The sequence below is a fragment of the Mucilaginibacter sp. GW821-FHT07G05 genome (genome assembly GCF_059418565.1).
In genome coordinates, this window is sequence record NZ_JBWKQC010000003.1 from 57,672 (window position 1) to 173,014 (window position 115,343).

Consider the following 115,343-nt stretch of genomic DNA (forward strand, 5'->3'; position numbering starts at 1 on the left):
TGCGCCATAAGCTGCCCTGTTGTAGCAAACAAGGCAAGTAGTATAATTGATAATAGCTTTTTCATAAATAATGCCATCCGGGTATTGCGGGGGAGTTAAGGGTATACCCACATACCGGAATATAGAATGGGGCAAAATTGCCGGTAATTTTGTTAACTTATTGTGATGTTATAATTAACAAAATCTGCCTAAACAGCGTCAGGGAGCGGAATTATCAGCTTTTAGCAACTGCGGGAAACTGCAATATCAGGTTAGGATCGGGAATGATACCGAGCCAGTTTTTCTTCTCCGAAAACTTGGCTACGCCGGGATAATCCCCCTGTTTGCCCTGCATATCCAGCATCAGCTGAAAATGTAAATGGGGCGACCAATGTCCGTTCTCGGGTATGGCACCAAAAGTGGCTATCTGCGTGCCTTTATCAATCACCTGCCCAACGGCAAGGTGCAGCAATGAGGTGCGGCTTAAATGACCGTAAAGGCTATACAAAGTTAACCCGGCAATATCGTGTTGCAGTATAATGGTTGGGCCGTAATCGCCAAAATTATCGTTATCCTGAAAGCTATGTACAATACCCGGCAGCGGCGCGTAAACAGGTGTACCTGCCGCGGCCCATATATCAACACCCAGGTGTAAGCGACGGGGTTCATCGCCCTCGTCAAACAAACTGCGGCCTGCATAAATGGTACGGTGTTCCATATAACCGCCAACGGCGTAGCGGCAGCCGGTAGCTTTAAGCTTAGCAGTAAACCATTCGTCAAACTTTTGGGTATCGGCAATCAGGCCTGCGTTCAGTTCGGTATTATCAGCTGTAAGATCGAGTGGAAAAAGCTTATCATTCCCGGCATCAAAATCTACTACCCGGCCAACGGCGTGGGGGTAATTATCAAGATGTGTTGCCAGTATATGGGTTGCATCCATTAGGCTTATTCTTCGGTATCGGGTTGCCTTGGCTCTTTGCTTATTTTATCGAATATTTTATCCATACGCTCTACATACTCGCTGGTATCGTCAATAAAAAATTCCAGTTGAGGAATGATGCGCACCTGGTCTTTTATGCGTGCACCCAGTTTATAGCGAATTTCTGAAGCATGTGATTTTACAGTTTGTAAGGCCAGCTGGTTATTGTTGTTATTAAAAAAGCTTAAAAAAACACGTGCAATAGCCAAATCAGGCGTAACCCTTACTTTAGTAATAGTAACCATTGTGTTAGGCAAATAACTACTGCCCTCGCGCTGAAAAATAGCGGCAAGATCTTCTTGTATCACTCCTGCAAACTTTTGCTGACGTTTTGATTCCATGATAAGTAATGTTTAAAGGCCGGTAGCCCTGAAGCGTAAAGCTAATATTAAAAAGATAATTGATGACAAATTGTTTGAGCAAAAAGCTGCCCGATTGCCATACTGGTATAATAAAAATAAAAATTTAGTGGCAGGCGTCGGCCGGTATTTCTTTGGTTATTTTGATCACTTTTTTTACCACGAGGGTACTGTCATATTCCGATCCGAGACCATCCTTTCCCGATGGTTCTTTAGTGCCTTCTACCTCAATATAAACTGGTTCGTAAGGTTTTTCAAAGTTCATGCGCGAGTATTGCAGTTCAAGCTGTGATGAGCTGTCGGTAACCCAAAATTCGTGGCCGTTGTCGCAATCTTCAAACGTGCGCACCTCGGGGCCAAAGCTGTATAAGCCCTTGTATACCGAACGCTTGGCCTTACCGCCATTGTTGTTACACGAGCTGGATACAGCAAAAAATATTGCCAGGCCTATTACTATATATGTTACGCGAGTTACCTGCATCCTTCAAATTTACAAATCCTGTTTAATTTCATCCAATCGTTTTACACTTAAGCGTGCGCTTATACCCGATGCTATTACCGCTATTATGCCCACTGTTAAAAACACCAACCCTGTGTTTGATAGCTTAATATCAACCGGGTAAGCATCAATAACGGTTAACCTGCCGCCCATTTTTATGAGCCCGTATTGCTGCTGTACCACGCAAAATATCAATCCTACAATAATACCGCTAATACAACCCGCTACCGATATCAGCATCCCTTCGAAAAAGAAGATGCCCTGTATCAGGTTCTTATCGGCACCCAGGCTGGTCAGCACTGCTATATCCTTACGCTTATCAATCACCAGCATGGTAAGCGAGCCTATGATATTAAAAACGGCTATAATGAGCACAAAAGTTAATATCATAAACACCGACCAGCGCTCGTAGTTCAACGTTTTATACAGCTCGGTGTTTTGTTGGGCCCGGTTTTTTACCGTAAAATCTTTACCTATTTTGTTAACAATGTTTTGCTGCGCATCATCAAGGTTGGTGCCGGGCTTAAAATTAAGCTCAAGTGATGATACCATTTGAGGCTCATCCAGCAGTTCGCGGGTAAAGTTTAGTGAGGTCACCACAATATCATCAAAATCCTGCTGAATAGCAAATACTCCTGATGGTGTAATACTTTTCAGCACAAACTCGTTAAGCGGGTTTGCCGAATTGCCCGCGTTGCGCCTCGGCGAATAAATTTGCAGGGTAGCCACCTGGTCGTTAACATTTACACCCAGGCTGCCCTGTATGGTGCTGCCTATAACAGCAAATTCGGTATTGTTTTCAAACAGGGTGAACGCACCATTGATGATGGTACTGTCGAGCTGTTTATTCTTCAAAAAATCGTTACTAACGCCTTTAATTGTGCCTATATATTGCTTTTTACCATAACGGATCAGCACCTTTTCCTGCAATACCTCGGTGTATGAAAACACCGTGGCATTTTTATGCAGCGAGTTAAAGTAAGGCGTATTAGGGTCGAAGGTTTTGCCCAGCCGGGCCTCAATTTTAAGCTCGGGGGTAAAGTTGCTGTACAGCGAAAGGATCACCTTCTCAAACCCGTTGAATACCGACAGGATGATGATGAGCGCCGCGCTGCCCACAAAAACGCCAAGCATGGAAATGCCCGAGATGATGTTGATGGCATGCATCTTTTTGCGCGAAAAAAGGTAGCGCCTGGCTATATAGATGGAGGTATTCAAAATTGCGGGCTGATGGTATGTGTTATCATTAATCGTTAAAAAACGGATTATATTGCTTTTCGAACCCTATTGTTGTTTCGGGGCCGTGACCGGGATAAACCGTGCAATCATCAGGCAGAACAAATAATTTTTCGCGGATGTTTTTGATCAGCAAATTATAATTTCCACCGGGCAAATCGGCACGGCCAATACTGCCCCTGAACAGCACATCGCCGCCTATCAGTACAGCGGCCTCTTTATCGTAAAAGCATAAATGCGCAGGCGAATGACCGGGCGCGAAAATTAATTCAAGTTCGGTATTGCCAAATTTGATGGTGCCTGTTTCGGGCAGGTAAACATCGGGCAGCGGTGAGTTTTCGTACCTGATGCCGCTTTGGGCGGCATGTATTGGCACATAGTTAAGTACTACGGTTTCGCCTTCGTGAAATTGTGGTTTTAAACCATACTGCTCAAATACGAATTTATTACCCAATACGTGATCTACATGGCAATGGGTGTTTAGCAGCAGTACCGGTTTAAGGTTGTTATCTTTAATGAAGTTAACCACGGCATTTTGCTCGCTCCCGGTATACATCCCCGGATCAATGATGGCGCATTCGCCGGTTTCATCATATAAAATAACGGTATTCTCCTGGTACGGATTATTTACAAATGTTTTCACTTTTGCCATAGGCCGTAAAAATACGCATATTATATGATTTCGAATTTCGAATGTTCAATTTCGGATTTATATAAGGCAGCGGTTGTGTATAGGATGCTGAAATAAGCGATATAGCCTCACCCAACCCTCTCCAAAGGAGAGGGCTTAAAGAATTTTCCTTCATCGTCAGCAAACAGCTTCGGGTGAAAACGGGCAGAACTTTGGTGGCCAATGAGCGCAAAGGCGGGCATAGCGAACTTGTTGCATGTGGGGAGAAATAGCGCGGCGGGGCAAAAGTTCCAGCCCTAAGTTCTGAACGGTTTGCAGGGAAATGGCCTTGTGCGGCAAAGAAGCCTTTTGCTGGACAAGGGTTTTGTTACTTTTGCCCTCAAAAGTAATGGGCCTCTGCGGCCAAGAGCAGATTGATGTTAATTACAGCACAAGCACAACCTAAGTAGAGATTGCTTCGTTCCTCGCAATGACGCAGTTTATTATACAACCGGATTTTTTTGGAAATCAAAAACCTATCTCCACTTAAAACTCTTAATCAGTACATCTATATCCTTTTTCACAAAATCGAGCACCGGCTGTATCGAATCAAGCTTGGGTTCGCTGCTGAAGTAGAGCGCGCCGCGGAGGTAGTGCTTGGTACTGTCGGTTAAAAAGAATTGTACTGATGATGCCGCGTTGCCGTCAATGGTGTAATACAAGCCATACAATTTGCGATTAGGGTAACTGATTACGCCCTCGTCAATAGAGGTGGCCTTTACCGTATGTTTAAAAGCGAAGGTATGAGCATCTTCTATCAATTCGTCGAATACCTTTTTTGAAGTAACGGGCTGATAGCTCAAATGCAGAACCCCTTTAAACTGCGGAAAGTTCATATTTACCCAGCATGGTTTGGCTTTGGCCTTTTCATCGGGAGTAATGTTGGCATAAGTGGGGTAGTCGAACGTAAAAGGGCAACCATCGTTATATGTGTGGTAAGCCTTTTCGGGGAAATTGATACGGAAGTAGCCCCTCGGCTTAGGCGAATAATCACCATCGCTGCCGCAGGCTGCCAAAAACAGTACACATACCAATATAAAAGCGATTATCCTCATGGATGCTTGGCTTTTGAGTTCCATATTTCCCAGGCTTTTTCGGCCTGTAGTATCAACATCTCTTGTCCGTTTTTTGTTGCAGCCCCTTTTTCTTCTCCCTTTTTCAGGAACAAGGTTTGCTCGGGGTTATAGATAAGGTCGTACAGTAAATGCTCGTCGGTAATATATTCGTAAGGTATAGGCGGGCATTCATCTATGTTGGGCGATGTACCCACCGGTGTAGTATTGATGATGATCTTGTGCGATTGGATATGCTGCTCGGTAAGATCTTTAAAGAGGATATGGTGCAGATTTTCGCGACGGGTAACGGTACGGTGACCAATGCCGAGTTTATTGAGCACGTAAATAACCGCTTTAGCCGCACCTCCATCGCCCAATATAAGGGCATGGGTATGTTGCTTTTTGAGCAGCGGTTTTAATGACATCTCGAAGCCGTAAACATCGGTGTTAAACCCTTCGAGCCTGAAATCGTGCCCTTTGATGCCCACTTCGCCCGAAAAAGCGGCCAGTACCGGACTTTCTGATGCTACGCGGATGCAATTGATAGCGCCTACCTGTTTGGCATCTTCATTTACCCAGTCGATATATTTGATCACATCTACCTTATGCGGAATGGTTACGTTCAGTCCGCACAGGTCGGGATTGGCATGCAGCAGGGCCGAAAAGTCTTTAAGGTTTTCTATCGGGAAGAGGTCATACTGGGCATCGCTGATCTTCTCTTTCTCAAATTTTTCGGTGAAATACTTTTTTGAAAACGAGTGTGACAGCGGATAACCGATGAGGCCATATTTTTTCATCAGGACGAAATTATTTAACAGGCGAATATAACGATGTTATACAATTAAAAAAGCGTAATTGCGAGGTATGAAGCAAGCCTCTACTTACAGAGACGTTGTATATAGCGTATAAATTACCTCGTTTTTCCTATTAGGTGAAGCTATTTATACCCCCGTTTTACCAACACTTGCTTTTGCAAAAGCTTTAGCCATTTCAGTCCTGTTACCTGTATCTTCTACAGCCGATGGCGATGCCAGGCCAAACTCCAGTATTTTTTCGATGATCAGGTGCCTTGCCTTATCAGGTTCTTTCATGGTAGACGATATTTTGTAGGCCAGTAACGCGTTATGGATAAACACCTGCCGACTATAAAAGTAAGTAAGCTGATTTTTGGAGCTTTTATATATCCAAAGAAACAAAGCCGAAATAAGTTCTGTTACGATACCACTTGATATGGTTAAAATTTGCACGTTATCATCAGTAGGTATTTTAAATTGGGGCAGCACCAGTTTGGATAGTATACCTAATATAATAATTATAAAGCCTATCCACATAGCCAATATACTATGCTGGTAGCTGCGGCGTGTTTGCGATAAGCCAATACGGTAATATTGTTCAAGTTCTATACGGCTGTAGTTAACCAGTACTATAAACTTATCTTCGTCGCTCTCTAATATATCTTCATACCGGCCCTGCTTTTCCTGGTTCTCTATACTTTTGTTCAGAAACTCATTTTCGGCGACATCAAAGAACCGATTAAAAACCAGCGGAATTTTATCGCCTAATACAGAAAAAGGCATTATAGGTATTACCACCAAGAACAATATACCTATTGATGCCGCTATAATTTTCAATATGGAAACTAAAATATCGCCATACGGCTTCCATGATAAATTATGAAAACCAAATTCAGACAGGTTTGGAATAAATATCCACCAGCAAAAATAGCCTACAACCCCTACCAGTACTACAAAAAGCAGCGATAATACAAGCAATATCAGTATAACAAACTTATTATTCTTGTTATTTATTAACCTGGCAAAAAGGTTAAAAGATGGCGATGATTGAGTTTCATCCATATTGTTGATTATAAAAGGTTTATAAATATATAATATAATCCTAAACTAATGGAAAAATCGCCATATAGTCATTCTGTTATACACTTTTTGTATAACAGAATGACTATATATGTGAAAAGATCTTTATCTTTTAGCGTAAAGGCAATAAAAAAAGCGGCACTACTAATAGCGCCGCTCATGATATTTTCAAAATTATAATTTTAAACCGATTGTTGTTTCTTTTGCCTTACAGCGGTTATGGCCAACAATGCCATCATCACTATAAATAAAACGCTCGAAGCCAAGCTAATTACTATGCGCCAGGTTTGATGCGCCTCGATACCGCGCATTAAACTGTTGAAGTTAACTATCATCATACCGGTAAATAATACAATAGGCAATAACCAGCGTCGGGTTGTTAATTTTGGCATAATCGAATATAGAAAATGAGTTTTAAACTTCCTAATAGTTAATACTATAACTTAGCAGAATCCTGCAATTCGGTTTCTACCTGGTCGTCGAAGTACAGGCGGTATATCATCCACTCGTTTTTAGGTTTGTAAAACATAAAGGTGAACCTAACCGGCTGCTTTTCGTGTTTCACGAGGTAGCTATACAGTACCAAACTGCCTGATGCTTTCTTTTGAACGATAAGTTCTTTTCCGTGGTAATCGCCCAATAGGGCACGCTCGGCATCAATTTTCGAAACCAGGTCAACCAGTTTGGTAGAATCAACCAGTTTATTGGTTTTAAACAAACCCATTACAGCGGCATTGGTACTTTCTTTTCCGTAGGCTTTAAAAAACTTATCAATCAGCGTAGTTGCGCCGGTAACAGTACCTTGTGGTTTGGCCGCATCGGTAGTAGTTTGGGCATAAGCGCTGCCGCCAAGTAAAAAGCAAAACAAGGCAAGTACAAGGGCCGTTTTTTTCATATTAAAGTAATTGTGAGGCATAGTTTAATTGTTTGCCTATAAAATTAGCTATTTGATGTGTAATATAAAAAGGTGGATGATTTTAAGAGAAATTCTCTGGCCCGATGAATAAGAAACTCTCCGCTTCAATATTAAATTCTGACTGTTATTAAAATCAGAGACTATTCCTCTTCCCTTAGCGCTTCTTTTATCTTCGCCGCGGTTTCGGCCAGTTGCTCATTGGTGAATGATAGTTTTGGGCGGGCGAAATTGATATCGTCAACATTATTTACCGGGATGAGGTGGATGTGGGCATGCGGTACTTCTAAACCGATAACCACTACGCCAACTTTTTTACACGGAATTGCTTTTTTAACGCCTTTGGCCACTATTTTGGCAAATAGCTGCAAGCCTACATACACGTCATCTTCCAGGTCGAAAATATAATCAACCTCAGCCTTTGGGATTACCAGCACGTGCCCTTCGGCCAGGGGACTAATATCCAGAAATGCCAAAAAATCATTGCTTTCGGCAACTACAAGGGCAGGTATTTCACCCGCTATAATTTTTGAAAATATGGTAGACATAGGGAGGGAGTAGATAGTGGTGAGTAGATAGTAGTTTTTGAGTTAGTTATTTAGTGAATGAGCGACTTAGTGAATGAGCGAGTATTTTGGTATTAGTATAATATTCACTCATTCACTAAATCAATCCTTCACTCAATAAATTTACCTGCTTATTTCAAGTATTTCAAATTCTATTTTGCCGGCGGGTACGCTAATTTCGGTTTTGTCACCTACTTTTTTACCTAACAAGCCTTTGGCAATAGGTGATGATACCGATATTTTTCCGGCTTTAAGGTCGGCTTCGGTTTCTGATACCAGCTGGTAGCTCATGGTAGCGCCGTTTTTGATGTTCTTTATTTTAACAACAGATAGCGCCAGTACTTTTGATGTATCCAGTTTTGATTCGTCAAGCAGACGGGCATTTGATAATACTTCTTCAAGCTTGGCTATTTTAGATTCGTGGTGCCCCTGCGCTTCCTTAGCGGCATCGTATTCAGCATTTTCAGATAGGTCACCTTTATCGCGGGCTTCGGCAATCGCTTTCGCGATATTGGCACGCCCGGTTGTTTTTAAATATTGTACTTCTTCTTTTAGTTTGTCTAAACCGTCTTTGGTGTAGTATGCTACATCTGCCATAACGCACAGTTAATTTAAAAATTCAATTATTATTTTGATTCGCTTTGTCAAAAAAAACCGCCCTCCCTTTTTTAAGAAGGACGCATTGACTTAGTTTAAAAAACAAACAAGACTATACGGGCCGTATGCCTGTATAGTCTTGCTTTGGTATAAAACGAAGATAAGAGATTTAAATTTTATAATCCAAATTTTTTTGAACGTTAAATTTTAAAGAAGCGTTAATAACCGTTTCTTCCTTATCGCTTAAACGCTGTTATTTAAGGGGTTCCAGTTTTTGGGCAAGCACCTCGCTTATTTTGCGGTACGAGTCAAATGTCCATCCAGCCACATGCGGACTAAGGATCACTTTATCTGATTTTCGCAGGTCTTCAAACCATTCCTGTTCACCTAACGACGGGAACTTTTCTACCTCCAGTACATCCAAACCGGCACCTATAATTTTGCCGCTGTTTATGGCGTTCAGCACCGCGCGTACCCTTGCTGTTTTACCGCGTGATGTGTTGATAAAGAAGATCGGTTTTTTAAAATGGAACAGGTATTCATCATCAACCAGGTACTGGGTTTCAGAGGTAAGCGGCACGTGCAGGCTCAATACATCGCTGTGCTTTACAATCTCTTCCATACTCACCTCGCGGGCGTAACGGTCGGAGAAACCGGTTTTATATTTATCATAAGCGATAACATCAACCCCAAAGCCCGATAGCTTTTGGGCGAAGCTTTGCCCCATGTGGCCGTAGCCAATAATGCCCACGGTTTTGCCCTTCAGCTCATAACCACGGTTCTTTTCGCGCTGCCATAAACCGGCACGCACTTCGGCATCGCCCAGGTTAAGTTTGTTCATTAAAGAGAGCAGCAGGCCCACCGCGTGTTCGCCTACCGCGTCTGAATTTCCTTCGGGGGCATTAAGTATGGTGATGCCTTTTTGCTCAGCATACTCACCGTCTATATTATCTATACCGGCACCTGCGCGAGTAATAAAACGCAGGTTGGTAGCGGCATCCATCACGGTTTTATCTACCTCAAATTTCGAGCGGATAGCCAGTCCCTGGTAATTGGCAATTACAGGCAAAGTATCGGCCAGTGTAAAATCGGGATGATAATCACATATATAACCTTTGGCCTCGGCGCCTTGCATGTAGGCAGGGTGCAGGTCGTCAACAATTAATATTCTATTTTCCAAAATGTACAAGTATTATTAAAGCAAATGTATGAATCTGACGGCTTTGCAGCCACTAAATTGAATACATATTGGTAGCAGATTTGTAATAATACGGGCACTACCACACTCTAATATAAAACTGGCATGCGAATAGCGTTATAAATGCAGGGTTTTCCCTTTATAAACATTAAAATGAAACCAATAAAACAAATAGGTACCGATATAAAAGTATACGCCGATAAATTATCCCGCGAGGGCTTCAGGCAAATTTTTGATCGTATAGATCAGCTCAATGTTAAAAAGGGCGTGGATACGCTCGGGCTGGATAAATTTATTAACCAATGCGCTTACCTGGCAGCAGGTTCAGGTGTAATATCGGGCAGCGGCGGTATTGTTACCATGCTGGTAGGTTTACCGGTTGACGTGGTTAACCTCATTACCCAGCAGTTTAGGGTAACCATGGCCATTATGTACTATAACAAGGGCAGTTACAAAGTAAGTTTTGAAGAGTTTATGTCGCTGGTAGCAGCATCACTTAAGGTAGAAGCAGGCGTAGCCGTTACCAAAAATATAATGGAGGCCGTTGCCGAAAAACTGGTGATGAAACTTGGTGCACGCGCAGCCCAGCGCCTGGTACCCATAGTAGGGGCAGTGATAGGCGGCACGGCAAATTACATCTTCATTAAAAGAATGTCGGAATCGGTTAAGGAGCTGCACACCATAACCAGGCCAATAGCCATACCGGTAAAATAAACTATTTACGACCGGCCTCTATTTTATTGGTCAGGTCTACAAAATCTTTCACGGTAAGGCGTTCAGCACGAAGATCGAGCAGCGGTTCGTCGGTCATTTTTTCCTTATTAATGAGCGATGATACCGCGTTGCGCAAAGTTTTACGTCGTTGGTTAAAGCCGGCTTTTACTACCTGCCAAAATAATTTCTCGTCGCAATCAAGCTTTTGGGTTTCGTTACGGCTTAAACGAATCACGGCCGATAATACCTTCGGTGGCGGATTAAACACGCCTGCTTTTACGGTAAACAAATATTCTACCTTATAATAAGCCTGTAAAAAAACGCTTAGTATGCCATACTCTTTACTGCCTGCCTTGGCGTTGCAGCGTTCGGCTACTTCTTTCTGGAACATGCCCACCACTTCCAGCACCTGGTCGCGGTTATCCAATATCTTAAAAAGTATTTGTGAGGATATATTATAGGGGAAGTTGCCTATTACAGCCATAGGGCCATTAAAGGTAGCTGCAAAATCAAGCTCTAAAAAATCGGCATTCAGCAAACGGCTGCCCAGTTGCGGATACTTCTTCTGCAAAAACAGGTACGATTCGGTATCGATATCTATCAGTGAAGTTTCGTATTCGGTTTTTTGCAGCAGGAAATCGGATAGTACACCCATACCCGGGCCTACCTCCAGTACCTGTTGGTAACCTTTTTCGGGCCGCAGGCTCTCTACAATTTTTGCGGCTATATTTTTGTCAGTAAGAAAATGCTGACCCAGATGCTTTTTTGCCCTTACTAACGACATGCTATACAATTATTAAGCAAATTAAGGCATATTTGTGTTTTAATCAGGAACTTTAAACCTAAAAATCTTTTATTTGCAATTTGCTAAAGCTAAAAAGGCAAAATAATAAGTATAAAATAAGGCATTAAAGTGCATAATACCGGCGTAATATTATTGCAGACCGGCGTAAACCACATATATAAAATGAGCGGAAAAATAAGAGTTGGTATCAGTATAGGCGACGTAAACGGCATAGGATTAGAGATAATCATAAAAACGCTGTCTGAAAGCAAGGTTTATGAATATTGTACACCTGTTGTTTACGGGCATACTAAGGTAGCCTCATTTTACCGCCGCATAGGTAATGCTACGGAGTTTAATTTTAATGTAATTACCCATCCATCGCAAATGCAGCATGGCAAACCCAACATGATCAATTGCTGGGAAGAGGATGTAAAGCTGGAGCCCGGTGTAATAAATGCTACCGGCGGTAAATACGCGCTGCTATCACTGGCACGCGCTACCGACGACCTGCTGGCCGGCGAACTCGACGCTTTAGTAACCGCGCCCATCAATAAATATAACATTCAAACAGAAACGTTTAATTTTCCCGGCCATACCGAATATTTGCAGCAAAGGGATAACGCTGCCGAATCGCTGATGTTTTTGGTGAGCGATACCCTGCGGGTAGGGGTGGTAACGGGCCATATCCCGGTTACCAAAATAGCGCAAAGCATTACGGTCGAAAAAATACTGGCCAAGCTTAAGCTGATGGATGCCAGTCTTCGTAACGATTTCTGGATCCGTAAACCTAAGATCGCCGTACTGGGGCTTAACCCGCACGCGGGCGATAATGGCCTGATAGGCAGCGAAGAAAAAGAAATAATAATACCCGCCCTTGAAGAAGCCCGTGCTAACGGCATTATGGCGTTTGGCCCGTATGCCGCCGATGGTTTTTTTGCCAACGGCAGCTATATGCAGTTTGATGCCGTGCTGGCCATGTACCACGATCAGGGTTTGATCCCTTTCAAGCAGATCGCTTTTGAATCGGGCGTAAATTTTACCGCCGGGTTGAACTTTGTACGCACCTCGCCCGATCATGGTACCGCTTATGACATTGCCGGGAAGAACATAGCATCCGAAGTATCATTCCGCGAAGCATTGTTTTCGGCGCTGCACATCGTAAAACACCGCCGCGAAAATATTGAACTGAACGAAGATCCGCTGGCCTTTACCAAACTAAGCCGCGACAGGGATTAAGTCCCGGCTTTTAAATGCGGATTTTTTAAAGGTTATTTCATACACGGCTTTTAATAATAAGCATACCTTTGCAGTAATTACTGTAAGTAATTGGTGGTTAAGTATTGATAGCGGTGCGAACACCTATTTGCGGCGAAAGCCGAATAAAAGGCAGGTATTGCTAACCGGGCGATCTTTATCATCAACACGATCAGTTGGTTAGCGGGTGTTTTTCATAAATAAAAAAACACTTTACAGTTATAGTATTTTTCCATACATTTGCGGGCTAATTGTTGCTCATTGAAATCGCTTAGAAAATATTCGATTCCGTTTACAGGTTTGGCTTTGGGAAAGCACCGGTTTGAGTTTGATATCACAGACTCATTCTTTGATGAATTTGAATATTCATTGGTGAAAAAAGGCAACCTCAAGTGTGTGGTAGAACTGGAGAAGCAGGAAACTATGCTGATACTGGATTTCCATATTACGGGTACAGTTAATATGAATTGTGACAGATGCTTATCTGAATACCTGCAACCTGTAGATATTGAAGAGCAGCAGATAGCAAAATTCACTGAAGAAGAAATTGACGGGGACGACGACATCATTACCCTCGGTAAAAATGATCACGAGATCAGTATAGCCGCGCTGGTGTATGAATATATTAATGTATCGGTGCCATTTATAGCAGCGTGCAGTAATGAAGGTAACGGCCGCGATTGTGATAAAGTAATGCTGGAAAGCCTTGAAAAGCTATCAGCTAATGATGAACAGGATGAGACGACGGACCCACGTTGGGACGCGCTCAAGAAGATTAAATAAATTTATACCAGGAAGTTATGCCACATCCAAAAAGAAAAATTTCGAAATCAAGAAGAGATAAACGCAGAACGCATGATAAAGCAGTAGCGCCAACTCTAACTACTTGTGCCACTACAGGTGCAGTTCACCTGCCACACAGAGCTTATACTGTTGATGGTAATTTATACTATAACGGTAAATTACTTATAGACAACACAGCAGTAGCATAAGTTTAATTTTCTGAAATGAAGATTGGCTTAGATATTATGGGCGGTGATTACGCTCCCAAAGCTACGGTTTTAGGGGCTATCGAAGCTTATAAAACATTATCCGCTGACCAAAAGTTAGTACTTATTGGTGACAGGGAGATTGCTACATCCATTTTGCAGGAAAATAATGCGAACCCTGACAACTTCGAATTTGTACACACAACCGAAGTGATAGGCATGGGCGAGCACCCTACCAAGGCCATTGTTCAAAAGCCCGACTCAAGTATTAGTGTTGGGTTTAAGCTGCTTAAAGAAGGCTACATTCAGGCTTTCTCATCGGCAGGTAACACAGGTGCCATGCTGGTAGGCGGTATGTTCAGCGTTAAAACCATTCCGGGTGTTATACGCCCGGCCATGACTACCATTGTACCCAAACTGAAAGGCGGTTTGGGTATTTTGTTGGATGTAGGTGCCAATGCTGATTGCAAACCTGATAACCTGCTGCAATTTGGCGTGCTTGGCAGTTTGCTTGCCGAATCGGTATATGGTATCAGCAATCCTCGGGTAGCGTTAATGAATATTGGCGAAGAAGAGGAAAAAGGTAACCTGCTTACCCAGGCATCATACCATGTAATGAAGGATACCAACATGTTTAACTTTGTAGGTAATATTGAAGGCCGCGATTTATTTAGCGGCGAGTTTGATATTGCCGTTTGCGATGGTTTTACAGGTAACGTTATCCTTAAACTTGCCGAATCCTTTTACGTGATCACGCTGAAAAAAGGATTTAAAGACGAATTTTTTGACAGGTTCAATTACGAGCAATACGGCGGCAGCCCTATACTCGGTTTAAACCAGCCTGTTGTTGTGGGGCATGGCATATCAAGTCCTGAGGCCATAAAAAATATGGTTCTGTTATCAAAAAATATGGTTGAGAGCAACCTTATTGATAAAATTAAGCAAGCATTTCAGTAAAATATTGAAAAGATGAGTAAAATTCATGCTGCTATTACCGCTGTTGGAGGTTACGCGCCCGATTATATTTTGACCAACCAGGAACTCGAAACCATGGTTGATACAAATGACGAGTGGATAACTTCGCGCACCGGTATTAAAGAGCGGAGAATACTAAAAGGCGAAGGTTTAGCCACATCAGACCTCGCCGTGCCCGCAGTTCAGGATCTTCTGAAAAAGCGTGGTATAGGCCCCGAAGAAATAGAACTTATTATATTTTGTACTACTACCCCCGATTTGCAATTTCCGGCAACGGCAAATATTTTCGCGCATAAAATTGGCGCGGTAAACGCATGGGGCTGGGATATGCAGGCTGCATGTTCGGGTTTCCTTTTCGGCTTAACTACCGCCGCGCAATTTATTGAGAGCGGTAAACACACTAAAGTACTGGTAGTAGGTGCCGATAAAATGTCGGCCATGATTGATTATACTGACCGTGCCACCTGTATCATTTTTGGCGATGGCTGCGGTGCAGCTTTAATTGAGCCCGATTATGAAGGTAACGGCGTAATTGATTCTATATTAAAGAGCGATGGCTCGGGTATACCGTTCCTGCACCAAAAGGCAGGTGGTTCATTACGCCCGGCAAGCCACGAAACCATTGATGCCCGCGAGCATTTCGCTTACCAGAACGGCCCGGCTGTATTTAAGTTTGCTGTAACCAGCATGGCTGATGTAGCTGCCGAAATTATGGAGCGTAATGAGCTTGGCGCCGATGATATTGCATGGCTTGTACCACACCAGGCCAACAAACGTATTATTGATGCCACTGCCAGCCGTACAGGCGTAAGCCCAGAGAAGGTAGTGATCAATATTGAGCGTTACGGCAACACAACAAACGCAACCATCCCGCTATGCTTATGGGAGTGGGAAAATAAATTTAAAAAAGGCGACAACATTATTTTAGCTGCTTTTGGCGGCGGGTTTACCTGGGGTTCTGTTTATTTAAAATGGGCTTACTAAAATAATTTTCGCAACTTTTTTCATTTAATTTGTTATAACTTAGATAATCACTTTATCCCCAAACCAATTAATACCAGATATGGATATTAAACAAATTCAGGATCTTATTCGCTTTGTTTCAAAAGCCGGTGTAAACGAAGTGTCAATTGAGCAAGTCGACTTTAAGATCACGATAAAGACGAACCAGGCGCCAACTATTGTTAACGCTACCATACCGGCACAACCTGTTGCAGCACCTGCACCGGTTGCCGTTGCTAACATTGCCGAGCCTGTGGCTGCCGCTGTTACCGCGGTTGCCGAAAATGCTAACTACATTACTGTAAAATCACCAATGATCGGTACTTTCTACCGTTCGGCCGGACCCGAAAAACCTATGTTTGTTAACGTAGGCGACGAGATAAAACCGGGCACCGTGGTTTGCATTATTGAAGCCATGAAACTTTTCAACGAAATTGAGTCGGAAGTATCGGGCCGTATCGTTAAGATACTGGTTGATAATTCTTCTCCGGTTGAGTACGATCAGCCTTTGTTTTTGGTTGAGCCAATATAATATATACCGATGTGCAGATGTACAATTGAAAGATAATTGATGTGCAAATGTGCAGATACGCGAATACCTTATTCAACCATCTGCACATTTGCACTTTTTAGCTTTTGGTACATTTGCATATCGGCACATTTACACATCTGCATATTATAAATTATGTTCAAGAAAATATTAATAGCTAACCGTGGTGAAATTGCCCTGCGAATTATTCGCACCTGTAAGGAAATGGGCATCAAAACAGTAGCTGTATATTCAACTGCCGACCGCGAAAGCCTTCACGTGCGCTTTGCCGATGAAGCGGTATGTATCGGTCCGCCGGCAAGTAAAGATTCTTACTTAAATATCCCTAATATCATTTCGGCTGCCGAGGTTACCAACGCTGATGCTATCCATCCGGGTTATGGTTTCCTGTCTGAAAACGCCAAGTTTTCGGCTATTTGCGCCGAGTATGGTATTAAATTTATAGGTGCCACTGCCGATCAGATCAACGCCATGGGCGATAAGGCATCGGCAAAAGAAACCATGAAAAAGGCCGGCGTGCCAACCATTCCGGGTTCGGAAGGTCTGCTTAGCTCGGTAAAAGAAGGTATCGCCATTTCACGTAAAATAGGTTACCCTGTAATACTTAAAGCTACTGCCGGTGGTGGTGGCCGTGGTATGCGCGTGGTATGGAAAGACGAAGAGTTTGAAAACGCCTGGGATTCTGCCCGTGCCGAATCAGGCGCAGCCTTCGGTAACGATGGCATGTACCTGGAGAAGTATGTGGAAGATCCGCGTCACATCGAAATACAGATAGTGGGCGACCAATACGGTAAAGTATCGCACCTTTCAGAACGCGATTGCTCTATCCAACGCCGTCACCAAAAACTGGTAGAAGAAGCGCCATCGCCATTCATGACCGAAAAACTGCGTAAAAAAATGGGTGATGCCGCTGTAAAAGGCGCTAAAGCCGTTAAATATGAAGGTGCCGGTACCATTGAGTTTTTGGTTGATAAAAACCGCAACTTCTACTTTATGGAGATGAATACCCGTATACAGGTAGAGCACCCGGTTACCGAAGAGGTGATCAACTTCGACCTGATCAAAGAACAGATCAAAGTTGCTGCCGGTATCCCTATCTCAGGTAAAAACTACGAGCCAACAATGCATGCCATTGAGTGCCGTATCAATGCCGAAGATCCTTTCAACAACTTCAGGCCGTCACCTGGCCGCATTACCAATTTCCACTCTCCGGGTGGCCATGGTGTGCGTGTAGATACACATGTGTACTCGGGTTACAGCATACCGCCTAACTACGATTCAATGATAGCCAAGGTTATTTGCGTGGCGCAAACCCGCGAAGAAGCCCTGAGCACCATGGAGCGCGCGCTGAGCGAGTTTGTTATCGAGGGTATAAAAACAACTATTCCTTTCCACCTGAAATTGCTTAAAGACCCTAACTTCCGTGCGGGTAACTTTACTACCAAGTTCATGGAAACCTTTGAATATTCTGCAGATTAAAAAACTGATTTGATACAATAGAACGTAAATGCCCTTGCTACCCTAAAGCAAGGGTATTTTAAAATACATACATGAGCGACGATAACAAACTTATTAAGGCCATCAAAGATAAAGGCAAAACCATGGAAGCCGAAATGTCTTTCTTTGATCATCTGGAAGCCTTAAGATGGCATTTAATAAGAGCCTCCATCGCTATCGTTTTCTTTACCATCCTGGCGTTTTGCTTTTACGATTTTGTGTTTGATAAAGTAATTATGGGCCCAATGGATCCGCAGTTCTTTACCTACCGCATGCTTTGTAAACTGGGCGATTACCTGCACAGGCCGGGCTTTTGTATAGATAAAATTCCGGGTAAAATTATCAATACCGAAATGGCCGGGCAGTTCACGCTGCAAATCAATTCGGCGCTCATTATCGGTATTACGCTTGGTTTCCCTTATTTATTATGGGAAATATGGCGTTTTGTTAAACCTGCGCTGCACGAAAAAGAACGTAAATCGGCCAGTGGCTTTGTATTTTACGCGTCGATGCTGTTTGTATTGGGTATCCTGTTTGGTTACTATGTGGTTACGCCCGAGTCTATCTCATTTTTGGCAGGTTACCAGGTAAGTAAAATTATTGAAAATACGTTCACGATAGATTCATACCTGTCATCGGTAGCTACGCTTACGCTGGCTACGGGAATTGTTTTCGAGTTGCCTATTATTGTTTACGTACTATCAAGCCTTGGTGTTTTAACCGCCAAATTTATGAAGAGCGGCCGCCGTTACGCCGTGGTAGCTATACTGGTAGTAGCAGCGGTAATTACCCCTACGCCCGATATTTTAACCATGACAGTGGTTGCTATACCGCTGTTCCTGCTTTATGAAGTGGGTATTATGGTAGCCGGTGTAGTGGAGAAAAGAAAACTGAAGAAAGAAGAGCTGGCTGCACTGTAATATCAAAATAGTTACTTATAACTTTACACAATTATTAATACATTTAAAGCCATGAAACAAGGTTTAAAAATTGCTATTGGTGCAGATCATGCCGGGTTCGCGTTAAAAGAACAGGTAAAGGAATTGCTGGGCGATGCAGAGGTTAAGGACTTTGGTACTTACTCTACGGAATCAGCCGACTATCCTGATTTTTCACACCTTGTAGCATCAGCAGTTGAAAAAGGCGAAGCCGATTACGGTATCCTTTTATGCGGTACCGCTAACGGTGTTGCTATTACTGCCAACAAACACCAGGGCATCCGCGCGGCACTTTGCTGGAAACCCGAAGTAACCGTACCTGCACGCAGCCATAACGATGCCAACGTACTTTGCATCCCGGCACGTTTTGTAACCCTTGAAGAAACCAAAGAAATACTCGATATATTTTTCACTACAGAGTTTGAAGGCGGCAGGCATGCTACCCGTGTAGGTAAAATATCTTGCTAATAATAAAGCATAAAGACATATCCCGGGAGTAATTCCGGGATTTTTTAGTTGATAATAATTGTACATGAACATGAAGAAGGTAACATTATGGGTTGCGGCAGCGGTGGTGATCACCTCGGCGGCGTATGCCCAAAAAAATCCTGTCGCGGTGAAGTATGCAAAATACATTAGCGTAGAGGATGCGAAAAAACACTTAACCATACTGGCATCTGACGAGTTTGAAGGCCGCGAAACAGGAAAACCGGGTGCCGATAAAGCAGCGAAATATATAGCCGCCGAATTTAAAAAACTGGGTTTGCAGGCTCCGGTAAAAGGATCGTACTTTTTAGATGTGCCTTTAACCGAAAACTCTTTCAACATCAGCGCGTTTACCGCCAACGGTACTTCATTTGCAAGCGGTAAAGATTTTTATTCTTTCGGTCCGGCTGCTGCCAAAACAGTTACCGCTAACGATATCGTTTTTATAGGTTACGGTATTGGCGATGAAAAATACGACGACCTGAAAGGTATTGACATTGCAGGCAAAGTAATAGTTTACATTTTTGAAGGTGAACCCATGAAGGGCGGGCTATCGGTAATTACCGGTAAAGCCGAAAAATCAGAATGGGCTACCAGCCGCAGCAAACGCGTGCAATATATCCAAAGCAAAAAACCTGCGCTTATACTGGGTGCAAGTCCGGCGGTAGCTAACAATATTAAACGTTACGGCACAAGCATTTTGGCCCCGCGCTTAACCCTTAAAAAGGAAACTGTTGCGGCAACCGCTCCTGAACTGCCTGTGGTAATTAACATCACTACTGATGTATTTAACCAATTACTGAAAAGCACAGGTAAAACCTACGAGCAACTGAAAGCCGAAATAGATTCTACCGGTACGCCAAAATCGCAGGTGGTTAAGGCTGAGGTATCGGTATCTTACGGTACGGTAAATAAAGATGTAAAGGCTGTTGACGTACTGGGTTTTCTTCCGGGATCAGATCCTAAACTGAAAAAAGAAGTGCTGGTAATATCGGCCCACTATGATCATATTGGTTTAGAGCCCGAAGGCAAAGCAGGCGACCGCGTTAATAACGGTGCAGATGATGATGGATCAGGTACTACAGGTGTATTGGAAATAGCTCGTGCTTTCACCCAGGCTAAAAAAGCGGGTAAGGGCCCTAAAAGGAGTATCCTGTTTTTAGGTAACGTAGGCGAAGAGAAAGGTTTATTAGGTTCTGAATATTATTCGGAGCACCCGGTATTCCCATTGGCTAATACCATTACCGATTTGAATATCGATATGATCGGTCGTGTTGACCCGGCCCATAAGGATAACCCTAACTATTGCTACCTGATAGGTTCTGATAAATTGAGCACCATGCTGCACAAGATCAGCGAAAAAGCTAACTCAATTTATACCAACTTAACAATTGATTATAAGTATAATGACCCTAACGATCCGGAGAAGATCTATTACCGTTCTGATCATTATAACTTTGCTAAGCATAATATTCCCATCATTTTTTACTTTAACGGTGTGCACGAAGATTATCACCAACCCGGCGATGAGGTAAGCAAGATCGACTTCCCGATGCTGGTTAAACGCGCGCAACTGGTATTCTACACTGGCTGGGAACTGGCCAACCGTGCCGAACGCCCTGCGGTGGATGTAAAGAACGATATGCCTGCTGAATAATAAGCAAGCATTATTTAATATTATCAAGAGGGATGGGTTAGTAACTCATCCCTCTTGTTTTTTGTCAGGATTTGGCTTTAATAAGATGTTTGATAGAAACTAAATGCGCGAACAGTACTGTTGGTACTACAAAACAAGGCAGCCAATAATAAGGGAATTGCAGTATAGCGATGTTCGGCTGATCGAAACCAAACTGCTGCACCGACGATGGTGCCGATAGTAAGGCGATGACCACAATGTTGAACAGCAAAGCAATGCAGATAAAGTTCCAGGCCAATAAAATAGTTTTGTTCAGGAACGGTTTATAATAGCCAAACAGCAAAATAAAGGGTGCCGTTAAGCCCGATACGATATCAAAATTATGACCCTCAAAAGTCATGATACGAGGGATGTAGTTATGTTGATAAAGTAAAAACAGCACAACTTCTACCGCTATGCGGATGGTATGCAAGCCGGTAAGCAAGCGGGCATTGCTGTTATCTATAAATGCTTTGCCTGCCTTGGTTATAAATAATAATATGATCAGGAGTACAGGTGGCGCCACCAAAAAAATGAACCTTTGCGGTAAACTGGTTACGTTGTGATAAAAACCGGAGTTCACCACAAAGGCTTGTATAATTAACCAGGTGATCACAGCCGTTGCTACGATGGCGGGCTTAGGAGTTGCTTTAAGTAATATAACTAAGGTAAGTAAAGCGGTTATTATAAATAAGGCATTTACATAAATTGGTAAAGTTTCCATTTGCGTTGTTATTAATGTAATGCAAATGAATGGTTATGCGGCGGTAATAATCTTGCCATTTGGCAATAAATGAGTGTGTTAGCTTTTTTTACCAATTTCTTTACGGATGCGGCTAAGCGAAGTATCTGTTATGCCAAGATAGGATGCAATGGTTTTTAGCGGCGCGTTCTTGATAATTTCCGGATTGGTTTTTAATAGGTTCGCATACCGCTCTTCAGCAGTTTCGGTGATCATAGATAATGTGCGGGTTTTAAGGGCGGTAAACCCCTTCACCAAAACAGATCGCCCAAACTCCCGGAACTCGGGCATGGCATGAAACAACGTATTCAGTTCTTCGTAAGTAATAAACCAGCCTTTGCTATCTACTAAAGCCTGAATGTTCTCTTTAGATGTAACCCTGTTAAAATACGATGATACTTCAAATACCATTTGATTTGGTGAGTAAAATCCTGTGGTAACTTCGTTGCCCTCTACATCGTGGGCGAAAGCCCGTAGAAAACCACTGGCTAAAAAAAGGTAATGGCTGCAAATATGCCCGCTTTCTAAAAAGTACTCGTTTTTGGCAATAGCTTTCTCTTTAAAATGTGCGGCAATCTTTTGCGCCCCTGTTAACGATACCAGTTGACTATTATGTAAAAACTGAACTAATTGCGCGTTATCCATCAAATAAAAATAGTTAAAAAACGGTTGGCTTTCTTTGGAGCTGTAAAGAAACCATTTTTAGGTATTCATGTTCACAGCCATTGGGGTTTTAAAACTTTAAGCAGGTACAGTTTTTTGTAAAAAATATTAACTTAGCCTTTATGGGAAACACTGCCGACGATTTTTTGATTGCTGCTGAGGATAAGGCATTTGACATGAACCACCGCGCCATTATCAATAATAGTATTGATAAGTATGATAACGCGGTTAAGGTAGGGCTATCAAAAATAGCCAACCTTGAAAATGCCAAACGCAAAGCGCATGTCATTAAATGGAAGGTGATGGAAAACCTGGATAAGCTGTTGCCCGAGTTTGAATCTAACTTTCAGCGTCGCGGCGGTAAAGTGATTTGGGCTAACGATGCCGAAGAGGCCAACAAGGAGATCCTGAATATATTACAGCGGGTAGGTGCTAAAACGGTAGTAAAATCAAAATCGATGGCTACCGAAGAAATTCACCTCAACGAGTTTTTGCATAATAACCAGGTAGAGGCCATAGAAACCGATCTGGGCGAATATATATTACAATTGCTGGGGCAGGCACCCTATCATATTGTAACCCCGGCCATGCACCTCTCCAAAGAGGATATCGCTAAGCTGTTCAACGAAAAATTCGGTACGCCGATAGATGCCACGCCCGAGCAGATCACCCAAAAAGCACGTGAACTATTACGAGAAAAATATTTACAGGCCGAAGTGGGCATTACCGGCGCTAACTTCCTGATAGCCGATTCGGGCAGTATTGCCATCAGCGAAAATGAAGGTAACGCGAGGTTGAGCACCTCCTTCCCGAAGGTACACATCGCGGTAGTAGGTATTGAAAAACTGATCCCCTCCATTACCGACCTCGACCTGTTTTGGCCTATGCTGGCCACGCATGGCACCGGGCAAAATTTAACGGTATACAACACCATATTGAGCGGTCCGCGGCAAGCCAATGAAACTGATGGCCCTGATGAAATGTACGTGGTGTTGTTAGATAACGGGCGCACCAATCTGCTGGCTCAAAAAGATCAGCGGCAGGGATTATATTGTATCCGCTGCGGGGCATGTTTAAGTGCTTGTCCGGTTTATCAAAATATAGGAGGCCACAGCTATCAAACTACTTACAGCGGCCCAATAGGCTCTATCATTACCCCGCATACCGATGGTATGGATAAGTTTAAACACCTGAGTTACGCATCGAGCTTGTGTGGTAAATGCAGCGAGGTGTGCCCGGTTAAAATTGATATCCATAAAATGCTTTTGCTTAACCGCCGCGACGCGGTAAACAGTGGACTGGTAACCAAAAAAGAGCAATGGGGTTGGGCCTTATGGAAAAAGCTCATGCTAAGCCGTAAGCTCACGGATTTTTTTAGCGGGAAAACTAAAAACTATTTCATCAAAATGTTCTTTAATAAAACCTGGGGCCACCTGCGTAATCTGCCAAACGTAGCAGACAAATCATTTAGCAAGCAGTGGCAGCAAAAGGACAAATCAGAACTATAATAATAACATGCGCAAAATAATATTGAACCTGGCCATGAGCCTTGATGGTTACATTGAAGGCCCTAACGGCGAGTACGACTGGTGCTTTGCCGACCAGGATTACGGTATGGAGGAGTTCACCAACAATACCGACGCGATATTCATAGGCCGCAAAAGTTATGAACTGATAGCCGCCGAACCCGAAATGTTCGGCCCTAAAAAGCTGTATGTGTTTTCGGATACGCTGCAACAGCCAGGAGGTAATGTAGAAGTGATCAGAAGCGCTGATTTTGTAGAATCTATTGAGCGTATCCGCCACGAGGAGGGACTGAATATATGGCTTTTCGGCGGCGCGAGTTTGGTGTCGAAATTCATTGAACACGATCTGATCAACGAGATGATGTTGTCGGTTCACCCCGTAATTTTGGGCGCAGGTAAACCCCTGTTTCAGGATATTAAAGAACGCACCGAACTTACGCTGATCAAACACATCCCTTATGATACCGGTTTAGTGCAGTTGTACTACACCACCAAACCCAAGTTTGATTTGAGCATGCTGGATATTGATCCTAACTTTTAGGAAGGACACCATAAAAATGTCATATTCCTTGCGCTCGTTTGTAACGAGCGCTTAACATGGGATAGCGATTGCATCGCACGGAGGCGTCACAGACGCCAAGCCACTTTAAGCACTCGTTGCAAACGAGCTCAAGAGTATATGAGTGCAAGGGTATATAAACCAAAACGGGACCATCAAATGACGGCCCCGTTTTAGTTTGAAAAATTATTAATGTTAAAGTTTAGTGTTTATCGCCAAAGCCAAACTCTTTGTAGGTGTTCGGCAATTCGTTAGCGCTGCTGAAAGCGAAGGTGTATGATGTCCACCAGGTGTCGAAATCAGCATTTTTATCGGCAGATGCTTCGGTACGTACCGCTTTTAGCATGTAAATACCTTCGCGGCTTAGTTTAAAAAAGAATTGTCCGTTGGCATCGGTTACAAAACGTTCGGGGTAAAGGCTGCCCTTACTCGTCCTGATATACAGGTCAACATGGCCCGATTGCAGTAACTTTCCCTTAAAATAAAGCAGACCTGTAATATCATCGCCATAATTTAATTTGTACGGGTTATTCTTCAAAACGATCTCGTATTCATCGCCCAATACCTTATCAAATACATTGCCCGATTGCTTATCAACCATCACCAGTGTTTTTAGAAAACGGCTGTAGCGCTCGCGGATGTATTCGTCTTTAATACTTTTCGCTTTGGTGGCAGCCTCGGCCATATCCTCGGTTTCGAGGTGTTTTACATAATCTTCACTCTCGGTTTCATGTATCACCGGCGCGTGGGTAAGGTGCAACAGGGCAAGGCCGCTGTTCAACATTTCGTGCTCGGGGATGGATAGGATGCTATCCTTTGTTGATGCCGGAACATCCGCCTTTTTCGAGCCCTCGTACAATTCAAATTTGGGTGCCGATGGTTTCGGACTTACGTAGTAGTCATCTTTTTGAGGCAGTATGCCGCTGAATATCTTCACATTCAGCTTGTCGCCTTTGTGCAGAAAGAAGTTTTCGGCCAGTAGGTAATAGTCGTTGCCGGCCGTAAAGCTGACGAGGACAAAGAACAGTAATATTAAAGGATAAAAAATGCGTTTCATGGGCCGTGGAGATTAATTATCCAAACATACAAAGTTTTAAAAACTTCAGTAGCTTAGCTATATGATTTTTGACCGCAAAAACCTGGATAATGACACTTTATTGGCATTTTACAAAAAGTTGTTATGGCCTCGCCTGGTTGAAGAGAAAATGCTGATACTGCTGCGGCAGGGGCGTATCGGCAAGTGGTTTTCGAGGATAGGGCAGGAGGCTATTGCCGTAGGCAGTACGCTGGCCATGCACCCCGACGAATATATTTTACCCATGCACCGTAATCTCGGTGTGTTTACCACGCGCGATATCCCGCTTTCGCGCCTGATGGCGCAATGGCAGGGCAAGGCTTCGGGTTTTACTAAGGGGAGGGATAGATCTTTCCACTTTGGTACGCAGCAATACAAGATCATCGGGATGATATCGCACCTCGGGCCGCAATTGGCTTTGGCCGATGGTATTGCGCTGGCGGATGTTTTGGCAGGGCGCGATAACGCTACGCTTGTATTTACAGGTGAAGGAGCCACCAGCGAAGGTGATTTTCATGAAGCGTTGAATGTGGCCGCGGTATGGGATCTGCCGGTCATTTTTTTGATAGAGAATAATGGATACGGCCTTTCGACCCCGACCAATGAGCAATACCGCTGCACCCATTTGGTTGATAAAGCCATTGGTTACGGTATGGAAGGGCGGCGGATAGACGGCAACAACATCCTCGAAGTATACCATACCATTAGCGAACTGGCGGCCGATATAAGACAACGCCCGCGCCCGGTATTAATTGAGTGCGATACCTTCCGGATGCGCGGACACGAGGAAGCATCGGGCACTAAATATGTGCCGCAACATTTGTTCGACGAATGGAAACTGAAAGATCCGCTGGATAATTATGAGCAATACCTCATTAGTGAGGGTGTTTTGAATCAGGATATGGTTGCCGGGTTAAAGGGAAATTTTTGGCTCTCTATTGAACAACAATTGGAACAGGCTTTTAACGAGCCGGATATCATTCCATCGGTAGAAACGGAACTGGCCGATGTATATAAGCCACACGATGCCTTGCCAATACCTCATGGCAACACATTTACCCAAAAACGATACATTGATGCCATTAGCGATGGCTTGCGCGCTGCTATGCGCGAGCACGATAACCTGGTGATAATGGGGCAGGATATTGCCGAATATGGCGGTGCCTTTAAAATAACACAAGATTTTATTGAAGAATTTGGCAAAGCAAGGGTGCGTAATACCCCGATATGCGAATCGGCCATTGTAGGGGTGGCTATGGGTTTGGCGCTGAATGGTTACAAGGCGATAGTTGAAATGCAGTTTGCCGATTTTGTAAGCAGCGGTTTTAACCAGATAGTAAATAATTTGGCTAAAACATGGTACCGCTGGCAGCAGGGAGTAGATGTGGTGATACGCATGCCCGCGGGCGGCGGTACAGGGGCTGGTCCTTTCCACTCGCAAACCAATGAGGCATGGTTCACCAAAACACCCGGACTAAAAGTAGTTTACCCCGCCTTCCCGGCAGATGCCAAGGGTTTGCTGCTTGCCGCTGTAGAAGACCCTAATCCCGTAATGTACTTCGAGCATAAATACCTGTACCGCAATATCAGCGCGGAAGTGCCCGACGGCTATTATACCATTGAGATAGGCAAGGCCGCTACTATACAAAGCGGCAACGAGGTAAGCATTATTACCTACGGATGGGCGGTGCACTGGGCTATGGAATATGCAGCCGCGCACCCGGATATATCTATAGAGATCATCGATCTGCGCAGCCTGCAACCCTGGGATAAAGAAGCGGTAGAAACAAGCGTAAAGAAAACCGGTCGGGTTGTGATCTTACACGAAGACACCCTCACCAACGGTTTCGGCAGCGAAATAGCCGCGCACATTGCCGAACATTGTTTTGCCTGGCTGGATGCCCCCGTAATGCGTTGCGGAAGCCTGGATACCCCAATCCCCATGCATATTGGGCTCGAAAACCAATTTATGGCCAAAAGCAGGTTAGGGGAGGTGATGGATAAATTGATGAAGTATTAGTGAGGTAGCAATTCTTCAACTGTCATGTTAATGTATGAATCCTCACCAACTGTCATGCTGAGGAACGAAGCATCTATCACATATTAGGTCAATAAATAAGATTCTTCATTAAATTCAGAGTGACGAACATGCAGAATGATAGAGACGCTTTTCCTCCTGTCATGCTGAGGAACGAAGCATCTATCGACGACCATTATAGCGAATCAGAATGACAAGTTATCAAGCCTTTGCCTCTCCCGTAAACAAGGGGGCCAATCCATTATATCAACGTTGAGGGATTTCCATTCAGGATTATCTTCTACAATCAGTTCTATCTTACGGCTTCTTTTCCAACCCTTTATTTCTTTTTCCCGGGCTATTGCATCGTTTACATATTGGTGTCTTTCAAACCAAACTAAATAGAAGCATTTGTATTTTGCCGTGAAACTGCCATGCGCGCCAATATTGAAAAAGTGCTCGTATAGTCTTCTCTCTAAATCATTAGTAACTCCCGTATAAATAACCGTTTTGGTGTAGTTAGTGAGTATGTAGGTGAAGAAATTATACTGCTGCATTTAATTAGGTGTATAATAGATGCTTCGTTCCTCAGCATGACAGGGTGGGCAAGAAATAATCATACGAAGTTTTAAAACTTCGTATGATTAAACTATTAAACCCTTTACACCGCTTCTGCCAAATCCACTTCCGGTTCGGTGGCTATTAGCGGGTTGATTGTTTCGTCGTCTTTTTCAACGCGGAGGTTTTGTACGATGTGCTGCTGGCGGGTTGGGGTGTTTTTGCCCATAAAATATTCCAGCAGGCCTTTAATGTTGGCATCTTTTAATATCACCGGGTCAAGGCGGATATCTTTACCTATGAACAAACCAAACTCTTCGGGCGATATTTCACCCAAACCTTTAAAACGGGTTATTTCGGGTTTGTTGCCCAGTTTGGCAATGGCATTGCGGCGCTCTTCGTCACTGTAGCAATAAATAGTTTCCTTTTTATTACGCACCCTAAACAGCGGTGTTTGCAATATAGATACGTGCCCGGCCTTCACCAAATCGGGGAAGAATTGCAGGAAGAAGGTCATCAACAGCAAACGGATGTGCATACCATCCACATCGGCATCGGTAGCCACTACAATGTTGTTGTAGCGCAGCTGATCAATACCATCTTCAATATTCAACGCGTGCTGCAACAGGTTGAACTCTTCATTCTCGTACACTACTTTTTTGGTCAGCCCGAAACAGTTGAGTGGCTTACCCTTTAAGCTGAATACCGCTTGCGTCATCACATCGCGCGATTTGGTGATCGATCCGCTGGCCGAGTCGCCCTCGGTAATGAACAGGGTTGTTTCCTGCTTGCGTTCGTGGGTATCATCAAAATGCAGTTTGCAATCGCGCAGTTTACGGTTATGTAATGATGCCTTCTTTGCACGGTCGTTAGCCAGCTTTTTAATACCGGCTATATCTTTACGCTCCCGTTCTGATTGTAGTATGCGCGCTTTTAAAGCATCGGCAGTCGCGGGGTTTTTATGCAGGTAGTTATCCAGTTCGCGTTTAACAAAATCATTGATAAAGCCACGTACCGAAGGTCCGTCAGGTGCAACACTTTGCGAACCCAGCTTGGTTTTTGTTTGCGATTCAAATACCGGCTCCTGCACTTTTATAGCTATCGCGGCTACTATAGATGCACGGATATCGGCCGCGTCATATTCTTTATCATAATACTCGCGAACGGTTTTTACCACCGCTTCGCGGAAGGCCGCCTGGTGTGTACCACCCTGGGTAGTATGCTGTCCGTTCACAAAAGAGTAATACTCTTCGCCATATTGCTGGCCGTGGGTCATGGCTATTTCTATGTCTTCGCCTTTCAGGTGAATAATAGGATAACGCAGGTTAGCGGTGTCTGAATTGCGGTTCAGCAGATCGTAAAGGCCGCGTTCCGACAGGTATTTTTGTCCGTTAAAGTTAAGCGTAAGCCCGGCATTCAGAAACACATAGTTCCATATCATGTTCTCCACAAACTCCGGGATGAAACGATAATGCCTGAAAATGCTGTCATCAGGTGTAAAGTTGATGGCCGTACCGTTACGTTGGGTAGTTTCCTTTTCTGCTTCGTCACGAATCAGTTCGCCCTTTTGGAACTCGGCTATCTTGGTGCGTCCGTCACGGTACGATTGTACAGTAAAAGCGGCCGACAAAGCGTTTACCGCCTTGGTACCCACACCATTTAAACCTACAGATTTTTGGAAGGCCTTACTATCATATTTACCGCCGGTATTGATTTTCGATACGCAATCGATCACCTTACCCAACGGTATACCACGGCCATAATCACGAACAGTTACTTTCTGATCGCTCATATTCACCTCAATGGTGCGGCCGCTGCCCATCACAAACTCATCTATCGAGTTGTCAATGATCTCTTTCAGCAATACATAAATACCATCATCATAGGCCGATCCATCGCCCAGCTTACCGATATACATACCGGGGCGCAGGCGGATGTGCTCTTTCCAATCGAGCGACCGTATACTATCTTCACTATAATTTGCTGCTTCTGCCATATAATAAGCTGATATAAAAATTTACAGGGCAAAAAAGCCCGTGTTTAAGCAAAAATAAAATTTTGAGAGAAACCTGCGGCAGTTAATCTGCTAACTTATTAACAATTGTTGCCGATTGCCTGAACTTAAGGCTGTTACCCGCTTTGTCAACATTCTTAAAAAACTCGGGATTCTTTTCGTTGGTAAAGCATATCATCACAATATTACCGGTGTGGTATTTTTGAAGCGTGATCAGCAACGCGTATTGGTAACGTTTGGTATCGGGCAAATCAAGCAGGTTAAGCATGTATGATTTTCCTGCATCGGCCCGGTAGCGGTTCAATACCGTTGCGGGCAGGTTTTTGGTAAACGACGACTGATCACCGGTTAAGGCCGACGCCTGCGCTTTACCAATTTCGATATAAACCGAATCGGGATTGGCCAGTTTAAGCTTTTCATCGCCCATTACACGTTCATAACTTGCCCAATTCTCTTTTTGCGACCGCACCTGGAACCATACCTCGAAATCCTTCCCCGGAATTTCCATCGCGTAATCAAAAGAAAAATCTTCGTTGTTAACTGCCGGAATTTCTTTAAAGCCCTGTGGCATTATAAAATCGGCATTGGCGCGGTTGGTGATGCGTTTAAATTCGGCAAGTTGCTCGCTGATAACTATAGCGGGTTTTGGCTTGGGTGCAGCAAGTTTGTGTTTACCCTTTGTTTTAACCTGTGCAGTGCCATGTAACGCTATAAAAGCGCATAGCAATACAAGCGATAAGGTTTTCAGCAGTTTAAGTATAGGGTTCACTTTTAGCAGGTAACTTTATATCCGAAGGTAGTTCAAACAAACATTAATTCAAAATTATAATATCAATTCAAAAAATATTTAATAAGCTAATTATAACTTTAAAATTACTTTATAAAACATTTTGAGTCGGTTATGAAACCTGCAATCGAATGTTTGGTTAAATCGCCGCCGTGGCTTTTAATCCAGCAAATATTCTATCACTCTTTTCTGCGAATCGAACCCGCCCAAAGCATCCAGTTTTAAATATTTTACAGCCGTATATACCAGTTCACTTTCAGCGGCATCGGGCGATAAACCTCGCTGTGCAAGGCTGAAACTTCCGGCTTGCAGCAGCGCGTTTAAAGGGATAAGGCCGATAAGTTCGCTGCCGGTTACCGATGTGCCATGTTTGGCCGCCTGTGCTTTTACTTCCTCAAATACGGTATGTACAGGTGTTTGGTTGATGTTGGTGAGGTTCATGGATACCTGGGCCGCGCCATATTCTTCCATATACCAGCCTATTGCCTTTACAAATTTTAAAGCCCCTGGCACCCCTTTATACCCGCGCTGCCGTACGGCGTAAGCAATGGCGTTGGCCACAGGTACTGATGTAGTATCGAGGGTGATGTTATAGGCTACCAGGTAATTACGCGCACCAATAACGGTTGCGCCACGTTTGGCATCCAGTTCCAGCGGACCAAAATCAGGCTGCCAACCTGCTTGTTTTATCTTGCTGAAAAAGCCCTCATATTCGCCCGAACGGATAATGGCCAAGTCGCTTCGGCTTTTATTGGGCTGCGATTCTTCGTACAAATAAACAGGTATGCCCAATTCGGTGCCCACACGTTCGGCAAGTTGGGCTGCATAGCCCACAACCTCCGGCATGGTAACGCCGTTCACCGGCACCAGCGGACAAACATCTGTTGCGCCCATGCGCGGATGTTCGCCTTTTTGGGTGCGCATATCTATCAGCTCACCGGCTTTTTTAATGGCTAAAAACGCGGCTTCAATTACGCCTTCGGGTTCGCCTGCAAAAGTGATGACGGTACGGTTGGCGTCTTTACCGGGATCAACATTTAATAATTTCACACCGGTGGTGCCCGCTATTTCGTTCGCTATAGCGTTGATCACTTCGGTATCGATACCCTCGCTAAAATTGGGCACACATTCTATAATTCGCTTCATGCGATGGATTATTCTGTTCGTAAACTTTTTACAGGGTTGGCAATGGCTGCCTTTACTGTTTGAAAACTGATGGTAATAAATACCACCGCTAAAGTAGCAAAACCCGCGGCAGCAAACATCCACCAGGCTATATTTATGCGGTAGGCAAAGCCCTGCAACCAGGTTTGCATAAACAACCAGCTTAAAGGCGCGGCAATTATAAAGGCTATTGCTACCAGCCAAACGGCCTCCTTACCCAGCATATTTACTATGGTAGCTACCGATGCGCCCAATACCTTGCGGATACCGATTTCTTTACGCCGCTGCGCGATGCTATAGGCTGATAAACCCAGCAAACCCAGGCAGGATATCAGGATAGCCAATGTAGCAAAACAGCTGAACAGCTTACCAAAGCGCTCTTCCGATTGGTATTGGGCGTTGTAAGCTTCGTCGGCAAAAAAGTAACTCATGGGCATACCCGGTGTAAGTTTTTGCCATTGGTTTTGCAGGTTGGCAATGGTTTGTTTAATGTTTTGTGACGATACATTGAGCGTTAAAAAAGTATAAAAGCCGGGTGCCATGCGCAGGGTAAGCGGTTGCACCTGCTCCTGGTAGGAGTGGTAATGAAAATCTTTCACTACACCTATTATAGTGCCTTTTTTATGCAGCTGCTCAAAGTGTTTACCAACGGCCTCGGCGGGATTGTTGTAGCCCAAACTACGGGCGGCAGTTTCGTTAATAAGCATGGCCTCCCACTTATCTGTACTGAACTGTTTGGAGAAATTTCTGCCTGCTACGATCTTTATTTCGTACTGTTTCAAAAAGTCTTCGTCAACCATGTAGGCGTCGGGTTGCATGTCGGCCATTTCGCGGCGGGCATCTTCTATTTTGGTTGGAAACTTGCGGTTGGCACGCCCCGGTACGCACGATGCCAGGCTGGCTTTGCTTACGCCTTGTATTGCGGTAAGTTGCTGCTTCACGGCATCGGCATGGTCGTATATACGGTCGTCGTGGTGGAAGTCAATTACCAGTGTATGGTCTTTTTTAAAGCCCAGCTCGTGGTTCTGCATAAAATCGAGCTGTTGATATACCACAATGGTGCCTACTATCAATATCACCGAAATAGCGAACTGACCAACCACCAGCACTTTCCGAAATGTAACCGCGCTTACACCCGATGTTATTTTGCCTTTGATAGTGCTTAATGGCTCAAAGCCCGAAATAAACAATGCCGGATAAATGCCTGATAATAAACCTAAGATCAGCGTAACCCCAAACAGCAGCAGAATATAACTACCCTGTTCAAAAATTCCGGTAGCGATAGTTTTGCCGGCCAGACTGTTGAACAAAGGCATCAAAAACAGACTTAATAATACGGCTACAGCAAATGCCAGCGCGCATAACAAAACGGCATCCAGCAGGAACTGTATAATGAGCTGACCTCGCGATGCGCCCAATACCTTGCGTACGCCTACTTCCTTCGCCCGGTTAAGGGATAGCGCCGTGGTGAGATTGATAAAGTTGAAGGCGGCTATAAATAACACGAAAACGGCTATCACACCAAAAATGTATACGTTGGTAATGTTACCTGTTAAAATGCTGCCGCCCTTATTGCCGCGTGGTTTCCCCTTCAGGTACACATCAGTAAGCGGCTCGATATTTACGGTGTACTTAGCTTTGCTTTGGTCGAAATTTTTGTTGACGAAGCCCGGCAGCATGGCTGTTAGCTGCGCCGGGTTGTAATGCTCATCCAGCAATATATAGGTATTAAAACCAAACTTGCTCCAATCGCTCATCCAGCCATTGTAGTTTTCGCCGCCCATCAGGCTTTGCATAGATAGCAGTATGTCAGTCTTAAAATGCGAATTGTTCGGAATATCTTTCATTACCCCGGTAATGGCCGTGTTGTACTTGCCATCAAGCAGCAGGGTTTTACCCACCGGGTCTTCATCGCCGAAATAACGGTGCGCGGCACTTTCAGATAGCACGGCGTTGTAGGGCGCGTTAAACACAGTAGCCGCTGTGCCGCTGATCAGCGGGAGCGTAAACACATCAAATATGGAGCTATCGGCATAAGCAATGGTTTCCTCACTAAAATGATCGTCGTCCTTACGTACAATATAATAGTCCATAAAAACGCGGGCGTAGGCTTTTATCCCCGGCGAAGCCTGTTGCAGAAAAAGCCCCATAGCCGCGGGCGCGCTTTCGTAATTGGTACCCGTGCCGGTTTTAACATCGGTAACCACGCGGTAAATACGGTTGGCCTTGGTGTTAAATTTATCGTAACTCAATTCAAAACTGATATAAAGCAACGCGAAGAAGCATACACACAACCCGCAAGCCAAACCGGTAAGGTTGATGCCTGTAAAAACCATATTGCGCCACAAATACCTGAACGTAGTTTTAAAATAGTTTTTTAACATAGGAAGATGCGTTTAACTTTTTAATTGCTGTAAGATAGGAAAGTGGGTTTTGATATGCAAATGAGAGGGGAAGTAGGGGATGATAGAATCGACGGAAAAGGCTCTCCACAGCAGTCGCTACGGCTTCGGCCGAGTGACAGCTATCCCGCGGCGTCCCGCCGCTGTACAGTAAGACATTTCATCGGCCGGTAAGCTGAAAGCTTACCCCATGCGTAAGTCACGAGTTACGCTATGCTAAACTCGCGACAGCGGGTAGGTTAGCTTTGACAACTTTTTAAAAGTTGTCAAAGCTGGGGCACGCTTTTCGTCAGCAAACAGCTTCAGGCGAAAATGGGCAGAACTGCGAAGGCCAAGAGCGCAAAGGTGGGCATTTGAACTTGTTGCATGCGGGGTAGGAATAGCGGGGCGGGGCAAAAGTTCCAGCCCTAAGTTCTGCACGGTTTGCAGGGTATGGCCCTGTGCGGCAAAGAAGCCTTTTGCTGGACATGCGTTTTTGCTACTTTTGGGGCATAGCCAAAAGTAGTAGCCTCTGCGGCAATGAGCAGGCTGACATTGATAATAGCATAAGCTTAACCTACGTAGAAGATTGCTTCGTGCCTCGCAATGACGAGGGTTTATATATTAAGCGCAAAACGTGAGGTGATTGCTTCGTACCTTACAGTAATGACAAATTTATTAAGTTACTGCTTTTACATCCTTAAATTACTATTCCTTTTAGCAAATTCATTTATTAACTTTGCTGTTACTATGACGATATGTGCGGGATTGCCTTTTAACTTTTTGGACCAGGATCTTTTATTATTACCACAACGTGCCATTTACTGGCAGCAGCAAAAAACCTTAATTGCGGCCGATGTGCATTTGGGTAAGGTGGGGCATTTTCGTAAGGCGGGTATTGCCGTGCCGAGGGATATGGAGCAGGATGACCTGGCCGCGCTATCAGATATTATACACGAGCACCGCCCCGAACGGATCATCTTTTTGGGTGATCTTTTTCATAGCGATATGAATGCCGATTGGGACTGGTTTGCCCTGTGGCGGCAACAGCATGCCAAAATTGAGATCATCCTGATTCGCGGCAATCACGATATTATTCACGATAGCCATTACCATGCGCTTAACATCGCTTTGCATCATGAGTTGCTGGTTGGCCCTTTTCAAATGCTGCACCATCCGCTTACGGAGGTAACCGCGGCCAAGGCTAAAGGCTATGTGCTTTGCGGCCACATCCATCCCGGTATTGAAATGATAGGCCGCGGACGGCAGCGCATCACCCTGCCATGTTTCGCCTTTGGCGATAAGCAGGCCATTTTGCCCTCGTTTGGTAAGTTTACCGGCAGGGTGGCTATCCGTAACCTGCAAAAAGACAGGATCTTCGGTGTGTTGAAAGATAAAGTGATCGCGATAGCATAAACTAAAAAACCTCTTTATGCAGGGCATAAAGAGGTTTTGAAATATAAGGTTTGTATACCTTTATATATTACTTGCTTTTCTTTAACTGCGTAGCAATAGCATCGGCAATGCTTTCAAAAGGCAGGTTGCGGGCTATTATCTTCCAGTCACCGCTCATGAGGTAGTAAGACGGTACCTGGCTTATTCCCCATACCGCCGCGTTTTGCGAATCGTTACCTTTCAGGTCGCTGTATTGTGCCCAGGGCAGTTTGTCTTCCTTAACGGCATCGGTCCACCAGTCTTTCTTGGTATCAAGGTCAATGCTGATCACGCTTACATCTTTGGCAGAAAACTGCGGCAATACACCATCTATAATGTCTTTATGGTTTTTACGGCTCACCTCGTTACCGGCACGCCAAAAGGTTACCAGCACTACTTTAGTTTGGATGCTTTTCGGATCGAACTTTTTACCTTCCGGATCGGTGCCGTAAATTTCCGGACCGGGTTGGCCTTCCAGCACCTTTACCAGCTGACCAAGTTTTTCGCCTAACTGTTTACCCTCTTCGCTGTTCTTCACTTCAGGCTCCAGCTTGGTAAACAGGTCATAATAATATTTAGGGTTAGATTGATAATCAAGGTTGATCATGATATGCGGCGCGATGGTGTTTTTAGGATTGGCATCAATAAACTTACCTATAGCTTTAGCCTCGTTAGCCGTTTTCTCGTCCTGCGCTTTTTTAAGCTGGTTCACCAATTCTACATACTGATCCTGTGGCATCGTTTTAGCCATATCGCTGTTTAAAACAGTAGTGATCATGTTGATCTGTTTATTGCCTTCGGTAGAAATTTCATCCACCAGTTTATAATAGGCAGAAAGCTCCTGCTGTATTTTTGAAGGTGATGTAATAGTTGGGTAAGCAGCCAGGTTACTGCCATCTATCGCTATGGTGTATTTACCATTCTCCAGATAAATTTCGTGCAGGGTAGGTTTCTCTTTGCTGTTGCCACCATCAGATAATTTCATGGCGTAATAACCCGGATACTCCAGTATTTCGTTCACCGCGAATTTACCATTGGCAACATTATTACCATAAACGGGCTTGCCTGCAACATCTTCAATACCGAAAACGCCGTTGGGCAGGTTTTTAGCGGTGCCATCAATTTCTATGCGTGCCGATCGGTTACAGCCGGCAACTACAAGTGCCATTAAAACAATATATACGTATTTCATGCAAATAGATTTATGCTACGAATATATAAGAATATCTAATTATAACTGTAAAAGTTACAAATAAGGCGGCAACACTTAGATTGTTTCTAAATAAACTTTTTCAATCGATTATAGCTAAACCATTAACCGGGTTTTAGTATTTAATGGATACTTTTGCCGAAATAATTTTACAGTATAATGAGCGAATTTAAACAAACCTTTAACTCGTCGCTGGGCAAAAAGCTAATAATGGCTTTAACAGGCTTGTTTTTGTGTACTTTCCTGATCGTGCATTTGGCCGGTAACCTGCAATTGTTTGCTAATGATGCAGGCTACAGCTTTAACGTGTACGCAAATTTCTTAACCCACTTTCCGCCTATCGAGGTAATTGCTTACATTTTGTACATAAGCATATTGGTACACGCGTTGTATGCCATTGTGCTTACTGTTAAAAACCGTAAGGCCCGCCCGGTAAGGTATGCTTCGGCACCAAAATCACCTACTTCATGGTCGTCGCAAAACATGGGGCTGCTGGGTTCTATCCTGTTCCTGTTCATTGTGATACACATGAGCGATTTTTGGTATAAGTATAAATATACTGATACCGTAGGCTTTAAAGAGTACCGCACCAACGTGCTTACCGGCGAACGCACCGTTACCGATTTTAAACCCGAAAGCCCGGAGTTTGAGCACTCTTACACCACCGAAAACAATGTAGAAATTGTACGTGTAAAAGACATTCATACCAAGGTAGCCAGCAGTTTTAGCCAGCTATGGTATGTAATACTATACGTAGTGGCAATGGGTACGCTATCGTTCCACCTGTTACATGGTTTCCAGAGCGCGTTCCGCAGCTTAGGTTGGGTACACCGTAAGTATACCCCAATTGTTGAGTTTATCGGTACCTGGTTCTTCGCGGTTATTATACCGATTGGCTTTGCCGCCATGCCGATAGTTTATTTTTTCTGCAAGCACTAATTGCAGATAAGCGGATTTGAATTATATAGGAATTAGACTTTAGAGATAATTAGATATGAGTTTAGATGCTAAAATTCCTCAAGGCCCTTTGGCCGAAAAATGGAGCAAGCATAAATTTAACCTGAAACTGGTTAACCCCGCCAACAAACGGAAGTACGACATTATTGTTGTAGGTACCGGTTTGGCAGGCGCTTCGGCAGCGGCGACGTTAGCCGAGCTTGGTTACAATGTTAAGGCATTCTGCTTTCAGGATAGCCCCCGCCGTGCGCACTCCATTGCTGCACAGGGTGGTATAAACGCAGCAAAAAACTATCAAAACGATGGTGACAGTGTTTACCGTTTGTTTTATGATACTATTAAAGGTGGCGATTATCGTGCCCGCGAAGGCAACGTTTACCGTTTGGCCGAAGTATCAGTAAATATTATTGACCAGTGTGTGGCACAGGGTGTTCCTTTTGCCCGCGAATACGGTGGTTTGTTAGATAACCGTTCTTTTGGTGGCGCGCAGGTATCACGTACGTTTTACGCCCGCGGCCAAACCGGACAACAATTGCTGTTAGGCGCGTACTCGGCATTAAACCGCCAGATACATGCCGGTAAAGTGAAAATGTATACCCGCCACGAAATGCTTGACGTGGTTACTATTGATGGCCATGCCAAAGGTATTGTAACCCGTAACTTAAAAACAGGCGACATTGATACCCATGCAGGCCATGCGGTATTATTGTGTACTGGTGGTTACAGCAACGTGTTTTACCTTTCAACCAATGCTATTGGTTCAAACGTTACTGCTGCATGGCGCGCGCACAAGCGTGGTGCTTACTTTGCCAACCCTTGCTATACACAAATTCACCCTACCTGTATCCCGGTAACCGGCGATCACCAGTCGAAGCTTACGCTGATGTCTGAATCGTTACGTAACGATGGCCGTATATGGGCGCCTAAAACGGTAGAAGTTGCCGAGAAATTACGCAAAAAAGAGATCACTGCCGACCAGGTAAAAGAGGACGACCGTGATTACTTTCTCGAAAGAAAATATCCTGCCTTTGGTAACCTTGTACCGCGCGACGTGGCATCACGTAACGCCAAAGAAATGGTTGACGAAGGTAAAGGTGTGGGCGGTTCGGGCTTCGCGGTATTTTTGGATTTTGCCGACGCTATCAAGCGTTTAGGACAAGAAACAGTTGCTGCCAAATACGGTAACCTGTTTGATATGTACATTCAGATAACCGACGAAAACCCATATAAACAACCAATGCGTATTTACCCTGCGGTACACTATACCATGGGCGGCCTTTGGGTTGATTATAACCTGAGCACCAACGTACCGGGCTTATATGCCTTGGGCGAATGTAACTTCAGCGATCACGGTGCTAACCGTTTGGGAGCATCTGCTTTAATGCAGGGCCTTTCTGATGGTTACTTCGTTATCCCTTATACTTTGGGCGATTACCTGGCTACTACAGGCCCTAAGCCGGTTGATACCAAACACCCTGCTTTTGAGCAAACCAAACAGGATGTAATAGCTTACGTAAATAAATTGCTGGCACTTAAAGGTACCAAAACAGTTACCGAATACCACCGCGAGCTTGGCCACATTATGTGGGAGTACTGCGGTATGGCACGTACCGACGAAGGTTTGAGAAAAGCTAAAGGTTTAATACAGGAGCTGAAAGCCGATTTCTGGAAAAACGCCATAGTAACAGGCGAAAACGAAGAGATCAACGCGGCGCTTGAAAGAGCCGGTCGTGTGGCCGACTTTATTGAACTTGGCGAACTGATGGTTACCGACGCGTTAATGCGCCGTGAATCATGCGGTGGCCATTTCCGCCTCGAATCGCAAACAGAAGAAGGTGAAGCTTTACGTGACGATGAAAACTTCGCGTTTGTGGCAGCCTGGGCATTTACAGGTGAAAACCAACCCGAAGAACTGCACAAAGAAGAGCTGGTATTTGAAAACGTTAAGTTAGCACAGAGAAATTATAAATAGTAATTAGTAGCAAGTATCAAGTATCGAGACTTGGAAAAATCTTGATACTTGATACTAACTACTTGATACTCCAATCTCAATAAAATATGAGTAACGGAAATATGAACCTGACGCTGAAGGTTTGGCGCCAGAAAAACTCACAAACTTCAGGTAAGTTTGTAACTTATAAAGCAGAGCAAATTTCACCGGATATGTCGTTCCTTGAAATGCTCGATGTGGTGAACGAAAGCCTTACCCACAAAGGTGAGGAGCCTATATATTTTGATCATGATTGCCGCGAGGGTATTTGCGGTATGTGCTCATTGTACATCAATGGCCGTCCGCACGGACCAAAACGCGCCATTACTACCTGCCAGTTGCACATGCGCTCGTTTAAAGATGGCGAAACCATCACTATTGAACCATGGCGTGCGGCTGCTTTCCCGGTAGTAAAAGATTTAGCGGTTGACCGTTCAGCGTTCGATCGTATACAACAGGCAGGTGGTTACGTATCGGTAAATACCGGTGGTGTGCCCGATGCTAATGCCATCGCTATTCCTAAAGTTATTGCTGATGAAGCATTTAACTCGGCTACCTGTATTGGTTGCGGCGCTTGTGTGGCAGCATGTAAAAATGCTTCGGCCATGCTGTTCGTATCAGCTAAAATAACACAGTTCAGCTTGTTACCGCAAGGTCAGCCCGAGCGTTACAGCCGTGCACAATCAATGGTGGCACAAATGGATGAAGAAGGTTTTGGTAACTGTACCAACACTGGTGCCTGCGAAGCAGAGTGCCCTAAAGAAATTACATTGACCAATATCTCCCGCATGAACAACGATTTCTTGAGTGCTAAAATATTCAGGGAAGCACATGCTAATGAGCATGCGGAGTAATTGATACTTTAAAATTCACAACATTAAAAGGCCTGAGATTATTCTCAGGCCTTTTTTATTATAGTTTTTTTGGATTGTCGTCATTGAGGTAAGAAGCAATCCCCCGGCTTCCAAAGCCGCTCTGTATAGTTCGCGATTGCTTCGTGCCTCGCAATGACATGTTTTTAAAGTCTTGTTCACCGTCAGCAAACAGCTTCGGGCGAAAGCGGGCAGAACTGTGTTGGCCAAGAGCGCAAAGGCGGGCATAGTGAACTTGTTGCATGTGGGTCGGGAAATGAGCGTCGGGGCAAAAGTTCCAGCCCCAAGTTCTGCACGGTTTGCAGGGTAGGCCCTGTGCGGCAAAGAAGCCTTTTGCTGGACAAGGGTTTTGTTACTTTTGCCCTCAAAAGTAATGGGGCCCTGCGCCCAAGAGCAGACAAACGTTAATTATAGCACAAACACAACATAAGTAGCTATTGCTTCTTACCTTACAGCAATGACACGATTGTTTAGCCTGCATGCAATACAAAATTATTTAGTCAAAGCCTATCCTTCCCCCGATAATCAAAACCCCAATTCCTTTATTTGTTGTTAACTCAAACAAATTATACTTTACAATTATTTTATAATTATAAAATCTTACCTTAAAATCCATCAACAATGAAAAATATGCTTGTTTAACTGAATAAAATTATAAAAATCTTAATTTTATATTGTTTATTTATTAAATTACTTCATAAATTACAATGTTGAAAATAAGTTGTTATAAAATATTTGAATTTAAGGTAGTTATTTATGCAGGAATCAGCTTATTTTAATAAATACAGCCCAATAAATGGTGTTTGGGACGAAATGTACGGCGTGGATAATAACGTGCGCGAGCATTATCGTAAAGTAATAGAGTATATCTCCGGCGAATCGGCTGATGATTTGAATAAAAAGGAAGAATTAGCCAAACGATTGTTCATGAGCCAGGGTATTACCTTTACCGTTTATAACAGCGGCGAGGGTATCGAAAAAATCTTTCCCTTTGATATTATTCCGCGTATTATAACGGCAAGCGAATGGGCATTTGTAGAGCGGGGCATTAAGCAAAGGCTTACCGCGCTTAACCATTTCCTTAAAGATGTTTACAGCAACCAGTTCATCATTAAAGATGGCATAGTGCCTATCGAGATCATTTACTCGTGCCCGCACTTTTTGCGCGAGATGTATAACCTGAAGGTACCTTACGATATTTATGTACACATTTCGGGGATTGATCTGATCCGTGATCACGATGGTACATTCTATGTATTGGAAGATAACCTGCGTACCCCATCGGGCGTGAGTTACATGCTGGAAAACCGCGAGATCACCAAGCGTTTGTTTCCTGATCTGCTGCCGCAATGTAGCGTGCGCAGCGTAACCGAATATCCTAATATTTTATACAAGAATTTGGTGGCATTGTCGCCAAGGCAAATCCATAACCCAACTATCGTATTGCTTAGTCCGGGGATATATAACTCGGCTTATTTTGAGCATACCACGCTCGCCCGCTTAATGGGGGTTGAACTGGTAGAGGGGCGCGATTTGGTGGTGAACAACCACAAAGTATACATGAAAACCACCACCGGCTTGCAGCAGGTAGATGTAATTTACCGCCGTGTAGATGATGATTACCTTGACCCGTTGGTGTTTAACCCGGGCAGTATGCTGGGTGTGGCAGGTATAATGGGCGCTTACCGTAAAGGGAACGTGGCCATTGTAAACGCCATAGGCAATGGCGTGGCCGATGATAAAGCCGTGTATGCCTACGTGCCCGATATGATCAAATATTACCTGAATGAGGAGCCGATACTTAAAAATGTGCCTACTTTTCAGTTGGGAAACCCGGATGAGCGTGAACATGTTTTCAAGAATATCAACAGCATGGTAGTAAAAAGAACCAATGGTAGTGGCGGTTACGGTATGCTGATGGGTCACGCGGCCAGCGAAAAAGAAACCGAAGAGTACAAGCTTGAAATATTAAAGAACCCGCGCGACTTTATCGCCCAGCCAACCATTAACCTGTCGGCAGCGCCATGTTATATGCAGGGCGAATTGCAGCCCCGCCGTATCGATCTGCGGCCTTATGCCCTGTTCGGTCCGGACGGTATTGAGATAGTGCCCGGCGGCCTAACCCGTGTAGCCCTCAAAGAAGGCTCGCTGGTAGTAAACAGCTCGCAAGGCGGCGGCAGTAAGGATACTTGGGTATTAGCGTAACCCCCATCCCCCTGAAGGGGGAGCAAATAAACAATATGAAGAAAATTACAGGTCAAAATAAAATTAATTTATTCCCCCTTCAGGGGGTTAGGGGGTACTATGTTAAGTAGAGTAGCATCAAGTTTTTATTGGTTAAGCAGGTACATTGAGCGTAGCGATGGTATTTTACGTATGCTTAAAATTAATTACGCTTCATCGCAGGATACCATTCAGGAGTTTACCTGGGAGCCGGTGATCCGCATTTTCGCGGGGTTGGATGACGAGGAAGCCCAAAAGCTGGAGAATGACAGCCGTGCCGTATTAAAAGATATGGTTATCGGCAAAACCAATTCAAACTCTATCCTTAACATTATTACCCTGGCCCGTGAAAACGCGCGCAGCGTGCAGGAGCACATCACCAAAGATCTTTGGCAGTGCCTCAACGAATATTACCACGCCGTAAAAGATAACAAACTGGAACGTGCTCTTCAACGCGAAGATCCTATCGGCGTGCTGGATGTATTGATAAAACAGGTAATGCTTTATTACGGCACGGTAGAAATAACCATGGAGCGTGGCGAAGGCCGCAGCTTCATGAACATAGGTAAATACCTGGAGCGGGCCATCCAGTCGGTTGATATACTGGATATGAAGTTTGGCTCGATAAGTGACAACCCTGATCTGTTAACTGATACTACCTACTGGAAACACCTGCTGTTATCATTAGGCGGCTACGAGTTGTACTTAAAAACATATCGTGAAGGTTTTGAGGCCGAAAACGTACTGGAGCAGGTGGTTTTAAATAATGATTTCCCGCGTTCGGTAATTTATTCGGTAAACAACATACAGCGTTATTTCGACAGGCTGAAGAATGATAACAACCTGGAGAACTTCAGGGAAATGTCGTTCCAGATAGGCAGGTTGCAAAGCCGTATCAAATACAGTTCGGTAAGGAGTATCAGGCAGGAAGGTTTGCACTTGTTTTTAACCCAGATACGGAGCGAACTTTATGGCATAGGCAATGCCCTTAACGAGTATTACTTTGCCAATTCATAATTTAAGTACCGGTTCTAAATCAATATATTATGCCCGAATTTGAGATACAGCATGTCACCAAATATATATACGATGGCTTTGTGCGCGACAGCGCCAACCAAGTCATCCTGTTTCCTATAAATGATGAATACCAGGAGGTGCTAAAGCAGGAGGTAACCATTACGGGTAACCCCAATGTTGACCGCCATACCGATTATTTCGGCAATGAGATAGGCAGCTTTACCTATAGCGAATCGCACAATTCACTGGTGATAAACTCGATAATACATGTAAGCACGCGCCACCGTGTATTGCCGGTAAATGATATTTTTCCGTCGCACCAGTGGGATGATCTTCAGCGTTTGCAAAGCATGGTGCCTTATATCGATTTTTTAAGGCAGGAGTATTTTGAAGGCCTGGCCGAACTGCAAAAAGTGGTGGATAGCGAACGCAAACCCGACGATACCCCTTACCAAATAGTGCTGCGCTTTTGCCAATACGTGTTTGATAACTTTGAATACATAAAAGGCGTTACCACGGTAGATACCACGTTGGATGAAATATGGAAGATAAAAGGCGGCGTATGCCAGGATTTTGCCCATATACTTACTGAAATGCTGCGGATTGTTCGCATCCCGGCACGTTATGTAAGCGGGTATATTTGCACCAACAGCAACGGTATGCGCGGTGAAGGAGCTACCCATGCCTGGGTTGAAGCCTACATTCCCGATTTTGGCTGGTTAGGCATTGACCCAACCAATAACTGCATAGCCAACGAAACCCACGTACGTTTAGCCGTAGGCCGTAACTTTTCAGATTGTTCGCCGGTTAAGGGCGTTTACAAAGGCTCGTCGCAGCACAAGCTGGTGGTGTCGGTATCGGTAAACGAAGAAAACGCCTTTGGCAGCAATAGCGACAGGCAAATTATTGAAGTACCAATAGCCGACCAGGTAACCGAATTTTCGAAGAATAGTTACCAGCGTTATATGGAAATGATACAGCAACAACAGCAGCAGCAACAATAAAAAGGCTTAAGCCTTTTTAACGGAAGTCATCAGCTCATCAATTTCAGGTACCTTTTCATAGGCCTTTACAAGTTGCCCCTTATGATCGTAAATAGCGATATAAGGGGTTTCTTTTACCTGGTAATAACGTTGCACGTTCAGCGAGTAGCCTTCGGTACCTAAAGTGAAGTTAGGGTAAGCGGCCAGGCCGTAATCTTTATAGAATTTTTTAACGGTAGAAAGCTGCGTCCAGGTGATCATTACTACCTGAACGTTTGATAGCTGTTTCATCACCGGTTTAAGGCTTTTCACCAAATGCTGGCAATGGCCGCAATCAGGCGCGAAGTAGATGATCATTACCGGCTTATCTTTTTTAAGATTGTTTTGGGTAATAGTAACGCTATCGGTATTTACTATTTTAAACGGCGGAACATGGTCAATGTTGCCGGTTTGCGGTGTTTGTTGCTTAGTAGCGGCCGCGCTGCTGTCAGCGGTGGCGTTATCGTGGTTTTTTGCTTGTATGCAGGCCACCATTGCTACGGCAGCCACCAGGAAAAGTAATTTCTTGATCATCTTCATTTTTATATTATCAAACCTTAAGCTTCCAATAATTCCAGTTGCCAGGCTATATGTTCTTCAGTTACCGGGAATAACGCGTTTTCGCGGATGGTATGATATACCGCTTTAAATAAACTTTTATAATCGCCTTTTTTTGAGGCTACCCATTCTATTTGTTTTTCGCCGTTCTCGTCAAAAGTCACCAGTTTACCTTCGCTGCCCTCGGGTTCAATACCGTAGGCCGGGTCGGTAGGCATCATACCTGCATCAAGCTGGCTCTCCTGCACATCGGTACGGGTTTTTACAAAGCTGCCCAGTTTGCCATGTATCACAAATGCGGGTAAATGCTCGGCAATAAGTAAACCGGCGGTAATGTAAACGTTCACCTGGTTAGGGTAAGCCATGTGGAACTGGAAATAATCAACCACTTCTGAATTATCCCTGTGCGATGCCGTTACTTTATGAAAGCTCAGCGGACGACCAAACAGGGCGATCACATTATCAATTAAATGCGGACCTAAATCATAAGCCACGCCGTTGGCAGCAAACTCTTTGGTTTCTTTAAAAAGTTTTGGCCCGGGTTGTGGTTTATACCTGTCGAAACGGAAGTGTACTTCTATCAGGTCGCCGAGGCGGCCGCTTTCTATTATTTCTTTTACCGAAAGAAAACCGCTATCCCACCTGCGGTTTTGGTAAACCATCAGTTTACGGTCAACCTTGCGGGCAAGGTCATACATTTCGGTTACTTCGGCTACGGTAGCCGCGGCTGGTTTTTCAAGTAAAACATGCTTGCCTGCGCCTAACGCGCGCATGGCGTATTCGTAATGGGTATAGTTCGGGGTGTTGATCACTACAAGCTCAATCTCATCATCGGCCAGTAATTCGTCGATGGCATCATAGCTGATCACATCCGGGTAAAGTTCCTGTGCCTTTTTCTGGTTGCGTTCAACCACGGCTTTCAGTGTAAAATCGGGACTGGTTTCGAGGAAAGGGGCGTGGAAAACCCTGCCCGACATGCCAAAGGCCATTAAGCCTGCTACAATAGGTGCTGCCATAATACAATTATACAATTAATGGTGCGGTTGATGAATAACCTCACTAAAAAATTACCTTTAAAACATAACAGGAGAACCGTTTGGGGTTCTCCTGTTATACAAATAAGCGGTGGTTGAGCTTATTTTAACTTTTTCTGTACTGATTTTACGTGCGTTTCGTGTGCCTTTAAAGTAGGCAGTGTTTTGGTAGCAAAAGCTTTCAAGTCGGCATCTTTGCAGTTTTTTGAAGCATCGTCAAATAACGATACCGCGTTTTCGTGCGCTTTAACCATGCCATCAATATAAGCCTTGTCAAAATCGGCGCCCTTTTTTGCAGTCAGATCGGCCTGCATTTTTTGCTGTTCTTCGGTTGGAGCCGATGGCAGGGTGATGTTTTTTGTTTCGGCTATGGCGCTAAGCTCGGCAGCAGCCTTTTCATGATCGGTGATCATCATGGCGGCAAAGCTCTTTACATCGGTATTGGTTGATTTTTCCTGCGCTAATTTAGCTAAGGCAATTTCGGCCATGCCATCGCTGGCGGCTGTAGTAGTAAATTTAGCATCACCCTCATCTACCGCTATGCCTGTGGCACCTGTAGTGGTGGTGTCTTTTACTTCGTTAACACTGTCGGCAGTTTCTTTACTGTCTTTAGCGCTGTTGTTACATGCCTGGAAAGCAAGTGCTGCCAGGGCGATCATCATCATTGAACTTAGTTTTTTCATGGTAGTATTTTTATTTATTAATTAACAATATTTACCACGATAGGTTTTAATTACCTAATTATTAAATAAGGTTGATATATATGATTATAAAAACTTGCCTATTGCGTTAGCTTAAAGTTTTACTATTTTTGGGCATTAAAATATTAACGACATGAATTTTCCGGCCGAATTAAAATACACCAAAGATCACGAGTGGATCAAAGTTGATGGCATTGATGCCTACATTGGTATTACTGAGTTTGCTCAGCGAGAACTTGGTGATATTGTTTATATAGATATTACTACCGTTGGCCAGGAAGTTGCCAAAGAAGAAGTTTTTGGAACCATTGAAGCCGTTAAAACAGTATCAGACCTGTTTATACCAGTAACCGGTACTATTGTAGAGGTTAACCCTGCTTTAGACAGTGAGCCTGAACTGGTAAACACCGATCCTTATGGCGATGGCTGGTTAGTGAAAATTACCCCTGCGGATGTAGCGGATATTGAAGGCCTTTTATCGGCAGACGATTATTCAGCATTGGTGGGCGCTTAATGGCAAAAGCTTTTAAATATTACGGGCCCGCAATTTTGTGGGCCTTATTTATTTTAATAATGTGCAATATGCCGATGGGGCAGGCTACCGAATCAAAAAAGTTTTTCCCCGGCTTTGATAAACTGGTGCATTGCGGCCTGTTTTTCGTATTTGCCGTATTTTGCCTTAACGGTAAAATGAGGCAACAAAATGCAACCGTGCTATCGTATACAACCGGCATAGCCATAACGCTGGCAATAATAATTTTTGGCGGCGTTATTGAACTATTGCAGCTCTACGTATTTACCTGGCGCAGCGCCGATTGGAACGATCTTTTTGCCGATGGTGTAGGTACTTGCATGGGCGCATTCAGTATTTTAATAACACTTGGAACGGTGAAGTATGTTAAAAAATAAGTTTTTAATTGCGGTAGGTTTAATGGTGGCCATGGCGGCATCATCATGCGGTATCTTTAAAAAAGATTGCCAGTGCCCGCATTTCAGCTATCAAAATCCTGCTAAGGCAAAAAAGGCGGTTTAAACATCTTTCTTTTTCCTTTATTATGCTTTAGTGACAGTCCTTATTTGGATTGGGTTTAAATAAGCTTATATTTGCGTACACAATTAGCAAATGGATCTGTCGCAACTTGAAGTAGGAGAAACCGGAGTAGTTAAGGAATTTACCGATCTGGAAATGTCTGTTAAACTAATGGAAATGGGTTGCCTTCCCGGCGAACCCATTAAGGTTACCCGTATTGCCCCCATGGGCGACCCCATAGCTATAAATGTATCAGGATACCAGTTGAGCCTACGCAAATTTGAGGCTTCAACCATTATTTTACAATAGTTTTTAGCATTGAGAGCCGACATCAGAGTAGCATTAGTAGGGAACCCCAATACCGGTAAATCAAGTCTTTTTAATATATTAACCGGGTTAAACCAAAAAGTAGGTAATTTCCCCGGGGTTACTGTTGATAAAAAAGTTGGTTATGCTCAACTGCCTGATGGCCGCCGTGCCGAGATCATCGATTTACCCGGCACCTATAGTCTTTACCCTAAAAGCCACGACGAGTCTATCGTATTTTCGGTTTTAGCCGATAAACACAGTGCTGTAACACCCGATTTGGTGGTGGTTATTTTAGATGCTACCAACCTTAAACGTAACCTGTTGCTATACACCCAGGTTGCCGATTTAAAGATCCCCGTTATCGTCGCCCTCAACATGATGGATCTGGCTCGCAAATCGGGCATCGATATCAATGTCGATCTTTTCGCCAAAAAGCTGGGTGTGCCTGTTATACCTATTGCCGCCCGTAAAGGCGAGGGTATAGCGCCGTTAAAGGAAGCAATCTCTTACGCCAATAAATTCGCGCTGCAACAGGATACTATCGACATCAGATCAATAGCGCCCGAACTGATCGCCAAGATCAGCGAGGAAATTGAGGTAGATAACTCCTATTTCGCGCTGCAACTGGCGCATCAGCACGAAACTTTAAAATTTTTATCAACCGAGCAAAGCGATCGTATCGAGAGCATAGAGCAGGAATTTTCTTTCCACTCGCAAAAATCGCAGGCGGTTGAAACCATAGCCCGGTACAATTTCATTAACGACCTGTTATACGATGCCGTTAAGAAACCCGATACCGCGCACGAAGAAACCTTCAGCAATAAAATAGACCATGTTTTAACGCATAAGGTATTCGGCTTTGTGATATTCCTGGGCATACTGTTGTTTATGTTCCAGTCGATATTTGCCTGGTCATCATACCCAATGGATCTGATAGAAAGCCTGTTTGTATGGCTCGAAGGCATTCTTACCGATGCGTTGCCTGCCGGTCCGCTCACCAGTTTATTAATTGACGGGGTGGTTGCAGGTTTAAGCGGCGTAATGGTGTTCATTCCGCAAATTGCTATCCTATTCGTATTCATATCCATACTGGAAGATACCGGCTACATGGCCCGTGTTACTTTTATGATGGATAAGCTGATGCGCAAGGTAGGCCTCAGCGGGAAATCGGTAGTGCCGCTTATAGGCGGTTTTGCCTGTGCGGTTCCCTCTATTATGAGTACCCGTACCATCGAAAACTGGAAAGACCGTATGATCACCATTATGGTTACTCCATTGGTAACCTGTTCGGCTCGTTTACCGGTTTATACCCTGTTGATCGCTTTGGTAGTACCCAGCCGTAATGTTTGGTGGATATTTAACTTGCAAGGTTTGGTGCTTACCGCCATGTACCTGTTCAGTTTGCTATCGGCAATTATAGTGGCTTACGTATTTAAATTTATACTGAAGGCGAAAGAACGCGGCTACTTCATTATGGAGCTGCCCGTTTACCGTATGCCGCGCTGGAAGAACGTACTGTACTCCATGTACGAAAGATCAAAGGCCTTTGTACTGGAAGCAGGTAAGGTGATCATCGCGGTATCTATAGTGCTTTGGGTGCTGGCCTCTTACGGGCCGGGTGATCGGTTTGAAAAAATAGAAAAACAATACAGTCAACCTCAATATACCCAAAAGGTGCCCCCCGACGAATTGCAGCGCATAGTATCATCCGAAAAATTGGAGAACTCTTATGCAGGTGTATTGGGTCACGTTATTGAACCGGTGATACGTCCATTAGGCTTCGACTGGAAGATAGGCATTGCACTCATCACCTCTTTTGCCGCGCGCGAAGTATTTGTAGGTACCATGGCTACCATTTACAGTGTAGATGGCGATGCCGACAAGATAGAATCGGTACAGGAAAAAATGCATAGTGCTACTAATCCGCAAACCGGGCAGCCGGTGTTTACTACCGCGGTGGCGTTTTCACTGATGATGTTTTACGCCTTTGCCATGCAATGTTCGAGTACGGTAGCGGTGGTTTACCGCGAAACCAAAAACTGGAAATGGCCTGCCATACAATTCGCTTACATGACCATATTGGCCTATGTAACGAGTTTACTTACTTACATTATTTTAAAATAAGCCAAAAAGCTTATATTTGAATAGAGGTAAAAATTGGATAAAGTAAAAATTCTTGAAAGATACATGCCCGCCGAAGCCGCCCCGCTTATCGGCCGCTGGATCGACTACTTTAAGTGCGAGTTTAAAATATCACGTAACCGTAACAGCAAATTTGGTGACTATCGTCCGCCTTATGATGGCAAAGGGCACCGCATTTCGGTCAACTTTGATCTTAACCCTTACGCTTTCCTGGTAACAACGGTGCACGAGTTCGCACATCTGCACACCTGGAACGAGCATAAACAAAAGGCAAAACCCCACGGCACCGAGTGGAAACTGAACTTTAAAAAGATGATGCAGCCATTTTTTGACAAAGAGGTATTTCCGCCGGATATTAAACAGGCCATAACGAGCTATCTTAATAACCCAGCCGCATCCAGTTGCAGCGATCTTAACCTGTACCGCTCGCTCCGCAAGTACGATGTAAAGGATGAATCGATCCACGTAGTAGAAAAGGTACCCATGAAAGCCCTCTTCAAACTAAAGGACGGTCGCGTTTTTCGTAAGGAAGAAAAGCTGCGCAAGCGATATAAATGTGTAGAAATAAGTACCAAGCGGGTATATCTGTTTAGCCCGGTAGCTGAAGTGGAGTTGGTGGAGGATTGAGTGTGTTGTGTGGTTTTGTCATTGCGAAGAATGAAGCGCGCTCTTGGCCTCCATCGTCCTGCCCGTTTTCGCCCGAAGCTGTTTGCTGACGGCTGTGGCGGCGCTGTTACCTTCAGCTTTGACAACTTTTTAAAAGTTGTCAAAGCTTGACCGTTGAAAGTACATTCTCCGCTGTCGCGAGTTTAGCATAGCGTAACTCGTGACTTACGCATGGGGTAAGCTTTAAGCTTACCGGCTCTACAGTACAGCGGCGGGACGCCACGTAATAGCGCCACTCGGCCGTAGCCGTAGCGACTGTTGTTGTTTTGTTTTCTTTACCCTCGTTTTCGCTTGCGAAAGAGAGGGTCGCCCAGCGAAGCGTCGGCGGGGTGAGTCCGCGCCACCAAACAAAAGCACAACCCCAACATAACCAAAAAATGCGGCATCGTAAGGAACGGATAGCACAGAATCTGCCACAGCACAACCCAAACATAGTTCCTTGCGCAGCCGCGAGTTTTTTCTTTGGTTACTTTCTTTTTTTCGGCAAAAAAAGAGTAACATCCACTAACGTCCAGTTAAAGCACAACCATTCCTAACGAAGAACAAATCGCAAATTAGATGCTTCGTACATAAGGCATGACAGGTAGGTTAGGAAAATCAAAGGGCCATCTCCCTAAATGACAAATAAATTATTGATTTACTTATGATAAAACCTATATTGTATCCCCTTCTTTAAAAAGGGATAATAATAATGACTAACCACGAGATAAAAATAAATTTTGAAGAGTATACTTCTATAACCGAACTCTCTGTCGATGATCAGCATTTATGCCGGGAAGCGGTAAAAGCCCTCGCCAATTCGCACTCACCATATTCAAAATTCAGGGTAGGGGCGGCGTTGCAATTACAAAGCGGTAAAATACTGCATGCCAGTAATCAGGAGAATGTGGCCTATCCATCGGGTTTATGTGCTGAGCGTGTGGCATTGTTCAATTGGGGCGCTAATCACCCTGACGACGCTATAGTAACCATGGCCGTTACCGCTAAAACCGACGAATTTAAATTATTAAAACCGGTTACTTCGTGCGGGGCATGCTTGCAGGTAATGGCCGAATGCGAAAAAATGCAGGGCAAACCGTTAAGGGTAATATTATATTGTATAGACGGACCTGTATGGATTGTTGACGGAGTACAAAGTTTTTTACCATTTTTGTTTTTTGAAGACAGGCTAATTCACTAACCCATGAAAACTAAAATATTTCTTTTCTTAATTATATCTCTATTGAGTTCGCAATTGTATGCCCAAAAGGGCTTTCCGTTTGATAACGAGATCCACGCGTTTAAGCAGCTGGATAGTTTAAATATGCCCAAACCGGGCGGTATCCTATTTGTAGGTAGTTCGTCAATCCGCTTGTGGGACGACCTGGAGCAACGTTATGCCGGTAAACCTATCATTAAACGTGGTGTAGGCGGTTCGGAGTTGTGGCAATGGGTGCAGTATTTTCCGCAGTACCTCATCTACCCGTACAAACCTAAAAAGGTATTTATTTACGTGGGTGAAAATGATATCGCTTCGGGCAGATCGGCAGAAGATGTTGCCGGTAATTTTGAAAAGCTTTGGGAGATGATCCATAAGGAGCTGCCCGCTACTGAGATCTATTTCCTTTCGATAAAGCCAAGCCCGAGCAGGGCTAAGTTTTACGCGGTGGTAGCAGCGGCTAATAGCCTGATCAAAACCTCGGTAGCTAAGAAGCCTAAAACGAAATATATTGATGTGGCTTCAACCATAATCGATCCTAAAACGCAATTGCCCGATTCATCCTTATTTAAGCCGGACTACCTGCACCTGAAGAGTACAGGATATGACAGATGGCAAACGGTATTGAACAAGTATGTAAAATAAAAAAGCCCCGATAGGGGCTTTCTTCACATAAACAAAAAACTGATTGTACTTCTTATTTGAACACTGAGTGAACAGCGGTAATTTTCCAGCCGCTACCGGTGTTTGATACGGTAACCAAATTGCTGCGGGTAAAGCCATTGTATTGCATATCTACTTTTACTATGGCAACCTCGCCGTTGTTTTCAACTGTTGAAGAGCTTACTTTACACTCTTGCTCGGTATTTTCGGTTGTTTTTAAATAGTCAACCATTTGTTTTTTGCTGAAAGAAAGTACTTTGTTACCGCGCATCATGCTGAATTTCGCGCTGCTGTCAAATACATCGTTCAGGCCTTCAACTTTACCGTGTGCAAGGGCATCTATATAGGTAGCAACTGCATAATCTTTAGTTAATTTTGCTACGTCGTCGGCTTTAACTACATTGGTTACTATGATTAATGCTAAGCCTAAAATTATTGATTTTAAAGTTTTCATGATATTGGTATTTAAGGTGTTGTGTAAAATTTAATTATTTAATTTATATCTATAAGACAGTGCCGTATTACCAAACGTTACAAGAAAATTTTAAAATCGTCACTTTTAACAGTTATTTAACATTTGGCCTGCAACGCGTCATATATTCATAATTTTAAGGGCACTTTTGATAGCTATGATTGAATTTTCGACAATTATTTTGCGTTTTGGTGAAATGGGTGAAAAAACCGGATGGACATTTATTGAGATTCCGGCAGACATCGCGCAGGAATTAAAGCCCGGAAACCGGAAATCTTTCCGCGTGCGTGGTAAATTAGATAGTCATCCCATTGCCGGTGTTGCCCTGATGCCCATGGGCGACGGTAAATTTATTATAGCCCTTAATGCCGATATGCGCAAAGGCATTTGTAAAAGTGAGGGCGCCATGTTGAAACTGCAATTAGAAGAGGACACAGAATTTATAGTAACTATTCCGGATGATTTGGCCGAGTGCTTTGAATACGAACCCGAGGCCTTTGAGTTTTTTAACAGTCTGGCAAAATCACACCGCAACTACTTTATCAAATGGATAGATAGTGCCAAAACCCAACCCACCCGCGACAAGCGCATAGCACTCACCGTAAATGCCATGGTAAAGCGCTGGGATTATAGCCAGATGATAAGGGCTTCAAGTAAAGGGTTGTAGATGTGCGGATTTTTGGATGTGCAAATATGCAGATGTGTGGGACGTGCCTGTCACCTCGTTTCTAAATATGATTATCTTTTCCGTCAGCAAACAGCTTCGGGCGAAAGCGGGCAGAACTGCGGGGGCCATGAGCGCAAAGGCGGGCATAGGAACTTGTTGCATGCGGGCTGGGAAATGAGCGGCGAAGCATGGGGCAAAAGTTCCAGCCCTAAGAGTTCTGACAGCTTTGCAGGGCAATGGCCTCGTGCGGCAAAGAAGCCTTTTGCTGGACAAGGGTTTTGTTACTTTTGCCCTCAAAAGTAATGGGCAACTGCGGCCAAGAGCAGACTGATGTTAATCATAGCACAACCAAAATCTACGTAGAGATTGCTTCGTTCCTCGCAATGACGATAGTGATAAAAAACTGACTAAAATGCGACGTGATTGCTTCGCGCCTCACAATGAAGGATCAAACTTCACTATATACCAAAATATCTTAAAAACCAAAAAGGCTCCGGTAACCACTCCGGAGCCCAATACACAATTATTATTCAACCAATTTTTACTTAAAAACGGAGTAAACATTAGTTATCTTCCAGCCGTTGCCGGTATTGGCAATGGTTACGTAGTTAGTTCTGATAAAGCCGGGATAGTACTGGTTTACCTTGATAACCGATACATCGTTATCTTCTTCCATTACATCGGCAGTAGTTGAGCAGGTTTGCTCAATATTGCGCAGACTTTCAAGATGCTTTATCATTTCTGTTTTGCTGTAGCTTACCACTTTTTTGGCTTGCACCATGTTAAACTTGGTGTTGTTGTCAATGATCTGGTCAAGCCCATCCACTTTACCATGGGTTATGGCATCTATATAAGTGTTTACCGCGTAGCTCTTGGTTAGCTTTTCTACCGGTTGTTTGCCATCCTCGGCTTTTGTTATGTTCACGGCCAGCATTAATGCTATGGCAGGGATAATTAATTTTAACGTTTTCATTTTGTGATATTTAAGGGTTTGTATTCTTTTAATTTATTTATCTATAAGACACAGGTTCATTTTAATAGGTTACACTTTTTCATCAACTATTTGCAATTAGTGTCTTTCGCACATTTCTATATTCGATATCTACGAATTTCTTCGTACAAATATCTACGATAGATTTCGTATATCAAAATGTTTTTTAAAAAATTATGTTTATCAACAAGGGATATGTAACGATGATAAGTTTACCCTGTAATATTTATGCCTTATGCCTTATATTTACCAATCCTTAATTTTTACTGCTGCTAAATGAGTGACGATTTAACTCCAAAAGATATGCCGGTAAACGGCGAAGACAGACTGCATAATGTTACCTCACTTGATGGCTTGTACGAAAACTGGTTTCTGGATTATGCCTCGTACGTAATACTCGACCGTGCCGTACCCCACATAAACGACGGTTTAAAACCCGTACAGCGCCGCATACTGCACTCGCTTAAGGAGATGGACGACGGGCGCTTTAATAAGGCTGCCAACGTTATTGGTAATACCATGAAGTATCACCCGCATGGTGATGCTTCCATTGGCGATGCCATGGTGCAGATAGGGCAAAAGAACCTGCTGATAGATTGTCAGGGTAACTGGGGCGATCCGGTAACGGGCGACTCGGCCGCGGCACCACGTTACATTGAGGCGCGCCTGTCGAAGTTCGCACTCGATGTTGTTTTTAATGCTGACACTACCATTTGGCAGGCCAGTTATGATGGCCGTAATAAAGAACCTATCACGCTGCCTGTAAAATTCCCGTTGCTGCTTGCGCAGGGCGCCGAAGGTATCGCTGTAGGTTTGGCCACCAAAATATTACCGCATAATTTTATTGAGCTGCTTGATGCATCGATAGAAGTATTGCGCGGCAACCGCCCCAATTTAGTACCCGATTTTTCAACCGGCGGTATGGCCGATTGTTCAGCTTATAACGAAGGGCAGCGCGGTGGTAAGGTACGTGTGCGCGCCAAAATTATGGAGCGCGATAAAAAAACGCTGGCCATTACCGAAATTCCTTTTACCACAACCACCGGCGGCCTTATCGATAGCGTTATCGCGGCTAATGATAAGGGAAAGATCAAGATCAAAAAAATCGAAGATAATACCGCTAAAGATGTAGAGATCATCATTCACCTGGCACCCGGTATATCGCCCGATGTAACTATCGACGCGCTTTACGCCTTTACCGATTGTGAGGTATCCATATCGCCCAACACCTGTGTAATACAGGACGATAAGCCGCGCTTTATGAGCGTGAACGATATGCTTACCGAAAGCACGTACAAAACGCGCGATCTGTTAAAAATGGAGCTGGAGATCCGCCTGAAGGAATTGATGGAGAAGATCTTCTTCAGCTCGTTGCTCAAAATATTTATACAGGAAGGGATGTACAAGCACCCCGACTATGAAAAATCATCAACCTTTGAAGGTGTGGTTGAGGTATTGAACAGGTTGTTTGAGCCGTTCTTTCCGCAGTTTTACCGCACCATACTGGCCGAAGATTATAAGAAGCTGATCGATAAACCGATGAGCAGCATTACCCGGTTCGACTTTAAGAAAACCGATGAGCAGATCAAAAACCTGCAAGACGAAATAAAACAGGTTAAACATCACCTGAAACATATTATTGACTATACCATTGCCTGGTTTGAAAAACTAAAGGAAAAGTATGGTAAAGACCGCGGCCGTAAAACCGAACTGCGCACGTTCGACAGGGTGGAAGCCGCGCAGGTGGCATTGGCCAATGTTAAGCTGTATGTTAACCGCGAAGATGGTTTCATAGGCTCAGGACTTAAAAAAGATGAGTTTGTGTGCGATTGCTCGGATATCGACGAAATTATCGTGTTCCGTGGGGATGGCCGTTTCTCGGTTACCAAGGTACAGGATAAGGTTTTTGTGGGAAAAGATATTATCCACGTAGCCGTATTTAAAAAGAACGACGAACGCACCGTATATAATATGATATATAAGGATGGGCAAAGCGGTATAGCCTATATCAAGCGCTTTTCGGTTACAGGGGTAACGCGCGATAAGGAGTACGATCTTACAAAAGGCACAAAAGCTTCTAAAACACTGTACTTTACAGCCAATCCTAACGGCGAGGCCGAAATTGTGAACATTGCGCTTAAGCCGCATTCGAAGCTCAAAAAACTACAGTTCGACGAGAACTTTGCCGAAATAGGTATAAAAGGACGTAACTCTATAGGCAATATTATTACCAAATATCCAGTTAAGAAGATATTGCTGAAAACAAAAGGCGTATCAACCCTGGCCGGGCGTAAAATTTGGTACGATGATATTTTGAAACGCTTGAATGCCGATGGCAGGGGTAAATACCTGGGCGAATTTGATGGCGACGACCGCGTGCTCAACATTTTCAGCAACGGGGTATACGAGTTGAAAAATTTCGACCTCAATAATCACTTTGATGACAAAATGATCGTTATTGAAAAATACGATGCGGAGAAGGTTTATGCTGCGGTGCATTTTGATGGCAAATCAAAAAATTATATGGTGAAGCGTTTTGTGTTTGATAATACCGCTATAGGTAAACAAACCAGCATCATCAGCGAAGAAAGCGGATCTAAACTGGTATTAATATCGGGCGCGGCGCAACCGGTAGTAAAGGTAGAGCAGGTAAAAGGTAAAGGCGGAGTTGTAGAGCAGGTAGAACTTAACCTGACCGACTTGATTGATGTGAAAGGGATGAAGGCGATGGGTAACAGGTTATCGGCACATATAGTTCAAAAAATTGAACTGATAGCCGAGCACGACGATGAGGAAGATGTACCTGATCCGGCACCTGATACTGTAGAGGCTACCGAGATCATTGAAACACCGGCAGATAAAACAACAACCGATTTGCCGCCGGTAGCGGATGCTGAAATTGAAGAGGATGTTGCTGAAGAGCAGGAAGAAATAACACCTGTTGAACCGGAGGAAAAGAAAGAAGAGAAAGTAAAAGAGAAAAAGCAGGAAACACCACCGGAACCGCAAGCGGATAAGCCGGCAAAAAAAATTGATTTTGAAATAACTAATCCGGATGATATTGATATAGACGACAAGGGGCAGTTAGGATTATTTTAATGGTTAAATTTTGAAAAAAATACGTTTTATTATATGGGTGCTCATCTGTGCGATGAGTATTAACCTGAGTTATGCACAACGATCGAAAAGCAAATCAAGAAAAAGCAAATCGAGTAAATCGGTAAGTCATAAAACTACTAAAAAGAGCAAATCAAGCCGGAGTAGTAAATCAAAAAAATCGCGCAGGGGCAGGTCGCGTTCTTATGCACGGGTGCGTGAAGAAAGCGTACGCCATACCTTCGCCTTAGGCGATTCTACCTTTTTGCTTGACGATGAGCCCATGCAAATGATCTCGGGCGAAATGCATTACACCCGTATACCCCACCAGGAATGGCGCGAGCGTATGCGCATGGCCAAAGCCATGGGCCTAAACACCATAGGCACTTACGTTTTTTGGAACGCGCACGAACCCGTACAGGGCCAGTATGATTTTACCGGCGAAAACAACATTGCCGAATTTGTGCGTACCGCTAAGGAAGAGGGCCTGTTTGTAGTACTGCGCCCAAGTCCGTACGTATGTGCCGAGTGGGAATTTGGCGGTTACCCGTGGTGGCTGCTGAAAGATAAAAACATGAAGGTGCGCAGCCAGGATCCTAATTTTATCGCTGCCTACCGCAACTACATTCTGCAATTGGGCAAGCAGCTGTCGCCATTATTGGTTACCCATGGCGGTAATATATTAATGGTACAAATTGAAAACGAATACGGCTCGTACAGCGATGATAAGGAATACCTCGATCTTAACCGTAAAATTTTTATAGAAGCCGGTTTTGATGGCCTGCTTTTTACCTGCGATGGTGCCGAGCAAATGCCTAAAGGCTACCTGCCGGGCTTTTTACCTGCAGTAAACGGATTGGATAACCCTAAGGAAGTTAAAGAACTCATTAATAAATACCACAACGGTAAAGGCCCGTATTATGTGGCCGAATGGTACCCGGGCTGGTTTGATGTTTGGGGAACCGGGCACCATAAAAGTAACGCTGATGCCGATGCCAAAAAGCTGGACGAAATACTATCGGCAGGCATCTCTATCAATATGTATATGTTTCATGGCGGTACCACGCGCGATTTTATGAATGGCGCCAACATGAACACTAAAGACCCATACGCGCCGCAAACATCAAGCTATGATTATGACGCGCCGTTGGATGAAGCCGGTAATCCCACTCCTAAATATTACAAGTTCAGGGAGGTAATAGCCAAGTATTTGCCGCCGGGAACACACCTGCCCCCTGTGCCCGAAAAGCATAAGATGACCATGGCGCTTGAATTGATTAAACTGACTACCGTGGCCCGTTTGTTTGATAACCTGCCGCAACCGGTAACAAATGACAGGCCAATGGGCTTTGAAGACCTTAACCAGGGCTATGGCTTTGTATTATACCGCACCACGGTGCACGCCGTAAACAAGGCCTTGTTGCAATTAACCCAATTGCGCGATTATGCCACCGTATATGTTAACGGCAGCCAGGTAGGTATTATGGATCGTCGTTTAAAGCAGGATACCTTGACACTGAACAACGTACCTGAAAATGCCACGCTGGATATACTGGTTGAAAATAACGGGCGCATAAATTACGGTCCTTTTTTGACCGATAACCGACACGGTATCACCGAAAAGGTTACCTTAAATAATACTGAACTGATAGGCTGGAAAATGTACCGCTTGCCGTTTGATAACCTTACGCGCCTGCGTTACGTGCCAAACAGCAATGCCGAACAAGTGCAGCCTGCTTTTTATAAAGGCCGTTTCTCGTTACGTATTACGGGCGATACCTATTTTGATATGACGGGTTTCGGCAAGGGCTTTGTGTTTTTGAACGGGCATAATTTGGGTAAATACTGGGGCATCGGTCCGCAGCAAACCATTTATGTACCGGCTGCATGGCTTAAACGCGGGCTAAACGAAGTAGCCGTGTTTGATGAACTGAACACCAACCATACAGGGTTGTCAACATTAGATCATCCGGTACTGGATAACGTGCCAAAAAACTAAACGGAAATATAACCCAAAAAAGAAAGCGCCCTCTTAACAAAAAGGGCGCTTTCTTTATATGCAGCGAGGTTGATTATAAGATCAGGATCAATACTAAGATGATAATGATGATAGCACCTACCGAAAGGTAAATACCGCCGCCACCCATAGCCTGGGCTTCGCTTTTAAGGCTTTTAAGTTCGTTTTTAACATCTTTACGTTCTTGTTTGGTCATTTGAGATTTGTCCATCTCTTTAATTTCCGCAACGCGTAATTTTATTTCTTCTATACGGGCTTCTTTTTGCTCCTCGGTCATGTTGGCAATAGCCTCTTTATTTACACCACCGTTTACTTTATCATCAAGCGTAGCTGCGTTCGAGTTAAAACCAGCCACTGTAAGCAGCATTGTAATCGCGATTAAATAAATTTTCTTTTTCATAGCTTTAAATTGTTGTGTGTTTTAACAGATAAGTTTTAAATGCTCAAAAATGTTTTATGAAAAAGCAATTTTTTAACATAAACTTCATCAAATGCTGATAAAAAAGGCAGCTTCAAAAGTATGGCCGAGTTTTAAGTGCTGTATAGCGTCTTTTTTGCTGATGTCGTGCGGCTCGCCTTCAGTATCGGTATAGCCCAGCCAGGGCTCAATGCACACAAAGTTTGCCTTTGGCTTGGCCCATATCCCCAAATGGTTAAAGTGTGGAAACTCAACCGATATGGATTTATCGTGATTGTCGTTTTTTATGCTGACCAACTTCGAGCTTATGTTTTTAAATATCAGGGCATCATCATTAAAAATATCGCCGGTAAGGTAAATACGGTTGCCTTTCATCGGTACGCTTTCGGTGCGGCCGTCAAAATAACCGTTCTTTGATATCAGGTGCCTGGTAAGCGGCTCTTCGGTTTCAAACTCTACATAGTAATCCTCGTATTTTTCGCCCTCAAAAAACGGAACCCTGAATGCCGGGTGCCCGCCTACCGAAAAATGGATGGTTTTATCATCGTGATTAATTACCTTATACGTAACACGCAAGGCGTTATCAATTAAGGTATAAATAACCTGGAAATCGAATTTATAAGGATAAGCTTGTAAAGTATGCTCGCTGTTGGGCAGCGAAAACACCGCGTGCACATCGCTCGATTCGAGCAATATATATTCCGAATGCCTGCCGAAACCATGTTTAGGCATAGGATAAGTCTTACCGTCAACCAGCAATTCGTCGTTCAACACACCGCCCACAATAGGGAACAGGTTTGGCGCATGCCATGCCCACACCGCCGGATCGGCCTGCCATAGTTGCTCGGTACCGGTAATTTTGTTGTAAATTGAGGTGAGTTCGGCTCCCTTGGTACGCATGGTAACCTTTAGTGATTCATTTTCAATAGTGATCATTTGGTTATTAATTGTTTATAATAAAGGTAGATTTTCCTGTAAATCAAACGCTATGGTAATTGAAATTATTAATTGCCGGTAGTTTTTAGTTTGGCTTTTATTACCGAATCTTTTTGCGCTGGCTTCAATCCATAGTTAAATTGGTACAAAGCACCCTCCCAATCCCCATACGACGGATTAGGTAGTACGATATACCTGCTGCCAAAATCTTTAAGCAGTTTGGCCGTTACCTCATCGCGGTTTTGCTCGGTTATGGGGTTCTCTTTATGGTTATCATACAGCACATCAAAATCGGGCAGGTTATCGCCGCATAATAAAACTATCTGGTGTGTTTTCAGCACCTCATTGCGCCTGGCTTCTTTGCTTGATGCGCCCTGTTTCAACTGCAAATGTGCGTTATCGGCATTGGGCAGATTATACAGCCGCAGGTTTTTGAGAGTGTTTTCGCGTTCGTCCTCGTCGCGGTTGGTAATGTAAAATACGGTTACGCCCTTTGATGCCGCGTATTTAAAAAATGCCGGTGCGCCGGGTACGGTATCGGCTATGGCTTTGGCTGTCCACTCTTTCCATGTTTTGGCATCGTAATCTAAATTAGCTATAGCACGTGCCGCATCGTACGGACTATTATCCAGCACGGTTTCGTCAATGTCAGTCACTACGGCTAATGGTTTGCCCGCATACGAATTTTTTAGCGCTTCATCCAACCGCAAACGGGCTATGTTATAAGCCTGAAAACATAAGGCCTTATATTCTGCCGAGCGTTGCTGCCATAAAGATGACCACACTTTGCCGTTATTAGCTGTCGATACCGTGCTCACCTTTTTAGCGGGAGCGCAGGCGGCAAGCAACCCTATAATTAATGCGAAGAGCTTGATGCGGATATGTTTCATGGTATGTTTGAGGTTACAGCTTGGTGCTTGTTTAAATTAGTGTATAAAATTATTCAACTTAAACCGAATAACAAATTCACAGCAAAGGTTTGCACAATAAGCTAACCAATTATGTAGCTATTGGTTTAGCAAATATGAAGCTTTAATACCAGTGCCTGCAATGGATAGCCGCGTTAATTATTTAATGACATAATGATGTTGGTTTTTTCTCCGGGATGACAAACAAATACGCATAATTTGTGTACAATATACATTCATTAATTATTCATGCCCATCAACCGTAATTACAGCTTTATTGCAAAGGTATACCTGTTTGTGGTATTGACATTATGCTGTACCCCGGGTTTTGGGCAGGCTTTACGGTCGGTAAAAGATTTTGATAACGGTTGGATGTTTCATTTGGGCGATGTGCCCGGTGCAGAAAAGCTTACTTTTAAACCGGTTGGCTGGCGCACGCTCAACCTGCCACACGATTGGAGCATAGAAGGGCCGTTCAGTAAAGATAACCCCGCCACTCCCGAAGGTGGCGCTTTACCCGGCGGCATTGGCTGGTACCGCAAGATTTTTACTGTGCCGCTAAGTTCAAAAGGCAAACTCACTTATATTGATTTTGATGGCGTATACCAAAAAAGCGAAGTATGGATCAACGGCCATCGTTTGGGGTTCAGGCCTAACGGCTATATCTCGTTCAGGTATGAGCTTACTGATTATCTGAACTACGGCACCAAACCTAATGTGGTTACGGTTAAGGTAGATAATTCAACACAACCCAATTCGCGCTGGTATTCGGGTTCAGGTATTTACCGTAATGTGTGGCTGGTAACCACCGGGCAGGTAGCGGTTGACCAATGGGGGACTTACGTTACTACTACCGATGTAAGCGAAGAAAGTGCCGTGATCAGTATTAAAACTACCATTAATAACAATATCCTTAATCCCGATAAAAAGTTCACGCTGTCAACCGCTATTTACGGGCCCGATGGCAAACCGATCGCCGGTAACATCTCGCCCGAATATTATTTGAAGGATGGTATGGTGAACACCAGCCAGGGCATCAGGATATTGAAACCTAAGCTCTGGAGTGTTGATAGTCCGTATTTATACAAGGTGCTCACTAAGGTAATAATGGATAATAAGCCGGTAGATGAGTACTGGACTACCATAGGCATCCGCTATTTTGATTTTGATAAGAACAAGGGTTTCAGCCTTAACGGCAAGGCCATGAAGATACTGGGCGTATGCAACCATCACGATTTGGGTAGTCTCGGCGCGGCCATCAATACCCGTGCTATGGAACGGCAACTACAGATGCTGAAAGAAATGGGCTGCAATGCGATACGCACCTCGCACAATCCGCCTGCCCCCGAACTGCTCGATCTTTGCGATAAAATGGGTTTCATTGTAATGGATGAGGCTTTCGACTGCTGGGAAAAGCCCAAGGCCAAGTTTGATTACCATCTTTATTTTAAGGAATGGGCTAAACGCGACCTTACCGATCAGCTACTGCGCGACCGTAACCACCCCAGCGTATTTATATGGAGCATAGGCAACGAAATTCCCGAACAGGGCGACAGCACCGGTACCCGCATAGCTAAAGAACTTGCCGCGGTTGTAAAGGAGTACGATAACCGGCCGATCACTACGGCGAATGATAAGCCATGGAACGGCAACTTCATTGTAAAATCGGGCGAGCTGGATTTGGTGGGGTATAACTATCACCACAATGATTACGAGAGTTTCCATAAAACCTTCCCTGGTATGAAGTTTATCGGCACGGAAACTACATCGGCTTTGCAAACACGGGGGCATTATGATATGCCCTCGGATAGTATTCGCCGCTGGCCGAATAATAAGGAGATGAAGAACGGGGTGGGCATTATGAATGCCGATTACACGGTATCGGCTTATGATAATGTATCGGCGCCATGGGGCTCAACGCATGAAGAAACCTGGAAACTCATCAAAAAGCACAATTACCTTTCGGGCATGTTTGTGTGGACGGGTTTTGATTACCTGGGCGAACCTACCCCTTATACCTGGCCTGCCCGCAGTTCGTATTTTGGCATTATCGATCTGGCCGGTTTCCCGAAGGATGTTTATTACATGTACCAAAGCGAGTGGACTAACAAGCCCGTACTGCACATTTTTCCGCATTGGAACTGGGAAGCCGGTAAAACGGTTGATGTTTGGGCCTACTATAACAATGCTGATGAAGTAGAGCTTTTTCTGAACGGCAAATCGCAAGGCGTAAAACGCCGCCGGGGTGAAGATATGCACGTAATGTGGCGGTTAAAGTTTGAGCCGGGGACACTTAAAGCGGTGTCGCGCAAGAATGGCGAAGTGGTACTTACCAAAGAAATCCATACGGCAGGTGCGCCTGCTAAAATAGAACTGGTGGCAGATAGGAGCAACCTTACCGCCACCGGAAAAGACCTTGCTTTTATAACCGCCCGCATACTCGATGCCGACGGCAACGTGGTGCCCAATGCCGATAATCGCGTCACCTTTAAACTTACCGGCAATGCTTTTATAGCCGCTGTTGATAATGGCGACCCTATAAGCCACGATCCTTTCAAGGTCGATAACGTTAAAGCCTTCCATGGCCTCGCGCTGGGCATCATACAAGCCCGGGATACCCCCGGCACCATCGCGGTAACAGCCGTTTCTCCCGGTTTATCTACAGCGGTAATTTATTTGAAGGTTAAGTAATTCCATTATATCGTCATTGCGAGGTACGAAGCAATCTCTAAGCTATACAGAGCGGCTCTGTAATTCGGGGATGCTTTAATTCCCTCCTTGGAACATAGCCGTCAATTTAAGTATTGATCAATGAAATATTTACTTGAGAGAGTAATATTATAGCGGTATATCGACTCACCCCGACTTTGCTTCGCTCGTCACCCCTCTCTCCGCAAGCGGAAAGAGGGGTTCTTGTTTTTCTTAGCCCTCTTTGCGCTTGCGCAGAGAGGGCAGGTCCAGCGAAGCGTAGACCGGGTGAGTTAACTATGCGGTTTGCTTAAAATCTTAAGTTGACGGCTATGCTCCCAATGGAGGGAATCGCACATGCCCCCGCTTTTTCTTTGCAAAACCCATGCCCTAAGCCTGTAGTCTGTGTTATCACACACCACAATTTCACCTTGCCAAACCTTGAAAACTATGTATGAACAATCTTGTTCAGCCTAAAACTTATTGTGATAAATATGATTGTACTTTTATACGTTAAAAGTCAAAAATTATTTATTTATTTGCTTTAGAAAGTATTGTATTACAAATAAATTGCTGTTTTAGGCTATTTATGCTTTGCAAAAAGTAGAGTTACATTTAAGCAATAGTATGTAATAACATATATACTTTAATACATCAATACAACTAAAGCACCATTACATTGAAAAAGGCTAATTATCAAAAGTTTCCTTACGTTCAGGTTGAAACAGAAAATACATCATGCGTTAGCGGCTGGGCAGCAGTTACAGCTAAGCTTAACGATGAAATTCAATCGGGCAAAAAGCGCATAGTTATTGAAACTTACCAGGGGGTAATAGATGCCGAACTGGTTAGCCACATTAAAGGGACCGTAAAGCACGACCACTGGATTGATGCCGCCGATGCTTTTAAAAGCGAAGAAGAGATCACCGCGCTAACCTATGCCGATGTAACTGACGACCGTATCTTTGGTTACATAACCCGCCTTAATATTGAGGATTACCTTGATACCGAAAAAGCTGAAGCGCTAAATGCAGAAGCAAAGTCGGCAGACGGAGTGGTGATTGTTTATGGTACCGGCGCGAGTTTGGTACTGCCCGAATTTGACCTGTTGATTTACGCGGACATGGCCCGCTGGGAGATTCAGCTGCGCATGCGCGAAAAACTGGTGAACAACATCGGCCTGAAAAATAACGACGAAGAGTTTTCTATTCAATACAAGCGGGGCTTTTTTGTAGACTGGCGCGCCTGCGACAGGTTAAAGAAAAAGCTATTCAGCAAGATCGATTATGTACTGGATACCAATAAGCAAGGTCAGCCTAATTTAGTAACCGGCGAAGCCGTTTTACGCGGCCTGGAGATCAGCGCGAAACGTCCTTTCCGTGTGGTACCGTTTTTTGACCCGGGGCCATGGGGCGGACAATGGATGAAAGAGGTGTGCGATCTTGACCGATCGGCAACCAATTATGCCTGGTGTTTTGATTGCGTACCCGAAGAAAATAGTTTGCTGCTCCGCTTTGGCGATACCGATGTGGAGATCCCATCCATCAACCTGGTATTTTATAAAACCGATGACCTGCTTGGTCCGAAAGTACATTCACGTTTTGGGGACGAGTTCCCTATCCGGTTCGACTTTTTGGATACCATTAAAGGCGGTAATTTGAGCTTGCAGGTGCACCCGCTTACCCAGTACATCCAGGAAAAATTTGGCATGCACTACACGCAGGATGAAAGCTATTATTTTTTAGATGTAGACGGCGAGGCCGATGTATACCTTGGTTTGCAGGAGGGCATAAATCCCGATGAAATGCTGGAGGATCTTCGTGCCGCCGATCGTGGCGAGAAGCTCTTCGATGATGAAAAATATGTAAAGAAATGGCCTGTTAAAAAGCACGATCACGTGTCTATCCCGGCCGGTACCGTGCATTGCTCGGGCACGGGTGGCATGGTGCTCGAAATTAGCGCTACGCCATATATCTTCACCTTTAAACTGTGGGATTGGGGCAGGTTAGGGCTCGATGGTAAACCTCGGCCTATCAATATTGAGCATGGTAAAAATGTGATCCAGTGGGATCGTACCGCTTCATGGGTGGAGAAGAATGCCCTTAATTTGGTTGAACCTTTAGGCGAAGGCGATGGCTGGCGCGAGGAACGTACCGGCCTTAACGAACTGGAATTTATTGAAACCCGCCGCCATTGGTTTACCGGCAAGGTGAGCCACAATACCAACGGAATAGTGAACGTGCTAAACCTGGTGGAAGGCCGTGAAGTAATAGTAGAAAGTCCGGCGAATGCTTTCGAACCCTACGTAATTCATTACGCCGAAACCTTTATAGTACCCGCCGCGGTAGGCGAATACACCATTCGCCCGCATGGCGAATCGGAAGGGCAGGAGTGTGCTACGCTGAAGGCCTACGTACGAGTATAAACCAATTGATACCCTAAATATTATGAGTAAAGAAGCGCAACTACAGCCATCCACCACGGGTTTTGTAGTTAAAATTACGGTGGTGGCCGCCCTGGGCGGTTTATTATTCGGGTACGATACCGCTGTAATTGCGGGCGTTATCGGCCTTATAAAAACAAAGTTTGGGCTTACACCTGCAATGGAAGGCTGGGCTGCCAGCAGCGCAATATGGGGTTGCGTAATTGGCAGCGGCGTTGCAGGTTATATGAGTGACAGACTTGGCCGCAAAACCACACTGATATTTACAGCGATACTATTTGCCGTATCATCCATAGGTGCGGCATTGCCAACTAATTTAACACAATTTGTGCTGTTCCGTATTGTTGGCGGTATTGGCATAGGCGCGGCATCTATGCTGTCGCCATTGTATATTTCGGAGATAGCTCCACCTAAAATACGCGGTAAACTGGTGAGTGTTTACCAGTTAGCCATTGTTATCGGTATTAACCTGATCTACTTTGTTAACCTCAAAATAGCTTCGTTAGGCACCCACGAGTGGAAGGTGGAAACAGGCTGGCGCTGGATGATCGCTTCGGGATTATTGCCATCGGCCTTATTCCTGATACTGTTGTTCCTGGTGCCCGAAAGCCCGAGATGGCTGATCAAAAAGAACCGTTCGGCAGAAGCCTTAAATACATTAGAACGCTTGAACGGTAAAGAGGAAGCCTTAGCCGTAGTGCAGGAAGTAGAACTTACCCTTAACCAAGAGAAAGGTACCATTGCCGAATTATTTAAACCCGGCCTGCGCAAAGCGATGATAGTTGGTGCTGTACTGGCGCTCTTCTCGCAGATTACCGGGATAAACGCCATTATTTACTACGCGCCCAAGATATTTGAAAATGCCGGTTCAAGTACCGATACCGCGTTGCTTCAAACGGTGATCATCGGTGTTATCAACACGCTGTTTACCTTTATCGCTATCGGCTTTATTGATAAACTTGGCCGTAAAACGCTGCTGCTATGGGGAGTTGCCGGTATGATTATCGGGCTGGCGGGGACCGGTTATAGTCTGTATAACCAGTTGGATGGTATCTGGTTGATGGTATTCATCTTCCTCTATATCGCGTCGTTCGCGGCATCGCTCGGGCCAATTCCGTGGGTAATCATTTCGGAGATCTTCCCCACAAAAACGCGCGGTATCGCCATGTCGTTCTCCACCACCGTATTATGGATCGGCGTTTTACTCATCACGCAATTCACCCCCATGCTGTTAGAGCCGGGCTTACTGTCCGACAAAAAAGAAGAAGCCGGAGCGTTTACCTTCGGACTGTTCCTGATAGCTGCGCTGATATTATGGGTGTTCACGCTGATAAGAATACCGGAAACCAAGAAGAAGACTTTAGAGGAGATTGAATTGAGTTGGAAGAAGTAAGGGGGGAGACGTTTCTTTTCTCGTAGTGAGGTTTAAAATCAATGTTCCTCCGAAGGTGAGATACAATATTAAATAACGGGGCTTGTCACCCTGAGCTTGTCGAAGGGTGCGTGGGTGATGGCCTCTGCGCACGATCCTTCGACAAGCTCAGGATGACCCTTTATAGGCGTGTTTTCTAAACACGTCATCGCTTTGTTCTTCGTTAGGAATGGTTGTGCTGTAATTGGGCGTTAGTGGATGTACTTTTTTCTTTTCTCTCAAAAGAAAAAAGTACCAAAAAAGAAAAGTCGCGGCTGCGCAAGGAACTATGTTTGGCTTGTGCTGTGGCAGGGCTTGTGCTATCCGTTCCTTACGATGCCGCATTTTTGTGGGTATGAAAGGTTGTACTTTTACAAATTTACTTGTCATCTCGAAACGTAGTGAGAGATCTTCTTCGCCGTGGAAGTCTGCTACTTGCTTGGTGAAGAAGATCTCTCCTCGTTTCTCGTCAAGATGACATTGAAAATAAAAGAGGTGCGGATAATTTTATTATCCGCACCTCTTTTATTTAACTCCTGAATATCTATTTACTGATATTGTATATAGATAGGAGCAGGCTTGTATTTTAACAGCTCGGCAGGGGTTAACATGCGGTGCGGCTCTTTCTTAAGGTCGTTTTTGTAGAATAATTTAAAGCCGGTGAACTGTACCGGTTCCGAGAAAATGAAGTGACGGTAAGTGCCCAGTTTCAGGTCGGGTTCGCCCCAGCCATCCATATCCATTACTACCTGTACTTCAGGGCGCAATTTTATGTTTTGGTAGTTGGTCACCATTTTACGGGTAAAGCGGTGTATGATCAAAATTTTTGGAGGCAGGTTGTATTTCTTAACCAAATCGGCCAGGTAGCCTGATACGTAGTTAATGTCAGCTGCATCATAAGTACCTATCCGTTTACCCGGTTTCGAACCATCCTTCATAGAAAATTCCGGATCCATACCGAAGTGAACCTGCGGCATCATCAGGTATTTTTCAAGCAGAGGTAACTCATCTTTAATGGTACTTAAAGAAACCTGCACATCTAAAAACACAATACCATCTATCTTTTTGGCAAGGTATAGTACCGTGTCAATTTGTTTAAAAGGCATGCGGTAACGGTATTTACCATCTTTGCCGCCATCGCCCTGTGCTACTACTGCAATATAATGGAGGGCAGGTTGTACAGGTGTTTTAGGATCAGCTTTTTCCCAATTTTTGGCTTCTACCTTTAGTTTGGCCAGCATTTCTTTAGGCGGTAATTCGCCCAGTATTCCCATTTTTTTAGAGAAGAGGTTACCGTAAAACGATACCACACGTTTAAACGGCAATATGGCGCCGGCTAAAGGATATGGCGTTTTTTTAACAGGCCATTTACCGGTAGTGTCGCCATTAGCCAGCTTCACCATCAGCGAATCGTATAAGGCGGTATCAATAGGCGTAAGTACAGCTTTTACAGTGGTATCGGCACCATCCGCGGTAGCGGCCGCGCCGCCGGCAGTATTTGCTTTAGTGGTTTTGCCGCCGGTTTGTGAACAACTCGAAAATAAACTTAGCGATGAAAACGTGAATAATCCTGCAAGCAGGACGTGTTTTAATTTCATAAATATTGGTTGATGTGCATGCCGGCTAACTAATTTACCGGGACTTGTTTGTTGTAAATATAATTTTTTGCGGGGGCTAATCAGCTTTTATTTTTATAAAATTTACCGAATACGCCCAACGGTAATTTAGGGCCTGCGGTGGCTTGCAGGTATAGCTCGCCGGTTTCTAAATTCTGCACTTTGGGGTAAGCGCTGCGGATCAGGTTCTCGATAATTACCGACGAAAACCCAAGCGAATAGGTGTTCAATATCAGAAAATGTTCTTCCGGGTCAAGTAATTGAATCACATCGTGCATCATCTCGTTGATGTGGTCTTCCAGTTTCCATTTTTCCCCGTTAGGGCCATGGCCGTAGGCAGGTGGGTCGAGGATGATGCCGTTATATTTTTTACCACGTTTAACTTCACGTTTCACAAATTTCAGGGCATCTTCCACCATCCAGCGGATGTTGGTAAGGCCCGATAATTCCTGGTTTTCGTTTGCCCAGGTAACAACCTGTTTAATCGAATCCACGTGCGTGGTATCGGCACCGGCAGCCCTTGCTACTAACGACGCGCCGCCTGTATAAGCAAACAGGTTAAGCACCTTTGGCTCGGGCGTTGTAAAGCTTTTTACGTTTTGGGTGATATAATCCCAGTTAACCGCCTGCTCCGGGAAAATACCCAGGTGCTTAAATGAGGTTAACCCTAAACGGAATTTGATAGCTACTTCGTTGTTCTTATATTCGATATGCCAGCGTTCAGGCGTTTTCGGGCTCTTTTTTACCCAGTCGCCAGCGGTGGCCGAACGGCCTTTGAATTTTATATGGTGTAAGCGTTGCCATTCGCTTTCGGGCAATTGCTTGTTCCAAACAGCCTGTGGTTCAGGGCGTATCAATATCACCTCGCCAAAACGCTCCAGCTTCTCAAAGTCGCCGCAATCAATCAGCTCATAATCTTTCCAGTGCGTTGGTGTAAGTAGTTGGATCATTTTTTAGTTAGTATCGAGTAGTTAGTATCAGGTATCAAGATTTCTTAATAACCGGCAATTCTGCAAAAGTAGCTAAAATTAATTATTATGTATTTAAAGATGGAACGTGTACAGCAACATACATGTAACTGATATTTTGTCTTGCTACTTGCTACTAACTACTCGATACTAATCTAAAAACTACAATTTTTCCTTGGCTGCCTGCATAAATTTGCTGGCGAAAACAAAGTCGTTGAGTTCTTGAAGGTCGGTATGGGCTATTTCTTTGTTTGAGCCTTCCCACCATTTCTGGCCCTGGTGAAGGAAAATGATATGGTCGCCGATGCCCATTACCGAGTTCATATCGTGGGTTACTATCACGGTAGTGATCTGGTATTCCTGGGTAAGTTCATTGATCAGTTCATCTATCAGGATAGATGTTTTTGGATCGAGGCCGGAGTTTGGCTCATCCACAAATAAATATTTTGGTTGCATGGATATGGCGCGGGCAATACCCACACGCTTTTTCATACCGCCCGAAAGTTCTGCCGGGAATAGTTTGTTTTTACCGGCCAGGTTTACCCTTTCGAGGCAAAAGTTGGCACGGTCGAGCTTTTCGGCTTTTGATTGCTTGGTGAACAGGTTAAGCGGGAACATGATATTCTCTTCAACCGTCATGCTATCAAACAATGCCGAGTTTTGAAACAGCATACCAATTTGTGTACGGATAGGCACACGCTGCTCAAAATCCATTTCGGTAAAGTTCTCGTCCTCAAAAAATACCTGCCCCCTGGTTGGTTCGTGCAAGCCTACAATGCACTTAAGCAATGTGGTTTTACCTGAACCCGAGCCACCTATAATAAGATTGTTTTTGCCTGTTTTAAAAGTAGCGCTGATGCCTTTAAGTACATCGTTATCGCCAAAAGTTTTGTAAATGTCTTTAATTTCGATCATAGCATTAAACGGGTAATAACAAGATCAGCAAATAAGATCATTACGCAACTGTATACCACACCCTGTGTAGCCGACTGGCCTACTTCTAAAGCACCACCACTGGTATAAAAACCCTGGTAAGCACAAACGGAAGCAATGATGAAACCAAACGCTACAGCCTTAACAAGGGCAACTTTTATAGTTAAACCATCAAAGCCATCGGTAACGCCCATCAAATAATCAGCAGGACTAATGTCACCCGATGCTAAGCAGGCAATGTAACCGCCCGTTATACCCAGTAAAATTGAGATGGTAACCAGTATGGGTACCATAGTCATTCCCGCTATAATTTTAGGTGATATGAGATAACCGGGCGCGTTAACACCCATTATTTCGAGCGCGTCTATCTGTTCGGTTACTCGCATGGTGCCAATTTGCGACGCGATGCTTGAACCCACACGACCCGCCAAAACCAAGGCTGATATGGTAGGACTAAATTCGAGTATGGTGGAGTCGCGGGCAATTTTACCGGCAATACTTAGCGGCACTAACGGACTATTCAACTGAAAAGCAACCTGAATGGTAGTAGCCGCGCCGATAAATACGGATATGATAGAGATGATACCCAGCGAGCCTATGCCCACCGAAACCATTTCGCGCATTACCTCGGCCCAGTATACACTGAATTTCTCGGGTTTTTTAAAGCTTAAACGTAGTAAGAGTATATATTTTCCTAAACTATAAAACATTGGTAAGCGTAAAATTCGGTTAAAAATACATTTTTTAAATTACATGCCGCTTTCAAGTACACATTAACTTACGCTGTATATGTTGTAAAAAGATGCCAGTATTCACGTTAATAATAAACAAAGGCACAAATTGTTTTAGCGTTGCAGGTTATTTACTTAATAGGATGGGAATAACCTGCCGTCGCGAGTTTAGCACAGCGTAACTCGTGACACAGCATGGCGTAAGCTTTCAGCTTACATTAAAAACAGATAAATTGTATTATTTTACATTCATGAGCCTTGCACATAAAATTAGAAACCCGGAACAGCCACATTTCGTAACATTTTCTGTAATCAGATGGATAGATGTATTTACACGCCGCGAATACAAGGATGTTATTGTTGATAGCCTTAAATATTGTATTGCACATAAAGGGCTTGAGCTTTATGCATGGGTAATTATGAGTAATCACGTACATCTGATTATTCGCAGTAGTGATAAACCAATGCAAGACATTCTTCGTGATATTAAAAGGCATACTTCTAAAATGATCATCAATGCAATTGCCGAAAATGTGCAAGAAAGCAGGCGCGCTTGGATGCTTTGGTTTTTTGAACGGGAAGGGAAGCTAAATCCCAATAATGAAAATAATCAGTTTTGGCAACACGGTAATCATCCAATCGAATTATTTAGTAACGAGGTAATGGAACAGAAGCTTGATTATATTCATAACAATCCTGTTGTAGCTGGTTGGGTTGATGAACCCGAGCATTATTTATACAGCAGTGCAAGAGATTATGCCGGTAATAAAGGATTAATTGATGTGATACTGATGAATTAGTTTGTAAGCTGAAAGCTTACACCATGCTTAGTCACGAGTTACGCTGCGCTAAACTCGCGACAGCTATTGTCCCTTCCTCACAGCATTTTCTACCATTATTCATAACTCTGCTGTAAATTTGCTTACTTTAAAGCTTAACTATTACTATTACACATCCATATTATTTACATGAAGAACGCCATTATTACCGGTGCCACCAAAGGAATGGGCCGCGCTATTACCATTGCCCTTGCCAAAGAAGGAATTAACGTTGCCGTATGCTCGCGCAATGCCGAAGAACTGGCTGCTTTTGAAGCCGAATTAAAAGCAATTAACCCTCAAATTGAAGTTGCCGCCATGGTTGCCGATGCCAGCGACAAGCAGCAACTGAAAAAATTTGCCGAATTCACCGAGAAAAAGCTGGGTTTCATCGGAATTATTGTGAATAACGTGGGTATGTACAAGCATGCTTCTATACTTAACGACAGTGATGATTCCTTCGAAAAACAGGTGAATACAAACCTCGTTCCGGCCTATGAACTGTACCGTTTCTTCGGTAAAAGTATGGTTTCTGTCGGTGAAGGGCATATATTCAATATATGCTCGGTTGCAGGTATAAACCCTATAGCAGAGGCAGGGGTGTATAGCGTAACAAAATATGCTTTGTTAGGTCTTAATAAGGTAATGAGGCTCGAAATGCAGCAGCACGGTGTTAAGGTAACAGCCATCATTCCCGGATCAACATTAACAGATTCATGGAAGGGAATGGAGGTAGATAAAAACCAAATGGTACTGCCCGAAGATGTAGCATCAGCCATCATTACAATATATAAAATGAGTAAGGGCGCAAATGTTGATGAGATAGTGATCAAACCGGCAGGCGGCCAATTGTAAAACTATTAAACTGTAAATAATATGGAAAAGAAACTTTATCGCGACGAACAACACAAGGTAATAGGTGGTGTTTGCGCCGGACTGGCAGATTACTTTGGTGTAGATGTAACCATCATCAGGGTGGCCTTTGCTTTCGCATTGGTATTAAAGGGAGTAGGCTTTTTGCCTTACATCATCCTTTGGATCGTATTGCCTAAAAAGAACCCGTTTTTGTATGGCCCGGGCCCAACGGTAGATTATACCGTACCCCCGCAAGAACCATTCAACCCTTTCACTAACACCAACACGCCGCCGCCATTTGGCTCAGGTCCGTTTGGTAAAGGCGCTCCGTTTGCTGTGCCGCCGTTGCCAAAACGTAATTCAAACTTTGCGGTAATAGCAGGCGCTGTATTAATTGTGATGGGTGGAGCATTCCTGTTCAACGAGTTCGATCTGATACCCGATATTGACTTTGACATATTTTGGCCGATAGTATTGGTACTGGCAGGTATAGGCTTCATTTTTTCGGGAGCACGCAAACAGCCTTGGGATAGGAAAGACTGGAGCCAGACTCCTCCGCCTGCCGAGCCTAAAGAGCCGCAAGACTTTGATGTAAACAACCACAATAACACTAACGATAACCCTCCAACTGTATAATCATGAGAAGCGATAAAATAATTCCGGGTTTAGTACTCGTATTAATAGGCGGTGCTTTCCTTTTGCACAACTTAGGCTATATTGATTTTCACTGGGGCAACTTGTTCCGCTTATGGCCTGTGTTTTTAGTAATTGCAGGTGTTAACCTGGTACTGTCAAACACCCGTGCTCCATGGGCTATAGGTGTAAAGGTTCTGGTAGTATTGCTGGGTTTCGGCCTTATCATATTTGCTAACCCGGGCAGGGGCTACCATTTCTGGGGGCCATTTAAATACCATTACGACTACAGTGATAGCAACCACGATAATGACGATGACGACGACGATGACAACGATACCGTTACAGCAGGTAAGGGCATTGTGAAAGTTGAAGGCAAAAGCGCTTTTAACGAACCTTTTGTTGCCGATACCCGCTACGCCCGCTTAAACGTTAACGGTGGTGGTACGGTATATAAATTATCAGATACCACGGCGCAATTGTTCCATGCCGATACTAAAGAGGTAATGGGGCGCTATGAGTTCAGTAGCACTAAAGAAGATTCGGTAGCGGTGCTCGATTTCAGGATGCGCAGCAAAAAAGGCCACATCAACTGGAGCAGCGATAACAGCAATGTTGCCACCTTCAGGTTAAACCCTAACCCTGTTTGGGATATCAACGTAAAAACAGGCGCTACCGAGTTAGATTTCGACCTTACCAAATTCAAGGTTCGTTCGGTTACGTTAAACGGTGGCGCGGCTTCGCTTACTGTAAAATTAGGTCAGCCTTTAGAACTTACCAGTGTGGAAGTTTCAACAGGCGTATCTGAAGTGAACATCAGCGTACCGCAAAACGCGGCTTGCAGTATAACAAGTTCATCAGGCCTGTCGTCAACACATTTTGATGGCTTCAAAAAAATAAAAGACAACTACTACGAAACCCCCGGATATGCAGCCGCTAAAAACAAGATCCACATTAAAATGAGCGGTGGTATATCGGAGTTCAACGTAAAAAGATATTAAATACGATTAGTTTTTTAGTTTGCAGTTTATGTTAGGCAGTTTGTATTATATGCAGGCTGCCTTTTTTGTTTACAGTCCACACTTCGAACATCCCCTACCTGCCGCCGCTCCGGCTCCAGCCGAGTGGCAACTATTTCACGGCCTCCGGCCGTCGTGTTTTAATATTACATGATTGACAGCGGCGGGACGCCGCGGGATAGTTGCCACTTGGCTGGAGCCAAGCGGCTGCGCTTTCTTTTTAATTTTTAGCAGAAACAAATAAAAATGGGCGGTTAGCAGGATTGCTAACCGCCCATGGCGTTAAACTCAAAAGCTGACTAAACAGCGTCAGATAATGAAGTGAAGGTAAACTCGTTGATCTTCATTGGCGGAATCATCGCGCTTGCGCCCGATTCACCGCTTACGGTACGTTCCGGTTTGCCCAGTGTTTCTAAATTGTTGAGCATGATCACCGGACTTTCATTAAACCTGAAATTCTTTATCGGGAACTTGATCTGTCCGTTCTCAATGTAAAAAGTACCATCGCGGGTAAGGCCGGTATACAGTAAAGTTTGCGGATCAACGGAGCGGATGTACCATAAACGGGTAACCAATATGCCCTTGGCCGTGCCTTTTATCAAATCTTCTAAACTGGCGGTGCCACCATCCATAATAAAACCGTTAGGGTAGGGCACAGGTTTTACACCTTTCTTTTGCGCCCAATAACGCGAGTAGTACATGTTTTTTACTACGCCCTTTTCAATCCAGTTGGTTTTTACAAGGGGCAGGCCTTCGCCATTATAATTGGCCGTTGGTAGCTCGATGTTCGATGGGTCGGAATAGATATTGATGCGTTCGTCTACCAGTTTTTCACCCATTTTGGTTTTGCCGCCGGGAGCGCTCAAAAAACTGCGGCCTTCATCGGCACTGCGGGCGTCTAACGATCCCCAAAGGTTTTCGAGCAATACAATACCTGCGGCGGGCTCCAGTATTACAGTATACTTGCCGGGTTCAATGGCTTTGGCCGCTACCGATTTGGTAGCTTTTTGCGCCGCTATCTGCGATGCCGACAGCGCGTTCATCTTGGCTACGTCGTTAAAATCCTTTGCCATATAACCCGAACCTGTGCTATCTGCCGTGCGCAGCGTTACCGAAAAGTTAACGTTGGTATAGGTGTTATAGGTAAACAAACCCTTTGAGTTTAACCTGGCCGAATAGCCCGCGCTGTTTTGTACAAAGCCGGCAGCGGTAAGCTTATTATCTTTTGATACCTGTAAGCTTTGCGCCACCATATCGGTGCGTTGTTTCGGCGTGATAGCGGCGGTGGCTTCTACATAAGTTTTAGCTTCGGGGCCATAAGTTTGCGGACCTAAGAAGGGCATATACTCCGGGTTTTCGGGTGCCAGGCGTGCCAGATCTTCTGATTGGCGAACAGCTTTGGCTATGCTGGCATCATCAAACTCGTTAAGGGTAACTATACCCAGTTTTTTGCCGAAGGCTGATGAGATAACGATATTGGTTTGGCTGATGAACCCGCTGGTTGATACCGAATTACGGGCATAACGGATATTGCCGCCATCGCTGCCGCTGATGCTGGCCTCGGCTTCGTCAGCTTTGGAGTATGATAATATTTTTTTGAGTAAAGCCTGGGCTTCGTCTTTTGTTAAAATAGGCATATCAGATCTTTCTTGCTGTGTTAATAACATTTACACCATTAAACCTTGTAGTTGCCGCGCCGTGCGATACCGAGTTGATTTGCGGCGGCTGACCTTTTCCGTCAAAGAATGTTCCGCCTAAACGGTAGTCACTTTTGTCGCATATCGCGCTGCATGAGTTCCAAAACTCCTGCGTGTTTGACTGGTAAGCAACATCCTTCAGCATAGAGCCTATTTTGCCGTTAACTATCTCGTAAAATAACTGTCCGCTAAACTGAAAGTTATAACGTTGCTGATCTATCGAGTAGGAACCATCGCCCACAATGTAAATGCCTTTCTCTACATTTTTGATCATATCGGTTGGTGTAAGCGGATCATTGCCCGGCTTAAGCGAAATGTTCGGCATGCGCTGAAACTGTACATCGCTCCAGCTATCGGCATAACAGCAACCTTGTGATTCTTTAAGGCCGATGATATGTGCCTGATCGCGGATGGTTTGGTAGTTTACAAGCACGCCATCTTTAATAATATCCCACTCTTTGGTGGCAACGCCTTCGTCATCGTACCCAACAGCGCCTAATGAACCGGGCTGTAATTTATCGGCCACAATGTTTACCAGTTTGCTGCCGTAGTTGAATTTTTTGCTTTCCCATTTGTCCAGCGTAAGGAAACTGGTACCGGCAAAGTTAGCCTCGTAACCCAGCACACGGTCGAGCTCGGTAGGGTGGCCTGATGATTCGTGAATAGTGAGGTATAGGTTGGTAGGGTCGAGCACCAGATCGTACTTACCGGCTTCTACCGATTTCGCGACGAGCTTTTCGGCAGCCTGCTTAGCCGCAAGCCCGGCATCTTCAATCATATCATACCTGTCGCGGTAAAGGGTAGTTACAGATTGTATCTTATCCTCGGCACGGGGGATAAGGTATTCGTAACCCATTCCTCTCGGTGAACCTAACGCGTCGCGGGTTTCAAACTTGCCGCTTTTGGCATCCACCTTAGTTACAGTAAAGCTTGGCCATATCCGGTGAATATCCTGATCGATGTATGAACCATCGGTTGAGGCAAAGTACTTTTGTTCATTCACTAAAAACAGGAACGAGTTAACGTAGCTCGCGCCGCCTTTCATGGCTGCCGCGTTAACGGCCAGCAACAGGTCGGCTTTTTCTTTTATGGGCACCTCAAAGGCGTTCTTTTCTATCGGTGTTTTCCAGCTTACCTCACCGTAGCCTTTTTGCGGGGCAAGCTGCACAGGCTCGGTTTGTATGCGCGAGTTCTCTTTAGCTATGGCTACGGCCAGTTCGGCAGCTTTGGCAATGCTGTCCTTATCCAGCTTATCGGTAGCCGAAAAGCCCCAGCAGCCGTTAGCTATAACTCGGATCCCCATTCCATACGATTCGGTGTTTACTACATTCTCCACCTTATCCTCACGTGTAATAACGTACTGATTATTGTAACGGCCAAGGCGAACATCGGTATAAGTGGCGCCTTTCGCACGCGCGGCATTCAAGGCTACATCTGCTAATTGTTTTTTTATGGCCACATCCACCTGCTGTAAATGGGCATCGGGTGGTACGGGGTGGCCCATGGCAGGCAGGCGACTAAGTAAGGCGCTGCTCACGCCCATACCCGTCAGATAGAGGAAGTCTTTTCTTTTCAAGGTTGGTCAGGGTTTAATTGTCCTAATATAAAAATTATATTAAGTTAAAGCTAACCTTCAGCGTTTTAACCCCTCTTTTTAATAACATAAGTTTTGGCCAGCTGATCGTGCCAACCCTGGCGTTTACTATCCCATGCAACATTCAAAAATCCTAAACCGCAAATTAAGCTGGATAATATTTTGCCGAAATTACGCCCCAATGCCTGTAAGAAAGTTACACGCCCACCCTGATAATTTACCACTACCAATTTGCATATCAATTTACCAATACTGCCTTGCAGGCTGGTTGATTCAAATAGTGCATGATAAATAAACATACCAAGACCGCCGGCTACATTGAGCAGACTTTCATTACCGGTAATATCGGTATAAGATCCGCCTGTAAATTCAGCTATAACAGCTATTACACCCAGTACGAGAATCAAAAATATGATCAATACAAAATAATCAATAAAATAAGCCAGCAACCGCCAGCCAAAATTGGCATAGTTTCCTTTTGCCGGCTGATAAATGCCCTGTGAAACGAAGTATTCATTAAACTCGGGCAGGTCAATAGCCTGTTGCCATTCAGTAGCCAGGGGTGATAGCACAAAGGCATCGGGTTGCAGGTTGTTATCCATTAACTCGTCGTGTGTGAATGGCCCGGTTTGCTGCCCGTCAACCAAAATGAAATAGCTGTTGATCATTAATGCGATAAAGTTTAGTGGAAATATAAGAAAAAAGATCGTCAGGAATTAAGCGCGTACATTACAATATTTACAGCGAACTTGGTATTGTCTTCGGCCAGGAAACGTTTGTTGCGGTAATCGTAATCCCACTCGCAACCATAATCTTTATTGCTGTATAGCACACCTATGCGGCCGTTTATTTCTATTGCCTTCAGGTAATCGTGCACCAGGTCGTCGCCCCAGCCATTCAGTTCAAAAGTAGTATTGGGCGGTCCTTTCTCAAACTTGAAAAAGGAACTGTATAACTTATGGGTGTTCGGGATTTTTTTTAAAGCCGCTGGGCCGAATAATTTAGCCATCTGCGCCTCGAACGATTTGGCAAACAACCCGTCGATGTCGTGATTGCAGTCATCGGCAAAAACAAAGCCCCCGTTTTGGATATACTTTTTAAAGTTGGCGCTCTCCTGCGCGTCAAACTGAACCAGCTTATGGCCGCTGATGTAACAGAACGGCGCCGAAAATATTTCGTTACTGCTCAAGGCTATCACTTTTTCCTGCTCGTCAATAGGCAGGGTAGTGTATTCGAGTAATGAATTAAGCAGGTTTGATGGCATCCGCTGGTCGGTATCCCAGTCGCCGGAGTGGTAGGTGAGCCTTGTAAAAGTAAATTTCGATCCGTTAATCATGCAGCACTAAAAGTAGTGGAAAAAAATATGCGAAAATCACTTTTGGCGGCAGTTGTTGTAAAGTTTTAGATACTTTGTTAACTTATGGCAAAAATTAACGCAAAGGGTAATATATTACCTGTGTTTAACGGCAAAGCGGTTAAACAATAAAAACTGACTTAAAATTTGGAACTCACGGAAAACAATGTAAAGGCATTGCTGGCCAAACTGCCTTTGTTAAAAAACGAGATTCAGAAGGTAATTGTGGGGCAAGACCACATACTCGACGAATTACTGGTTGCCTTTTTAGCCGGCGGGCATTGCCTGCTGGAAGGAGTACCCGGGCTTGCCAAAACGCTCATCGTTAAAACCATGTCGCAGGCGCTGCACCTGTCGTTCAGGCGAATACAGTTCACCCCCGATTTAATGCCTACCGACATTGTGGGCACCGAAATACTGGAAGAAGACCACGCCACCGGCAAACGTTTTTTCAAATTCAACAAAGGCCCGTTGTTTGCCAATATTATTTTGGCCGATGAAATAAACCGTACGCCACCCAAAACGCAATCGGCCTTGTTAGAGGCCATGCAGGAATTTGAGGTAACTTATGGCGGCCAAACCTATCCGCTCGACAGGCCGTTTTTTATACTCGCCACCCAAAACCCCATTGAGCAGGCAGGCACCTACCCATTGCCCGAAGCGCAGTTAGACCGCTTTTTACTGCTGGTACAAATTGGCTACCCAACCGAGCAGGAAGAATTAGCGATACTGAACCAAACCACAGGCACAAAAAAAGCCACCGTTAACCCCGTAATAAGCGGCGAAGAAATTTTACAGGCCCAACAACTGGTAAGGCAGGTAACCATCAGCGAAGAACTGGTGGCTTACGTAAGCGGTATTATCCGTGCTACCAGGCCCGATACCACCACCAACAGCTACGTAAAAGAATGGGTACGCTGGGGAGCCGGTCCGCGTGCCGGGCAGGCGCTGATACTAACGGCCAAAGCCCGTGCCCTGCTGAAAGGCAGGTACGCCGTACTGAAAGAAGATATACAAGCCATGGCCACACCCGTACTAAGGCACCGCATCCTCATGAACTTTAAAGCCGAAGCCGAAGGCATTACCGCCGATAAAGTGACCGGGGAGTTGATTAAAGGTTAAAGGAGGAAAGGTGAAAGCTTAAAGGCAGAAAGGTTAAAGCTAAAAGGTGGAAAGGTGAAAGCAAAAAGCAAAAAGCCAAGTCAAATAACTCCCTCTTTGCGCAGCAGAGAGGGATGTCGAGCAAAGCGAAGACAGGGTGAGTTAACATCGGCGACTGACTCACCCCCAGCCCCTCTCTGCTGCGCAAAGAGGGGAGTTGAAAAGAAGTAAAAAAGCGAAAAGGTCGAAGGTGAAAAACAAAATAACTCCCTCTTTGCGCAGCAGAGGGGGATGTCGAGCGAAGCGAAGACAGGGTGAGTTAACATCGGCGATTGACTCACCCCAACCCCTCTCTGCTACGCAAAGAGGGGAGTTGAAAAAGTGTTAAAGCGATAAGCCAATGACTAATGACCAATGCCTCAATGACTAACGTGAACGACTAAAGTAAATCCGAAATTGAACATCCGAAATCCGAAATCAAAATATGCTTGATCCTAAAGTATTAATAACCATAAAAGATTTGCCCTTGCTGGCGAAAACGGTTATTGATGGCTTTATGAACGGCTTTAACAAAAGCCGGGTAAAGGGCCCCGGACTTGAGTTTAGCCAGTACCGAAGCTACCAGCCGGGGGATGATCTGCGCTGGCTGGACTGGCGCATGTTTGCCCGGTCGGACAGGTATTACATTCGGGAGTCGGAGGTGGAAACAAGTATTTCTGTAAGGTTTTTGGTAGATGCCAGCGCCTCTATGGCGCATGATGATAACGGGGTGAGCAAGATAGCTTATGCCCGTTTTTTGGCGGCTTCGCTGGCTTACCTGGCCAACAGGCAGGGCGACGCTGTGGGGCTGTATGTATTTCAGGAAGGCGGTTTGTTCTCGCTCGCTTCCAAACCCGATCCGCAGCATTTACAACGTTTGTATTATCACCTGCAAAATATAGAACCGGGCGGTACATTCACCAAACCCGTAAATTATAAAGAATTGTATAATGGCAACGGCCGTAAGGAGTTGCTGGTATTTATTACCGATATGTACCAGGCCGATGGCGAGATCAACCAACTGCTCGATTCGCTGGCGGCTTTAGGGCACGAGGTAATTGTTTTTCACCTGATGGGGCAAAACGAATTGGATTTTGACTTTAAAGGATATTCGTCGCTGCAAGACCTCGAAACCGGCGAAACCATACAGGTAGACACGCTGCAAGCCAAACAATACAAAGAGAAATTACAGCAGCATTTAGAGGATACCCGCATGCAACTGCTGGGCAAAAACATCGCCTACAGCATGATCAGCACCGCCGAACCACTCGACAAAGCCCTGCGGGATTTCCTGGTAAGGAGGGCCAAAAGCTAAAAATGAAAAATTAAACTACCATCAACTAACTATAAAATTTCACTACTCACTGCTATCAATTCACCACTGACTATTTAACTTCTGACTAAAATTGTTCCTCCTCAATCCAATATGGTTATTTGCACTCGCCGCGTTAAGTATACCGGTGCTCATACACCTGTGGAATATACGGCCGGGCAAAGTATTAAAGGTGGGGAGCATCGCGCTCATCAGCGAGGCATCGCGCAAAAGCAGCCGTAGTTTTAAAGTGACTGATTTGCCTTTATTGTTGTTGCGTTGTTTGCTGCTGGCCTTAGTGGCATTTTTACTGGCGCAACCGGTATGGCAGCAATGGGTTAAACCGGCAAAATCAAAGGGCTGGGTATTGATACCGAAGGCGCAATTTGCCGAAACCTATCAAAAATTTAAGCTGCAAACAGATTCCCTGTTGAAAGCCGGGTACGAACTGCATTATTTTAATAATGGGTTCAGTGTGGTAGATACGGCAACCATGCTGCTGAAGGATACTACTGCTCTAAAAGATACCATCCCAACAAACTACTGGACATTAGTAAAGCAGCTAAACGGTAGGTTAAATACCGATGCCCCCGTTTACATATTTAGCTCTAACGGGATGACGCATTTCGCGGGGAGCAAGCCATCGGTTGCGTTAAACCTGCATTGGCAAACCTATACACCTGCCGATTCTGTGAGTAACTGGGTAGCCAAGGCATGGTTAGGTGCCGATAACAATATCAAAGTATTGCAGGGCAATAGTAAACCATCTGGCACTACATTTACAGCATATACAGTCCCTCCGGGTGGCGATGCTAATTCGCCTTTTGTAGTGAATATCACTGGCGGACAAGCATCCGTCAGCCTGAAAAATAGTAAACAAACCGCTGTCGCGGTAGATACCGTTACCTATGCCATCGCTATTTATACCGATAAATATTCGGGGGACGCGGCTTACTTAACCGCCGCCCTTAAAGCATCTGCGAGGTTTGCACAGCGGAAGGTCAGTATCAGGCAATACCAAAATGCTGATCGTATTTCGGGGAAGCAGGAATGGATGTTTTGGCTGTCGGATAAAGCTCCGGGCAAAAAAGTAGTACAGAATGCTAAGAACCTGTTCACTTATAAAACAGGTAAGGCTATAAATGCCAACTCATGGATAAGTGCCGATCCGCTATACGCCGCCTCAAAAACAGAAAAAGTGGCCTTATACAAACGTATTGAAGGTAAAAGCGAGGGTGAGCTATTATGGCACGATGGTTTTGGCAATCCCGTTTTAAGCATGGTGCAAAACGGGGAAACAAACCAATACCAATTTTATAACCGTTTTAATCCGCAATGGAGTAATTTGGTTTGGAGCGATGTGTTTCCGAAATGGTTATTCAGGCTCACAAACACCAAGCCCGAAAGCGATGACTTAAATTACGACCGCCGTGTGATGGCCGATCAGCAATTACAGCCGCATATCATCCCGCAGGTAAAAAACGCGTCTGTCAGCAAAATAAACAAACAGGTGGAACTATTCAATTACCTATGGTTCGTGCTGGCATTAGTGTTTTTCGCCGAAAGATGGCTGGCGCACAAAAACAGAACGGAGGTGCGCCATGGCTAATGTACAAGGCATGCACAAACTAAAACAGGTAAGGCAGCAGTATATTTTTTACCGGGTGCTGGCTGCCGTGTTGTTTGCCGCTGCCATCGGTATCGCACTTGGCGCGGTGTTGTTTATCGTTTTTCATCTGCCGGTTTACAGTGGGATGGCAGTGTTTGTGCTGATGTTGTTAATCTTACTGTCAGTCAACAAGCCATGGCAAATAAGCGATGCCAATATTGCTGCCATGCTCAACAGCAGCTATGCCGAACTGGAAGAGAGTGCACAACTCATCATTAAACCAGTCAATGAGCTTAACCTGCTCGAAAGCCTGCAAGTACAAAAAGTAAACGGGATACTGCAAACCCTACCGGGCACACCGAGACATTTCGCGGGTTATCTGAAATTTCCGATGATCACTTTATTGCTCGCTGTGGTTTTTGGGGCAATTTTAAGCCGGGTCGATCTCAGTACTAAAAACCCATTATCAGCAGCCGAAATACAGCGGGCCAAAGCTTTACCGCCGGAGAAAATTTTGCCGCAGATAGAATCATTAAGCATCAGCATCACTCCACCTGCTTATACACATAAACCACAGCGTGGGCAGGATCGCTTTACCATTACCGTTGAAGATGGCGGTCGGGTGAGCTGGAATATCAAAACCAATATCGCGATTGAAAAAGCCTATTTGCTATTGAATGATAAGGAAGTAATACCGCTGAAAAGTGCTGATAATAAAGGCTGGTCGGCACAAAAGGTGTTTAGTAAACCGGGCTTTTACCAGGTGAGCATTGATGGTAAGCTATCCGAATTATACCAGATCCAACTGATAAAAGATACCCCGCCGCTCATCCACATTAAAACACCAAAGCCATACACCTATATTGATGCAGGCGAGGTGCCAAAGGTTACGGTTAACACGCAGGTGAGCGACGATTACGGGGTAACCAACGCTTTTATCAACGCTACTGTAGCCAAAGGCAAGGGCGAATCGGTAAAGTTCAAGGAGTACAAGCTGGCTTTCCCGGCCGCGTTTTCGGGTAAAGCAAAGTATGATGTTCAGCGGGTGATTGACCTTAACGCGCTCAAAATGGAACCGGGCGACGAGCTATATTTTTACGTGCAGGCGCATGATACCCATAGCCAGCAAAGCCGTACCGATGTGTATACCGTAGCCATTCAGGATACTGCCGAACTGCTAAGTATGGATGGTGTGCTTACCGGGGCCAATATCAAACCTGAATTTTTCCGCAGCGAGCGGCAGATCATTATTGATGCCGAGCAATTGCTTAAAGAGAAGGACACCATCAGTGTGCAGCGTTTTAAAGATCGTAGTAATGATTTGGGTATCGATCAGAAACTGTTACGCTTACGCTACGGCAAATTTTTAGGCGAGGAAGCAGAGAATAACATCGGTGATGACCGTTTCGATAAGGATGATCACGATCATGGAGGTTCGGAAGGTAACGGGGCGAGTGATTTCGGTAATGCCCAAAAGGCGATAGAGCCATACTCGCACAAGCACGATAACGCCGAAGATGCTACCTATTTTGAGCCTGCCATAAAAGAACAGCTAAAAGCCACGCTTACAGAAATGTGGAAGGCCGAACTGCAATTACGCTTATTTAAACCACAGGCCGCGCTGCCATTCGCTTACAAGGCTTTGCGCTTGCTGAAAGACCTCCAACAAAAATCGCGCTCGTATGTGGCCAAAACCAGCTACAAACCAACGCCCCTTAAATGGGAAAAACGCCTGAGCGGCGAATTGGATAAAATTCTATCGCTCACAGATAAAGAAACCTTGAAACCTGCGGCAGATCAGCACGAAACACTTAAAAAAGCAGTGACTGTTTTAGAAAAATTGAAGTACAACGCTCAGCTAAATGATAGCGAAAAGCGCTTGCTGCAACTGGCTAATTTGCAATTAAGTCAGCGTGCATCAGTGCAGCCTGCTGCTTATTTACCGGCTTTGAGTGCCATGCGCAGGTTATTATCGGCAGGTAAAAAAATAAACCTTGTAGATATTGGCATTGTGGAGCGCGCGGTGCAAAAAACGCTGGTTACGGTAAAGGCGATGCCAAAAGCAGAAGCCGCCCCGGCAGATATGGGACTATCGGCAGATTACTTTAAAAACTTAAACCGGTAAGCGCATGGATAGTAAATACATCATTATTATCATTTGCCTATTGCTTGCCGCGTTTTCGGTATGGCGGGAACTGGCACGGGCCAACCGCTCACGCTTGCTGCTGCGGGTGATCGCTGTATTGCTGGCCATTGTCGCGCTGGCTTGCATCGCGTTACCAATAACTTATAATGGCGATAAAACCATCAGCGGGAACGACGCGGTGTTATTAACGAATGGCTTTGATACCGATAGTTTAAGCCGTTTCAATGGCTTGAAGATTTACACTGCCGATTCATCTCTATATAAAAAATACCCGCAGGCAAAACTCATCAGTACCCCTGCCGACTTAGCAGATGCAGGCATCAGCCAATTACATATCGCAGGTTTCGGGCTTGAAGAAGATGAGCTAAAGCAGTTGAATGAGATTCCGCTCAAATTCCATCCGCAGTCAGCCCCGCAAGGTATTACAGCCATTAGCTGGAACACCCAATTACATGAGGGTGATGAACTTCGGGTGCAAGGCAGCTATAAAAATACATCGGCACGAAAAATAAAATTGATACTGAAAGGTTTGAGTACAGGCTTAGATTCGGGCACTGTTCAACCTAACACAACAGCCACCTTTGAACTAAAAACGCGACCAAAACACAGCGGCCGATCGGCATATACGTTATTGGCTATTGGTAAGGATACCCTCGAACAGGAAGCCATCCCGATAGAGATTCAGCCTGTTAAACCCTTAAGGATACTGATGCTGACTTCGGCACCCGATTTTGAAACCCGTTTCCTGAAAAACTGGCTTACCCAAAATGGCTACGCGGTGGCCTACCGTTCGGCTATCAGTAAGGATAAATTCAACAGCGAATATATTAATATCGACCAGTTGCCGCTTGGTAGTATATCGGCTTCGTTGCTTCAAAAATTCGATGCCGTCATTGGAGATCAGGCTACCTTAAAAACGCTCAAACCTGCCGAAAGTGCTGTACTAAAGCAGGAGGTAACACAGCATGGTTTAGGTATCATTATTCGTGCGGATAGCTCGGGCAAGTCATCATCATGGATGCAGCAAAATTTGGTGGTAGAAACCTTGCCCGGCAAAGAAATAGCCACGGCATTTAACCTGCAAGGCAGCACAGCCAAAACCGCTAAGCTAAATTTCGACAGAACAGTTTTACGCACCCAAATATCCACCCAAATACTGGCCGATGACGGACAAGGCCACCCCGTAGTTGCTAACTCCATAGCCGGAACAGGGCGATTAGTTTATACCACACTCAATAATACCTTTAACTGGATGCTGGCCGGTAACACTGCGGACTATACCGCGTACTGGTCGCTGCTGATCAGCAATTCTGCACGTAAAGCGCCGGTAGCGCAAAGTTGGGAGGTGGTATCGCCTTTGCCTGTGGTAAACAAACCGGTGCTGCTCCGCTTAAATGATACGTTTAATGCCGAAAATTCCATCAGCATAAATGGTGTAAAAAGCCCGCCACGGCAGGATGAGCTTTTGCCTTTTGAACAGGTTTTTGCTTATTATCCGGAAAGCGAAGGCTGGCAACAGGCAACCCAACAGAACGGCGCTGCACAATGGTGGTATGCTTACAAAAAAGATAGCTGGCCTGCTTTACATGCCGCCGAAAAAATAGCGCTTACTAATAGTTATATTGCAACACATAACAATTTGGTAACTGTAACAAAACAAATACATAGCTTAGAACAAATTGAAGTACCTAAGCTATATTTTTATATGCTACTGCTTGCAGCCTGCACATTTTTATGGATAGAACAAAAAATCAGTTTCCGGTAATTTAGCCGGGAGCACGGAGGATATATATTTTGAAAAGACGAGACTTTCTTTACTTATCGGGGGTAGGTGCAGCGGGTGCTGTTATACTGCCTAATTTGCCTGCCATGGGCAACCCTATCGACCCTGCCCGGGCTTTAGAAACCGTGGATGTGCGCATAAAAAAAGAACTGGCCGATGTGGCCCTTAACGCGGCAAAAGCAAACGGGGCAAGTTATGCCGATGTGCGTATTGGCCGTTACCTTAACCAGTTTACGGTAACCCGCGAAAATAAGGTGCTCAACATTGCCAATACCGAATCGTACGGGGTAGGTATCAGGGTGCTGGCCAATGGTTGCTGGGGCTTTGCCGCTACTAACGAGGTAACAAAAGACGCTATTGCCAAAACGGCCATCCGCGCGGTAGCGGTGGCTAAGGCCAATGCTAAAATTGGTGGCGCGCCGGTACAACTGGCCCCGCAAAAGGGCTATGGCGAAGTAAACTGGAAAACGCCGATAGAAAAGAACGCCTTTGAAGTGCCTGTAAAAGAAAAGGTAGACCTGCTGTTAAGCGCCAACGCTGCTGCAATGGCGGGCGGTGCCAACTATGTAAACTCAGTGCTTTTTGCTGTTAACGAGCAAAAATATTTTGCCTCAACCGATGGTTCATACATCGATCAGGATATTCACCGTATTTACCCAAGCTTTACCGTTACCCGTATCGACCCTAAAGCGGGCTCGTTTGAAACCCGTCGCTCGCTAAGTACACCGGGTGGTATGGGCTATGAGTACCTTACCCCGCTGGAGAGCGAAAAGGTAGGCGGTATTACTACCCGTTACAAAAAACGTTACGATATTTTAGAGGATATAAAATTTGCGACCAAACAGGCCGGCGAAAAGCTCACCGCCAAATCGGTAGAACCGGGCAAGTATGATCTGGTACTTGATCCGTCGCACCTGTGGTTAACCATTCATGAGTCGGTAGGGCACCCAACCGAGTTAGACCGTGTGCTGGGTTACGAGGCCAACTATGCCGGTACCAGCTTCTTAACGCTGGACAAATGGAAATCGGGCAAGTTTAACTTCGGTAACGATAAGGTGAACATTGTGGGCGATAAGCTGCAAGTAGGTTCATTAGGTGCTGTAGGTTACGATGATGAAGGTGTAAAATGTAAAAAATGGGACATCATCAAAAATGGTATTCTGGTGAACTATCAGGCCATCCGCGATCAGGCGCATATTCTCGGCCTTAAAGAATCGCAAGGCTGCTGCTACTCCGATCATTGGAGCGATGTACAATTTCAGCGCATGCCGAACGTATCCCTTCAACCGGGAAAAACGCCGTTGAGTGTTGACGATATGATCAAAAATGTAGAGAAAGGTATCTACATCATCGGCGATGGCTCATTCTCTATCGATCAGCAACGCTATAACTTCCAGTTTGGCGGGCAGCTGTTCTACGAAATTAAGAACGGTAAAATTGCAGGTATGCTGAACGATGTGGCTTACCAGGCCAATACACAGGAGTTTTGGAACTCAACAGCGCAAATATGCGACGAAAGCGATTATCGTTTAGGCGGCGCGTTTAACGATGGTAAAGGGCAGCCGGGCCAGTCAAGCGCGGTATCACACGGATCGTCAACAACACGCTTTAACGGGGTTAATGTTATCAACACTAAAAGAAAGATCGGGTAATAAGGATATGGCTATATTAAGTAAAGAAGAAGCACAGGCTTTATTAAAAAAGGTGCTCAGTTATTCAAAAGCCGAAGAGTGCGAGGTAAACCTTAACGGCAGCGAGGGCGGTAACATTCGCTACGCGCTTAACGCGGTTTCAACAGCGGGTGATATCAGTACGCTTAGCTTATCGGTAACGTCGGTTTATGGCAAAAAGGCAGGCGTGGCAACTATTAACGAGTTTGACGATGCCGCCTTAGAGCGTGTGGTGCGCCGTGCCGAAGAGCTGGCTCAATTGGCACCCGAAAACCCGGAATATATGTCGGTACTTGGTCCGCGTGAGTTTAAAGAATCGGCAACCTACAATGCCACAACCGCGGCTATAACACCCGATACCCGTGCCGATATGGTGGCCAAAAGTTTGGATGTTACCAAGCAGGCCAAGCTTACCGCTGCCGGTTTTCTTGAAAATTCTACAGGCTTTAGCGCCATGATGAACTCCAAAGGGTTGTTCGCCTACAACAAAGGGACCGACATTACATTTTCGGTAACTACACGTACCGAAGATGGTACAGGTTCGGGCTATGCAGCCAATGGCTTTACCGATTCGGGCAAGATGGATACTTTTACGGCTACCAAAAGAGCGGCTACCAAAGCCACCGGTTCGGTTGGGGCTAAGGCCATAGAGCCGGGCAAGTATACCGTTATACTGGAGCCCGTTGCGGCGGCTTACATGATGGAAAATATGTTCCGTTTTGATGCCCGCAGTGCCGAAGAAGGCCGCAGTTTTTTGAGTAAAAAAGGCGGCGGTACCAAACTGGGCGAGCAACTGGTTGACCCTAAAGTGAATATTTATTCAGATCCTTTTCACCCGGAACTGCCATCGTCTACATGGTCGGGTGATGGTTTGCCGCGCGAAAAAACGATGTGGATTGATAAAGGCGTGGTGAAAAACTTATCGTATTCAAGGTATTGGGCCGATAAAAAGGGTGTACAGCCTTTGCCCGGTCCGGCCAATATTATTATGGACGGCGGCGATGCCACGCTGGAAGACCTGATAAAAAGCACCGAAAAAGGCATACTGGTTACCAAGCTATGGTATATCCGTATGGTTGATCCGCAATCGTTACTGCTAACCGGGTTAACCCGCGATGCTACGTTTTATATTGAGAACGGCAAAGTGAAATTCCCGATAAAGAATTTCAGGTTTAACGAAAGCCCGATCATTATGCTCAATAACCTTGAAGCTTTAGGCAAAACGGAGCGTACCATCAGCGTAGAATCGTACAGAAGCTACATGATACCGCCAATGAAAATAAGGGACTTTACGTTTACTTCACTGTCTGACGCTGTTTAATTTCAGGGATTGAAATATTTCGCACCGGGCGGTTAATAGTTTTGTAGTAAACAGGACTTTTAACCGCCCGTTTTTTGTTTCTGCTACAAACTCAACTTTCAACGTAGCCGATTGGCTCCAGCCAAGTGGCAATAATCGCGCGGCGTCCCGACGCTATCAATCATTATAATTTAAAAACACGACGGCCGGAGGCCGTGAAATAGTTGCCACCCGGCCGTAGCCGGAGCGGCTGTGTGATTGTACCTAAGAAATACAATAAATATTTTATTGATTTCGTATATTAGCTATATGAAAAAAACGGTAGTTATTGAAACCCTTGCTTCATTTGAGGATGAGTTTGATGCCGAAAGGTTAATTGAAAAACTTCTGTTTATTGAAAAAGTAGAACGGGGATTGAAAGATGCTGATGAAGCTAAAGTGCTTGATATTAAAGATGCAAAGCAAAAGTTTCTTACCAGGTGGGAAAAATAACTATCCTGATCACAGAAACAGCCTTGGCTGATCTGGAAGATATCGAAAATTACATAGCGCAGGATTCGCCTGCGATAGCTGTTAATTTTATACTTCGCATCTTTGATAAAATAGAGCAACTCTATGAATATCCAGAATCGGGCAAGCCCGTGCCCGAATTTAAAAACACGGCTATAAGAGAACTCTTAATTAACAAGTACCGTATTATTTATCGGTTAACTGAAAATCAGGTAGATGTTTTACGTGTTATACATGGCGCACGTTTACTTGATATCGGGATATAATAATGTCATCTTAAATTTCCTGCTAACCCATTGCAAACATATTTCGTATTTTTGCATAAAATAATTTTACTCCTGCATGAATGATGCTGCTGTTAAGGTGCTGCAAGGCCGTTACTGTAATTCGTTAACTGAATACTCCCGTTTTGTTACCCGCGAAGTAAATATTGGCGATGTGCCTATGGGTGGTAACAACCCTATTCGCATACAAAGCATGACCACTACCGACACCATGGATACCATTGGTACGGTGGAGCAGTCTATCAGGATGATTGAGGCTGGTTGCGAGTACATACGTATTACCGCGCCCAGCATTAAAGAAGCGCAAAACCTGGCCGAGATAAAAAAACAGCTTCGTGAGCGTGGTTACACCGCGCCGCTGGTAGCCGATATTCACTTTACGCCCAACGCTGCCGAAGTAGCGGCCCGCATAGTAGAAAAAGTACGTGTTAACCCGGGTAACTATGCCGATAAAAAGAAATTCGATCAGCTTGACTATACCGATGCCCAGTACCAAGGTGAACTGGAACGCATCTTTAAAAAATTCACGCCGCTGGTAAACATCTGCAAGGAATATGGCACAGCTATGCGTATTGGCACCAACCATGGTTCATTGAGTGATAGGATCATGAGTCGTTACGGTGATACCCCGCAGGGCATGGTGGAGTCTGCAATGGAGTTTATGCGGATGTGCGAATCGTTGAACTACTACAATCTGGTGGTTTCCATGAAATCGAGCAATCCGCAGGTAATGGTGCAGGCTTACCGTTTACTGGTTGAAACCATGGTGGCCGAAGGCATGAACTATCCGCTGCACTTAGGCGTTACCGAAGCCGGTGATGGCGAGGACGGCCGTATAAAATCTGCCGTGGGCATAGGCACCCTGCTGGAAGACGGCCTGGGCGATACCGTACGCGTATCCCTCACCGAAGAACCCGAACACGAAGCACCGGTGGCTATTGAACTGGTGAAGCGATACAGCTTGCGAAGTCAAAAGTCAAAAGTCAAAAGTCAAAAAAATAACGAGGACGAGCATACTTACAACTCACAACTTACAACTCACAACTATAATCCTTACGAATACAAAAAGCGCGACACTTATGAGGCTAATGCTTTTATAGGCGGTCACATGGTGCCGAGGGTAGTGGTTGATCTGTCGGGAGAGAACCTTAAAGATCCTGCTATACTGAACGATGCCGGTTACCTGTATTCGGAGCTGTTGGATAAATATAACATGGCCGAGCAATCGGTAGATTTTGTTTACCTGGCCGATAGCCTGCCGTCGTTTAACCTGCCTGGTAATCTTAAGCAATTATACAATTACAATACCTGGCTTAAACTGGCTGATAAAACACTTTGTCACCCGGTATTTAGCCTTAAAGAATATATTGATCCCGCTGCCGACCGTTCATCGGCCCTAAACTTGGTGAGGGTGCTGGCTGCTGATATCGATACCGATGATTTTGGTTTGATGTCTTTTGATGAGTCGCTGGTATTTATACTCGAAACCACCCAAGAGCACGGTATGGCCGATCAACGCGCGTTCTTCTTCAAACTAACCGAACTGGAACTTAATGTGCCTGTGATAGTGAAGAGAAGCTATAGTTTTAGAGAGACAGGAATTGAGATTCAGGAATCAGGAGTTTCGGAAGAAAAGAAAGTCTCCCCGACCGGGGGAGATTTAGAGGGGGCTCTCACAACTCACAACTCACAACTCGCAACTAAACTTCAACTCTACGCCGCTACTGATCTTGGTGCTTTGCTGGTTGATGGTTTTGGGGATGGGATCTGGATAGATACCCCGGAGTTGCCGGTTAAGCTGATCACTTCTACCGCGTTTGGTATTTTGCAGGCTACACGGTCGAGGATCTCTAAAACAGAATATATATCGTGCCCGAGCTGTGGCCGTACCTTGTTCGATTTGATGGTGACCACCCAGATGATCCGCAGCCGTACCAGTCACCTGAAAGGGTTAAAGATCGGCATTATGGGTTGCATAGTAAACGGACCGGGCGAAATGGCCGATGCCGATTATGGCTATGTAGGTTCGGGTATCGATAAAATTACACTGTACCGGGGTAAGGAAGCCGTAAAAAGGAACATCAACGCCACCAATGCGCTCGATGAACTAATTGGTATTATTAGGGAAGATGGTAATTGGATAGAACCGGTTTAATCGAGTTCGAGGTTTGGGGGTTCAGGTTCGGGTGGGCGGATTGCATGTTCTTAAATTACCAATCGTTTGCTATTTACCGAATGTAATAGGGATGGTTTGCTTGCATTGTACAGGTTTGTTTGATACTAAAGCAGGTTTCCACTTCGGCGATAATTTAATCACCCGCAATACTTCAGCATTAACGGCAGGATTATCTCCTTTAACTATTGCCACATCAGATACCGCCCCGTTCTTTTCTACAATGAAAGAAGCTATTACTTTTTGCCCGGCAGCTCCTTCTACGTACCGTATGTTTTTGCCCAAAAATGCATGGAATTTAGATAAACCTCCCGGATATTTCGGGGCAACCTCATTAATCATCCCGGTATAGGGTAGCGGGTCAAGTGTTTCGTATTGCTCATTTTTAACAGGTGCCTTACCTGTAGATTTTAACTTTTTTTCTTTTGTGGCGGACGTTTTTGCTGTGGCAATCTCTTTAGCGATTTTTTGCTTTAGCCGATCGTCCTGTTTATGTGATTGCGGACTGCCCTGGGCGTATGCCTTACTGTCAATTAAGCCAAACCCAATCACTACTAACGCAGCCGATACCCATCTTTTCCATAAAGGTTTGCTTGCAACGTGTTGGGGAGCCATTTGTTCGGCGCTGAAACGTCCGCAAAGGTTATAGTTGTTTTCGGCCAGTATTTGCAAAAACACTTCGGTTTTGGTGTCTCTGAAATCGTATACCGTTTTTTCGCACTGCGTACAAAACTTGCCGCCTTCAATATCCTGCATGCTGTCTAAATCGGCAGGGCATTTAAATTTGAGCTGTACGTTGGTAATCTCTTGCGGCATAGGTTATTAATTGGTACTCGTATAACGGTTTTCCTGTAGTGTTTATTACGCTCAAGGTTTAATTAAGCGGACTGAAACCGGCAAACAAGTCGCCTGTTTCCTTCAATGAGTTTAGGGGGACATAATCGCACACGGCGGCATATTCGGCCCACATTTGTTGTACGGCAGTGTTCAGATGGGCTTGTTGAATCACTTCTTCTGATAGCCACTCAAATACTTCTACAATAGTACCATCAGTCGTCTCCATTATTACCGATTCGCGATCTGTTACCAGTCCCTGCTCCCGTAAGCGGGGTAAATGGGTTTTCATTAGTTCTTTTAGTTCATCGGCTTTGCCGGGTTTGGGTTTGTAGGCCACAATTACCAATCGTCGCATAAGTGTCATTTAGGTAATACAATATAGAATTTTTAAAACTCATAAACTGTAAATTGGTTAGCCCTATAAGTAAAATATAAATTAGTGTACCCATGGCAAAAAAAGTAGCAGATCAACTGGTGGAAATGCTGGTTAACGCAGGCATAAAAAGAATATACGCGGTTACAGGCGACAGCCTCAACGAAGTAAACGATGCCGTGAGGCGCGAAGGCAGCATACAATGGGTACACGTAAGGCATGAAGAGGTAGGCGCGTATGCCGCCGCCGCCGAAGCTGAACTAAACGGACTGGCTTGTTGTGCGGGCAGTAGTGGTCCGGGCCATGTGCATCTTATTAACGGGTTGTATGATGCCCACCGTTCGGGTGCCCCGGTTATCGCCATAGCATCTACCTGCGCTACTTTTGAGTTCGGTACTGATTATTTTCAGGAAACCAATACTATTAAACTTTTTGCCGATTGCAGTCATTACAACCAAATAGCTACCACGCCTAAACAGGTACCGCGCATGCTGCAAAACGCTATCCAAACCGCCCTGCACCGCAAAGGGGTAGCGGTATTAGGTTTACCGGGCGATGTAAGCGCGATGGATGCCGAAGAGGGGATGACCGCTGTGCAGAATTTTAATCCCATCGCGGTGATCAAACCATCGATTGCCGATCTGGAGTTGATGGCATCGGCATTGAACCAGCATCAAAAGATCACTATATTTTGCGGTATCGGCGCAGCCGGATCGCACGACGAGGTAGTCGCCCTGGCGCAAAAGCTGAATGCTACGGTGGCCTATTCTTTCCGGGCCAAAATGGATATTCAGTATGATAACCCGAACGAAGTAGGGATGACGGGTTTACTCGGCCTGCCATCTGCGTATCATAGCATGCATGAGTCGGACTTGTTATTGCTTTTAGGTACCGATTTTCCTTACACCAACTTTATCCCGAAGGATTGTACTATTATTCAGTTGGATATTAAGCCCGAGCGTATTGGCAGGCGTGCAATGGTAGATATCGGTTTATGCGGAACTGTGAAAGATACCCTTACCGATCTGCTGCCCCTCATCGAACAAAAAACCGACGACAGTTTCCTGAAAACGCAGCTCGATTTTTACGCCGAGGTAAAAAATAAAATGCAGACCTACGTGTACGATAGCGGCGAAAAAGATAAGATCCATCCCGAATATGTATCGCACCTGATTGATGAACTGGCCGATGATGATACCATTTTCACGGTAGATACCGGTATGTCGTGCGTGTGGGGCGCGCGTTACATCAATGCCACTGGCAGGCGCAAAATGATAGGCTCGTTCAATCATGGCTCAATGGCCAATGCCATGCCACAGGCTATCGGTGCAGCGTTAAGTAACCCAAGCAGACAAGTGATCGCCCTTTGTGGTGACGGTGGTATCTCTATGCTGCTCGGTGACCTGGCTACTATTGTTCAGTATAAATTGCCAATAAAACTGATCGTATTCAATAACCGGTCTTTAGGCATGGTGAAACTGGAAATGGAAGTAGCCGGCCTGCCCGATTGGCAAACCGATATGTACAACCCCGACTTCGCTTTAGTAGCACAAGCCATGGGAATCAGAGGTTATACAGTTGACGATCCTGCGCAGGTGCAATCGACATTAAAAGAAGCCTTTGCTTTTGAAGGCCCCGCCCTCATCAACATCATGACCGACCCCAATGCCCTCGCCATGCCGCCCAAAGTAGAATTTGAACAGGTAAAAGGCATGGCTATCTCCATGACCAAACTCATGCTCAACGGCCGTATGGATGAAGTGATCGATACCATGAAATCGAACTATAAGCACTTGAAGGATCTGCTGTAGGGGTGAGAGGTTCGAGGTTTCAGGTTCGGGGTTTGAGTGAAGAGATTCCGATATTTAGCTTTGACAACTTTTTAAAAGCTGTCAAAGCTTTTTTTGTTTCGTGAAGCCTCACCTAAATCCTCTCCAAGGGCGAGGACTTTGAAAAAAAAATAATTTGCTGTCGCGAGTTTAGCGAAGCGTAACTCGTGATTATGCATGGCGTAAGCTTTCAGCTTACGGTGTAAAGAGATTATTTGCAGTAGTGCGGCGGGACGCCGCGTAATAGTTGCCACTTGGCCGGAGCCAAGCGGCTGCGGGTTTCTAACGAAGAACTAAACGCGAGTAGATTCTTCGTTCCTCAGAATGACAGGTAGTGAGGATAACCTTTGACAGCTTTTTAAAAGCTGTCAAAGGTGTTAATGAGCAAGTGGGTTTTGATTATTAATACCTTTGCCTTTCACCTTTATCCTTTCACCTTTTCGCTTTTACCTTTCACCTCCACTACGCCGACATATACCTCTTCCACCACTCCGAATTATACCCGGCAACCACCTCGGTAGGTTTACCCGGTTCGGGCATAAACAGGTCGATATCTTTGTGGCGGGCGAAGTTGAGCAGCCATTCGGCGGGTTCGTACCAGGCATGTGTAGAAAGATTGAACGTGCCCCAGTGTATCGGCATCATTACTTTGCCTTTTAGTGCGAGATGCGCGTTGGTCGCATTGTCGGGCCCCATGTGTATATCAGGCCAGTAAATACCGTAAGCGCCTATTTCCAGCATGGTTAAATCAAACGGACCAAAGGCATCGCCGATATCCTTAAAGCCGGGGAACGGACCGGAATCTGCCCCGAAAAAAATATTATGCTTAGTGCCCTTTATCACAAACGAAGACCACAGCGTTTCGTTACGGCCGGTAATGCCTCTGCCCGAGAAATGCCTGGCAGGGGTAGCGGTAAGGTGGCAATCGTCGCCGATCATGGCGCTGTCGCCCCAGTTCAGTTCGGTAATGCGTTTGCCATCGATACCCCATTTTTTGAGGTATTGCCCCACGCCAACTGAGCAATAAAAAGGAACATCCTTTTGAGCAAAAAACTTAATGGTGCTTTTATCCAGGTGGTCGTAATGATCGTGCGATTGTATAACGGCATCCAGCGGCGGAAGTTCGCTTAAAGGCAATGGCGGTTTAAAAAAACGCTTTGGCCCCATCAGTTGGCTAAACGATACCCTGTCGCTCCAAACCGGGTCGGTAAGGATGCGTTTGCCATCTATCTCGATCAATAAGCTCGAATGCCCCACCCAGGTGATGCGCAGGCCGCTTTCGGGTGCTGTATTATAAACCGAAGTATCAGTTTTAAACGGCCCAAGGGTTTTCTTGGGCACGCTTTCGGCTTTGTTGCTAAGGTATAACTTTAGTATCGGCCACATTTTATCCAAACTCGCCTCATGGGTGGGTATGGTATTTAAAAACTTTTTGCCTTGCCTGGCAGCGTGCTCAATGCTCATGGGGTATGGTGGGGGTTAATAAGCGCGCTACAACTTGTGGTACAATTACTTATTGAAGAACGCAAGGGCAAGATTGCAAAAATTCAGCAGATCATTTGGCAGAGTTTTGTCAAAATATGGATGTGTGCCGCCAAATACGTGGTCGGCGCCGGGTATAAAGTACAGTTCGGCCTCGGGTTGGGCAGCATGCAGCTCTTTAGCGTGGTCAATGGCTACGGTTGGGTCGGCATCACCGTGCACAATTAGCCAGGGTTGGGTTATTTCGGCGGCGCGGAGTACAATGTTCAATCGTTCAGGGTTTCTGTCCAGGTCATCAAGCAAGGTCGCTTTTATAGGCATCTCTTGGCCGGTGCGCGCATTAGGGAAGTACATTACCCCTTGCAGCTTCCATTGCTTTTCGGCCTGGCGCGGCCACAGGTTACGGAAGGTAGCTACCGAGGCCATGGTCACCAGCTTTTTAATGCGCGAATCTTCGGCAGTAGCTATTACGCTGATGCCGCCGCCCATGCTATGCCCAATAAGGTACACCTCGCGTACCGACGGAAATACACCGCTGCAAGCGAAATCAATTACATGTTTCAGATCGTCGAGCTCGTAAGTAAAGGTGTTTTCACTAAAAGCGGTAAGGTCTTCAAACTCCGTCAGGTTTTCGGGCGTGGTGCCGTTGTGCGAAAAGTTGAATTTAAGATAGCGGTAACCATTTTCGGCAAAAAACTGCGCTACCAAATTATGCGTGCCCCAGTCCTTAAAGCCTTTAAAGCCATGAGCGAAAATGATCAGGGGCGCGTTACTGAACTGATCGTCATAAGTAAGATCTATCGCGATGGGCTTACCTTTTGCGCCCGGGGTAACAAAGTGTTCTTTCTGAATCATGATATTATTATTAGTACATATTTACACTTTTTTACCATTATAAGTGATATTGTACAAATCGGTACGCCTGTCTTTCAGGTTTTGTACGCTGCCATACTCGTGCAGGGCATCCAGTACCGATAGGTCTACATCGGCAATTACGATCATTTCGCTGTTTGGCGTCGCTTCAGATTGTATGCCGTTGGTTGGGAAGCCAAAATCGGAAGGGGTAAACACCGCCGACTGCGCGTACGAGATATCCATATTGTTTACGTTAGGTAAATTACCTACACAACCGGCAATGGCTACATAACATTCGTTTTCTACAGCACGGGCCTGGGCGCAAAATTTAACCCGGTTATAGCCGTTTTGAGTATCCGTCATAAAAGGCACAAACAGTATCTGCATATCCTGACTGGCCAAAATGCGCGACAACTCCGGGAACTCCACATCATAACAGATCAGTATCCCCACCTTCCCGGCATCGGTATCAAAAACCCGTACATCGCTGCCCCCGCGCATCCCCCACGAACTTATTTCTGATGGGGTAGGGTGTATCTTATAGCTTTCTTCCATACTACCATTACGGCGGAAAAGGTACGATACATTATACAACGATTCCCCATCTATTTTAGGCATGCTGCCTGCTATAATGTTAACGTTGTATGATACGGCCAGCTTGGCAAATTCATCTACAATAGGTTGGGTAAATTTGGCCAGTTCGCGCATGGCCTTAGCCGCGTCGAGATGGTTATAGTCGGCCATTAAAGGCGTGTTGAAAAACTCGGGGAACAGTATAAAGTCCGACTGGTAATCGCTCACCGCGTCAATAAAATATTCGGCATGTTTAAGCAATTCGCTGATATTGCTGTAAGCCCGCATTTGCCACTGTACCAGCCCTATACGCACTACGGTTTTATGGTTAATTACCGAACTTATTTCTTCGTAATACACATTGTTCCACTCAATCAGCGTAGCAAAGCCCTTTGAACGATTATCCTCAGGCATATAGTTCTTCAGTATCTTCCGTACGTGAAAATCATTTGCCAGTTGGAACGATAAAGTAGGATCATAAATCTCCTTGTACTTTACCTTATCTATGTACTGACGGGGAGTAAGATCGTTCTGAAATTTTTGGTAATTAGGTATCCTGCCTCCGGCGATGATACTTTTAAGGTTCAGCTTTTCGCAAAGAGCCTTGCGGGCTTCATATAAACGACGGGCCAAACGTAAGCCGCGGTGTTTCGGGTGAATGAAAACATCAATACCGTACAGCACATCGCCCTTATCGGTATGGGTTTTGAAGGTGCTGTCGCCGGTAATTTGTTTGTAGGTATGGTTGTCGCCAAACTTTTGGTAGTCAACAATCAGCGCGAGGGCGCAGCCTACTACTTCGTTATTTACGGTAACACATATTTGCCCTTCGGGAAATATTTTGATGAGCTTACGGATGGAGTTGGCATCCCAGTAATCCTCATCCATATCCAGATAGGCCGACTTCATCGACTTTTTAAGTTCCTGGTAATCCTGTGCGTCCAGGTTACGTATCTCAATGCTTTGCAGGTCCATATAGCGTGTTAAGTATGATGCATTAACCCCGCTGCGGGTAATTTGTTTAGTAATTGCGGGGCTTATGCAGCGGTTTGGTATGCCACCATGCCCATAAAATCAATAAAGGCTGCAACACCGCCAGTCGTACCCAGGCAATAAGCGGCGTTACGGTAAGTTTGCCCACCTGCAAAGGTGCATCGGCAACCATGGTGATGTGTACCGGTAAAAAAGCGATCAGCATCAGTATAATTCCCCAGGCAGCCGGTTGCCTCGTTTTTTTGAAGATAAGCAGGAGGGCAAATAATATTTCAAAACCACCTGCCAGTAAATTGAGCAAGCTGTGGGCGGGCAAATAGGTGGGTATTATGCGGATGTAACCATCCGGATTTATAAAATGATTGATGCCCGCTGCCAGGTAAAGTAATATAAGTAGTGTAAGGCTCAGTAGTTTCAGTTTGTACATACAATTATGTTTGTGTATTAAACAAAAAATAGCTTGATTAGTGCTTTTTAAAGGCAATAATTAGCGGGATTATTTATAAACATTCTAAATACGGCTGTTTGACAAAGTATTGACATTGCATGCTAATATTCCTGTTATTTTTGTTGGGTTAAATTTTAAACTGCTTTGAAGTATTTAAAGGTAATAGCTTTTACGCATAAACAGATCGAGCTGAAGGAATTGGGGAAATTGGTGATTTGCCAGGAAGATCTGACCGATAAACTTGAGCAGGTTAGAACACAGTTCGGCATATCCGAAATTTTCTACCTGGCTACTTGTAACCGTGTAGAATTTGTGATGGCTACCGAGCAACCTGTAGACAAAGCATTCACTCAAAAATTTATAGATGTGCTGGATATGGGCCTTTGCCCGGTTCACACAGGTACGTTCATTGATGGCGCTTCTATCTACGAAGACCGCGAAGCTGTTAACCACCTTTTACGTACATCGTGCTCGCTGGAAAGCCTGGTAGTTGGCGAAAAGGAAATACTGGCACAACTGCGAAAGGCTTACGAAAAGGGCCGCGAAGCAGGCCTCACTGGCGATTACCTGCGAATGGTAATGAACTGTGTGGTAAAAACAGCCAAAGAGGTTTATACCCACACCAATATCTCTAAAAACCCCATCTCGGTAGTATCTCTTGCTTACCGTAAATTAAAAGATCTTAAATTGTGTTCAAATGCCCGTATCCTCATCATCGGCGCAGGCGAAACCAACCGCAATATTTCAAAATATCTTCAAAAACATAAGTTCAGCAATTTCGCGGTATTTAACCGTACTGTTGAAAATGCCATTCAACTGGCTGTTGACCTGGGCGGCGAATATTTTAGCCTGGATGATTTGAAGACTTATGACAAAGGTTTTGACGTGATCATTACCTGTACATCAGCTACGCAGCCTATTATTACGCCCGAAATTTATACCACGCTGCTAAACGGCGAAACCGGACGTAAAACCATAGTTGACCTTGCCGTACCAAACGATACCGACCCTGAAGTTCTCGAAAAATTCCCGGTGAACTTTATTGAGGTACACTCACTTAACGAAATTGCTAAAAAGAACCTTCAGGAACGCTACCAGGAACTGGTGCATGCCGAAGCGATCATTGAGCAAAACATAGCCGAGTTTTGGCAGCAGTTAAGACAACGCCGTGTGGAAATAGCCATGCGCCAGGTTCCCGAAAAAATTAAGGAGATCCGCAACAGCGCACTTAACACTGTGTTTGTAGACGAAGTGCAAAACATGGACGAGCAATCGCGCGAGATACTCGAAAAGGTGATCAACTACATGGAGAAAAAATATATCAGCGTACCCATGATCATGGCGAAAGATATATTGATCAACGGTAACTGATAGATAGTTCAGCTATTTAGCCTGCTTTTATACAATCAATTATTTTTAATAAGCGCATCAGCGACAAAGCATCGGTAATATTTATTATTGATAAAATTTGTTTTGGGCGTTTCCCTTCGGGCCGGGCTTTACGCTCATACGCGCACAAGGCCTTAACCACATGGTCGGTATCCGCTTCAATCCCTAACGCATTCCCTGCAATATCCCTTACCCTGTCATCTTAACCGTAGTGAAAGATCTTCTTTGCCATGCTAATTGCCGTTTTTAACCGCGGAGCAAGCTGAGGTTTTCGCTGAGTACGGGGAGATTTTAACTACAAAGAGGAGTAATATTCCGCTGTCGCGAGTTTAGGGAACCGTAACTCGTGACTAAACATGGCGAAAGCTTTCAGCTTTCGATACAACACGCTTTCTTTATAATCCTTAAGCTGAAAGCTTACACCATGATCTTTAATCCCACCTGTCATCCTGAGCATAGCGAAGGATCTTCTTCACCATGTATGTAGAAGAGTAGATGCTTCGTACTTCAGCATGACAGTTTAAGAGGATGTTAAGCAACATGCTATGGTAATATGATTCTTTTGCTGTGTTAAACTCGCGACAGCGGGTTGGTTAGCTTTGACAACTTTTAAAAAGTTGTCAAAGCTGAGGCGCGCTTTCCGTCAGCAAACAGCTTCGGGCGAAAGCGGGCAGAACTGCGAAGGGCATGAGCGTAAAGGCGGGCATAGGAACTTGTTGCATGCGGGGAGGAAACGAGCGGCGGGGCAAAAGTTCCAGCCCCAAGTTCTGCACGTTTTGCAGGTAATGGCCTTGTGCGGCAAAGAAGCCTTTTGCTGGACAAGCCCTTTTGTTACTTTTGTGGCTACAAAAGTAATGGGGCCCTGCGCCCAAGAGCAGACAGACGCTGATTAAAGCACAAACACCCTCATTTCTAAAACTTTAAAGAATTATTTGTCATCCAAATATAAATCTCATTATTAATTAATAATATAATAATTAAATTAAAATTATAATTAAGTAAATTTGAGCTAACTAACAGATTTAAGAACTGTTCAGTTAATAGTTAATTAATTTATAAGAGCAGGTAAAGCGCAAGGCCCACCTGCTTTTTTTATGCTTTTTGAATTAGGCAGATGCCGAATTATTAAATGCAGACAGGATAATTAAATTTGCGGCATGCCCGCATCTGTTCAGCACTTTGATACTATTGATTACCTTAAAACTGGCAACCCCATTCAACAAAAGGCCTGGCAGGCATTAACGGAACACCGTGTACCGGAGCATCTCGCGGCATTTTCGCCGATATTAACCGGGACCATCCCTATTGATATAGCTGTGCCCGGCAGTGATCTGGATGCGGTGTGTTGTTATAACAATATAAATGTGTTCATGGATAGGCTGGTCGCCGGTTTCTCTATGCAAGAGCAATTCTCTATAAAGCAAACCATAGTAAAAGGTATTGAGACGGTGATCTGCAATTTCTTTATCCGGGGTTTTGAGGTAGAGATATTTGGGCAAAGTCGACCGGTAAAACAGCAGGAAGCATATCGCCACATGATTGTTGAGTACTTATTGCTCCAAAAGCACGGCGAAACTTTCCGCCGCCAAGTGATCGACCTTAAATTACAGGGTATTAAAACTGAGCCTGCATTTGCGCAGCTTCTCAATCTGTCCGGCGATCCTTATGTGGCGATGCTGAATTTGTATGATGAGATGATACAGGCTTAATATCAGCTTACTTTAAAACGTTGGTCAGCTTGCCATCGGTATCAAAGCAAAAAACGTAGGTGTTTAAAACGGTGTCGCCGGTGGTGGTATCGGCAATTTTAAATTGGTGTTTGAGTTTGTAACCTGTAAAACGTGGCTGAACGTACCGGGCTACGCTATCGCGCAGCTTTTTAAAATAAGCCTGCTTTTTATCATAAAAACCGGTATTCTTTCTTTCCAGAAACAAGTTCCAGTTTTCGCCCATCTCCCTGAAACGTACGGCTTCTACTTCCATTATCGAATCGTCGAACCGCATATAGGTTTTGTCGTTACGGTACGAGTAAAAAATACTGTCGAAATCGGTATAGGCCACCGGTTTGTAGCTTGCCGGGTTAGGGAGCGTTTTAATGAGATAATGGCGGGCGCTATCTTTCAGGTCGGCTTTTAATACAGGTTTCCTGTTGCCCGTGCAGGCAGCAAACAAAAGGATAAGTATAAATATATAGCCGGTACCTTTCATAACTGCAATATACTTAATGTTTTTAATAATGTAAAGTATACACTAAGTGGTTTTATGTTCCATTGCTCAAATATCGGCAGGCAATATTTGTGCCCAACAATTCAAGGCTGCTTATTAAACCTTCAGGTTTTAGCCTGTTGCTTTTTGCTAACTATCATTAAGCTATGGTGCTGTGCCAAAGTCAGCTAAACTTCATATCATTAATTAATGCATAATACATACCCATAAAAAGTTAAATTTGCGGTTGAAAATACATGATCTCTTTGGACAGAACACTTATAATAGGAACCCGCGGAAGCGACCTTGCACTATGGCAGGCAAATTTTGTTAAGGACAGCCTTGCAGCTATCAATGTAAAGGCCGATTTAAAGATCATTAAAACACAGGGAGACCGCATACTCAACCTAAGTTTTGATAAACTGGAAGGCAAAGGCTTCTTTACTAAAGAATTAGAGGAAGAACTGATAGCCGGCACTATCGATATAGCCGTACACTCACATAAAGATTTGCCTACAGAAAATCCTCCGGGATTGATCATAGCGGCGGTATCTGAACGCGAAGATCCGTCGGAATTGTTGCTGATACTGAAAGATTGTGTGGATGTACGCCAAAAGCTATCGGTTAAATTTGGCGGTATGGTGGGTACATCATCAAACAGGCGCAAAGCCCAATTGCTGGCCGTCCGTCCCGATCTGGAAATTGACGACCTGCGCGGCAACGTGCCTACCCGTATAGGTAAACTGCGCGACGAAAACTACGATGCCATTATGTTAGCCAAGGCCGGTGTTAGTCGTTTAGGGTTAGATTTGAGTGAATTTCACGTAGAAGAACTTACCCCAACCGAGCTGATCCCCGCGCCCGCGCAAGGCGCCCTGGCCATACAGATCCGCGAAAACGATAAAGAATTATTTGATACTCTGCAAGCCTTGCACCATACCGATGTAGCCGAAGAACTGGCTGTTGAGCGTACTGTGCTTAAACTGTTTGGCGGTGGTTGCCACCTGCCTTTAGGTTGCTATTGCCGTAAGGACGATGGTAAATACCAGGTTTTCACCTCAAAGGCCGAAACCGGCGATGGTTTCCCCGACAGGTTATATTTAGAGGCTGATACTACCGAAGGTCTTGCCGCCAAAGTGGTAGCCAAGTTTGATGCCGCCCGTAAATTTCCGGGTAAGGTATTCATCTCGCGCGATATTTCTGAAACAAGTTATTTCCGCAAAGCGCTGGAGAAAAATAAAATAGAGATTGAAGCCCGTTCGCTGATACGTACTGTGGCGGTAATTACCAAACTCGACTCGTTTATACTGCGTAATGCCGACTGGATATTTTTCACCAGCAAAAACGCGGTGGAATACTTTTTTAAACTGAATCCGCAATTGCCTAAAAAGATAAAATTTGGTGTAATGGGTTCGGGGTCGGAAGATACCTTGCGCCGTAATGGGCACTTTGCCGCTTATACCGGCGAGGGCACCGATACCGCCGATGTTGCTGCCGAGTTTGCCAAGCTGGCCAATGGCCTAACAGTGGCGTTCCCGGGTGCGGCAAGCCCTATGAGAAGTATTCAGCAAGGTTTATCTGCCGATACCAAGATCATCGACCTGCCGGTTTATGAAACTGTGCTGGAAGAAAACGTAGAGGCAACATCTGCCGATGTAATGATATTCACCAGTCCGTCAAACGTGGAGGCTTATTTTGCCGATAACCTGATGGAGCCAAACCAAAAGATAATAGCGATAGGTAAATCAACCGGTCGCAAGTTTGATGAAATGGGTGTAAAATACATACTGCCTTTCTCGCCCGACGAAGTAGGGCTGGCAGAGGCTGTGTTTGGGATATAATCCCCCTAACCCCCTGAAGGGGGAATTAGTAAGGGATATTAATTTATAAAAATAAGATGTTCAAAAACTCCCCTTAGGGGGCTGTGGGGGTAAATATGCTACAAAGACCAAGAAGGAACCGGAAAAGTGAAGTGATACGCCAAATGGTGCAGGAAACGCATGTGAGCGCGGCTAATCTTATTTTTCCGTTGTTTATTATTGAAGGCAATAACCAAAAAACCGAAGTAGCTTCAATGCCCGGTATTTTCCGTTATTCAATTGATAATTTATTGAGAGAGATTGAGAGCTGCATGAAGCTGGGCTTAAACGCTTTCGATCTGTTCCCTAATATTGAGGAGGCGCTGAAAGATAAATACGCAACCGAAAGTCACCGCGAAGAAAGCCTGTACCTGCGTGCTATACGCGAGGTAAAGAAACAATTCCCGGAGGCATGCGTAGTTACCGATGTGGCGATGGATCCATACAGCAGCGATGGCCACGATGGTATTGTAGAGAACGGTGAAATACTGAACGACGAAACCCTTGAGGTATTAGGCAAAATGGCACTGGCGCATGCGCAAAGCGGTGCAGATATTATTGCCCCGTCGGATATGATGGACGGCAGGGTAGGCTACATCAGGCAGGTGCTGGACGAGAACAATTTTAAACATGTATCCATCATGTCGTACTCGGCCAAGTATGCCAGCGCTTTTTATGGTCCGTTCAGGGATGCTTTAAATTCGGCCCCTAAGTTTGGCGATAAAAAAGGCTACCAGATGAACCCGGCCAATCAGCGCGAAGCCCTGATTGAGTCGAGGCTTGACGAAGCCGAAGGCGCCGACTTTTTAATGGTGAAACCGGCACTGGCTTATTTAGATGTAATAAAACTGATAAAAGACGATACCGAATTACCGGTAGCTGCGTATAACGTAAGCGGCGAGTATGCCATGGTTAAAGCGGCTATACAAAATGGTTGGCTAAACGAGCAACGCGCCATTACCGAGGTGCTTTTGAGCATCAGGCGTGCAGGCGCTACATCGATACTTACGTATCATGCAAAAGAAGTGCTTGAAAATAAATGGTTATAGCATAATTTGTAAATCAAAAAAACCACAGGGTTTTGATTTACAGTGAATATACTAAATTCAATACCGGCGATAAGCGCAGCGTTTTTGAATTTTGAATTTTGAATTTTTACTTATAAAAAGATGTTCGATTCATTTAAAAAGATATTTTCGGGAGAGGGTGAAGAGCCGGTAAGCACTACGGGCAAACCCGACATTAGCCGTGAAAAATCTGCCGAATTGTATGAGAAGGCAAAGCTGTACTTTCCGGGTGGTGTAAACTCGCCGGTGAGGGCATTTAAATCGGTATATGGCACCCCGCTTTTTATACAAAAAGGCGATGGCAGCCAGATATGGGATGCTGATGGTAACCAGTTTGTTGATTACTGCTGTTCATGGGGACCGCTCATCTTAGGCCACAACAATGCCAAGGTACGCGAAAAGGTGATAGAGGTAATGCAGAACGGCATGTCGTTCGGCGCGCCTACAGCTTTGGAGAACGAACTGGCCGAACTGATACTGAAGCACAATAAATACATCGAAAAAATACGTTTTGTAAGCTCGGGTACCGAAGCGGTAATGTCGGCCATCAGGCTGGCCCGCGGTTATACCAAACGTAATAAAATATTAAAGTTTGAAGGCTGCTACCACGGGCATGTTGACGCGCTGCTGGTAAAAGCAGGTTCGGGCCTGGTTACTTTCGGCGAAACTTCTTCGGCAGGAATCCCAAAGGCATTTGCCGACGAAACCATCGTGGTATCCTTAAATGATAAAGAAGCGTTGCTAAAAGCCTTTGAAGATTTTAAAGACCAGATAGCCGCCGTAATTATAGAGCCGGTACCGGCCAACAACGGTTTGCTGCTGCAACACAAAGAGTTTTTACAATACCTGCGTAATGTATGTACCCAAAACGGCACGCTGCTGATATTCGACGAAGTGATATCAGGTTTCCGTGTTGGTTTTGAGGGGGCAGCGGGCTATTATCAAATTAAGCCGGATATTATTACCTACGGTAAAATTATCGGCGGTGGTATGCCTGTTGGCGCTTACGGTTCATCGGCCGAGGTAATGAGCAATATATCGCCCGAAGGGCCGGTTTACCAGGCGGGTACACTGTCGGGCAACCCGGTAGCTATGGCGGCTGGTATAGCGCAGTTAACAGAGCTGTTGCGCTTGGGCTTCTATCGCGACCTTAACAACAAAACCGAAGAATTTACCGAGGCTGTACAACGTTTTGCTACGGCACGTAATTATAAATTTAAGGTGTTTACCATTGGTTCAATATTTTGGTTTGCGTTTACTGATAAAGATATCCGCAAGGCCGAAGATATTGACCCAGCAAGCATGGAAAAATTTAAAAAGCTGCACCGCGAATTAATTAACCGTGGCGTATATTTAGGCCCATCGGGTTACGAAGTTGGTTTTATATCAGCAGCCCATACCAAAATAGACTTAGAGAAAACAAAACGTGCTATATTTGATAGCCTTGATGTAGTTTTCAGGGATAAATAATTGTTACGGGGTTCGAGTTACGGGGTTTCTGTTGCCGGTTAATATAACCGTGCCGAAACCCGGCCACACGAACCACAACACCGATAGAAGATGAAAAGATCGCTGATCATATTTTACGCCATTATTATTTACGCGGTAGCCGAGCTTATTTGGTGGGGCTACATGCTGGTAAGGCTACAGCCTGCCCGTTTCGGTATGATACTTGGCGAAGGTGCCATGTTCGTGGTGGTTTTCCTGCTGGGAGCCTACAACATGCACAAATCGGTAAATAAGGAGCGTAAGTTGCAGGAGCAGAAAAAAAACTTCCTGCTATCGGTTACGCACGAACTTAAATCGCCGCTGGCCTCTATCAAGTTATTACTGCAAACCATCCAAAAACGCGACCTTACCAAAGCGCAAACGCTCGATTTTATCGATAAATCATTAAACGATATTGAGCGCCTCGACGATATGGTAGAGAATATGCTGCTGGCCTCAAAAATTGAGAACCGTTCATATAGTTTTCCCAAGGCGAGTTTCAACTTATCAACCCTGGTGGATACTACTGTAAACAGGTTACAGATCAGCAAGTGCGATTGCAACCAGCAGATCATCGATGCCGAGATAGAGCCTAAGATTGAGATCACCGGGGATAAATTCGCCCTTACATCGGTAGTAACCAACCTGATTGAAAACGCTGTAAAATACTCACGCCCCTGCGAAGCGCTTTCTGTAAAACTTTTCAGGAAAGACGATAAAATATATTTTCAGGTGGCCGATCATGGCATTGGTATCCCCGATGAGGAAAAAAGCCGTATTTTCGATAGGTTTTACCGCGTAGGCAGCGAGGATACCCGCAACACCAAAGGTACAGGCTTAGGCTTATACATTGTTAAACAAGTACTTGATAAACACGAAGCAACTATAAAGGTAAGAGATAACAGGCCGGCAGGTAGTGTATTTGAAGTTGTTTTTGGATTAACCTAAATTAAAAAGAAATGCTAAACAAAAAACGAATTTTATTAGCTGAAGACGAAGAGCACCTGCTTGAAGCCATTAAACTTAACCTTGAATTAGAAGGCTACAAAGTATCTACCGCAAAAAACGGTAAAAAAGCCCTGCAATTATTTAAAGAGGAGCGCTTTAACCTGGTGATACTGGATGTAATGATGCCCGAAATTGACGGCTTTGTGGTTGCCGAAACCATCAGGCTGGAAAATACCGAGGTGCCTATTATGTTCCTTACCGCTAAAAATACTAACGAAGATAAGATTGCCGGCCTTAAAAAAGGCGCGGACGATTATCTGACCAAACCTTTCAACCTGGAAGAGCTGATTTTAAGAGTGAACAACCTGGTAAAACGCAGCCTGAAAGGGGACGACCTGAAAGAGTTTAACAGCTACCATATCGGCGAAAAAACCATTCATTTCAACTCATTTGAGCTGGTTAACGAGGATGGTTCTATCACCCCGCTTACTAAAAAAGAAACCATGCTGCTGAAGTTGCTGATCGAGCGTCGTAACGAGGCTGTATCGCGCGAGCAGATATTGGAAACCGTATGGAATTATGACGTATACCCGTCAACCCGTACTATTGATAACTTTATACTCACCTTCCGTAAGTATTTCGAACCGGATCCTAAAAACCCGGTTTACTTCCATTCCATACGTGGTGTAGGTTATAAATTTACCGATACGCAGCATTAATGTTTACCAACCAGGCAAGGATAATAGTTTCGATCATTTTCTTACTGCTGGCAGGTGTTTTTATATACTACCACACGTATGCGCTGGCCGCTGCCGCGTTTTTGATGATAGGCTTTTTGGTGTGGGGGTATTTTAAGGAGGGCACTATTATTATGGCTGCTAAACACTTTCACCACAAGGAGTATGAAAAAGCCGAAAAACTGCTGCAACAAATTAAAAACCCTAACCTGCTGAGTAAAAAGCGCCGTGGTTTTTATGAGTTTATACTGGGAGGGATTTACCTGCAACGCCGCGATTACGAGCATGCCGAAAAGCATTATGAAATAGCCGCGCTATATCCGCTGCGCACGGTTAACGATCATGTGGCGGCATTGGTGCATGTGGCCAATATCAACATACGCATGGGTAACTTTGAAAAGGCCAAAGCCTATATGGAACTGGCCGATAAGCATAAGGATAATATTACCGCTAAAATGAAAGAGGTGCTTAAAACACTTCATCACGAAATAAAAAAACACTAACAGCAAAAGGCTGTTCAATTTAATTAGATAAGCAGCGGACTTGATTTTTAAAGCCGCTCAACGTATTTGCATGAGAGATTCATTATTTATTAAAGCCGCATTTTCAGATAAAACAGAGCGTCCGCCGGTGTGGATGATGCGCCAGGCCGGTCGTTTTATGAAAGAGTATTGGGAAATAAAAAACAAGTACTCGTTTTTGGAAATGTGCAAAACCCCCGAGATTGCCGCTGATGTTACCATGCTGCCGGTTGATTTGCTGGGCATTGACGCCGCCATTTTATTTTCGGATATACTGGTAACCGGCGAGGCCATGGGCGGCGATTTGAGCTTTACCCAGGGTGTTGGTCCTAAGTTTGCCAACCCGGTACGTACCAAGGCCGATATCGACGCTTTACAAACCGAAGTAGGCGATAAGCTGCAATACGTAGCCGATGCCATTAAGGTGATTCAACAACGCCTGAATGGTTCTATCCCGCTGATAGGTTTCGCGGGAGCGCCTTTCACGGTAATGAGTTACCTGGTAGAAGGCGGCTCGTCGAAAGATTTTAAGCTGACCAAATTATTGCTGCATAACGAACCCGAACTGGCGCATCAGCTTTTAGCTAAAATTGCCAAGGTGACAGTTGACTATTTGAACATGCAGATAGATGCCGGTGTAAATGCCGTGCAAATATTTGACAGCTGGGCGCAGGCTTTATCGTGGGATGATTATACCGAGTTTTCACACCGTTATATCAACGAGATCATCAGCGGATTGAACAGGAAAGATATCCCGGTGATATCGTTCTGCAAAGGCAGTTCGGTTTTCGCGCCCTTAATGGCCGAAACCAAACCCGATGTGATTTCTATCGACTGGAATGTTGACCTGCTGGATATCAAAAAACGTTTACCGCAAGGTATAGCCGTTCAAGGTAACCTTGATCCGCACATTTTATATGCCGATAAAAAAGTGATCAAAGACAGGATCCACCGCCTTTTCGAGCGCATGCGTGGCGAGAATGGTTTCATCTTCAACCTTGGCCACGGCATTATGCCCGATATTCCGTTTGATAACGTGAAATACGCGGTAGAAGTAATAAAAGAATTTAGATATTAAACACGAATAAGAGGCCCACGAATTGATTAATTGAGTCAATTCGTGGGCCTTATGGGCGTTATGTACGATTATATAAAAGCCATACACATTATTTTTGTGGTCTGCTGGATGGCGGGATTGTTTTATATTGTGCGCCTTTTTATTTATCACACCGAGGCGCAGGACAAATCGGACGTGGAAAAAAAGATCTTGTCGGCACAGTTTGAAGATATGGAGCGCAAGCTATGGTATGTAATAGCCGTACCTTCCATGATCATTACTATAGCGGCCGGTATTACTATGCTGGTATTGGTGCCCGCATGGCTGCACCAGGGCTGGATGCACCTTAAACTCACCTTTGTATTAGGTTTGGTGGTATACCATCACATTTGCCAAAGCAAAATGAAACAGATGCGCAAAGGCATCTTCAAGTGGACCTCCACCCAGCTTCGCCTGTGGAATGAGTTGGCTACCATTTTGCTATTCGCTATCGTATTTCTGGTAGTATTGAAAAGCTCGCTGAACTGGATCTTTGGTGTAGTAGGTATAATCGTATTCTCACTGATCATTATGTCGGCAGTGAAGATCTATAAGTATTTCAGGGAGAAGAAAACCGGCGCACTAAAAGGTAAGGTAAAGCAAATTAGTGATGACATTGAAGTAACCGCAAAGTCTTTTAGCAACGAAAATCTATGGGTTGATTCCTATGGGGCTTATGATATCGATCCTAAGCATCTTGTCTTTTGGATCTGTACACAATCTGATGCTGAAAAGAAAAGATTAACTGATATGCCCGAATTGGCAGTCAGCCTTCGTGAAGTATTAAACAAACACGATTATCCAGAGCAAGCAAGGCAATTCGTACATATTGGTTTTGAATCACAGGAAACTGTGGACCGCGAATCAAATGGTAATTGGTATGTGCATTTTAAATAACAGATAGGCCTGCTATTTATTCAACCTTCCCGATAAACCTTAGTGCTTAGTTATAAGTATTTCTTGGGAGAACAATACATCGATTAGCGATACACTTCATCATCTAACTCCACTTTTCCCCATAAGTTTAACAGGTTGTTTTGAGTTTGCGTGCGAATAAATAATTGCAAGGCTTTTTCTGCAACCTCCTTTTTTGATGCTATATTGCTTATCTCACAGGCCTTTGTAATTAAGGCGGTATCTACCTTTA

At 44.7% G+C, this 115,343-nt stretch carries 109 protein-coding genes (2 of these 109 cut by a window edge); 61 read left to right on the forward strand and 48 right to left on the reverse strand.

The genetic code is table 11. The features are described from left to right. From AC07NA_RS08335 to AC07NA_RS08400, 14 genes are all read right to left on the reverse strand, one after another. On the reverse strand, positions 1 to 65 hold the beginning of the coding sequence (locus AC07NA_RS08335; RefSeq protein WP_494897171.1) for an alkaline phosphatase family protein. 1,243 nt of this gene lie to the left of the window's left edge; only the first 65 of its 1,308 coding nucleotides appear in the window; it begins with the start codon at positions 63 to 65; its stop codon lies off the left edge, out of view. 149 nt (positions 66 to 214) lie between these two features. Next, positions 215 to 919: a peptidoglycan DD-metalloendopeptidase family protein gene (locus AC07NA_RS08340; protein ID WP_494897172.1), complete on the reverse strand. Its 705-nt coding sequence runs from the start codon at positions 917 to 919 to the stop codon at positions 215 to 217. A 5-nt stretch (positions 920 to 924) separates the two neighbouring features. Continuing rightward, complete coding sequence (rbfA, locus tag AC07NA_RS08345; RefSeq protein WP_345212378.1) at positions 925 to 1,299, reverse strand: 30S ribosome-binding factor RbfA; 375 nt, start codon at positions 1,297 to 1,299, stop codon at positions 925 to 927. A gap of 124 nt (positions 1,300 to 1,423) precedes the next feature. After that, positions 1,424 to 1,798 (reverse strand): hypothetical protein, encoded by a 375-nt coding sequence (locus AC07NA_RS08350; RefSeq protein ID WP_494897173.1) that lies wholly within the window; start codon positions 1,796 to 1,798, stop codon positions 1,424 to 1,426. A gap of 9 nt (positions 1,799 to 1,807) precedes the next feature. Further along, the gene (locus AC07NA_RS08355; protein ID WP_494897174.1) at positions 1,808 to 3,034 is read right to left on the reverse strand and encodes an FtsX-like permease family protein; all 1,227 of its coding nucleotides are present in this window, start codon (positions 3,032 to 3,034) and stop codon (positions 1,808 to 1,810) included. Positions 3,035 to 3,062: 28 nt separating this feature from the next. Further along, the gene (locus AC07NA_RS08360; protein WP_494897175.1) at positions 3,063 to 3,704 is read right to left on the reverse strand and encodes an MBL fold metallo-hydrolase; all 642 of its coding nucleotides are present in this window, start codon (positions 3,702 to 3,704) and stop codon (positions 3,063 to 3,065) included. A 494-nt stretch (positions 3,705 to 4,198) separates the two neighbouring features. Beyond that, entirely contained in the window at positions 4,199 to 4,777 is a 579-nt protein-coding gene (gene gldD / locus AC07NA_RS08365) for a gliding motility lipoprotein GldD (protein WP_494897658.1), read from the reverse strand. Then, the gene (locus AC07NA_RS08370; protein ID WP_494897176.1) at positions 4,774 to 5,574 is read right to left on the reverse strand and encodes a shikimate dehydrogenase family protein; all 801 of its coding nucleotides are present in this window, start codon (positions 5,572 to 5,574) and stop codon (positions 4,774 to 4,776) included. The genes gldD and AC07NA_RS08370 overlap by 4 nt, the downstream gene beginning before the upstream one ends. Positions 5,575 to 5,718: 144 nt before the next feature. Continuing rightward, positions 5,719 to 6,633, reverse strand: coding sequence for a TRADD-N-associated membrane domain-containing protein (locus AC07NA_RS08375; protein WP_494897177.1), 915 nt, complete (start codon positions 6,631 to 6,633; stop codon positions 5,719 to 5,721). Positions 6,634 to 6,833: 200 nt separating this feature from the next. Next, positions 6,834 to 7,043 carry a hypothetical protein gene (locus AC07NA_RS08380; protein WP_494897178.1) on the reverse strand — a complete coding sequence of 70 codons (210 nt, stop codon included), beginning with the start codon at positions 7,041 to 7,043 and terminating at the stop codon, positions 6,834 to 6,836. Positions 7,044 to 7,087: 44 nt separating this feature from the next. After that, positions 7,088 to 7,546 carry a hypothetical protein gene (locus tag AC07NA_RS08385; RefSeq protein WP_494897179.1) on the reverse strand — a complete coding sequence of 153 codons (459 nt, stop codon included), beginning with the start codon at positions 7,544 to 7,546 and terminating at the stop codon, positions 7,088 to 7,090. Positions 7,547 to 7,707: 161 nt separating this feature from the next. Beyond that, positions 7,708 to 8,112, reverse strand: coding sequence for an HIT family protein (locus tag AC07NA_RS08390; RefSeq protein WP_494897180.1), 405 nt, complete (start codon positions 8,110 to 8,112; stop codon positions 7,708 to 7,710). A gap of 141 nt (positions 8,113 to 8,253) precedes the next feature. After that, a complete protein-coding gene (gene greA, locus AC07NA_RS08395) occupies positions 8,254 to 8,727 on the reverse strand; it encodes a transcription elongation factor GreA (RefSeq protein ID WP_345212397.1) in 474 nt (157 codons plus the stop codon). Between the two features lie 253 nt (positions 8,728 to 8,980). Next, positions 8,981 to 9,907, reverse strand: coding sequence for a 2-hydroxyacid dehydrogenase (locus tag AC07NA_RS08400; RefSeq protein ID WP_494897181.1), 927 nt, complete (start codon positions 9,905 to 9,907; stop codon positions 8,981 to 8,983). A 171-nt stretch (positions 9,908 to 10,078) separates the two neighbouring features. Here AC07NA_RS08400 and AC07NA_RS08405 point away from each other — a divergent pair, with 171 nt between their 5' ends. Continuing rightward, positions 10,079 to 10,639 (forward strand): hypothetical protein, encoded by a 561-nt coding sequence (locus AC07NA_RS08405; RefSeq protein ID WP_494897182.1) that lies wholly within the window; start codon positions 10,079 to 10,081, stop codon positions 10,637 to 10,639. Position 10,640: 1 nt separating this feature from the next. On the opposite strand, the gene rsmA is transcribed toward AC07NA_RS08405, so the two are convergent. Beyond that, the gene (gene rsmA / locus AC07NA_RS08410) at positions 10,641 to 11,423 is read right to left on the reverse strand and encodes a 16S rRNA (adenine(1518)-N(6)/adenine(1519)-N(6))-dimethyltransferase RsmA (protein ID WP_494897183.1); all 783 of its coding nucleotides are present in this window, start codon (positions 11,421 to 11,423) and stop codon (positions 10,641 to 10,643) included. Between the two features lie 183 nt (positions 11,424 to 11,606). Between rsmA and pdxA the strand changes: the two genes are divergently transcribed. The 10 genes from pdxA to AC07NA_RS08460 all read left to right on the forward strand — a co-directional run bounded on the left by pdxA (position 11,607) and on the right by AC07NA_RS08460 (position 20,774). After that, positions 11,607 to 12,662, forward strand: a complete 1,056-nt coding sequence (pdxA, locus tag AC07NA_RS08415) for a 4-hydroxythreonine-4-phosphate dehydrogenase PdxA (RefSeq protein ID WP_494897184.1) — start codon at positions 11,607 to 11,609, stop codon at positions 12,660 to 12,662. Between the two features lie 324 nt (positions 12,663 to 12,986). Then, complete coding sequence (locus AC07NA_RS08420) at positions 12,987 to 13,463, forward strand: YceD family protein (RefSeq protein ID WP_494897185.1); 477 nt, start codon at positions 12,987 to 12,989, stop codon at positions 13,461 to 13,463. A 17-nt stretch (positions 13,464 to 13,480) separates the two neighbouring features. Next, a complete protein-coding gene (gene rpmF, locus AC07NA_RS08425; protein WP_345212403.1) occupies positions 13,481 to 13,672 on the forward strand; it encodes a 50S ribosomal protein L32 in 192 nt (63 codons plus the stop codon). A gap of 15 nt (positions 13,673 to 13,687) precedes the next feature. Beyond that, positions 13,688 to 14,626 (forward strand): phosphate acyltransferase PlsX, encoded by a 939-nt coding sequence (gene plsX / locus AC07NA_RS08430; RefSeq protein WP_345212404.1) that lies wholly within the window; start codon positions 13,688 to 13,690, stop codon positions 14,624 to 14,626. 12 nt (positions 14,627 to 14,638) lie between these two features. Beyond that, a complete protein-coding gene (locus AC07NA_RS08435) occupies positions 14,639 to 15,628 on the forward strand; it encodes a beta-ketoacyl-ACP synthase III (protein ID WP_345212405.1) in 990 nt (329 codons plus the stop codon). Positions 15,629 to 15,707: 79 nt separating this feature from the next. Then, on the forward strand, positions 15,708 to 16,178 hold the full coding sequence (accB, locus tag AC07NA_RS08440; RefSeq protein WP_345212406.1) for an acetyl-CoA carboxylase biotin carboxyl carrier protein: 471 nt from the start codon (positions 15,708 to 15,710) through the stop codon (positions 16,176 to 16,178). A gap of 153 nt (positions 16,179 to 16,331) precedes the next feature. Then, positions 16,332 to 17,675, forward strand: coding sequence for an acetyl-CoA carboxylase biotin carboxylase subunit (gene accC / locus AC07NA_RS08445; protein ID WP_345212407.1), 1,344 nt, complete (start codon positions 16,332 to 16,334; stop codon positions 17,673 to 17,675). A 71-nt stretch (positions 17,676 to 17,746) separates the two neighbouring features. Continuing rightward, positions 17,747 to 18,613 carry a twin-arginine translocase subunit TatC gene (gene tatC / locus AC07NA_RS08450; RefSeq protein ID WP_494897186.1) on the forward strand — a complete coding sequence of 289 codons (867 nt, stop codon included), beginning with the start codon at positions 17,747 to 17,749 and terminating at the stop codon, positions 18,611 to 18,613. A 51-nt stretch (positions 18,614 to 18,664) separates the two neighbouring features. Next, the gene (rpiB, locus tag AC07NA_RS08455) at positions 18,665 to 19,099 is read left to right on the forward strand and encodes a ribose 5-phosphate isomerase B (protein WP_345212409.1); all 435 of its coding nucleotides are present in this window, start codon (positions 18,665 to 18,667) and stop codon (positions 19,097 to 19,099) included. A 70-nt stretch (positions 19,100 to 19,169) separates the two neighbouring features. Then, complete coding sequence (locus tag AC07NA_RS08460) at positions 19,170 to 20,774, forward strand: M28 family peptidase (RefSeq protein WP_494897187.1); 1,605 nt, start codon at positions 19,170 to 19,172, stop codon at positions 20,772 to 20,774. Positions 20,775 to 20,838: 64 nt separating this feature from the next. Here AC07NA_RS08460 and AC07NA_RS08465 read toward each other — a convergent pair whose 3' ends face one another. Further along, positions 20,839 to 21,516, reverse strand: a complete 678-nt coding sequence (locus tag AC07NA_RS08465; RefSeq protein WP_494897188.1) for a DUF8737 domain-containing protein — start codon at positions 21,514 to 21,516, stop codon at positions 20,839 to 20,841. Positions 21,517 to 21,594: 78 nt separating this feature from the next. After that, a complete protein-coding gene (locus AC07NA_RS08470) occupies positions 21,595 to 22,179 on the reverse strand; it encodes a Crp/Fnr family transcriptional regulator (protein ID WP_494897189.1) in 585 nt (194 codons plus the stop codon). 140 nt (positions 22,180 to 22,319) lie between these two features. On the opposite strand from AC07NA_RS08470, the gene AC07NA_RS08475 reads away from it, so the two are divergent. Both AC07NA_RS08475 and AC07NA_RS08480 read left to right on the forward strand, forming a co-directional pair. Then, positions 22,320 to 23,705: a LutB/LldF family L-lactate oxidation iron-sulfur protein gene (locus AC07NA_RS08475; RefSeq protein ID WP_494897190.1), complete on the forward strand. Its 1,386-nt coding sequence runs from the start codon at positions 22,320 to 22,322 to the stop codon at positions 23,703 to 23,705. 7 nt (positions 23,706 to 23,712) lie between these two features. Further along, the gene (locus AC07NA_RS08480) at positions 23,713 to 24,264 is read left to right on the forward strand and encodes a dihydrofolate reductase family protein (protein ID WP_494897191.1); all 552 of its coding nucleotides are present in this window, start codon (positions 23,713 to 23,715) and stop codon (positions 24,262 to 24,264) included. A 220-nt stretch (positions 24,265 to 24,484) separates the two neighbouring features. On the opposite strand, the gene AC07NA_RS08485 is transcribed toward AC07NA_RS08480, so the two are convergent. Then, on the reverse strand, positions 24,485 to 25,339 hold the full coding sequence (locus AC07NA_RS08485) for a DUF4198 domain-containing protein (RefSeq protein ID WP_494897192.1): 855 nt from the start codon (positions 25,337 to 25,339) through the stop codon (positions 24,485 to 24,487). A 61-nt stretch (positions 25,340 to 25,400) separates the two neighbouring features. Between AC07NA_RS08485 and AC07NA_RS08490 the strand changes: the two genes are divergently transcribed. Then, positions 25,401 to 27,377 (forward strand): alpha-ketoacid dehydrogenase subunit alpha/beta, encoded by a 1,977-nt coding sequence (locus AC07NA_RS08490; RefSeq protein ID WP_494897193.1) that lies wholly within the window; start codon positions 25,401 to 25,403, stop codon positions 27,375 to 27,377. A gap of 203 nt (positions 27,378 to 27,580) precedes the next feature. Here AC07NA_RS08490 and AC07NA_RS08495 read toward each other — a convergent pair whose 3' ends face one another. The 5 genes from AC07NA_RS08495 to AC07NA_RS08515 all read right to left on the reverse strand — a co-directional run bounded on the left by AC07NA_RS08495 (position 27,581) and on the right by AC07NA_RS08515 (position 34,281). Next, complete coding sequence (locus tag AC07NA_RS08495; protein ID WP_494897194.1) at positions 27,581 to 27,931, reverse strand: GIY-YIG nuclease family protein; 351 nt, start codon at positions 27,929 to 27,931, stop codon at positions 27,581 to 27,583. A gap of 104 nt (positions 27,932 to 28,035) precedes the next feature. Beyond that, positions 28,036 to 29,928: a DNA topoisomerase IV subunit B gene (locus AC07NA_RS08500; RefSeq protein WP_494897195.1), complete on the reverse strand. Its 1,893-nt coding sequence runs from the start codon at positions 29,926 to 29,928 to the stop codon at positions 28,036 to 28,038. Between the two features lie 82 nt (positions 29,929 to 30,010). Beyond that, positions 30,011 to 30,715: a hypothetical protein gene (locus AC07NA_RS08505; RefSeq protein WP_494897196.1), complete on the reverse strand. Its 705-nt coding sequence runs from the start codon at positions 30,713 to 30,715 to the stop codon at positions 30,011 to 30,013. A 177-nt stretch (positions 30,716 to 30,892) separates the two neighbouring features. After that, positions 30,893 to 31,879, reverse strand: a complete 987-nt coding sequence (ftcD, locus tag AC07NA_RS08510; RefSeq protein ID WP_494897197.1) for a glutamate formimidoyltransferase — start codon at positions 31,877 to 31,879, stop codon at positions 30,893 to 30,895. 8 nt (positions 31,880 to 31,887) lie between these two features. Next, positions 31,888 to 34,281, reverse strand: coding sequence for an ABC transporter permease (locus AC07NA_RS08515; protein ID WP_494897198.1), 2,394 nt, complete (start codon positions 34,279 to 34,281; stop codon positions 31,888 to 31,890). A gap of 747 nt (positions 34,282 to 35,028) precedes the next feature. On the opposite strand from AC07NA_RS08515, the gene pdeM reads away from it, so the two are divergent. Beyond that, positions 35,029 to 35,694, forward strand: coding sequence for a ligase-associated DNA damage response endonuclease PdeM (gene pdeM, locus AC07NA_RS08520; RefSeq protein ID WP_345212440.1), 666 nt, complete (start codon positions 35,029 to 35,031; stop codon positions 35,692 to 35,694). Between the two features lie 67 nt (positions 35,695 to 35,761). Here the strand turns inward: pdeM and AC07NA_RS08525 are convergent, their stop codons facing one another. Beyond that, complete coding sequence (locus tag AC07NA_RS08525) at positions 35,762 to 36,904, reverse strand: TlpA family protein disulfide reductase (protein WP_494897199.1); 1,143 nt, start codon at positions 36,902 to 36,904, stop codon at positions 35,762 to 35,764. A 177-nt stretch (positions 36,905 to 37,081) separates the two neighbouring features. On the opposite strand from AC07NA_RS08525, the gene AC07NA_RS08530 reads away from it, so the two are divergent. The 6 genes from AC07NA_RS08530 (at position 37,082) to AC07NA_RS08555 (ending at position 44,985) form a co-directional block, all read left to right on the forward strand. After that, positions 37,082 to 37,861, forward strand: coding sequence for a succinate dehydrogenase cytochrome b subunit (locus AC07NA_RS08530; protein WP_345212438.1), 780 nt, complete (start codon positions 37,082 to 37,084; stop codon positions 37,859 to 37,861). A gap of 55 nt (positions 37,862 to 37,916) precedes the next feature. Beyond that, a complete protein-coding gene (locus tag AC07NA_RS08535) occupies positions 37,917 to 39,851 on the forward strand; it encodes a fumarate reductase/succinate dehydrogenase flavoprotein subunit (RefSeq protein WP_345212437.1) in 1,935 nt (644 codons plus the stop codon). A gap of 86 nt (positions 39,852 to 39,937) precedes the next feature. Then, entirely contained in the window at positions 39,938 to 40,723 is a 786-nt protein-coding gene (locus AC07NA_RS08540) for a succinate dehydrogenase/fumarate reductase iron-sulfur subunit (RefSeq protein WP_494897200.1), read from the forward strand. A gap of 774 nt (positions 40,724 to 41,497) precedes the next feature. After that, positions 41,498 to 42,946 (forward strand): circularly permuted type 2 ATP-grasp protein, encoded by a 1,449-nt coding sequence (locus AC07NA_RS08545; protein ID WP_494897201.1) that lies wholly within the window; start codon positions 41,498 to 41,500, stop codon positions 42,944 to 42,946. A gap of 99 nt (positions 42,947 to 43,045) precedes the next feature. Beyond that, entirely contained in the window at positions 43,046 to 43,981 is a 936-nt protein-coding gene (locus AC07NA_RS08550; protein WP_345212433.1) for an alpha-E domain-containing protein, read from the forward strand. A 29-nt stretch (positions 43,982 to 44,010) separates the two neighbouring features. Next, complete coding sequence (locus tag AC07NA_RS08555; RefSeq protein WP_494897202.1) at positions 44,011 to 44,985, forward strand: transglutaminase family protein; 975 nt, start codon at positions 44,011 to 44,013, stop codon at positions 44,983 to 44,985. 6 nt (positions 44,986 to 44,991) lie between these two features. Here the strand turns inward: AC07NA_RS08555 and AC07NA_RS08560 are convergent, their stop codons facing one another. From AC07NA_RS08560 to AC07NA_RS08570, 3 genes are all read right to left on the reverse strand, one after another. Further along, positions 44,992 to 45,537, reverse strand: a complete 546-nt coding sequence (locus AC07NA_RS08560) for a TlpA family protein disulfide reductase (RefSeq protein ID WP_494897203.1) — start codon at positions 45,535 to 45,537, stop codon at positions 44,992 to 44,994. Positions 45,538 to 45,560: 23 nt separating this feature from the next. Next, a complete protein-coding gene (locus tag AC07NA_RS08565; RefSeq protein WP_494897204.1) occupies positions 45,561 to 46,577 on the reverse strand; it encodes a Gfo/Idh/MocA family oxidoreductase in 1,017 nt (338 codons plus the stop codon). A 119-nt stretch (positions 46,578 to 46,696) separates the two neighbouring features. Continuing rightward, entirely contained in the window at positions 46,697 to 47,278 is a 582-nt protein-coding gene (locus AC07NA_RS08570) for a DUF4142 domain-containing protein (protein ID WP_345212429.1), read from the reverse strand. Between the two features lie 151 nt (positions 47,279 to 47,429). Between AC07NA_RS08570 and gcvH the strand changes: the two genes are divergently transcribed. The 8 genes from gcvH to AC07NA_RS08610 all read left to right on the forward strand — a co-directional run bounded on the left by gcvH (position 47,430) and on the right by AC07NA_RS08610 (position 53,286). Continuing rightward, a complete protein-coding gene (gcvH, locus tag AC07NA_RS08575; RefSeq protein WP_494897205.1) occupies positions 47,430 to 47,810 on the forward strand; it encodes a glycine cleavage system protein GcvH in 381 nt (126 codons plus the stop codon). Positions 47,811 to 47,869: 59 nt separating this feature from the next. Then, complete coding sequence (locus AC07NA_RS08580; protein WP_494897206.1) at positions 47,870 to 48,205, forward strand: VanZ family protein; 336 nt, start codon at positions 47,870 to 47,872, stop codon at positions 48,203 to 48,205. Continuing rightward, on the forward strand, positions 48,192 to 48,329 hold the full coding sequence (locus AC07NA_RS08585) for a hypothetical protein (protein ID WP_494897207.1): 138 nt from the start codon (positions 48,192 to 48,194) through the stop codon (positions 48,327 to 48,329). The genes AC07NA_RS08580 and AC07NA_RS08585 overlap by 14 nt, the downstream gene beginning before the upstream one ends. A 90-nt stretch (positions 48,330 to 48,419) precedes the next feature. After that, positions 48,420 to 48,635, forward strand: coding sequence for a FeoA family protein (locus AC07NA_RS08590; protein WP_345212425.1), 216 nt, complete (start codon positions 48,420 to 48,422; stop codon positions 48,633 to 48,635). A gap of 9 nt (positions 48,636 to 48,644) precedes the next feature. Next, positions 48,645 to 50,759, forward strand: a complete 2,115-nt coding sequence (feoB, locus tag AC07NA_RS08595) for a ferrous iron transport protein B (RefSeq protein WP_494897208.1) — start codon at positions 48,645 to 48,647, stop codon at positions 50,757 to 50,759. Positions 50,760 to 50,792: 33 nt separating this feature from the next. Continuing rightward, positions 50,793 to 51,404, forward strand: coding sequence for a SprT-like domain-containing protein (locus tag AC07NA_RS08600; RefSeq protein ID WP_494897209.1), 612 nt, complete (start codon positions 50,793 to 50,795; stop codon positions 51,402 to 51,404). A gap of 730 nt (positions 51,405 to 52,134) precedes the next feature. Beyond that, entirely contained in the window at positions 52,135 to 52,623 is a 489-nt protein-coding gene (locus tag AC07NA_RS08605; protein ID WP_494897210.1) for a cytidine deaminase, read from the forward strand. A gap of 3 nt (positions 52,624 to 52,626) precedes the next feature. Then, positions 52,627 to 53,286, forward strand: a complete 660-nt coding sequence (locus AC07NA_RS08610; RefSeq protein WP_494897211.1) for a GDSL-type esterase/lipase family protein — start codon at positions 52,627 to 52,629, stop codon at positions 53,284 to 53,286. Between the two features lie 52 nt (positions 53,287 to 53,338). Here AC07NA_RS08610 and AC07NA_RS08615 read toward each other — a convergent pair whose 3' ends face one another. Then, entirely contained in the window at positions 53,339 to 53,758 is a 420-nt protein-coding gene (locus AC07NA_RS08615) for a nuclear transport factor 2 family protein (RefSeq protein ID WP_345212443.1), read from the reverse strand. Between the two features lie 175 nt (positions 53,759 to 53,933). Here AC07NA_RS08615 and AC07NA_RS08620 point away from each other — a divergent pair, with 175 nt between their 5' ends. Then, on the forward strand, positions 53,934 to 54,443 hold the full coding sequence (locus AC07NA_RS08620; protein ID WP_494897212.1) for a YdeI/OmpD-associated family protein: 510 nt from the start codon (positions 53,934 to 53,936) through the stop codon (positions 54,441 to 54,443). A gap of 541 nt (positions 54,444 to 54,984) precedes the next feature. On the opposite strand, the gene AC07NA_RS08625 is transcribed toward AC07NA_RS08620, so the two are convergent. Then, on the reverse strand, positions 54,985 to 55,416 hold the full coding sequence (locus AC07NA_RS08625; protein WP_494897213.1) for a nuclear transport factor 2 family protein: 432 nt from the start codon (positions 55,414 to 55,416) through the stop codon (positions 54,985 to 54,987). A 321-nt stretch (positions 55,417 to 55,737) separates the two neighbouring features. On the opposite strand from AC07NA_RS08625, the gene AC07NA_RS08630 reads away from it, so the two are divergent. Then, the gene (locus tag AC07NA_RS08630; RefSeq protein WP_494897659.1) at positions 55,738 to 58,533 is read left to right on the forward strand and encodes a DNA gyrase/topoisomerase IV subunit A; all 2,796 of its coding nucleotides are present in this window, start codon (positions 55,738 to 55,740) and stop codon (positions 58,531 to 58,533) included. A 10-nt stretch (positions 58,534 to 58,543) separates the two neighbouring features. Next, positions 58,544 to 60,529 carry a glycoside hydrolase family 35 protein gene (locus AC07NA_RS08635; protein ID WP_494897214.1) on the forward strand — a complete coding sequence of 662 codons (1,986 nt, stop codon included), beginning with the start codon at positions 58,544 to 58,546 and terminating at the stop codon, positions 60,527 to 60,529. Between the two features lie 73 nt (positions 60,530 to 60,602). Here the strand turns inward: AC07NA_RS08635 and AC07NA_RS08640 are convergent, their stop codons facing one another. The 3 genes from AC07NA_RS08640 to AC07NA_RS08650 form a co-directional block, all read right to left on the reverse strand. Beyond that, positions 60,603 to 60,947 carry a hypothetical protein gene (locus AC07NA_RS08640; RefSeq protein WP_345212449.1) on the reverse strand — a complete coding sequence of 115 codons (345 nt, stop codon included), beginning with the start codon at positions 60,945 to 60,947 and terminating at the stop codon, positions 60,603 to 60,605. 87 nt (positions 60,948 to 61,034) lie between these two features. Beyond that, positions 61,035 to 61,901 carry an aldose 1-epimerase family protein gene (locus tag AC07NA_RS08645; RefSeq protein WP_494897215.1) on the reverse strand — a complete coding sequence of 289 codons (867 nt, stop codon included), beginning with the start codon at positions 61,899 to 61,901 and terminating at the stop codon, positions 61,035 to 61,037. Positions 61,902 to 61,969: 68 nt separating this feature from the next. Beyond that, positions 61,970 to 62,791 carry a 5'-nucleotidase, lipoprotein e(P4) family gene (locus AC07NA_RS08650; RefSeq protein ID WP_494897216.1) on the reverse strand — a complete coding sequence of 274 codons (822 nt, stop codon included), beginning with the start codon at positions 62,789 to 62,791 and terminating at the stop codon, positions 61,970 to 61,972. A 267-nt stretch (positions 62,792 to 63,058) separates the two neighbouring features. Between AC07NA_RS08650 and galB the strand changes: the two genes are divergently transcribed. From galB to AC07NA_RS08665, 3 genes are all read left to right on the forward strand, one after another. After that, positions 63,059 to 65,500, forward strand: a complete 2,442-nt coding sequence (galB, locus tag AC07NA_RS08655; RefSeq protein ID WP_494897217.1) for a beta-galactosidase GalB — start codon at positions 63,059 to 63,061, stop codon at positions 65,498 to 65,500. A gap of 676 nt (positions 65,501 to 66,176) precedes the next feature. Next, positions 66,177 to 67,922 (forward strand): DUF8485 domain-containing protein, encoded by a 1,746-nt coding sequence (locus AC07NA_RS08660; RefSeq protein ID WP_494897218.1) that lies wholly within the window; start codon positions 66,177 to 66,179, stop codon positions 67,920 to 67,922. A gap of 22 nt (positions 67,923 to 67,944) precedes the next feature. Then, a complete protein-coding gene (locus AC07NA_RS08665) occupies positions 67,945 to 69,333 on the forward strand; it encodes a sugar porter family MFS transporter (protein ID WP_345212454.1) in 1,389 nt (462 codons plus the stop codon). A 566-nt stretch (positions 69,334 to 69,899) separates the two neighbouring features. On the opposite strand, the gene AC07NA_RS08670 is transcribed toward AC07NA_RS08665, so the two are convergent. The 4 genes from AC07NA_RS08670 to AC07NA_RS08685 all read right to left on the reverse strand — a co-directional run bounded on the left by AC07NA_RS08670 (position 69,900) and on the right by AC07NA_RS08685 (position 73,578). Next, positions 69,900 to 70,949 carry a hypothetical protein gene (locus AC07NA_RS08670; protein WP_494897219.1) on the reverse strand — a complete coding sequence of 350 codons (1,050 nt, stop codon included), beginning with the start codon at positions 70,947 to 70,949 and terminating at the stop codon, positions 69,900 to 69,902. An 80-nt stretch (positions 70,950 to 71,029) separates the two neighbouring features. Next, positions 71,030 to 71,917, reverse strand: coding sequence for a class I SAM-dependent methyltransferase (locus AC07NA_RS08675; protein ID WP_345212227.1), 888 nt, complete (start codon positions 71,915 to 71,917; stop codon positions 71,030 to 71,032). A 180-nt stretch (positions 71,918 to 72,097) separates the two neighbouring features. Further along, on the reverse strand, positions 72,098 to 72,850 hold the full coding sequence (locus AC07NA_RS08680) for an ABC transporter ATP-binding protein (RefSeq protein WP_494897220.1): 753 nt from the start codon (positions 72,848 to 72,850) through the stop codon (positions 72,098 to 72,100). Next, positions 72,847 to 73,578, reverse strand: a complete 732-nt coding sequence (locus AC07NA_RS08685; RefSeq protein ID WP_345212225.1) for an MlaE family ABC transporter permease — start codon at positions 73,576 to 73,578, stop codon at positions 72,847 to 72,849. The genes AC07NA_RS08680 and AC07NA_RS08685 overlap by 4 nt, the downstream gene beginning before the upstream one ends. Positions 73,579 to 73,850: 272 nt before the next feature. On the opposite strand from AC07NA_RS08685, the gene AC07NA_RS08690 reads away from it, so the two are divergent. The 4 genes from AC07NA_RS08690 (at position 73,851) to AC07NA_RS08705 (ending at position 76,906) form a co-directional block, all read left to right on the forward strand. Beyond that, positions 73,851 to 74,399: an REP-associated tyrosine transposase gene (locus AC07NA_RS08690; protein ID WP_494897221.1), complete on the forward strand. Its 549-nt coding sequence runs from the start codon at positions 73,851 to 73,853 to the stop codon at positions 74,397 to 74,399. Between the two features lie 168 nt (positions 74,400 to 74,567). Continuing rightward, entirely contained in the window at positions 74,568 to 75,272 is a 705-nt protein-coding gene (locus tag AC07NA_RS08695; RefSeq protein ID WP_345212222.1) for an SDR family oxidoreductase, read from the forward strand. 21 nt (positions 75,273 to 75,293) lie between these two features. Further along, the gene (locus tag AC07NA_RS08700; protein WP_494897222.1) at positions 75,294 to 75,908 is read left to right on the forward strand and encodes a PspC domain-containing protein; all 615 of its coding nucleotides are present in this window, start codon (positions 75,294 to 75,296) and stop codon (positions 75,906 to 75,908) included. A gap of 2 nt (positions 75,909 to 75,910) precedes the next feature. Then, complete coding sequence (locus AC07NA_RS08705) at positions 75,911 to 76,906, forward strand: toast rack family protein (protein WP_494897223.1); 996 nt, start codon at positions 75,911 to 75,913, stop codon at positions 76,904 to 76,906. 317 nt (positions 76,907 to 77,223) lie between these two features. On the opposite strand, the gene AC07NA_RS08710 is transcribed toward AC07NA_RS08705, so the two are convergent. The 4 genes from AC07NA_RS08710 to AC07NA_RS08725 form a co-directional block, all read right to left on the reverse strand. After that, the gene (locus tag AC07NA_RS08710) at positions 77,224 to 78,561 is read right to left on the reverse strand and encodes a TldD/PmbA family protein (protein WP_494897224.1); all 1,338 of its coding nucleotides are present in this window, start codon (positions 78,559 to 78,561) and stop codon (positions 77,224 to 77,226) included. 1 nt (position 78,562) lies between these two features. After that, positions 78,563 to 80,197, reverse strand: a complete 1,635-nt coding sequence (locus tag AC07NA_RS08715) for a TldD/PmbA family protein (RefSeq protein ID WP_345212218.1) — start codon at positions 80,195 to 80,197, stop codon at positions 78,563 to 78,565. Between the two features lie 65 nt (positions 80,198 to 80,262). Beyond that, a complete protein-coding gene (locus tag AC07NA_RS08720; RefSeq protein ID WP_494897225.1) occupies positions 80,263 to 80,883 on the reverse strand; it encodes an RDD family protein in 621 nt (206 codons plus the stop codon). A 41-nt stretch (positions 80,884 to 80,924) separates the two neighbouring features. Further along, entirely contained in the window at positions 80,925 to 81,551 is a 627-nt protein-coding gene (locus AC07NA_RS08725; RefSeq protein ID WP_494897226.1) for a DUF4159 domain-containing protein, read from the reverse strand. 165 nt (positions 81,552 to 81,716) lie between these two features. Here AC07NA_RS08725 and AC07NA_RS08730 point away from each other — a divergent pair, with 165 nt between their 5' ends. The 10 genes from AC07NA_RS08730 to ispG all read left to right on the forward strand — a co-directional run bounded on the left by AC07NA_RS08730 (position 81,717) and on the right by ispG (position 95,478). Next, entirely contained in the window at positions 81,717 to 82,691 is a 975-nt protein-coding gene (locus AC07NA_RS08730) for an AAA family ATPase (RefSeq protein ID WP_494897227.1), read from the forward strand. Positions 82,692 to 83,154: 463 nt separating this feature from the next. Beyond that, a complete protein-coding gene (locus AC07NA_RS08735; RefSeq protein WP_494897228.1) occupies positions 83,155 to 84,024 on the forward strand; it encodes a DUF58 domain-containing protein in 870 nt (289 codons plus the stop codon). Between the two features lie 91 nt (positions 84,025 to 84,115). Then, positions 84,116 to 85,630 (forward strand): BatA domain-containing protein, encoded by a 1,515-nt coding sequence (locus AC07NA_RS08740; protein ID WP_494897229.1) that lies wholly within the window; start codon positions 84,116 to 84,118, stop codon positions 85,628 to 85,630. After that, positions 85,623 to 87,755 (forward strand): hypothetical protein, encoded by a 2,133-nt coding sequence (locus tag AC07NA_RS08745; RefSeq protein ID WP_494897230.1) that lies wholly within the window; start codon positions 85,623 to 85,625, stop codon positions 87,753 to 87,755. The genes AC07NA_RS08740 and AC07NA_RS08745 overlap by 8 nt, the downstream gene beginning before the upstream one ends. Positions 87,756 to 87,759: 4 nt before the next feature. Continuing rightward, complete coding sequence (locus AC07NA_RS08750) at positions 87,760 to 89,541, forward strand: hypothetical protein (protein WP_494897231.1); 1,782 nt, start codon at positions 87,760 to 87,762, stop codon at positions 89,539 to 89,541. 29 nt (positions 89,542 to 89,570) lie between these two features. Beyond that, on the forward strand, positions 89,571 to 91,211 hold the full coding sequence (locus AC07NA_RS08755; protein WP_494897232.1) for a TldD/PmbA family protein: 1,641 nt from the start codon (positions 89,571 to 89,573) through the stop codon (positions 91,209 to 91,211). Continuing rightward, positions 91,180 to 92,550 carry a TldD/PmbA family protein gene (locus AC07NA_RS08760; RefSeq protein ID WP_494897233.1) on the forward strand — a complete coding sequence of 457 codons (1,371 nt, stop codon included), beginning with the start codon at positions 91,180 to 91,182 and terminating at the stop codon, positions 92,548 to 92,550. The genes AC07NA_RS08755 and AC07NA_RS08760 overlap by 32 nt, the downstream gene beginning before the upstream one ends. A gap of 288 nt (positions 92,551 to 92,838) precedes the next feature. Continuing rightward, positions 92,839 to 93,021, forward strand: a complete 183-nt coding sequence (locus AC07NA_RS08765; protein WP_494897234.1) for a hypothetical protein — start codon at positions 92,839 to 92,841, stop codon at positions 93,019 to 93,021. Next, positions 93,009 to 93,305, forward strand: a complete 297-nt coding sequence (locus AC07NA_RS08770) for a type II toxin-antitoxin system RelE/ParE family toxin (protein WP_494897235.1) — start codon at positions 93,009 to 93,011, stop codon at positions 93,303 to 93,305. Before AC07NA_RS08765 ends, AC07NA_RS08770 begins: the two co-directional genes overlap by 13 nt. 76 nt (positions 93,306 to 93,381) lie before the next feature. Then, entirely contained in the window at positions 93,382 to 95,478 is a 2,097-nt protein-coding gene (gene ispG, locus AC07NA_RS08775) for a (E)-4-hydroxy-3-methylbut-2-enyl-diphosphate synthase (RefSeq protein WP_494897236.1), read from the forward strand. A gap of 69 nt (positions 95,479 to 95,547) precedes the next feature. On the opposite strand, the gene AC07NA_RS08780 is transcribed toward ispG, so the two are convergent. Next, complete coding sequence (locus AC07NA_RS08780) at positions 95,548 to 96,312, reverse strand: energy transducer TonB (RefSeq protein ID WP_494897237.1); 765 nt, start codon at positions 96,310 to 96,312, stop codon at positions 95,548 to 95,550. A gap of 58 nt (positions 96,313 to 96,370) precedes the next feature. Next, on the reverse strand, positions 96,371 to 96,688 hold the full coding sequence (locus AC07NA_RS08785; RefSeq protein ID WP_494897238.1) for an NIPSNAP family protein: 318 nt from the start codon (positions 96,686 to 96,688) through the stop codon (positions 96,371 to 96,373). A 92-nt stretch (positions 96,689 to 96,780) separates the two neighbouring features. On the opposite strand from AC07NA_RS08785, the gene AC07NA_RS08790 reads away from it, so the two are divergent. Next, positions 96,781 to 98,517 carry a thiamine pyrophosphate-dependent enzyme gene (locus AC07NA_RS08790; protein ID WP_494897239.1) on the forward strand — a complete coding sequence of 579 codons (1,737 nt, stop codon included), beginning with the start codon at positions 96,781 to 96,783 and terminating at the stop codon, positions 98,515 to 98,517. 480 nt (positions 98,518 to 98,997) lie between these two features. Here AC07NA_RS08790 and AC07NA_RS08795 read toward each other — a convergent pair whose 3' ends face one another. Genes AC07NA_RS08795 through AC07NA_RS08810 form a run of 4 tightly spaced genes read right to left on the reverse strand, consistent with a single transcriptional unit; the run spans position 98,998 to position 102,865 of the window. Further along, entirely contained in the window at positions 98,998 to 99,999 is a 1,002-nt protein-coding gene (locus AC07NA_RS08795; protein WP_494897240.1) for an MBL fold metallo-hydrolase, read from the reverse strand. Positions 100,000 to 100,044: 45 nt separating this feature from the next. Then, positions 100,045 to 100,872: an alpha/beta hydrolase family protein gene (locus AC07NA_RS08800; protein ID WP_494897241.1), complete on the reverse strand. Its 828-nt coding sequence runs from the start codon at positions 100,870 to 100,872 to the stop codon at positions 100,045 to 100,047. 21 nt (positions 100,873 to 100,893) lie between these two features. Further along, on the reverse strand, positions 100,894 to 102,420 hold the full coding sequence (locus AC07NA_RS08805; protein WP_494897242.1) for a GNAT family N-acetyltransferase: 1,527 nt from the start codon (positions 102,418 to 102,420) through the stop codon (positions 100,894 to 100,896). A 46-nt stretch (positions 102,421 to 102,466) separates the two neighbouring features. Next, positions 102,467 to 102,865 (reverse strand): DoxX family protein, encoded by a 399-nt coding sequence (locus AC07NA_RS08810; RefSeq protein WP_494897243.1) that lies wholly within the window; start codon positions 102,863 to 102,865, stop codon positions 102,467 to 102,469. Between the two features lie 165 nt (positions 102,866 to 103,030). On the opposite strand from AC07NA_RS08810, the gene hemA reads away from it, so the two are divergent. From hemA to AC07NA_RS08825, 3 genes are all read left to right on the forward strand, one after another. Continuing rightward, on the forward strand, positions 103,031 to 104,257 hold the full coding sequence (gene hemA / locus AC07NA_RS08815; RefSeq protein WP_345212199.1) for a glutamyl-tRNA reductase: 1,227 nt from the start codon (positions 103,031 to 103,033) through the stop codon (positions 104,255 to 104,257). Between the two features lie 635 nt (positions 104,258 to 104,892). Continuing rightward, complete coding sequence (locus AC07NA_RS08820) at positions 104,893 to 105,168, forward strand: hypothetical protein (protein ID WP_494897244.1); 276 nt, start codon at positions 104,893 to 104,895, stop codon at positions 105,166 to 105,168. Positions 105,169 to 105,432: 264 nt separating this feature from the next. After that, positions 105,433 to 105,984 carry a DUF4269 domain-containing protein gene (locus AC07NA_RS08825; protein ID WP_494897245.1) on the forward strand — a complete coding sequence of 184 codons (552 nt, stop codon included), beginning with the start codon at positions 105,433 to 105,435 and terminating at the stop codon, positions 105,982 to 105,984. Between the two features lie 7 nt (positions 105,985 to 105,991). On the opposite strand, the gene AC07NA_RS08830 is transcribed toward AC07NA_RS08825, so the two are convergent. Continuing rightward, the gene (locus AC07NA_RS08830) at positions 105,992 to 106,483 is read right to left on the reverse strand and encodes a hypothetical protein (RefSeq protein ID WP_494897246.1); all 492 of its coding nucleotides are present in this window, start codon (positions 106,481 to 106,483) and stop codon (positions 105,992 to 105,994) included. Between the two features lie 263 nt (positions 106,484 to 106,746). Between AC07NA_RS08830 and hemC the strand changes: the two genes are divergently transcribed. The 8 genes from hemC to AC07NA_RS08870 all read left to right on the forward strand — a co-directional run bounded on the left by hemC (position 106,747) and on the right by AC07NA_RS08870 (position 115,093). Next, positions 106,747 to 108,321 carry a hydroxymethylbilane synthase gene (gene hemC / locus AC07NA_RS08835; RefSeq protein WP_494897247.1) on the forward strand — a complete coding sequence of 525 codons (1,575 nt, stop codon included), beginning with the start codon at positions 106,747 to 106,749 and terminating at the stop codon, positions 108,319 to 108,321. Positions 108,322 to 108,416: 95 nt separating this feature from the next. Beyond that, on the forward strand, positions 108,417 to 109,388 hold the full coding sequence (gene hemB / locus AC07NA_RS08840) for a porphobilinogen synthase (RefSeq protein ID WP_494897248.1): 972 nt from the start codon (positions 108,417 to 108,419) through the stop codon (positions 109,386 to 109,388). Between the two features lie 120 nt (positions 109,389 to 109,508). Then, positions 109,509 to 110,876 carry a glutamate-1-semialdehyde 2,1-aminomutase gene (gene hemL, locus AC07NA_RS08845; RefSeq protein ID WP_345212194.1) on the forward strand — a complete coding sequence of 456 codons (1,368 nt, stop codon included), beginning with the start codon at positions 109,509 to 109,511 and terminating at the stop codon, positions 110,874 to 110,876. 90 nt (positions 110,877 to 110,966) lie between these two features. Further along, entirely contained in the window at positions 110,967 to 111,842 is an 876-nt protein-coding gene (locus AC07NA_RS08850; RefSeq protein WP_345212193.1) for a sensor histidine kinase, read from the forward strand. A gap of 11 nt (positions 111,843 to 111,853) precedes the next feature. After that, entirely contained in the window at positions 111,854 to 112,561 is a 708-nt protein-coding gene (locus AC07NA_RS08855) for a response regulator transcription factor (RefSeq protein WP_345212192.1), read from the forward strand. Continuing rightward, positions 112,561 to 113,082: a tetratricopeptide repeat protein gene (locus AC07NA_RS08860; protein WP_494897249.1), complete on the forward strand. Its 522-nt coding sequence runs from the start codon at positions 112,561 to 112,563 to the stop codon at positions 113,080 to 113,082. The genes AC07NA_RS08855 and AC07NA_RS08860 overlap by 1 nt, the downstream gene beginning before the upstream one ends. A gap of 70 nt (positions 113,083 to 113,152) precedes the next feature. Then, positions 113,153 to 114,178 carry a uroporphyrinogen decarboxylase gene (gene hemE / locus AC07NA_RS08865; RefSeq protein ID WP_494897250.1) on the forward strand — a complete coding sequence of 342 codons (1,026 nt, stop codon included), beginning with the start codon at positions 113,153 to 113,155 and terminating at the stop codon, positions 114,176 to 114,178. 60 nt (positions 114,179 to 114,238) lie between these two features. Next, complete coding sequence (locus tag AC07NA_RS08870; protein ID WP_494897251.1) at positions 114,239 to 115,093, forward strand: CopD family protein; 855 nt, start codon at positions 114,239 to 114,241, stop codon at positions 115,091 to 115,093. A gap of 83 nt (positions 115,094 to 115,176) precedes the next feature. Here AC07NA_RS08870 and AC07NA_RS08875 read toward each other — a convergent pair whose 3' ends face one another. Next, on the reverse strand, positions 115,177 to 115,343 hold the 3' portion of the coding sequence (locus AC07NA_RS08875; RefSeq protein ID WP_494897252.1) for a type II toxin-antitoxin system VapB family antitoxin. Its footprint extends 7 nt past the window's final position; the window shows 167 of its 174 coding nt (coding positions 8–174); its start codon lies off the right edge, out of view; it ends in the stop codon at positions 115,177 to 115,179.

What these genes read in the sequence shown, in the direction of transcription:
- gldD (WP_494897658.1), bottom strand. Translation starts at nt 4,777, where the DNA reads ATGAGGATAATCGCTTTTATATTGGTATGTGTACTGTTTTTGGCAGCC.
- AC07NA_RS08350 (WP_494897173.1), bottom strand. Translation starts at nt 1,798, where the DNA reads ATGCAGGTAACTCGCGTAACATATATAGTAATAGGCCTGGCAATATTT.
- AC07NA_RS08550 (WP_345212433.1), top strand. Translation starts at nt 43,046, where the DNA reads ATGTTAAGTAGAGTAGCATCAAGTTTTTATTGGTTAAGCAGGTACATT.
- AC07NA_RS08500 (WP_494897195.1), bottom strand. Translation starts at nt 29,928, where the DNA reads ATGGCAGAAGCAGCAAATTATAGTGAAGATAGTATACGGTCGCTCGAT.
- AC07NA_RS08700 (WP_494897222.1), top strand. Translation starts at nt 75,294, where the DNA reads ATGGAAAAGAAACTTTATCGCGACGAACAACACAAGGTAATAGGTGGT.
- AC07NA_RS08735 (WP_494897228.1), top strand. Translation starts at nt 83,155, where the DNA reads ATGCTTGATCCTAAAGTATTAATAACCATAAAAGATTTGCCCTTGCTG.
- AC07NA_RS08540 (WP_494897200.1), top strand. Translation starts at nt 39,938, where the DNA reads ATGAGTAACGGAAATATGAACCTGACGCTGAAGGTTTGGCGCCAGAAA.
- AC07NA_RS08795 (WP_494897240.1), bottom strand. Translation starts at nt 99,999, where the DNA reads ATGAGCATTGAGCACGCTGCCAGGCAAGGCAAAAAGTTTTTAAATACC.
- AC07NA_RS08605 (WP_494897210.1), top strand. Translation starts at nt 52,135, where the DNA reads ATGACTAACCACGAGATAAAAATAAATTTTGAAGAGTATACTTCTATA.
- AC07NA_RS08675 (WP_345212227.1), bottom strand. Translation starts at nt 71,917, where the DNA reads ATGATCCAACTACTTACACCAACGCACTGGAAAGATTATGAGCTGATT.
- AC07NA_RS08780 (WP_494897237.1), bottom strand. Translation starts at nt 96,312, where the DNA reads ATGCCGCAAGAGATTACCAACGTACAGCTCAAATTTAAATGCCCTGCC.
- AC07NA_RS08825 (WP_494897245.1), top strand. Translation starts at nt 105,433, where the DNA reads ATGCCCGCATCTGTTCAGCACTTTGATACTATTGATTACCTTAAAACT.
- AC07NA_RS08615 (WP_345212443.1), bottom strand. Translation starts at nt 53,758, where the DNA reads ATGAAAACTTTAAAATCAATAATTTTAGGCTTAGCATTAATCATAGTA.
- AC07NA_RS08725 (WP_494897226.1), bottom strand. Translation starts at nt 81,551, where the DNA reads ATGATTAACGGATCGAAATTTACTTTTACAAGGCTCACCTACCACTCC.
- AC07NA_RS08790 (WP_494897239.1), top strand. Translation starts at nt 96,781, where the DNA reads ATGGCAAAAAAAGTAGCAGATCAACTGGTGGAAATGCTGGTTAACGCA.
- accC (WP_345212407.1), top strand. Translation starts at nt 16,332, where the DNA reads ATGTTCAAGAAAATATTAATAGCTAACCGTGGTGAAATTGCCCTGCGA.
- AC07NA_RS08480 (WP_494897191.1), top strand. Translation starts at nt 23,713, where the DNA reads ATGCGCAAAATAATATTGAACCTGGCCATGAGCCTTGATGGTTACATT.
- AC07NA_RS08385 (WP_494897179.1), bottom strand. Translation starts at nt 7,546, where the DNA reads ATGAAAAAAACGGCCCTTGTACTTGCCTTGTTTTGCTTTTTACTTGGC.
- AC07NA_RS08590 (WP_345212425.1), top strand. Translation starts at nt 48,420, where the DNA reads ATGGATCTGTCGCAACTTGAAGTAGGAGAAACCGGAGTAGTTAAGGAA.
- AC07NA_RS08360 (WP_494897175.1), bottom strand. Translation starts at nt 3,704, where the DNA reads ATGGCAAAAGTGAAAACATTTGTAAATAATCCGTACCAGGAGAATACC.
- AC07NA_RS08545 (WP_494897201.1), top strand. Translation starts at nt 41,498, where the DNA reads ATGCAGGAATCAGCTTATTTTAATAAATACAGCCCAATAAATGGTGTT.
- AC07NA_RS08705 (WP_494897223.1), top strand. Translation starts at nt 75,911, where the DNA reads ATGAGAAGCGATAAAATAATTCCGGGTTTAGTACTCGTATTAATAGGC.
- ftcD (WP_494897197.1), bottom strand. Translation starts at nt 31,879, where the DNA reads ATGAAGCGAATTATAGAATGTGTGCCCAATTTTAGCGAGGGTATCGAT.
- rsmA (WP_494897183.1), bottom strand. Translation starts at nt 11,423, where the DNA reads ATGTCGTTAGTAAGGGCAAAAAAGCATCTGGGTCAGCATTTTCTTACT.
- AC07NA_RS08720 (WP_494897225.1), bottom strand. Translation starts at nt 80,883, where the DNA reads ATGATCAACAGCTATTTCATTTTGGTTGACGGGCAGCAAACCGGGCCA.
- AC07NA_RS08435 (WP_345212405.1), top strand. Translation starts at nt 14,639, where the DNA reads ATGAGTAAAATTCATGCTGCTATTACCGCTGTTGGAGGTTACGCGCCC.
- plsX (WP_345212404.1), top strand. Translation starts at nt 13,688, where the DNA reads ATGAAGATTGGCTTAGATATTATGGGCGGTGATTACGCTCCCAAAGCT.
- AC07NA_RS08465 (WP_494897188.1), bottom strand. Translation starts at nt 21,516, where the DNA reads ATGGAAACTTTACCAATTTATGTAAATGCCTTATTTATAATAACCGCT.
- rpiB (WP_345212409.1), top strand. Translation starts at nt 18,665, where the DNA reads ATGAAACAAGGTTTAAAAATTGCTATTGGTGCAGATCATGCCGGGTTC.
- AC07NA_RS08380 (WP_494897178.1), bottom strand. Translation starts at nt 7,043, where the DNA reads ATGCCAAAATTAACAACCCGACGCTGGTTATTGCCTATTGTATTATTT.
- pdxA (WP_494897184.1), top strand. Translation starts at nt 11,607, where the DNA reads ATGAGCGGAAAAATAAGAGTTGGTATCAGTATAGGCGACGTAAACGGC.
- ispG (WP_494897236.1), top strand. Translation starts at nt 93,382, where the DNA reads ATGAATGATGCTGCTGTTAAGGTGCTGCAAGGCCGTTACTGTAATTCG.
- AC07NA_RS08610 (WP_494897211.1), top strand. Translation starts at nt 52,627, where the DNA reads ATGAAAACTAAAATATTTCTTTTCTTAATTATATCTCTATTGAGTTCG.
- AC07NA_RS08680 (WP_494897220.1), bottom strand. Translation starts at nt 72,850, where the DNA reads ATGATCGAAATTAAAGACATTTACAAAACTTTTGGCGATAACGATGTA.
- AC07NA_RS08805 (WP_494897242.1), bottom strand. Translation starts at nt 102,420, where the DNA reads ATGGACCTGCAAAGCATTGAGATACGTAACCTGGACGCACAGGATTAC.
- AC07NA_RS08785 (WP_494897238.1), bottom strand. Translation starts at nt 96,688, where the DNA reads ATGCGACGATTGGTAATTGTGGCCTACAAACCCAAACCCGGCAAAGCC.
- AC07NA_RS08695 (WP_345212222.1), top strand. Translation starts at nt 74,568, where the DNA reads ATGAAGAACGCCATTATTACCGGTGCCACCAAAGGAATGGGCCGCGCT.
- AC07NA_RS08370 (WP_494897176.1), bottom strand. Translation starts at nt 5,574, where the DNA reads ATGAAAAAATATGGCCTCATCGGTTATCCGCTGTCACACTCGTTTTCA.
- AC07NA_RS08525 (WP_494897199.1), bottom strand. Translation starts at nt 36,904, where the DNA reads ATGAAATACGTATATATTGTTTTAATGGCACTTGTAGTTGCCGGCTGT.
- AC07NA_RS08485 (WP_494897192.1), bottom strand. Translation starts at nt 25,339, where the DNA reads ATGAAACGCATTTTTTATCCTTTAATATTACTGTTCTTTGTCCTCGTC.
- AC07NA_RS08405 (WP_494897182.1), top strand. Translation starts at nt 10,079, where the DNA reads ATGAAACCAATAAAACAAATAGGTACCGATATAAAAGTATACGCCGAT.
- AC07NA_RS08560 (WP_494897203.1), bottom strand. Translation starts at nt 45,537, where the DNA reads ATGATCAAGAAATTACTTTTCCTGGTGGCTGCCGTAGCAATGGTGGCC.
- hemE (WP_494897250.1), top strand. Translation starts at nt 113,153, where the DNA reads ATGAGAGATTCATTATTTATTAAAGCCGCATTTTCAGATAAAACAGAG.
- AC07NA_RS08685 (WP_345212225.1), bottom strand. Translation starts at nt 73,578, where the DNA reads ATGTTTTATAGTTTAGGAAAATATATACTCTTACTACGTTTAAGCTTT.
- AC07NA_RS08515 (WP_494897198.1), bottom strand. Translation starts at nt 34,281, where the DNA reads ATGTTAAAAAACTATTTTAAAACTACGTTCAGGTATTTGTGGCGCAAT.
- AC07NA_RS08855 (WP_345212192.1), top strand. Translation starts at nt 111,854, where the DNA reads ATGCTAAACAAAAAACGAATTTTATTAGCTGAAGACGAAGAGCACCTG.
- AC07NA_RS08340 (WP_494897172.1), bottom strand. Translation starts at nt 919, where the DNA reads ATGGATGCAACCCATATACTGGCAACACATCTTGATAATTACCCCCAC.
- AC07NA_RS08475 (WP_494897190.1), top strand. Translation starts at nt 22,320, where the DNA reads ATGGGAAACACTGCCGACGATTTTTTGATTGCTGCTGAGGATAAGGCA.
- AC07NA_RS08630 (WP_494897659.1), top strand. Translation starts at nt 55,738, where the DNA reads ATGCCGGTAAACGGCGAAGACAGACTGCATAATGTTACCTCACTTGAT.
- AC07NA_RS08495 (WP_494897194.1), bottom strand. Translation starts at nt 27,931, where the DNA reads ATGCAGCAGTATAATTTCTTCACCTACATACTCACTAACTACACCAAA.
- AC07NA_RS08850 (WP_345212193.1), top strand. Translation starts at nt 110,967, where the DNA reads ATGAAAAGATCGCTGATCATATTTTACGCCATTATTATTTACGCGGTA.
- AC07NA_RS08530 (WP_345212438.1), top strand. Translation starts at nt 37,082, where the DNA reads ATGAGCGAATTTAAACAAACCTTTAACTCGTCGCTGGGCAAAAAGCTA.
- AC07NA_RS08640 (WP_345212449.1), bottom strand. Translation starts at nt 60,947, where the DNA reads ATGAAAAAGAAAATTTATTTAATCGCGATTACAATGCTGCTTACAGTG.
- AC07NA_RS08745 (WP_494897230.1), top strand. Translation starts at nt 85,623, where the DNA reads ATGGCTAATGTACAAGGCATGCACAAACTAAAACAGGTAAGGCAGCAG.
- AC07NA_RS08585 (WP_494897207.1), top strand. Translation starts at nt 48,192, where the DNA reads ATGTTAAAAAATAAGTTTTTAATTGCGGTAGGTTTAATGGTGGCCATG.
- tatC (WP_494897186.1), top strand. Translation starts at nt 17,747, where the DNA reads ATGAGCGACGATAACAAACTTATTAAGGCCATCAAAGATAAAGGCAAA.
- hemL (WP_345212194.1), top strand. Translation starts at nt 109,509, where the DNA reads ATGTTCGATTCATTTAAAAAGATATTTTCGGGAGAGGGTGAAGAGCCG.
- AC07NA_RS08665 (WP_345212454.1), top strand. Translation starts at nt 67,945, where the DNA reads ATGAGTAAAGAAGCGCAACTACAGCCATCCACCACGGGTTTTGTAGTT.
- AC07NA_RS08570 (WP_345212429.1), bottom strand. Translation starts at nt 47,278, where the DNA reads ATGAAAAAACTAAGTTCAATGATGATGATCGCCCTGGCAGCACTTGCT.
- AC07NA_RS08710 (WP_494897224.1), bottom strand. Translation starts at nt 78,561, where the DNA reads ATGCCTATTTTAACAAAAGACGAAGCCCAGGCTTTACTCAAAAAAATA.
- AC07NA_RS08470 (WP_494897189.1), bottom strand. Translation starts at nt 22,179, where the DNA reads ATGGATAACGCGCAATTAGTTCAGTTTTTACATAATAGTCAACTGGTA.
- AC07NA_RS08390 (WP_494897180.1), bottom strand. Translation starts at nt 8,112, where the DNA reads ATGTCTACCATATTTTCAAAAATTATAGCGGGTGAAATACCTGCCCTT.
- rbfA (WP_345212378.1), bottom strand. Translation starts at nt 1,299, where the DNA reads ATGGAATCAAAACGTCAGCAAAAGTTTGCAGGAGTGATACAAGAAGAT.
- AC07NA_RS08620 (WP_494897212.1), top strand. Translation starts at nt 53,934, where the DNA reads ATGATTGAATTTTCGACAATTATTTTGCGTTTTGGTGAAATGGGTGAA.
- AC07NA_RS08375 (WP_494897177.1), bottom strand. Translation starts at nt 6,633, where the DNA reads ATGGATGAAACTCAATCATCGCCATCTTTTAACCTTTTTGCCAGGTTA.
- accB (WP_345212406.1), top strand. Translation starts at nt 15,708, where the DNA reads ATGGATATTAAACAAATTCAGGATCTTATTCGCTTTGTTTCAAAAGCC.
- rpmF (WP_345212403.1), top strand. Translation starts at nt 13,481, where the DNA reads ATGCCACATCCAAAAAGAAAAATTTCGAAATCAAGAAGAGATAAACGC.
- AC07NA_RS08870 (WP_494897251.1), top strand. Translation starts at nt 114,239, where the DNA reads ATGTACGATTATATAAAAGCCATACACATTATTTTTGTGGTCTGCTGG.
- AC07NA_RS08565 (WP_494897204.1), bottom strand. Translation starts at nt 46,577, where the DNA reads ATGGCAGCACCTATTGTAGCAGGCTTAATGGCCTTTGGCATGTCGGGC.
- AC07NA_RS08625 (WP_494897213.1), bottom strand. Translation starts at nt 55,416, where the DNA reads ATGAAAACGTTAAAATTAATTATCCCTGCCATAGCATTAATGCTGGCC.
- galB (WP_494897217.1), top strand. Translation starts at nt 63,059, where the DNA reads ATGCCCATCAACCGTAATTACAGCTTTATTGCAAAGGTATACCTGTTT.
- gcvH (WP_494897205.1), top strand. Translation starts at nt 47,430, where the DNA reads ATGAATTTTCCGGCCGAATTAAAATACACCAAAGATCACGAGTGGATC.
- AC07NA_RS08650 (WP_494897216.1), bottom strand. Translation starts at nt 62,791, where the DNA reads ATGAAACATATCCGCATCAAGCTCTTCGCATTAATTATAGGGTTGCTT.
- AC07NA_RS08810 (WP_494897243.1), bottom strand. Translation starts at nt 102,865, where the DNA reads ATGTACAAACTGAAACTACTGAGCCTTACACTACTTATATTACTTTAC.
- AC07NA_RS08800 (WP_494897241.1), bottom strand. Translation starts at nt 100,872, where the DNA reads ATGATTCAGAAAGAACACTTTGTTACCCCGGGCGCAAAAGGTAAGCCC.
- pdeM (WP_345212440.1), top strand. Translation starts at nt 35,029, where the DNA reads ATGACGATATGTGCGGGATTGCCTTTTAACTTTTTGGACCAGGATCTT.
- AC07NA_RS08490 (WP_494897193.1), top strand. Translation starts at nt 25,401, where the DNA reads ATGATTTTTGACCGCAAAAACCTGGATAATGACACTTTATTGGCATTT.
- AC07NA_RS08830 (WP_494897246.1), bottom strand. Translation starts at nt 106,483, where the DNA reads ATGAAAGGTACCGGCTATATATTTATACTTATCCTTTTGTTTGCTGCC.
- greA (WP_345212397.1), bottom strand. Translation starts at nt 8,727, where the DNA reads ATGGCAGATGTAGCATACTACACCAAAGACGGTTTAGACAAACTAAAA.
- hemB (WP_494897248.1), top strand. Translation starts at nt 108,417, where the DNA reads ATGCTACAAAGACCAAGAAGGAACCGGAAAAGTGAAGTGATACGCCAA.
- AC07NA_RS08750 (WP_494897231.1), top strand. Translation starts at nt 87,760, where the DNA reads ATGGATAGTAAATACATCATTATTATCATTTGCCTATTGCTTGCCGCG.
- AC07NA_RS08760 (WP_494897233.1), top strand. Translation starts at nt 91,180, where the DNA reads ATGTTATCAACACTAAAAGAAAGATCGGGTAATAAGGATATGGCTATA.
- AC07NA_RS08765 (WP_494897234.1), top strand. Translation starts at nt 92,839, where the DNA reads ATGAAAAAAACGGTAGTTATTGAAACCCTTGCTTCATTTGAGGATGAG.
- AC07NA_RS08860 (WP_494897249.1), top strand. Translation starts at nt 112,561, where the DNA reads ATGTTTACCAACCAGGCAAGGATAATAGTTTCGATCATTTTCTTACTG.
- AC07NA_RS08535 (WP_345212437.1), top strand. Translation starts at nt 37,917, where the DNA reads ATGAGTTTAGATGCTAAAATTCCTCAAGGCCCTTTGGCCGAAAAATGG.
- AC07NA_RS08670 (WP_494897219.1), bottom strand. Translation starts at nt 70,949, where the DNA reads ATGAAATTAAAACACGTCCTGCTTGCAGGATTATTCACGTTTTCATCG.
- AC07NA_RS08645 (WP_494897215.1), bottom strand. Translation starts at nt 61,901, where the DNA reads ATGATCACTATTGAAAATGAATCACTAAAGGTTACCATGCGTACCAAG.
- AC07NA_RS08690 (WP_494897221.1), top strand. Translation starts at nt 73,851, where the DNA reads ATGAGCCTTGCACATAAAATTAGAAACCCGGAACAGCCACATTTCGTA.
- AC07NA_RS08580 (WP_494897206.1), top strand. Translation starts at nt 47,870, where the DNA reads ATGTGCAATATGCCGATGGGGCAGGCTACCGAATCAAAAAAGTTTTTC.
- AC07NA_RS08555 (WP_494897202.1), top strand. Translation starts at nt 44,011, where the DNA reads ATGCCCGAATTTGAGATACAGCATGTCACCAAATATATATACGATGGC.
- AC07NA_RS08460 (WP_494897187.1), top strand. Translation starts at nt 19,170, where the DNA reads ATGAAGAAGGTAACATTATGGGTTGCGGCAGCGGTGGTGATCACCTCG.